Source organism: Collinsella sp. An307, assembly GCF_002161805.1.
Lineage (GTDB): Bacteria > Actinomycetota > Coriobacteriia > Coriobacteriales > Coriobacteriaceae > Coprousia.
On record NZ_NFIP01000001.1, the window covers coordinates 286,339 to 401,681 of the forward strand.

Sequence of the window (115,343 nt, forward strand, 5' to 3'; positions counted from 1 at the left end):
CGTGGTGAACTTTCCCGGCTCGACCAAGGCGGCACGCGAGAGCTGGGAGGGCATTGCCGACCAGTTTGAGCACGCCGTCAAGATGAGTGCCGGTGGCGGTCATTAGGGGCTGCCCACCAACTTGAGGTGATTATTGCGCCGTTTTGCTATCTGGGATAATTCAAGGTCGCCCGAGGCAGAGGCCGGTTTTGCCGTTGAGGCGAAAAACTCGCGATGTAAGTGGGCTTCCTCCCCACTAAACTTGCGCTTCTCTATTATCCTCAAATGAGTATAATGATGAGCAGGTTAGATGTGCCTGATAGGGCACGGGGAAAGGGGCATCTATGAAGGACCTGCTTGTTTCGCGTCGTAGCATCGCTGGTTTTGGCGTGGCGGCGGCCGCAGTGGCGCTCACCGCTTGCGGTAACACCGCTGCAGAGGGCAGCGCGCCGGCGGCGGGGTCCGCATCCGCCGAGTCGTCTGACGGCTCCGTCCAGCTCCAGGTCTTCGCCGCCAACTCACTTGAGAAGGCCATGCCCGAGGTCGAGGCGCTCTACACGGAGCAGACCGGCGTGACCTTTGCGGACACCCAGTACAAGGGCTCGGGTGACCTCGTCGAGCAGATGCGCGGCGGTGCCCCCGTCGACATCCTCATTACCGCCTCGGCGGGCACCATGGACGATGCCGAGGAGGCGGGACTCGTCGATGCGGACACGCGTGAGGACATGTTCGTGAACGACCTCGTCATCGTGCGTGCGGAGGGGTCGGATATCGAGATTTCCTCGCTCAAGGACGTTGCCTCCGTCGACGGCAACATCGCAATCGGCGAGCCCGGCGCGGTGCCGGCGGGCAAGTACGCCAACCAGGCACTCGCGAGTGTGGGCCTCTACACCGAGGACGAGGGCGAGGGCGGCGAGTACGATGCCTCCATCGCCGATAAGGTGGTCCAGGCAGACAAGGTCGGTACCGCCGCACAGTACGTCTCGACCGGTGACTGCGTCATCGGATTCGTCTACACCTCGGACGTATACCGCTATGACGGTATCGAGGTCGCCTATACGTGCCCTGCCGAGAGCCACAAGGCGATCGTCTACCCGGGCGCGGTGGCGACAAGCTCCGAGAACGCCGACGCCGCAGCTGACTTCCTCGCGTTTTGCATGGATAACGAGGACGCGCTCGCCATCTGGGCCGAGTACGGCTTCGAGCTCGCCTAGCGCGTCTTGCCCGGTTGGGGTGCGCGCCCCGACGGCTCAGGTATACTCGTCGCATGATGAACGCTCGCCAACATAGCATGTTCCCCCCTAGTCGCCCCGCACGTTGCGTGCGGGGCGGCTGCTGCCTGCTTGCCCCGCGGGAGGTTGGCGCTCGAGGAGCTGCTCGCATTCCGTTGGTTCTTTTTGTCATGACGGCCCTCGTTATTGGTTTTGTTTGGTGCGCGACGCCCGTCACCGCGTGGGCGGACTCCAAGGACGATCGCGCGGAGCAAAACGCTCTTGCAGATACAGACGCCGGTTTTGGCCTTACGGACTTCACGCGCTATCAGACAGGCAATAGTCGCCCGGTAGAGGGGGAGGATATTGGGTATCGCTATCCTCTTGACGATGATGCCGATGTGGTGATTGCGGTGACCGCGGAGGGGAAGGCGCTCGTCTTCGTGGACGAGGAAGCGAGCACCGAGGCAGGCTTTGCTGCGGAGGGCGCAGACGACGCCGATGCCTTCCGCGAACTTGCCGAAGAGCTCGATGAGCGCGTCGCAAAAGGCGGCGAGACCCTTGCGGACAACCCCGGTCGCGAGTGGACGACCTCCACGGCGTCGGAGGCCATCGTCGGTCCCTATCGGGTGCGGGTGGGCGTCGCGGCAGGCGGCAGGCGCTATGTTTCGGTAGTCCCCACCGAGATGCCGACGGGAAGCACGCCCGCAGCCGCTGCGGAGCAACAAGGGCTCGACCTTTCCGAGGTGCTCAGTTGGGTGGATACCGCCCGTCTTGTGCCGGTATCCGCTGTTGCCGGCGCTACGGAGGTGACGCTTGGCGAGCAGGCGGCAAACTTCTTCTCTGAGCTCGATATGCGTCCGTTTTGGGTGTCGCTTAAAACCAGTGCGGTCGCGCTCGTCATCACCTTTATCTTGGGGCTGTTCGCCGCTTGGAAGACGATGGGCACCTCAAGCCGCCTTAAGGGCGTGCTCGACTCTGTCTTTACTATCCCCATGGTGTTGCCCCCCACGGTGTGCGGCTTTCTTCTGCTGCTCATCTTTGGTAACGCCACGCCCCTCGGCCGCTGGCTTATCGCTCACGGCGTGTCCCTCGTTTTCACGTGGGAGGCGGCCGTCATTGCCGCGGTGGTGGTGAGTTTTCCGCTCATGTATCGCACGGCGCTCGGCGCCTTTGAGTCGCTTGATGCCTCGATGCTCGATGCGGCGCGTACGCTCGGCTGGTCGGAGACGCGCATCTTCCGCCGTCTCATGATGCCCCTCGCCTGGCCGTCGATCGCGGCGGGCACGGTGCTTGCTTTTGCACGCGCGATGGGCGAGTTCGGCTGCACCCTCTTTTTTGCGGGCAACTACGCGGGCGTGACGCAAACGATTCCCATCGCTATCTACTTCGAATGGATGAGCGGAAACACCGATGTGGCGCTCTTCTGGGTTGTCGTGGTGATTCTTTTCAGCTTTGTGGTGGTGCTCTTTATCAACCTCTATACGGCGCGGAGCCTCCGTTACCGCGAGCGTGGTGGCACCGCTCGGCGCGCCCGGTCCGCGCGGCACGATGACCTGGCGCGTGCCGAGGAGCCTGCGGGCGACGTCCTGCGTATCGACCGCGCCGCGCTCCGCTCGCTCATCAAAGACGCCGCTGCAGCCTCGCCGCGGGAAAGGAGCAGGTAGATGTCGCTTTCCCTTGCCATCAAGAAGGCGTACCCCGGGTTTACCCTCGACATTGAGCTCGAAGCGGGCGAGGAGCGCGTGGCGCTGCTTGGCGCCTCCGGTTGCGGCAAGAGCTGCACCCTGCGCTGCATCGCCGGTGTCGAGACACCCGACGAGGGGCGCATCGTAGTCAACGGCGTCACGTTCTTCGACTCCAAGGCGCACATCAATTTGACGCCCCAGCAGCGCAAATGCGCCCTGCTCTTTCAGAACTACCAGCTCTTTCCCAACCTTACGGTGGAGGAGAACGTGCGCGCGGGGATGGACCGCGCCCTCGACGCCGCAGCGCAGGAGGACCTTGCGCGCCGTTGTCTCGCCATCTTTGGCATGTCGACCTTTGCCGACCGCTATCCGGCGCGCCTCTCGGGTGGGCAGCAGCAGCGCGTAGCGCTTGCGCGCATGATCGCGGCGCACCCGGGCATCTACATGTTCGACGAGCCCATGAGCGCGCTCGACTCCTACCTCAAAAGCGCGCTCGAACAAAACCTGCTTGACCTCTTCGGCGCACTCGACGCCACCGTTCTCTACGTAAGCCACGACATCGACGAGGCATGCCGCCTGTGCGATCGCATCGTTGTCATGCACGGTGGGCGAGCGGTCGAGTCCGGTACCCCCGCCGAGCTCCTACGCGCCCCCAAAACGCTCGCGGCGCTTCGCCTTACGGGCTGCAAGAACACGAGCCCTGCGCGCAAGGTATCGGATACGGTGGTAGAGGCGATCGACTGGGGGATGACCTTCGATGCGGGTGCCCCCGTGCCCGACGACGTTGCCTATCTGGGTGTTCGCGCGTCGTACTTCCATCGCGACAACCGTGCCGCCCGCGGGCGCAACAGCTACGACCTTACCGTTGCCCGCGTAAGCGACTCGCGCTTTGAGCGCTTGGTTCTGCTCGACCCGCCGCGCGCAGACTCGCCGAGCCGCCTGCAATGGAAGATCGACCTGAGGAGCGCCTCTGCAGACGAACTTCCCGAACGCGGCGATGTGCTGCGCATGCACTTCGATGCAAAACGCATCCATCTCGTTTCCCGGTAAGGGCCGCTGCGACGAGCGGCAGGTGATGTGCTAGGTTATCGGTATGCAAACAGAGCGGGCCGCCCCTGCGGTCCTCGTCCGAAGGAGAACCCATGAGCAAGAAGGTCATCGCATCCAACAACGCACCTGCAGCGGTCGGGCCGTATTCGGCAGGTATCGACGCGGGCTCTACGGTCTACCTCTCCGGTCAGCTCGGGCTTGACCCGGCGACGGGCGTGCTCGCCGCGGGCGTCGAGGCGCAGGCGCGCCAGTCGCTCGCCAACATCGGGGCGCTTCTTGAGGCGGCGGGGCTCGGCTATGCCGATGTTGTCAAGACGACCGTCCTTCTGGTGAATATCGATGATTTCGCCTGCGTGAACGAAGTTTATGCCGAGGTGTTCCCGGAGCCGTTCCCGGCACGCAGCTGCTTTGCCGTCGCGGCTCTTCCCAAGGGCGCCCTCGTAGAGATCGAGGCCATCGCTGCGCGGTAAACACCGCGCGAAAAAAGCTCGCATCGAAAGCTCGAAAGGTTCGGCAAGGTCGTGGTCACCCCTTACCATCGAACAGAGCTTGCCCGCGGCACGCGTGAGAGGCTTAAGAGAGATTTGGGATACCCAGGAAACGAAGGGAAATCGAAATGAGGTGCACCCATCCTGCAATCTTCGAGAAGAATGAGTTGGGTGGTTACAGCATCCACTTCCCAGATCTTCCCGAGTGCTACACCGATGGCGATTCGTTTGAGGATGTTATCGAGATGGCCTCGGAGGCCATGGAGCTTGTCGTGGAGTCATATGTGGATAACGGAAGGCCCCTTCCGCTGCCTTCACTGGACTGCAATCCACCCGAGGGCAAGCGGCTCGTGTATATCACGTCTATCTGCGCAGCGTCAGGGACCGCCTAAACAATCCCGTTCCTCCCGGACGCCCTGCGGCTTAGGGCGCGGTTACATCGTGCCGCGCCAGGTGTTCTTGATGATGCCGAAGCACTCGCGTAGCAAGTTGTTGGGGAGATACCACGCGATGGAGTGAGCGGATACACCCCAGGCATGGGAAACGTCCGCCGCTGCCGCGATGCGCATGGCGCGGTACACGTGGAAGTTATTGGTAACAATGCCCACACGGGCGTGCGCGGCATCGAAGAAGCGCTGTGCGAAGCGGATGTTCTCCGCTGTGGTGGTCGAGCGGTCCTCGCGTGAGATGCGGCTCGGAGCGACCCCGCGTTCTTCCAACCAATGCGCCATGCATGCCGCCTCGCTTATGGGCTCATTCGACCCCTTGCCGCCGCAAACGATTGTGTGCGTCGTCGGGTTCTCGGCGAGATAGGCCAAGGCGGCTTCGAGTCGGTTGCGGAGCACTACAGAGGGGTTGCCATCGGGGCGCACCTGAGCGCCGAGCACCAGCAGGTAGTCGAGGCCGGCGGGAGGAGTGGCGGATGTTGCCCTCATGATACGGGCGCTCATGCAGAGAAAGACGAGGGCGACGACGGCGAGCAAGATGAAAGCGGCCAGGCAGAAACCGCCTGCAAGAGCGTTCGTGGGCAAAAGGGTGTGCGCGATGCCCGGGAAAAGGCAGAGGGCGGCTATGACGTACCAGATGGCAAATAACGATGTGCCCGAGTTCACGAGCATGATGGATGCACCGTAGGCGGCGCTCGCGATGCCAAGTACGATGAGGAGTGCTGCCATGGCACCTTCTTTCTTGCTGGGCGTTTCCGGGCGCGTCGTGCCACCCCTGCATCAAAACATATCAGAACGGTACACGCGGTATCACGATTCTGACATCCTCGTATCAGGATTGCGTTTCCAACTTGTTCGAACAGCTTGAAGGAGATACCCTAGCAGGCGTGCGCGACGAGGCCGCGTTAGTTTCACCCAATTGGAGGAGACATATGCCTGCGGGACTTCTGCCAATCATATACCTTGCGTTCATCAGCCTTGGCTTGCCCGATTCCGCTATCGGGTCCGCTTGGCCCACCATGGCGCCCGACCTTGGCGCGGGGGTGTCCTGGGTCGGTGCCGTCACCATGATCATCTCGGCGGGCACCATTGTGTCGAGTCTCATGTCGGTGCGCGTGGTCGATCGCTTCGGTACGGGCAAGGTGACTCTGGTGAGCGTACTTCTCACGGCGCTCGCACTCGTGGGCTTCTCAGTGTCCGACGCGTTCTGGCAGCTCTGCCTCATTGCGATCCCCTATGGTCTTGGCGCGGGCGCGGTCGACGCGGCGCTCAATGCATACGTGGCGGTCCATTACGAATCGCAGCATATGAGCTGGCTCCATTGCATGTGGGGCGTGGGGGCAAGCGGCGGCCCTATGATCATGGCGCAGTGCATCTCGGGAGGGTCTTGGTCGCTCGGCTTCTTCGTGCTCGGCGGCATCCAGCTCGCCATCTGCGTGGTGCTCACGTTGTCGCTTCCGCTTTGGCGAGAGAAGAAGCTCCCCAAGCCCGCCGAGGAGGGGAGTGCCTCTCAGGGCGCGTCCACGCACATCTCCCGACGCGATCTCCTGCGCCGCGACGGCGTGCTCGCCGTCCTCATCTGCTTCTTCTGCTATTGCGCGCTCGAGGGCACGTGCGGCAACTGGGCGGCGACCTACTGCAATCTCGCCCGCGGCATCGACGCCGGCACGGCGGCAAGCTGGGCGTCGCTTTTCTACATCGGCATCACGGTGGGACGCTTGCTCAGCGGTTTTATCTCCCTCAAGGTATCCGACCACAACATGATCCGCTTAGGCCAGGCAATCGTTGCCCTCGGCGTGCTTGCCGTGCTGTTTCCGCTGGGCGATGCCATGGTGCTCGCCGGTCTTGTCCTAGTCGGTCTCGGTTGCGCGCCCATCTATCCCTCGATCATCCATGCCACGCCGGCGCGCTTTGGCGATGACGTTGCGCTCGAGCTCACGGGCATGCAGATGGCCTTTGCCTACGTGGGGTCGCTCGCCATGTCGCCGCTCTTTGGCGTGATAGCCGAGAATATCGCCATTGAGCTCTATCCGGTGTACCTCGCGGCGCTCCTCATTGTGATGGTCATCGCGGCCGAGAAGCTCAACGCCGTCATGCGCCGCCGGAATGCGGCGGTATAAGGGGTGACGCGATGATGACCGAGCGGGAGAAAATGGAGCGAGGGGATTGGTATGACCCTGGCGCGGATGCGGAGTTGCGTGCGGCGCGGCATCGGGCTTCCGACCTCTGCCATACGTTCAACCAGATGCTGCCGAGCGATCGCGCGGGGCACCTCGCTATTCTGCGCGAGCTCTTTGGGTACGTGGGCGACCATGCAAACGTCCTGTCTCCGTTGCAGGTCGATTACGGATACAACGTTTCGCTGGGCGATCGGTCGTTTATAAACCACGGTGCCTACCTTATGGATTGCGCGCCCATCACCATTGGCAACGACGTGTTTATTGGGCCGAACCTCGGGGCGTACACCGCTCAGCACCCGCTTGTGGCCGCGGAGCGTAACCTCGGCGTCGAGCGGGCGCTGCCCATTACCATCGAGGACGATTGCTGGCTTGGCGGCGATGTGAAGATCATGCCTGGAGTGACGATCGGGCGTGGGTGCGTCATCGGTGCCGGCAGCATCGTTACGCGTGACATCCCCGCGGGCATGCTCGCCGTCGGCAACCCGTGCCGGCCTGTTCGCAAGATTACCGAGGCGGACCGCGCGGGGCTTCTGTAGACAGGATCAGTTGGCGATGCACGCGTCGATGCGGTAGTGCCCAACAATATCGTTCGCCCGCCTTGCGAGGCCGTCGTCCTCATAAGCAAGCTGGAAGGGTCCCTCGTGATGGATGAGGTAGGGGATGCCGTCTGTATCGCGCCTGTTGGAGACGATGCCCACATGGTCGCTGAATACCGCGATGTCGCCGCCCTGCCATGCGGCAAGATCCTCGATATCGCAGGTAAGCGATACCGCATACCGCTCTAAGAACGTACGCTGGTTAACGACGCGCCTGAAGTCGATGGCGGGGTCGGGTTCAGTGATGCCGTACGCCTGGGGGTTGCGTGCGATGTCGCGCGCCATAAGGGCTTTGAGGTCGTAGCCCGCCGCGAGAAGGGCTTGCGCCACGACGTCGGTGCAGACGCCGCAGCCGTCATCGGGGTGGCCCGCCGTGTAATAGGCGCTCCGGTAGCGGGGTCGCGTCTTTACGTAGGCGCGTGCACCCTCGAGGATGTCGGTCTGGTCATCGATGCCGTCTCCGTCTGCGTCGGTTGAGGCGGTGTAGTGCGAAAAGGCTCCCTCGTACGCGTCATCGGGCCGCGCGGCAGACGTGATGCAGAGGTTGCCCGTGGTGACGAGTGCGACGGCTCCTCCAAGAAAGAGCGCGGCAACGAGGGCGCAGATAAAGGTTATAAGGCGTCGACGATGCATGGGTCTCCAACGTGAACGGGCGGTATACTCGGCTTCTACCCATTCTCTTCAGCAGGGTGTTGGCGGCGGCGCCGTCACTCCTGCCTGTCTCCACACTTTGGGATTGTGAGGCAGCGGACGCGCAAAATCGCGTATACTATCGCTTCAGGACGTCGGGACGTGGCGCAGTTTGGTAGCGCGCCTGCTTTGGGAGCAGGATGTCGCAGGTTCGAATCCTGTCGTCCCGACCATATACGCGGGCGTAGTTCATCGGTAGAACCTCAGCCTTCCAAGCTGATGAGGCGGGTTCGACTCCCGTCGCCCGCTCCAGGCAGACACGAGGTCGGAGCTCATAATTGCCCCGGCCTCTTTTCTCTTGCTGCCACTTTCTTTTCTCGCATGCGTTCATGACCTGTAGAGCATTACTTATTACATTCTCCGACCGCTTGCCGACGGGCGGACGTCTTGCGCGGCGCCGTTCCCGTACCATGGATGCAGCTGCCGCATTGTAAGTAGTGGATGGAAGGAAGGGGAGATTCATGAAGATTGTTCGCGCACTTGTACCGGCGCTGTGCCTGTCTGCAGCGCTTCTTGCGGGCTGCAGTCAGCAGGGCACGCCCGCCGGTTCTGCGCCGGCGCAAGGCTCCGCACCTGTCGCGTCGGAGGAGAAGACGCCCGAGCCCGTTATGTCTAACTGGACGGAGACCTCGTTCTACGAGCGCCCCGTGACGGATATCACCGCAGACCTCGAGTTGCTCGGCTTTGAGATGGAGGCTGACGAGAACTTCGTTGAGGAGGAGTCGGGTTACTCGTACTATATCGCCGGTTTTACGGGGACCCCTTCGGATATCCCTGTGCCCGATGTTGCGGACACCGTCTTTGTCCAGCTTACGGTTGAGTATGCTCAATTTGCCGAGGGGGCGGAAGAGCAGAACCTCTCCTCGCTTGTGGAGGGCACCACACCCACATCTTGCTACCTCGACTTCTACCATACAGATGCAGATCCGTCCGCATACGAGGGGATCGCTCAGCAAGTAATCGACGCGCTTGGTTTGGAACCCATGACGAGCTCGAGCACAGAGCCCTCGCTATTTGATGAGACGAGGATGCTCGGTAACTACTCAGGTCCCACTACGTTCTTAGGTAACGAGACCGAGTACCTCATCATGATCGTGAAGCAAAGCAATGGCTCGCTTCCCGATCAGGAAAAGCCGCTTAGCGTGAGCGTTAATCTGTTCTCGACGTTTAGTGAGTAGCTAGCTGTTTGTGAGGCTTGGGCGCCGCTGTCTCGTGACGGCGGCACCCAAGCCTCTTGTCATATCTATCTGTGCGGGTCTTACCGCAAGAAGAGCCGGATGACCTTGTCCTTCCAGCCGGTGTAGGGCTGGTAGCGCATGGGCATATCGATCCAGTTGTACTTCTTCAAGATCGACTTCTCGTGACTGAAGGTGTTGAAGCTGTACTTGCCGTGGTAGCTCCCCATACCCGATGCTCCCACGCCGCCAAAGCCCATCTCGCTCGTGGCGAGGTGAAGCACCGTGTCGTTGATGCAGCCGCCGCCAAAGGGTACGTGCGCGAGGAAGCGGTCCTCGAGCGCGCTGCTCTTGGTGAAGAGGTAGAGCGCGAGCGGCTTTGGGCGCTCCTTGATGAAGGCCTCGGCCTCCTCGATCGTCTTGTACGTGATGATGGGCATGATGGGGCCAAAGATCTCCTCGCCCATGACGGCGTCCTCGGCGGTGACGCCATCCATGACCGTAGGCTCGATCTGGAGCGTCTCGGCGTTGGAGCCGCCGCCCCAGATGACCTTGGCCGGGTCGATAAGGCCCAGCAGGCGGTCGAAATGCTTCTGGTTGACGATCTTGCCCCAGTTGGGATTCTCGAGCGGGTGCTCGCCGAGCATGCGCGCGATCTGCGTTTTCACCTCGGCCAAAAACGCATCATGCACGCGCTCGTCCACCAAGATGTAGTCGGGTGCCACGCAGGTCTGGCCGCAGTTGAGGTACTTGCCAAAGACGGTGCGCGCCGCCGCGATCTTGAGGTTTGCGTCCGCGGCGATGATGCAGGGGCTTTTGCCACCGAGCTCGAGCGTGACGGGGGTGAGGTGCTCGGACGCCTTGCTCATGACAAGCTTGCCCACGGTAACGCCGCCGGTGAAGAAGATGTAGTCAAAGGTTTGGTCGAGAAGCTCCGTGTTCTCGGCACGGCCGCCCTCCACGACGGCGACGAGCTCGGGCGGAAGTGCCTCGGACACGATCTTGCGCATGATGGCCGAGGTTGCCGGCGAATAGGCGCTCGGCTTGAGCACGCACGTGTTGCCTGCGGCGAGCGCGCCTGCAAGAGGTTCCATCGTGAGCATGAACGGATAGTTCCACGGGCTCATAATGAGGACGCAGCCGTAAGGCTCGGCCACGGTAAAGCTCTTGGCGTGGAAGTTCGCGAGGCCGGTGTGCTTACGATGACGACGTGCCCAACGGCGCACGTGGTGAATCTGATAGCGGAGCTCGGCCAGGGTAAGGCCGACCTCGCACATGTAGCTCTCGGTCGCGGACTTGCCCAGATCGCTTTTGAGGGCGGCGTTGATGGCGTCGTCGTTCTCCACGATGGCGCGCTCGAGGGCACGAAGCGCCCGGATGCGCGCCTCTATAGGGATGGTGGCTCCGCTTGCGAAGTGGTCACGGCAGGCGTTGACGGTATCGACGATGGACACGGTGTCTCCTAGCGGTTATGTCGGATGGTGGTTCGGGCACGGCGTGCGGCGCGCCTGGCCCGGCGGCCGGCGGCGCGGACGGCACGCTTCATGCGGGCGACGATGCCGGGTGCTGCGGGCGCCGCTGCCGCCACCGTTTCGCCCACGGTTTCGTGCGTTCCCTCGGCATCGCCGTCGGCATCTGCGGGGTCCTGCACTACATGGTACATGCGCTCGAGCTCGTGCGCGTCCATAAGGCGGGGGACGGGGTAGAGCGGGTTGCCCTCGGCGTCGGCGTGTGCAGCCATGGCGGGGATGTCCTCGTTGCGGATGCCGGGGAGCGTGGTGGGGATGCCCATCTGCTCGTTCATATCGCGCGTCCAAGTGATGAAGGTGCGGGCGGCCTCGGCGTCTTCTGCGTCCGCCGCGGCCACGCCCGAGCGGCGCGCGAGCTCGGCCAGGCGCTTCTCGCAAGCCTCGCCGTACTCATCGAGGAAATAGGGAAGCAGCACCGCGTTGGCAAGGCCGTGCGCGATGCCATACTGGCCGCCAAGCGAGTGCGCGACGGCGTGCACGTATCCCACGTAGCTCTTGGTGAAGGCGATGCCCGCGCAGTAGGCGGCATGGAGCATCTGCGCGCGTGCCTCGGCATCGCTGCCGTCGCGATAGGCGCGCAGGAGGTAGCTGCGGATGAGCGAGACGGCCTCGATGGCGCGCTCGCGGGTCTCGCGCGTGGTGGAGCGGCCGATATAAGCCTCGGTGGCGTGCACGAGCGCGTCCATGCCGGTCGTTGCCGTGATGTGCGCCGGGAGTCCGAGCGTGGTGCGGTAGTCGAGCACCGCGTAGTGCGGAATCAGGCAGAAGTCGTTGATGGGGTACTTGTAATGGGTCTTGTCATCGGTGATGACCGCGGCGAGCGTGGTCTCGGACCCCGTGCCCGCTGTGGTGGGTACGGCGATAAGCAAGGGAAGCGGACGCAGGACGCGCAGGATGCCGCGCATCTTGGTGACGGGCTTTTTGGGGCGGACGATGCGCGCTCCCGTGACCTTGGCGCAGTCCATGGCCGACCCGCCGCCAAAGGCGATGATGGCGCCGCAGCCGTCTGCCAGATAGCGCTCGCGCGCCGCCTCTACGTTAGAGATGGTGGGGTTGGGCACGACCTCATCAAAGATGGTGTACGCCACGCCGCGCTCCGTGAGGTCCTGCTCAAGCTCGCGCGCAAGGCCGAGCTGCGTGATGTTGCGGTCGGTTACGATGAGCACGCGGGCGATCTTCTTGCGGACAAGAAGGTCCGCCGCCTCGCCGAAGGTTTTCAAAGGCTTGGGCTCCCGGTAGGGAAGGACGGGAAGCGCGATGCGAAATGCCGTTTGATAGATGCGGCACCAGAGCTTGCGAACGGGATGCACTCATTCCTCCAACCTGGCCGCACGCGACCGCAGGGTAGGATATCCCAATGACGGAAGGAAACAAAACGTCAACTCAATATCATGTGTGAGCTGTGGAGATGGCGGGTGCCACTCCCTGCCGCTGATTCCGTTTTGACGCAGGCCATGTTCACATTCATCTCACAGCGCATGGGTTGATTTCGCTCGTTTCGTTTCCAAGCTGTTGCGCGAACGTTTCCGTTGCGAGTACCCGTGGCGGTGTGTCGTCTTGACGCTACACTACTTCGTGGCAAAAAATGCGCGCCACTTTGGCGTGCCGGCCGCCCATCGCGGCCGTTGTATTTGAGGGGAGACTTTCATGAGCTATACCCAGAGGGTTATCGATGAGCTGAAGGAGCGCTACGCGGACCAGTCCGAGTTCCTGCAGGCAGCCACGGAGGTGCTCGAGTCGCTCGAGCCCGCCGTCGAGGCGCATCCCGAGTTCGAGGAGGCCTCGCTGCTCGAGCGCCTCGTGGAGCCTGAGCGCGTCATCATGTTCCGTGTGCCCTGGGTCGACGACGAGGGCAAGATCCAGGTTAACCGTGGCTACCGCGTTGAGTTCAACTCCGCGATCGGGCCCTACAAGGGCGGCCTTCGTTTCAACCCCACGGTCACCCTGGGCATGCTGAAGTTCCTCGGTTTCGAGCAGATCTTCAAGAACGCCCTCACCACGCTTCCCATGGGCGGCGGCAAGGGCGGCTCGGACTTTGACCCCAAGGGCAAGTCCAACCGCGAGATCATGGCCTTCTGCCAGAGCTTCATGACCGAGCTCTGCCGTCACATCGGCCCCAACACCGATGTTCCGGCCGGCGACCTCGGCGTGGGCGGCCGTGAGATCGGTTACCTGTTTGGCCAGTACAAGCGCCTGCGCAACGAGTGGTCGGGCGTCCTTACCGGCAAGGGCCTCACCTTCGGCGGTTCGCTTGCCCGCACCGAGGCGACCGGCTACGGCCTTGTCTACTTCGTCGACGAGTATCTTAAGAGCAACGGCGACTCCTTCGAGGGCAAGAAGGTCGTTGTTCACGGCTCCGGCAACGTTGCCATCTACGCCATCCAGAAGGTCACCGAGCTCGGCGGTACCGTTATCGCCTGCTCCGACACCAAGGGCTGGGTCGAGGACGCCGAGGGCATCGACTACCAGGTGCTCGAGCATATCTATAACAAGAAGCGCTCCGGCAACGACCGCGGCGTGAGCCTCGCGATGTATGTTGACGAGCGCCCCGGCGCCGTCTGGCACGCCGAGGACGGCCGCGGCGTCTGGAAGCTCGCATGCGACATCGCGCTGCCCTGCGCCCGTGAGAACACGCTTCTTCTCGAGGATGCCGAGGCGCTCGTGGCGGGTGGCTGCAAGGTCGTGGGCGAGGGTGCCAACATGCCCACCACGCTCGACGCCACTGCCTATCTGCAGGAGCACGGCGTAGCTTTCATGCCCGGCAAGGCTGCCAACGCCGGTGGCGTACTCGTGTCCGGTCTTGAGATGAGCCAGAACGCCGAGCATCTCTCCTGGACCTTCGAGGAGGTTGACGGCAAGCTCGAGACGCTCATGCGCGGCATGTTCCACAACGTGGATGACACTGCGCGTGCCTATGGGCATGAGGGCGACTTTGTCATGGGTGCCAACATCGCTGGATTCCTTAAGGTCGCTGATGCCATGATGGCGCAGGGCGTGTGCTAATCCGCGCCTCGGTTATCCAGCGATTGATATCCGGGTGATGCTCGGAATGTGGGGAGGGGCCGCAAGGCCCCTCTTTTGCACTCGACCCGGGAGTTGGCATAGCCATAATGGGCAGGCTTTCTTGATATTAAGAACCCCCTCTTGCGCAAAAATCCGTTTGCTGACCTCTGCTAAGCTGGCGTTTCTCTATGAAGGTCGAAGCGGGAACGGTAGCCGCCGTCGTTTTCCCAGTTGGTGTATTTACTCAGTATCAGCTTGCGACGCAATTGAGGTCAGCAAACGGATTTTTGCGCAGCAGGGGGTTCTTTTAACAGGGTCTGAGGCCAAGCGCGCAGCGCAATCCATTCAAGAGAGCAATCTGTTTTACGCGATAGCCCTTCGTTCTGTTGTTGTAGCGGCCTCCCGCCCTGCGGTGAACCATCTTTGCAATGACCTCCATTGCCTCTATGTTGCGAAGCTGCTGGTCATTGAGGGGAAAGGTCTTGATACCCATGGCGCTGAGCCCCATGTCGCGCTTCTCATCGTGTTGACGCCTCGTGGTTGCGTCATGGAACGACCCGTTGTATTCAAGTGTCGATAGGGCAGGGAAGATGTAAGCGTCGCACACCGCTTTTCGCATACCGGATACTTTCGTGGCCTCTTCGTTGAATTCAATGGTGTGGTTGAGCAGCATCTTAGATAAGCCGAACCCCCCGGCGCCGCGCGGGGCGTGAAAGACTGCCGCCATGATAGCCTCCATAGGAGAGCGTGCTCCGTCAAGTGCGATTGCATTTGCGCGCGCAGCGATGCCCATCCCGTTGATGCCGTGCACGCTCTTTAGCAGGGCTTCCATGTCGTAGCCGGTAAGTACGGGGTCCCCTTCGTAGTAGGACAGAGACGGCTCGTCCTCATCCGGGCGAATCGGTGTCGCCGTTGCCGCGACGGGCGCATGGTCTTCTGGAAGGGAAAACGAGCCGCGGAGCTCCATGAGCAGAGCAATGGTCTGATACAGGTCGTGGGACTGAGCATACTGGATGGCTGCAAGCGCCGGGCATACCGAATAGACGCCTGGAGCAACCTCCATGACCGATCCTGGTGGCAGGTCGGCGCTTATCACGTGTAAGGAAAGCTCCTCGGTGTGCGGTCGCAGGTTATCGCCGCTGACAAGGGCCTCGATGGCGTCGTCTCCGTCGGTGAAACCCTCGCGAAGGAGGAGCGAGCGGTCCAAGCCATCTCCATGGGTGGTTCGAGAGCCCAGAACCTTTGCCTGCTCATCCTCATCGAGCGCGCGCCACGGCAGCCTGCCATAGCGGCGGCGGGCACTGCGGATGCCACGGAGGGCGGAGGCGTGGGATACCACTATGACAGGGGCGGGTACAGTCTTCATGGGCAGAAGGTAGCGCTTGAAATGCCGCACTGCAAGGCTTTGTCAGCATTTGACGAGGATTGCCGTTCGCGTTCGGTAAACGGTCATCTAGCTGGTCAGATATTGGTTTGTGCGGTTAGATTCCTGTCAGGTTCTTGCCAGTTGTGTCGGAGGGTCGGGCGAAGGCGGACAGCGGCTTCTCGTGCGCCCAGGCAGATGGGAAGGCGCGATTTTTCTAGTTTTCCGACCCTGATGCTAGGGGTTTGGGGATCGGCGTCAGCCGCGTACACGGCTCCCTTATAATGAGCGCGTGTCATACCGAGCGGGGAGGAGCCATGCCCAAGGATTACATCTCGATCGCGCTCGGCGTCCTGTCGATGCTCGTATCGTTTGTTCCGGTCATTCCCTTGCAGCTGGTGGGAGCGGTTGCCGGAGTCGGAGGCTTCATGTTGGGGCGACGTGCGCGGCGTGAGGACTACCGTCGCGACTTCACGTGCGTGATTGGCATGATCAGCTCCGGAGTTGGCGTGTTCCTCTGTCTGCTCGCGCCCGTGCTCGCGATTGTGAGCAACGCCATTCTGTTGTTCATGCCAAAGTAAAAAGGTTAGGAGTGCGCATGCCGGCCAATAATTCCAACGGTTCTGCTGCCAAGAAGCCCGCTGTCAAAAAGACCGCTGCTAAGAAGCCCGCCGCCAAGCCTGCGGTCAAGAAGGCCGCCCTTAAAAAGGCGCCTGCCCGCCGCTCGACCAAGGCGAAGGACGATGCCGTATTCCAAGAGCGGCTCGCGCGTCATCATGACGAGCTCCGCTGGCTTTACATGGAGCTGTACGACAACGGCGACATGTTTGCCGAGTTCGTGCAGGAGATGGAGCGCTTCTTCCACGAGCGCGCCTCTGAGCTGAAAAAGCTGGACGCGGCACGCGAGGCGGAGGGCGCTTGGTACCGCAACCGCAACATGCTCGGCATGCAGATGTACATCGACAACTTTGCGGGCACGATCAAGGGCGTGGAGGAGAAGCTGCCGTATATCGAGCGCTGCCACGTCAACTACATCCACCTCATGCCGTTTTTGGACACGCCCGCAGACAAGAGCCGTTCCGATGGCGGCTACGCGGTGTCTGATTTCCGTCGCGTCATGCCTGCGCTCGGCACGATGGACGACCTCTCGCATCTGGCGGAGAAGTGCCACGAGAAGGGTATCAGCCTCTGCATGGACTTCGTGATGAACCATACCTCGGAGGACCATGAGTGGGCGCGGCGCGCTCGCGCGGGCGAGGGCGAGTACATGAGCCGCTACTTCTTCGAAAGCAACCAGGCGGTCATTGACCAGTACACGCGCGACGTCCCCCAGGTGTTCCCCACGACGGCCCCGGGGCACTTTACCTACCTGCCCGAGCTCGGCCAGTCGGTTATGACGCAGTTCTACCCTTATCAGTGGGACCTCAACTATCGCAACCCGCGCGTCTTCAACGAGATGATGTACAACTTCCTTTTCCTCGCGAACCGCGGGCTCGACTTCATCCGCATCGACGCCGTTCCCTACATCTGGAAGCAGCTCGGCACCAACTGCCGCAACCTCCCGCAGGTCCACACCATCGTGCGCATGATGCGCATGATCGGCGAGATCGTCTGTCCGGGCATCGTTCTTCTGGGCGAGGTCGTCATGGAGCCCAAAGAGGTCGCGCCCTACTTTGGCACGGTCGAGAAGCCCGAGTGCCACATGCTCTATAACGTCACCACCATGGCGACCACCTGGCACACCGTGGCAACGCGCGACACGCGGCTGCTTCGCCGTCAGATGGATATCGTCTGCGACCTGCCGCGCGAGTACACCTTCCTGAACTACCTGCGCTGCCACGATGACATCGGCTGGGGCCTTGACTACGCTACGCTTTCCGGTTGGGGGATGGAGGAGGTCCCGCACAAGCGCTACCTCAACGATTACTTCCTCGGTCACACGCCGGGCAGCGTCTCGCGCGGCACTCTTTACAATGCCGATCCCGTGACCGGCGACGCGCGCTTCTGCGCGACCACGGCGTCTATGTGCGGCATCGAGGCGGCAGGTTTTGAGGGTGACGACGAGAAGATGTCGCAGGCGATCCAGAAAGACGTCATGCTCCACGCCTACATGTTTACCCAGTCGGGCCTTCCTATCATCTACAGCGGCGATGAGGTCGGCCAGGTGAACGACTACTCCTATACGGAGGATCCGGAGCGCGCGGAGGACTCGCGTTACATCCATCGCGGCAAGTTCCCGTGGGAGCTCGTTGACAAGATCGACGACGACACCACGGTGGCGCACCGCATCTTCGAGGCGCTCGGCGAACTTGAAGGGATCCGTCGCAGCGAGCCCGTTTTTGATGCGGATGCCGAGGTCTCGACCAAAGACTACGACGACACTTCGATACTTTGGATCGTGCGCCGCGCGGGTGACGAGGTGCTGCACGCCGTGTTCAACTTTAGCGACGAGACAAAGACCATCTGGATGCCCGAGCGTGCCGTCTACACCAATCTTGTGACGGGCGTTTCCGAGGAAGTGGAGACGGTCGAGCTTTCTGGCTGGGACTTTATCTGGATGAAACGGGCGTGATCTCCGCGCCCTCTGCGACGTTCCCCGCGTGCTCGCGGCGCCAAGCGCGTGGGGAGACGCCGTGCACGCTTTTGAACGCGCGCGAGAAGTGAAGCTGATTGGGGTATCCGACGGACCTTCCGACCTCGGCAACCGAGAGGGCCGAGAGTTTGAGGAGGTCCGCCGCCTTTTCCATGCGGTAGCCAATCAAGAACTGCTGAGGCGATACCCCCATGGACTCCTTGAACACCTTGCCAAAGTAGCTGCGGTTGAGGCCGATGTGCCGCGCGATGTCCTCGACGCCGATGTTGGTGCGGTACCGCTCGGCGATGAACTCGAGCGCGGCGTCCACGTAGTACCCGTGGAGCTTACCGGCGGCGGAGGTGCGGTAGGGGACGGCAGAACGGACGAGGCCATCGAGGAAGCGATACGTATCTGCCACGTGCTCGAACGGCGAGGCGTCGCGGTGTTCGATGAGGGCGCGCATGGACGAGACCATGGTGTTGCGCGCCTCGTCGTTTTGCGAGTGATAGACGGGGTTGGCAGCGCTCATGCCGAGACTGTCGAGTGCCGACTTTACCTGAGCGCCATCGAACTCCACCCAAATGTACTCCCAGGGGTCGTCCATATCGGCAACGTAGGTGGTGATCTCGGTCGGGAAGATCAAGAATCCCTCGCCGGCGCGAAGGGGATAGTCCGTGCGCTCCCCGTTCTCGGAGGTGGTGGTGAACACGCCTGCCCCCGAGAGGATGTAGTGGAACAGGTAGTGGCTGCGCCGCGCCGGACCGAAGGCATGGGCTGGCGTGCAGACCTCGCGGCCGTATTGGTAGGGCATGAGGTCGGTAAAGACCCCTCCTTCGAAGGTGGAGAAGTCAATCTCGTGCGGGCGCATACGCAAATCCTCTCTATGCGAGTTTCTGATTTGAATATACTATAATGCGAACTGTAACTAATAGTGGTATAAAGTCTCGCTATATAAGACGCATCGTGGTATAAACATCGCTAATCGTTCGTTTCACACATTAGATTACCAGCTAAGATAGCGGTTTACGATACGCAGCGCAAGTCTGGCACGTGTTGGTTTATCCAACCGTTGCCACCCAAAAATCGACCGTTTGGCGAAAAGAATCTTACGAACATGCAGGAATAGCAAGTCAAATACCTGCGCAATAGCGAACAACTGAATAGAACATAACGTAATACTAGATATATCGTGCAAAAAGGTAGGTGCTACCATCATCCCCGATACGCTTTGCCAGTCATTTTTGCAAAGCAGAGGGACCCGCTACGGAAGGGGAAGTTCAATGGCCGGACTTACGCTCGAACACGTGGGCAAGAAGTACCCGAACGGCTACGAGGGGGTGAAGGATTTCAACCTCGAGATTGCCGACAAGGAGTTCATCATCTTTGTCGGGCCTTCGGGTTGCGGTAAATCGACTACGCTGCGCATGATTGCGGGCCTGGAGGACATCACCTCGGGCACGCTCAAGATTGACGGTCGCGTTGTGAACGACGTGGAGCCCAAGGACCGCGACATCGCAATGGTGTTCCAGAACTACGCGCTCTACCCGCACATGACGGTTTACGAGAACATGGCGTTCCCGCTGCGCCTGCGCAAAGCCCCGCAGGACCAGATCGATAAGATTGTGCACGACGCCGCACGCATCCTCGACCTCGAGAAGCTGCTCGACCGCAAGCCCTCGGCGCTCTCCGGCGGTCAGCGCCAGCGTGTCGCCATGGGTCGCGCCATCGCGCGCCAGCCCAAGGTCTTCCTCATGGACGAGCCGCTCTCCAACCTCGACGCCAAACTCCGCGTCCAGATGCGCGCCGAGATTTCCAAGCTCCATCAGCGCCTCGGTGCCACCATCATCTACGTCACGCACGACCAGACTGAGGCCATGACGCTCGGCACGCGCATCGTCGTCATGAAGGATGGCGTCATGCAGCAGGTCGATACGCCCGCTAAGCTCTACAGCGAGCCGTGCAACCTCTTTGTCGCAGGCTTTATCGGCAGCCCTCAGATGAACTTCATCGACGCTACGGTGGGCGAGGCCGCGGGTCATCTGACCCTTACCTTTGGCAAGAACACCATCACGGTGCCCGATTCCAAGGCAGCGGCGCTCAAGCCCTACGTGGGCAAGGTCGTTATCGCCGGCATCCGTCCGGAGGACGTTGTCGAGGAGCATGAGTACGCCGAGAATAAGAAGCTCTCCGAGCCCATCGAGGCGGTCGTCACGGTCTACGAGCTCTTGGGCTCCGAAGCCATGATCTACGGCGACGTGGACGGCGGCGCCATCTCCGCGCACATCTCGGCCACCAACCCCGTCCGCACGGGCAATCGCATCAAGGTCGCCTTCGACGTCGACAAGCTGCATGTGTTCGACAAGGACACCGAGCTCGCCATCGTCCACTAGTCCGAGAGGGGAGCTGATACGCGTATGGTATCCAAGCCAATCACCAGGCGCTCCGCGCTCGGCCTCTCGGCAGCGGCGCTCTCGTCGCTTCTGTTCGCCGGCTGCACGAGCGAGACCGCGGACGGCAAGGTCGAGGTGGAGATCGTCTCCTACAAGCAGGAGGCCAAGGCCCTCTTTGACCAGATTCAAGCCGACTTCAACGCTTCGCACGACAACATCGTGCTCAAAATTGACAGTCCAGCGGACGCCGTCACCATCATGAAGACGCGCTTTGTGCGCGAGAACTACCCGGACGTTATCGGCATCGGCGGCGATGGCGATTACGCCAACTTCGTCGACTCGAACATCCTCGCCGATGTCTCGGGTTACGAGAGCCTGACCAACGTCAAGCAGTCCTACACCGATATCTTAAAGAGCGTCACCTACGTGCCGATGGATGGCATCTACGGCGTGCCGTATGTGGCGAACGCCGCGGGCATGCTCTACAACGTCGATATGTTCGAGGAGCACGGTTGGCAGATTCCCGAGACCTGGGACGAGCTTATCGACCTTTGCGAAGAGATTAAGGCCGAGGGCGAAGTCGCACCGTTTTACCTCGGCTACCTCGACACCTGGACCATCCTGAGTCCCTGGAACTCCATTACCGTCAACATGGTGCCCTCAGACCTTGCGCGCGAGGTAAACGCTGGCAGCGCCAAGTTTGCCGACTACTACGGCGAGCCTGCGCGCCGCATGCGCCAGATGCTTCAGTACAGCCAGGCGTGCCTGCCCGGCGAGCCCGGACCGTTTGCGGCGAGCTATAACGATGCTTGCACGAGCTTTGCCAATGGCAAGAGCGCAATGTACCCCTGCGGCAGCTTTGCCGTGCCGCAGATTATGACGGGCAACGACGCCATTAACGTTGGCATGTTTGCCATGCCCTCGGCCGATAACCCGGCGGACCGCATCGTGGTGTCCGGCGTGGACCTGCAGTGGTGCGTTGCCGAGACCTGCCCGCATAAGGACGAGGTCTTTGAGGTGCTGAGTTACCTCGCCGAGCCAGAGAACCTACAGACCTACATCTCCGATCAGCGCGCCATTCCCTGCGCGGAGGGCGACTTTGAGCTCGATCCGCTCTTCGACGGTATCCAGGAGTTTTTGGACGAGGGGCGCGTGCTCGACTACCTCGACCATTCCTACCAGTCCGCCATGGCGGTCGACGCCCAGCTGCAGACGATGCTGCTCGACGAGCGCGATGACGACACCGCCATCGCCGCTTTCCTCGAGAAGTTCGACACCGACTGGCTGCGCTACAACCGCGAGGTCATCCGCAAGGTCCAAGAGTACGAGAGCCAGCAGTAAGGGGGATAAGCAATGGCAAGTCTTAGCAAGAGCAAAGTCGGCTCGGGCCGCATGAAGACGTTCTACGCGATCCTCATCCCCGTGCTCGTGCTGTTTGTGGCGTTCAACACCTTCCCGCTTCTCACGGGTGTGTTCTACAGCTTCACCAACTCCAAGGGCTACGGTGCCTTTGACATCGTGGGTCTCCAGAACTACCTCGACCTCTTTAGCGATGCGCGCGTGGGAAACTCCTACCTGTTCACGTTCAAGGTGGCCGTGGTGGCAACGATTCTCACCAACGTGATCAGTTTGCTTCTGGCCATCGCCCTGTCGAGCAAGATCAAGTTCAAGAGCGCGCTGCGCGGTCTGTTCTTCGTTCCCCAGATCCTGGGTGCGCTCGTGGTGGGCTACGTCTTTAGCTACCTCTTCACTTGGATTATCCCGGCGCTCACCGGCACCGAGTCCATTCTGGCCTCGCCCGACCTCGCCTGGATCGCCATCGTGGTGGTACTTGTGTGGCAGTCCTGCGCCCAGACGACCATCATCTACATCACCGGTCTTTCCAGCGTGCCGGAGGATGTCTACGAGGCGGGCAGCCTCGACGGCGCCACGGGCTGGAACAAGTTCCGCTACATCACGTTCCCGCTCATCATGCCAAGCGTTACCACCAATATGGTGCTCGTGATGAAGAACATGCTCATGGTCTTCGACCAGATCGTGGCTATGACCTCGGGCGGCCCGTCGCAGTCTACCGAGTCCATTTCCTACCTCATCTACAACAACGGCCTCTCGGGCGGCCAGTTTGGCTTCCAGTGCGCCAACGCCGTGATGTTCTTCATCTTGATCGCCGTCATCTCGATCCTGCAGACGAACTTCCTGAGCAGTAAGGAGGAGCAGCTCTAATGGCTAAAGATGCATTTGGGGCCAAGGTTAAGGAACGGGTGAACTGGCCCATCACCGCAGGTCTCATCCTGCTTGCGCTCATTGTTATCGTGTTCCCGCTCTACATGACGGTGCGCATCGCTATCGCGGACAAGATGCCAACGGGTCTCGAGATCTTCTCGCTGCCCGAAACCTGGGACTTTGCAAACTTCCTTGAGGCCATGGAGGCGACGCAGTTCTTCACGTCCTTCATGAACTCGCTCATCATCACGGTCGTGGCGGTGGTGGTGTCGATTCTTATCCATTCGCTTGCCGCCTACGCCATCGGCCGCAACATGGAGCGTCGTGCCTTCAAGTGGAGCTATCTGTTCATCATTGCCGGCATGTACGTGCCCTTTGCGATCCTCATGATGCCGCTCGTCAAGCAGACGGCGATCCTGCACCTCGACAACATGGTCGGCGTGATGCTTCTCTACATCGTCTTCTACATGCCCATGAACGTGATGCTCTACACCGGTTACCTGCGTAACATCCCCATTGCGCTCGAAGAGGCGGCGCGTGTGGACGGTGCCTCCACCTGGACCACGTTCTGGAAGGTCATCTTCCCGATCATGAAGCCCATGCACGCCACCGTGGCGGTGCTCACCGGCCTTGCGGTGTGGAACGACGTCATGACCCCGCTCGTTATCATGGGTGGTTCGGGCGTCTACACCCTGCCGCTTGCTCAGATGAGCTTCCAGACGGCGTTTGGCACGGACTATCCGCTCGCCTTTGCTTCGTACCTGCTCGCCATGCTTCCGATGATAATCTTCTATATCTTTGCGCAGAAGCAGATCATCGGCGGCGTTACCAACGGCGCGGTAAAGTAACATACCCATACTTTGTGGTTCTGCCCGTTGACGTGCCGGGCTGACCGGCATCGCCCGCACCTCGTTTGGGGTGCGGGCGATGCGCAGGCGCAGGGCGCAAGCGGGGGAGAGCCGACCGAATCATCTGACCTGGATTGGGGACCCATGCCTATCATCGTGGACGAGACGAGCCGCACCTTCACCCTCCACACCGACAATACGACGTACCAGATGCGTGTCGATGAGCCGGGTTACCTGCTGCATCTGTACTACGGTACACGCTCCGAGGGGACCATGGACTATCTTGTCACCTATGCGGACCGCAGCGGTTTGTGCGTCTGTCCGCACGACGTGCACGACCGTACCTATTCTCTCGACGTGCTGCCGCAGGAGTTTCCCTTTGACGGCGCGGGCGATATGCGCGCGCCCCTGTTGCGCGTGCGCGACGCCGCCGGCGTGTACGGCTGTGACCTGCGCTATGCGCGCCATGAGGTGCGCTCGGGCAAGTACGCGCTGCCGGGCCTTCCCGCGGTGTACGACGAGGGGGAGGGCGACGGGGCGGAGACGCTCTCGGTGACACTTGCCGACCCTCGCCTGGGCCTTGAGGTCGAGCTCCTCTACGGCGTCATGCCGTACCTCGACGTCATCTGCCGCGCCGCCATCGTGCGCAACGCCGGCGAGGCTGCCCTTACCATCGACCGCCTGCAGACGGCGTGCCTCGACTTCACCCACGGCAGCTTTGACGTCATCACCTTCAGCGGTCGCCACGCCATGGAGCGCCGCGTCGACCGCCACTTTGTCGATCACGGCAGCTTCCATGTGGGGAGCCGCCGCGGCATGTCCTCTGGCCAGTACAACCCGCTCATGATTCTCTGCGACCGCGCGACCACCGAGACCTCTGGCCGCGCCTGGTCGATGAGCTTCGTGTGGAGCGGCGGCTTTGAGGCGGAGGTCGAGCGCTGCCAGTACGCCCAGACGCGTATGCAGATGGGCCTTGCCGACGACCGTTTCTCCTATCCGCTCGCGCCGGGCGAGGAGCTTGTGGCCCCCGAGGTCATCATGAGCTACTCGGCGCACGGCTTGAGCGCCCTTTCGCAGAACCTTCACCGTTGCATCCGCACGCACGTGGTGCGAGGGACCTGGCGCGATCGTCCGCGCCCGGTGCTCCTCAACAGCTGGGAGGCCTGCTACTTTGACTTCACGGGCGACACGCTCGTGGACCTTGCCAAGAAGGCGGCAGAGCTCGGCATAGAGATGCTCGTTATGGACGACGGCTGGTTTGGCAAGCGCAACGATGACTTCCGAGCGCTCGGTGACTGGTACGTCAACGAGGAGAAGCTCGGCGGCACCCTCGCTGAGCTCGTCGACCGCGTGAACGCGCTCGGACTCAAGTTTGGCATCTGGGTCGAGCCGGAGATGGTCTCTGAGGACAGTGACCTTTACCGCGCGCATCCCGACTGGGCGCTCGCCATACCCGGCAAGGATCCCGTGCTCGGCCGCGACCAGCTCGTGCTCGACTTCTCGCGCAAAGAGGTGCGCGACAACATCTACGAGCAGCTGTGCGCCGTCTTTGACCAGGCAAACATCGAGTACGTCAAGTGGGACTGCAACCGCAACATCGTGGACCTCTACTCCGCCACCGCCACCGACCAGGGCAAGGTGCTCTACGACTACACGCGCGGCCTCTACGAGCTCCTCGAGCGCTTGGTGCAGCGCTATCCGCACATCCTGTTCGAGGGTTGCTCTGCGGGCGGGTGCCGCTTTGACGCCGGCATGCTCTACTACACGCCGCAGATCTGGACGAGCGACAACACCGACGCCGTCAACCGGCTCGCCATCCAGTACGGCACCTCGTTTGGCTACCCGGCGTCCACCATGGGCGCGCACGTCTCGGCTTGCCCCAACGAGATCAACTGGCGCACGACCCCCATCTCCGCCCGCGGCACCGTTGCGCTCGCAGGGGGCGGCTTTGGCTACGAGCTTGACCTGAACGATCTTCCCGAGCGCGCCTGCGAGCACGTCAAGGCGCAGGTTGCGCTCCATCGCGAGATTGAGGACGTGGTGCGCGAGGGTCGCTACTTCCGCCTCTCGGGTCCCGCGGACGAGGTCTGCGCCTGGGAGTTTGTGGCAGAAGACGGCAGCAAGGCTGTGCTCGGTACGGTGCTTCTGCTCATCGAGGGCTACGGTGTGGCACGCTACGTCACCCCGCGCGGGCTCACGCCGGGCGCCTTCTACCGTGAGCTCACCACGGGCAATGTTTTTGCTGCGGACGCCCTTATGGACGAGGGGTTCCCGCTGCCCATCAACGCCGAGCCGTACATGGGTCGCACCTACCGATTCGAGCGCCTGTAGGGAAGTGGTAGCGCCGGGGCCCGTCCCCGGCGCGTCGTTTGCCTGGGCCCTGTGGGGCCGGCCCTTCCCGTCGCAGGACATCTGCCCTATAGAAAGGGGAAGCGCATGCTCGAGGATTACCGCCGCGCCCGCAAGCGCGCAACCAAGGAGTTCCAGGCCGATGTCGCCGCGGGCAGGTACCCCTATCCGCCCGCGCTCGACGACATCCTCAAGGGTGAGGGCTACCAAGGCGAGATTCCCCTCGGTCTTGCCGAGATTGACCTTTCGCTCATCGCAGGCACGCGCACGCGCGGGCGCCAGAACAGCTTCTCGTCGGGCTTCATGCCCCTGCAGGAGGCATCGACGGAGTTCGCGAGCAAGTGGAGCGACCTCATCGACTCGCAGCGCGCCGAGGGCATCCACGAGCCCATCGTGGTCTACGAGTACCTCCAGCGCTTCTACGTGCAGGAGGGCAACAAGCGCGTCTCGGTCCTGCGCTATCTGGGGCAGCCGACGGTGCTCGCCAAGATCACGCGCGTCGTGCCTATGCCGAGTGACAGCAAGGCCTACCGCGTTTACCAGGAGTTCATGCGCTTCTACCGCGTCGCCCCCGTCTTTGGCATCGTGCTCGCGGAGGAGGGCGATTACGCGCGCCTCGCCGCGTTTGCCGGGCGTGACCTGGACGAGCCCTGGCCCGATGACGCCGTGCGCGACCTGCGCTCGGCCTTCGATGCGTTTGCCGCCGCCTTCCGGGCGCGTCACGGCGAGACCCTCGGCATGAGCGCCGGCAGCGCGTTTCTCATCTATCTTAAGGTGTTTGGGTATGACGAGGCGGTGCACGCGTTTCCCGCCGAGGTCGATGCACGCGTCGCGCGCATCTGGGACGAGTTTGTGGTCTCGCGCGACGGCGGCAAGGTGGCCTACCTCGAAGACCCAAGCGGCAAGCGCACCAATATCATTCCCGAGATCAAATCGCTCGCCAAAGAGACCATGGGGTCGCGGCCGTTTTTCGCGGCGTTTATCTACGAGTCTTCGCCCGAGGTCGACGGCTGGACGGCGCTTCATGAGAAGGGTCGGATGAAGCTCGTTGAGAAGGTCGGGCCGACCGTCATGTCCCAGGCATATTTCGATTGCAACAACGATGCCGCCTTCGACGCCGCTGTTGCCGACGCCACGCGTCGCCGCGCCGACCTCATCGTCACGGTCTCGCCCACGCAGATGCGCTCCTGCCTGCGTGCGGCGGTGGCGCACCCGGAGCTTCCTATCATCAACTGTTCGGTCTCGCTTTCGCACAGCGCCGTGCGCACGTTTGCGGGACGGCTGTATGAGGCAAAGTTTTTGCTCGGCGCCCTTGCGGCGAGCATGGCCAAGAACCATCGCGTGGGCTACGTGGCCGAGAACCCGGTCTATGGCACCGTGGCAGAGATCAACGCTTTTGCCATCGGCGCGCGCATGATCGACCCGTATGTGACGGTCTATCTCAAATGGTTCTCCGCCAAGGACTACGACTGGAAGCGCGAGCTCGCCGAGAGCGATGTGCGCGTGGTCTCCGCCCGCGACTACCTCGATCCGAGCGACCCCGACGAGCCCTGGGGCCTTTACGAGATTATGGACGACGGCACCTGCCGCCACCTGGCCGAGCCCATCTGGAAGTGGGGGCGCTACTATGCGCTCATCGTCCGCTCCATCAGAAACGACTCGTGGAAAAAGGAGGGGGCGACGCGCCGCGGCGAGGCTCTCAACTACTGGTGGGGGATGTCTGCGGGCGTGCTCGACGTCCGTCTTTCCGACGAGGTGCCCTACGGCCAGCGGGTGCTCGTGGAGGGTATCCGCCAGTCGATGCTCACGCGCCGCATCAACCCCTTTGCCGGGGAGCTCGTCAGCCAGGGCGGCACACTCGTCCATACCGGGCCCGACCGCCTCTCGAGCGAGGAGATCGTGCGCATGCGGTGGCTGAACGAGAACATCGTCGGGCGCTTGCCTGAGCAGCGCGAGCTGTCGCAGGAGGGTCTCGAGCAGGTGGAGGTCTCCGGCGTGATTCCGCTCGACCCCACGAAGCTTCCGCACAAGGGGACCCTTTCATGAGGGTGCTCGCCATAGCCGACGTGGAGGAGCGCTGGCTTACCGCGGCGAGCGCGCGAGAGTGCCTGCAGGGGTACGACCTCATCGTGTCGTGCGGAGACCTCGACGCGCGCTACCTCGAGCATATCGTGACGATGGCAAACGTTCCTCTGCTCTACGTGTGGGGCAACCACGACACAGCGTACCGTCTGCACACGCCCGAGGGCTGCCGCTCGATCGAGGGCCGCATCGCCGAGTACCGCGGCGTGCGCTTCATGGGGCTCGGCGGTTCTGTACGCTATAACGACCGTGTCTTTGGGTTCACCGAGCGTGATATGTACTGGCGGATGCTGCGCCTCTCGCTTGCCGCCAAGGCTCAGGGCGGTGTTGATGTGCTCGTGACCCATACGCCGCCGCGCGGGTACGGTGACCTCGACGATCTTCCTCATCAGGGATTTGACGCCTTCAACACGTGCCTTGAAATGCTCTCGCCGCGCTATCTGTTGCACGGGCACATCCACCCGGAATACGGGCGTATCGCGCGTGGGTGCGTTCACCCTGCGGACACGGAGATTCTGAACTGCTGCGGCTATCGCGAGCTCGAATTAAGCGCTCCTGCGGCACCTCGATCCACCCGCCGTGGCTACCTTGGTGTGGACCGCATTTGAGGACCGCAGCCTTGGCGTATACAAGCAGGAGCTTTCTGCTATCATGCTTAGTCTGTGCGTCGCGTATGCGGGCGTGGCGGAATTGGTAGACGCGCTGGATTTAGGTTCCAGTGGGATTCCCGTGAAGGTTCGAGTCCTTTCGCCCGCACCATGGCGCACGGCCGCGCCGGGGGATACCCTGCGCGCCGGCAACCGTCATACAGGGGTACCCAGCGCCCAAAGATCGGCTGGGCCACGCAAGAGGAGGAACGTTGAACATCACGCAATCCGAGGTGCAGGACGGTAAGCTTACCGCTACGGTGACCATCCCCGCCGCCGACGTTGACGCCGCCATCAAGAAGGCGTACAAGGACGCCGCGCATAAGTACCGCTTCCCGGGCTTCCGCCCCGGCCATGCGCCCCGCGCGGTCGTCGACAACATGCTCGGCAAGGGCTTTGGTCTCGTCGACGCCACCAACCGCATCATCAACGACGCCGAGCCCGCCATCATCAACGAGCTCGACATCGTGCCGGTGAAGGAGCACGGCGACATCGACGAGGAGAGCCTCGAGATGGTCAAGGACCATGAGGACTACACCTACGCCATCACCTTCGCTCTGCGTCCCACGCCCTCGCTCAGCTCCTATGACGCCGTCGAGATCGAGATGCCTCCCGCGGAGGTCACCGAGTCCGAGATCGACGCTCAGATCGAGATGCTCCTCGGCTATCACGCCACCTTTGAGGATGTTGAGGACCGCGGCATCGAGGACACCGACTTCGTCACCGCCAAGGTTGAGAACATCAAGAACGCCGAGGCGCTCGCTGGCGACTCCCGCATGATCGCCATGGGCTCCGGTAACCTGCCCAACGCCTTCGACGAGGGCCTCATGGGCATGAAGGTCGGCGAGACCAAGGAGATCAGCTGGACGCCCGAGACCGAGGGCGCCGAGGAAGCCGCCGTTAACGTTACCGTGAACGGCATCAAGGCCCGCAAGCTCCCCGAGCTCACCGACGAGTTCGCCAAGACCGGCTTTGGTTTTGACGACATCGCCACCATGCGCGACGCCGTCAAGGAGGAGATCGCCGCTGACAAGGAGTCCCGTCTCCCTCAGCTCAAGGAGAACCGCTGCGTCGCCAAGCTCGCCGAGCGTCTTGAGCTCGACGAGATGGACAAGGACTACGAGCAGTCCGTCTTCCAGGAGCTCGGCCAGAACTTCCTCCAGAGCCTCGCTGCCCGCGGCATGTCGCTCGACGCCTGGCTCCAGGCCAACGGCATGACCGGCGACCAGTTCATCGCCGACCTCCATCACCAGGCCGACGACGTCGCCCGCGAGTCCCTCGCGCTCGACGCGCTTGCCCGCGAGCTCAAGGTCGAGGTTACCGACGGGGACGTTGACAACGAGTTCAAGAGCGCCGGCGTCGATGATCCCGAGGCCACGAAGGAGCGCTTCGTCGCCGAGGGCCGCATGCCCGCCGTCCGTGACTCCATTCGCCGTTCCAAGGCCGTGAACTGGCTCGTCGAGAACGCCAAGGTCACCGAGGTGGACGAGACCGCCAAGGACGCCGAGTAGCGTATACTCTGCGCCGTGAAACCCACCCGCACGGTGGGGTATCATAGCTCGTGACCGTTTTGACACGGTGCCGGGTCCGCTGGCGGGCTCTGGCACCGTGTTCGCATTGACGCGAAGCGAAAGAAGGAAATACGCATGATCTCGCATATCAACAACGCGCTCGTGCCCTATGTGATCGAGCAGACCCCGCGGGGTGAGCGAAGCTACGATATCTACTCGCGCCTGCTGAACGATCGCATCGTCTTTTTGGGCGAGGAGATCAACTCGGTCACGGCGAACCTCGTGATCGCGCAGCTTCTGCACCTGGAGAGCCAGGATGCCGAGAAGGACATCTCGCTCTACATCAACTCCCCGGGCGGTGAGGTCTACTCCGGTCTCGCGATTCTCGACACCATGAACTTCATCAAGCCCGACGTGTCGACCATCTGCGTGGGCATGGCCGCCTCCATGGCTGCGGTGCTTCTTGCCAACGGCGCACGCGGCAAGCGCTTCTGCCTGCCCAACTCGATGGTGATGATCCACCAGCCGAGCGGCGGCGCCCAGGGCCAGCAGACCGAGATCGAGATCGTGGCCCAGGAGATCAAGGAAACGAGGCGCAACCTTAACCAGATTCTCGCCGACGCCACGGGCCAGCCTATTGAGAAGGTTTCTCAGGACACCGAGCGCGATCATTACATGCGCGCTCAGGCTGCTCTTGAGTACGGTCTGGTGGACCGCATCATCTCCTCCCGTACCGACGCAGCGAAAGGCGACGCATAATGCCGCGCGACACGCATGACAACATCGGCTACGACGGTACGCCCGCCGAGCCCATCCGCTGCTCTTTCTGCGGCAAGACCCAAGATCAGGTCCGCAAGCTCGTGCGCGGTCCGCATAACATCTTTATCTGCGACGAGTGCGTCTCTGAGTGCTCCGCCATTCTGGAGGAGTCCATCGCGCGCGACATCATGTCGCAGGGCGGCTACAACGGCCTCGGCGACCTCGGCTTCATGACGCCCGAGGTCGAGGCCGAGGAGGCAGAGCCCGAGCCGGAGGCCTCTAAGCAGGTCATCCGCCGCGTTCCCACGCCGCACGAGATCTACGACGAGCTTTCTCAGTACGTGATGGGGCAGGAGGACGCCAAGCGCGCCATGTCCGTCGCCGTCTACAACCATTACCGCCGTGTCATCGAGGGTGGCGCTGCCGAGGCGGCACTCGACGAGAGTGCCGGGCGTCCCAGCGCGCCCATCGGTAAGCACGCCGCTGGTGTTGACGACCTTGCGGATGTGGAGCTCGCCAAGTCAAACATCCTGCTTCTTGGTCCCACGGGCACGGGTAAGACGCTTTTGGCGCAGACGCTCGCGCGCATCCTCGAGGTGCCGTTTGCCATCGCCGATGCCACCGCGCTCACCGAGGCGGGCTACGTGGGCGAGGACGTGGAGAACATCCTCCTCAAGCTCATTACCGCTGCCGACGGCGACATCGAGCGTGCCCAGGTGGGCATCATCTACATCGACGAGATCGACAAGGTGGCGCGCAAGGCGGAGAACCTTTCCATCACGCGCGACGTCTCCGGCGAGGGCGTGCAGCAGGCGCTCCTCAAGATTCTCGAGGGCACTGTTGCGAGCGTTCCGCCCCAGGGCGGCCGCAAGCATCCCCAGCAGGAGCTTCTGCAGATCGACACGACCAATATCCTCTTCATCTGCGGCGGCGCCTTCGTGGGGCTCGACAAGATCATCGCCGATCGCGTAGGCAACAAGGGTATCGGTTTCAACTCCGAGATCGCCGGCCCCACCTCCACTGACGAGAACGATCTGCTCCGTCAGGTGCTCCCGCAGGACCTCAACGCCTTTGGCATGATTCCCGAGTTCATCGGCCGTACGCCGGTGATCACGCAGACCTGCGCTCTTGACGAGGATGACCTCGTGTCCATCCTCACCGAGCCGCGCAACGCCATCGTCAAGCAGTACCGTCGTATGTTCCAGCTCGAGGGTGTTGACCTTGCGTTTGACGACGAGGCGCTCCATGAGATCGCTAAGCTCGCGCTTGCCCGCAAGACCGGCGCCCGCGGCCTGCGCTCCATCTGCGAGCAGCTTCTCCAGAAGACCATGTTCGACCTTCCCAGCGAGGAGGGCGTCGAGAGGGTCGTGGTGACCGCCGCCGCTGTCCGCGGCGAGGAGGAGCCCCGGCGCGTGTACCGCGCCGCCTAAGGTAAAGTAAAACTCCCTCTGTCCTGTTTTTACGTGGGGCGAAGATTTTAGAACCTCCCGTTATCCGCGCAATACTGGGGTTACCGTATGGCTCGGGTAGCAGGAGGTTTCGTGTACGCGCTGTTCTTCATCATCAGCTTCGGGGCGTCGATCATCGGTGCCATCTCGCAACGCATCTGGCCGGCAGCTCTGCGGGCCGCGAGGGAACGGCGGTGCAGATCGGCGGTGCCATCGCGGATGCTGCATCGCGCCTATCCAAGCTGGAGCCCCATGACCACCAGGATTTGCTGATGCCGGGCATCTCCGCCGCGTTCAGCGGCGTGTTCGGCACGTCGCTTACTGGCGCGTTCTTCGGCATGGAGAGATGTGCTATGTCGGCAAGTTGCACTACGGAGCCAGCATCTATTGCCTGGTCGCGTCGTTTGTGGGCGATGCCGTGGCGACACTTCTGGGCGCGGGTCGCGAGACGCATCCGTTTGGACTTGTGCCTGATTTCACGCTGCAGGGCATCGCAGTCGCGGTGGTAGCGGACCTCGTCTTCGGCAACGCGGCGCGGCTGTTCTCCGCCGCGATTCGCATGGTCAAGCGCTTCCATGCGGGGCACATCACGGGCCACCTGGTTTCCGCGCTCGTGAGCTCGCTCGTGCTTCTGGCGGTGTACGTGGTGTTTGACCTGTACCGCTACGGCGGCCTTTCGTCGTGGCTGGTTGGGACCGCTTCTGCAGGTGCAGCCCTCGTTCATGGCGGGGCTCGGCATGATCGGCATCTTCGGCGCGGCGCTCAACGTGCCCATCACCACCATCATGCTGGGTATCAATGTGTTCGGCGGCTACGCGGCCCTGTACTACGTGATCGTGTCCTTCGTGGGCTACCTTGTCGCCGGGCACCGAGGCGTGTACCCGGCGCAGCGCATCGTGACGCCGAAGTGGCGCTCACTCGGCGATGACCAGGGCTTCACGATGGCGGACACCATCGAACACCACGACGCGGGCGTGCGCGATGGGGGTGGCGAGCACGTTTAATGGTCTCTGTGGCCGTGTGAAGCGGCGCTCGCCTGCGCTGAATGGGGGCGCTGCGCCGCATGTTGCGCTCTGGAGAAAGTTCGAGCGGGCTCCGTCGCGATGATCGGGGCTCCTGTGCCCCTGCGACTCCACGCTGTCATTCTCGCGCAGACACCCCCATGCGGGTCAAACGATGCTCTCGGGGCTTGCGGAGCTGCAACGGACGGTGAAGCGACGGGAGCTGTCCCAGGTGCAGGTGAAAAGGGTGAGCGGATAGCCGCTTTCCGTCATACCGCTTACATCGGTAGGGCCGAGCACCTCGGTCATGGCAACTTCGTATCGAAAGCTGTTGCCCAGGATATCGGTGAACACAACCAGGTCGCCTGGTTGCAGCGATGTAAGCCGCCCGAAGTGCGAGCGATAGCTGTGGCCAGCGATGACCAAGTTGCCGTCGTAGGCCGAACCGGTATAGCGTCCCGGCGAGTGGGCCAGCGCGGCGTCATCTGCGGTGGCGCCAACCGGCAGGCGGAGTCCGAGCGTGGGAAGCTCGATGATGCCCACGTATGATGTCCCATCGATTTCAAGTTCCGGTAACGGACCGGCGAGGGGAGAGGTGCTGCTGCCTCCGGCAATGGCGGCGCCAAGTGAATCGAGCGCACGAGAGCTATCGCTGCCGGCACGTGTCTCATCCCATGCGCAATAGATGGCAAGGGCGAGCGCGGCTGCAAGTAGGATGCACCCTAGGGCTCCCGATATAAATCCGCGTCGGGCCCGGCAACGCTCATCGCGACGCTTGTCACCGCGATGAGCCCGGCTATGTTCGGTGGCTTCGTTATCGCACACGGCGCCTCCGATACGCGCTTACGATAAGAAGCGCCATGCCGGCGAATGCGAGCGGAGGCACAAGGTGCCAGAGCGTGCCCGTTTGAGGAAGCCGCTTCTCGGGAGGCGTGATGTCTCCCGTGTTGATGATTGCTACCGTGCCCCCGCTCCGTTCGATGGTGACGGTGTAGCCGTCGGGCACGTTTGCCTCAACGACCTGCCAGCTGTGGCCCAGGCTCAATCCGGTCCAGGTATGCTGCCATCCTGCTGCGGCGTCAAGCTGGATCGTGTCGGCGACCTCGCCATCGCAGAGCAGCTGCACGCTGATTTGCCTGGGGCGGTTTGCGGCACCCCCGTCATCCCAGCGCTTGACTACCGTGAGATTCGTGAGCTCGACACGCTCGAATTTCAGGTCGCAGCGCATCTCGGAGAGCTCCGTCCCGGAATCATCTACGCTGGGGAGCGCTGTAAGTATCGGCGAGAAGCGATACCGCGCGTCGTGGTAATCGAGCTCGCCGGCGCATACCAGGTATAGCCCGTGCTCGAGGTCTTCAAAGCGCAGCAGGCCGCGTGCATCGGTTGCGCCTGCTGCAAGGGCCGGCACCGCGTCTGCTGAGACATAAGCTGCGAGCGTTTGCGCTGCGGCGCCCCATCCGCTGGCATCCAGCCCATTAAGGTCAACTGGGTAATCGGCGAAGCTCCCCGTGAGCTTCCAGCTTCCAGAAGGGGAGAGCTCACCCACGCGGTAGAGGGAGATGTCGACCCCAGAAAGCGCGGCGCTCCCATCTTGGGCGCTCGCCTCGATGGCGTAACCCGAGGTACGCTCCTCTGCGAAGGCGAAGCGGGGAGCCATGCAAAGCAGCAAAGAGAGTGTAGCTAGGACGCACACCAGTCGGCGAAGATGCGTGCGCTGCGAAAGGGCTTCTAGCATAGGTCATCACCTTCAAATGGGGCAGAGGATTCGGAGTCTGCGGAGGGGCTGGGATCGGCAGAAGGCACAGTATCGGAGGGGGATGGAGCCTCGGGCTCGCCGAGGCGCGCGGCTCCATCCGGAACTGCGTCGTTCTGTTGGGCGCCCCTATTTGCATGTGGCGAGGGCTCGGGTGCGGGATTGTCGCCCCCGTCTTCGTTGCGGCGCGTTCGCGTTCTCACCAACACGATAACCAGCAGGATAAGTAGGATCGGTGCGGCAATGACGGGCGCTACCTGCGCAGGATCGATTCGCGTCGCCTCGCCGGCGCCTGCGGGCACGGCATCGTTGGCGATTCGGTGCCCGCGCACCAACAGGCGGTGCGTGTTCACGCCATAGGGCGTGCAGGTGACGAGCGTCGCCAAGTCGCGCCTCTCTTCGATCTCCAGGTCGTCGAGCTCGTTGGGTTCCACGATGCGGATCTGGTCCACCTCGTAGGTGAGGGTCTCGCCCAGTACGTGAATCAAGAAGACGTCGCCCTCGACAAGCTGGTCGATATCGCTGAACAGGCGCGCGCTCGGCAGTCCGCGGTGCCCCGAGAGGACCGTGTGGGTGGATGCCCCGCCCACCGGCAGCGAGCTCCCCTCGATATGCCCCGCGGCCACCTGCAGAACATCGTCATCGATGCCGTGGTACACGGGAAGCATGATGTTTACCGACGGCACCTCCACGTAGCAGAGCATGCCGGTGCCCGAGACATCGAGCGTGCTCGCATAGCGGCGATGGAAGGCGTCGGTGGGGTGGTAGCGATCGTGCTGCTCCAAGAGCGCCTCGTTATAGGCGCGTGCTTCCGCGAGCATCTGGTCTCGCTCGGCGGAGCTCGCCGCGGCGACCTCATCGTCGTAGCTAGCGATGAGCTGGCTTTGATGAAAGGAGTTCCACCAGTCACTCACGCTGGGATACAGAAGCAGCAGGATCCCCACCGCGAACGCGGCGACCAACAATCCGGTCGAGACCGATATGTGCTTGCGGTTAGACATGGGGTTCCTGCTGCTCCAAGGTTGGTGGCATCAGCGCGCTGGGTGCCCTCCGATGCCGATCCTTCGGCTACTGCTTCTGTGCCATGCGGCGCTTCACCACGAGTGCCACGCCGGCAACTACAACGAGCGTGCCGCCCACGATATAGAGCACCGTTGTGCCCATGCCGCCCGTGGAGGGCAGGGTGGCGCCGGCTTGGTTCACCACGGTGGCGCTCAGGCTGCCATCGTCAGGGTTGGATGTGAACTCGATGGTACCTCCTTTGGTCGAAGCGCCGGTGAGGTTGGTGATCTGCGAGCCTCCATCATGTGTCGCCGTGATATCGAACTCAATGGGCGTGATGGTGTTGTAGCCTCCAGGCGTCGTGCTCTCGGACAGGCGGTAGTGTCCGTCATCGAGACCGGTGAACTCGAAGGTGGTGGAGCCGTCAGCGGTAAACGTCTTCACAGTGCGCCATTCATTGGATTCACCCTTATACAGCTTCTCAAGGGTGAAGGCAGCGCCCGCGAGCGGCTGATTGTTGCCATCGACCTTATTGATGATGGTCTTGTAGGTGAAGACCACCGCGTTGTCGGGCGTGGTCGTGCCGGTGCCGCTGCCATTGGGGTTGTTGGAGTACTCCAGGTGCGCGGTGTTGGGGTTGCCAGGTTCCCCAATCACGGCGTGCTCGTTCAACGTTGCGGAGTAGGTCGCAACGATCTTGCAGCCATCCTCGACGTTCTTTATCGTCCTGAGGTCATTGAACTTGATATGGAAGGTGCAATTGTCTTCCGGATTGGAGACAACTGTGTATTGATTGGCGCCGAGCAGAGCGCCGTCAACCGTTACGGCGACGCTGCCTGCGCCGTCGAAGTCGAGGCCGTCGCCCAGATGGTCGTGCATGATGAACTGATACGTGTCATACGAGGTAAGGTCAGTTGCGACGGTGGCGGTTAGGCGGAAGTTCACGTGGTCGCTGATGTCTTGGTCGGCGCTGGGACCCCAGGCGGCCTCGCCGGTGGAATCGTTGACGTCCTCGACTTCCTTCTCGAGCGTGGGGACGTCGGACTTGGCCTCAACACTCACATCGCCGAGCAGCTGCAGCATGAATTTGGAGTATGCGTCGTCGTTGCCGATGACGACGTCGGTGTTATCCCTCACGAAATAATAGCCATCATCGAGGCCGCTGATGGTGTAGGTGAATGGAGCCTGAGTTCCTGTGCCAGAGGTGGAACTAGAGTGAGTGTTGGTGAGATGATTGCCGATGACGGTTGCCACTGCATCAAGATCGGCGGAGTTGTTGGCGAAGGGGTTGCTGGTAAGCACTTCGGCCACATCTGCCGCAGTTTTGCAGTCCGTGAAGAGCGCGTGCAGCGACCACCTTGTATCTTTCAACGCGACGAGCAAATTCTCGCCTTTCACGCCAGATCCCCATTCCACATTGGAGAGCGTGGGGTCGCTCGAGTCGTCCTTCTTGTAGTAATCGCCGCTGAAGACCTGATACGCCTCATAGGTATGTCCGGACGTATCGGCCGTGATGGTGAGCGTGTGGCTGCCAGCGGCAAAGGCCGGCGCGACCGTTGTAAGGGCCAGCACCAGGGCGCAGAACCCGGCGGCAAGCGCGCGCAGTATCCGGTTCGTGTGCTTCATCGTTTTCCTTCCTTTTCAAATTGTTCTATGCGTTTCGGATCGTTCCGTTGTTGGGCTGTTGGCGGGTGCGTCGTGGACGCGCAGAGTCATGGAGGTCCTTCGCGCGTTTGCGCGCGCCAAGCGCTAGGGCGTTTTTCGCGCGTTGCTACCACCGCCCTTCGGTCTTAAGCCGCGGCGGCTCACCAGGGCGATGGCGCCCACGGCAAGCACGAGGCCCGCCAGGCGAATCTGCCTCGTTCCCGAGCCGCCGGTCGATGGCAGCGTGTAATCGCGGTAATTGGGTACCTGCAGGTTCAGCTCACCGTCTTGGGCGCTGTCGCGGTACAGGATGCGTCCCGGCTCATCCGGCAGGCTATAACCATTTGGGGCCTTGACTTCCAACAGGTAGTAACGGTCGCGCGGGAGGTTCTCCCAAGTATGGGAGCCGCTGGCGCCGAGCGTCACGATGTCGGTGAGGTAGGCCGTTCGCGAGGCGCCCTCGCCGATGTCTAGGACTTCGTCGATGCCTATGTTCTGGTACTCAGGATGATTGGTGGCATTCGCTATGTCGCTCACGTAGCGTTGATCTCCCGCTTCGGGGCTATAGAGGGCGAAGACCGCACCCGCAAGCGGGCTTACGGTGCCCGCCTTCAGGTCATCGCCGTCAACCTTGGTGAGCGTCACGTCCCAGAGCCTATAGGTGTTGCGGCAAGTGATAGCAAGCTCTGTGCCCGGGCGGTAGGTAAAGCCGTAGTGCGGCGCGGGGTCGGTATTGAAGTCGCGGTAGCTGAAACTATCGCTAGGGGTGATCTCAGTGATGGTGTATCGTGCGCCATCGGTCCAGGTCCAGCCATCGCCAAAGTCCAAGCGGCAGGGGGTGGTGCCGTTTGGGTTACTCGAGCTCTCGCCGGCGTTGACCGTAAGGGTTACTTCACGAACCTGATCGTTCGGGCGATCGGCCTCGCCGAGCGCCTTGCGCACCGCATCGACCGAGTCGAACCTCCCTTCCAGCGCGCTGCCTTCGTAGACGGCAAAGGTGAACGTGGCTTCCTCGGCGATGGCAACTGGATTGCCCTCGCCATCAACCGTTACCTTTTCAAGCGTGGGCACCGCGGGTACGCGCACGCCCACGGGGAGTGAGACCGCGGAAAGCGCTAGCGTGCTTCCGCCGGTGTTCACCTCGTAACGGTAGCCAAAGTTGTTCCAGGCAATCGTGCCGGGGTCCGCCGCGCCGTCAATGTTCGCCGTGAAGCTTACGAGCACCGTGGCGCCAGCCGGTACCACGTCGGCGGTTCCATTGCCGAGCACCACGCGGAGGGAGCGTGCACTGGCTGGAGCAGCGTTCCAGCCAGCGCCTCCCGTTTCGCCCGCCCAATCGGCGTCGGTAAAGCTTGTTGCCGCGGTGTACTCAACGCGGTAGCTGTTCGGATCAACTGTTTGCACCGTGCCATCGGGATCGCGCAGGCGTACCGATACCTGCGGATCGTCCGCGAATCGCACCTTGAAGGCACTGTTGCGGGAGGCATCCGGGTCAAAGGGACTGCCGTCGTCCGGCTCGGGCAGGTTGTCGATCACCACGAGCTTGTTGAGGGGGCTTTCGGACTGGTTGCTTACCTCGAGCTCGTAGGTAAAGGCGCTGCCTGAGCTTCCCAGCAGGATGCTCGTGGGTGTTCCGGTGGCACTCGCCGTGTTGTCGCGGTTGTTTACCTCGGTGACGTGCTTGTTAGAGCTCGTGACGTATCCGAAGGCCACGTTGACCGCCGCCGAGTTGCGCACGCCGGAGGGGTCGCCGTTTTCATCGCGCACCATGGTGCCCTCCGACACGCTGCTAAAGGTGCAGTCGGGCTCGAAGAGCACGTCGTTGATATACGGACGCGACGAGATGGTCTCCGAGGTGTTGCGGGTGGAGTAGCTCAGTACTGCGGTGCCGCCGTTTTCGGGGATCATCATCCAGGCATAGTTATAGACGGTGGTTTGGCTGCCCTGGAGACGGATGGAAAGTGATTCCGAGCCATCCGCCGCTCGATCAAGCTTAACGGAAATTGTACCGCCACGGTCGGGAAGTACGGTCCATTCCGAGTTCCCAACCGGCACAGGCTGTCCTCCGATGTTAACGGTGGCGTCATCTGCGCTGTGGTCTGCAATGGTGAAAAGGGTGGTGCTGTTGCCCACGGAGCTGCCGTCCGCAAGGAAGCGCTGGAGCGTCACGTCGCCTACGAAGGTGTAGGGCGCCTCCATGGTGTCCTGCACCATATAGTCAACGATCTGGGTTGGACCGTCGTTGCGAAGCGTGGTTTGCCAGTTAATGGTTGCTGCCGGTGCGGCGCTGCCCGTGTAGTCGATAGTTTCACCATTTATCGGCGTATACGAAACTGCTCGTTTGGAAACTCCGGGGACACTGTAGGTCCGCCGAAGCGTGACGTCCGACACGAGCCAGCGCGCATGTTTTCCGCTGGGATCGGTGATCCCGTAGCGTTCTTGTACTTCTTCAGCTGAGAGCCCTAATCGGGTTCCGTCATTGTAGGTGGATCCTTCTCCGATGGGCGCGCCTGTGGCGGAGACGTTAACATCGGATGCGATTTCGCCCGTTACAATCACGCCGGTGTCCAGATAGTCCTCGTAGGGCATCGCGAGCGTGTTCTGCGAGACGTCTTCTGTTTGAGAATAGAAGCCAATCTGGCAGAAATAGCCGAAGACGATCGCCTCGTTGCGGTCAAGGTAATACTGACCGCGCACTGCGTCGTAGTGAACGGCGTAATCGCCTTCGCCGCTACCAAATGTAAAGCGCAGCGTACCGTCACCTTGCACCTCTGCCTGTACCTGCGCGCTCATGAAGTGGATGTCGCTCGTGGCCCCGCCTTCCGTATAAGCGAGGTTTACAAATGGTTCGTTACCGAACGCTGCCTGCTCGTTTGCGCCGCCGTTGGTCACGATGGTGCGAGGCCCATTCGCTCCGATCGGAGTTGAGCGCATGTAGCCGTACGTAAAGCCTTCGGGCAGCTGATCGATAAGGTCATTCAGGTAGAGTCGCGGATTGCCGGTGTTCATGATTACTGTGTAATATTGCACCCAGCTCTCACGGGTGTCGCGGTTGTTGTAGACGACGCGCTCAGAGGTGGACGGGGCGTCGTCAATTCTATTTTGATTATTTTCTCTATAGAGCCCATAGACACCCTTCTGTAGGAAGGCGCTGCCGCTCTGCTCCAGATCATGCGTTACCGTGGAGGGCAAGCCGTACAGCCAGAGCGTGTTTTGCAACTGCTGTGTGCCAGCGGCTGCCGTATAGCGGTCCCAAACAGCATCGTCGGCAACGTTGCTAGGGAAGGTAAGGGTTACGTAGAGATAGAGCGTGCTATCGGACTCAAATGTGATGCGCGCTTCGTCGGGCCAGACAATATAGTACTGGCCGTCTTCATGTGCCACGCCCAGCGAGGGGAAGTCTGGGGAGACAGACCAATTGTTAAGATCATCGACGCCTACTACGTTGCCCGTGCCTCCAGCGACGGCCTTTATTTTGATGTCGTCAGCTACCCATTTGAATGCGCCGAAAGTCTGGGGGAGTGCGTCGCCCAGTTGATCGCCCGTGAGCGTGAAGGGGCCGCCTGCCGCGTTTTGAAGGTCAAGTCTATAGGTGACCGCTTCGCCCGAGCCTACCGTGGAGTGGTCGACGAGGATGTCGTGGTCCGGATTACCGTCGCGTTCTCCCTCGACAATGTGCTTTTCGAATTGCAGGATGGTGCCGCCACCCCAGAGCCCCGCGAAGATGCGGTTGCCGGGCTTATCGTTCATCCAAACCATGTTTCCTACGGAATAGGAGCCGGTATCCTGGGCAAGCTGCGCGTCGACCACGGCGTGGTAGTTCAACTCAATGCGATATTCCTCGCCGGGCAGTTCGTCGAAGTACCACTCGATATGCGTATGTAGACCTTTGTAATGTTCGGTATCACCGCCGCCCTCGCCGTTGGGGAGTTCTACGTCGCCTTCGTCCTCAGCTACGGTGATGCTCGCCGCGGTTAAGAGCTTGCCGGAATCGTCGATTCCCACGCGCACGTTCTTGTAGGTGCCCGCCTTGAGCAGGTAGTAGGCCTTCCCCTCTACGGTCATCTGCTCAAGATCTTGACCCTCGAGCTGCGGGTTTTCATCTGCGGGAACCAGCAGGTATTGCGCGCCATAGAGGTCGTCGACCATTGGAAGGTTTTCGTAGGCGCCTGTGCCGTAGTGTGTGAAGTTGAGGCGGTAGTCCAAGACATCATCGTCGTTGAGCTGCGGTGCTTCGTCCAGCAGCACTCCGTCGCGAGAAACCGATTTATCGATGACGGCTTCTCGCCGTACGGTGCGTGTAGTACCAGGTGCTCTTTTTACCTCACCGCCATTTGGGTTGTAAACATACGCGGTGTTGGAGATTGTGCGCGGGTTCTCATTGGGATATTGGCTCGGTCGATCGTGCTCTAGCAGCTCGAACGTCGTCTTGATGGTGGCGTGCACGGTCATCTCGAGGGAGGCTCCACCTCCGAGTGAGAAGTTGCTATCCTCGCTATTGAGCGCCCAGTCACAGGTATAGACAGCTTTCGAGGTGGGAGCGTATCCTGCGCGATAAAGCGCCTCGGCTACGCTTGATGCGATATAGCTTGCCCCTTTGGCAGTCTGCACGGTATAGCTCGCTGCTCCGTCATTGAAGGCGGCTGTTATGGTGAGCGTGGTATCTGTGGTATCCATGCTGCTATTACGAGGGGTACGCCAAGCGGCATTTTCGGTGCCATCAATATTGGTAACGGCTTCCCACGTACCCAGTTGTGCATGCTTAATGGTTATGGTGAGCTTGGTGCCTGCTGGAGCTTCAGCAAACATCCGCTCCATATTCTGAGGCGTGATGTAGAGGTCGGTGCTTAGAGGATCGCTCACCCGATACACGCCTTCCATAGGCGAAGTTGGGTACGAGCTTGTTCCTGTGTTGGTGAGCGTAAGTGGGTAGTCGATGTCTTCGCCAAAGTAGGTAGGTTCGCTTGAACCCTTGGTAAAGGTGAGGTTGGCAGTTGCTTCTGAGAGCGTTATCTGCGCTATTGCGGGCTTGGGCTCATCGTCAACGCTGTGCGTGTAATGGACGGTTGCGCGAATTTCATTGATGACTTGATGCTTATCCTGTGCCGCATGAAACGCGTTAAGGTCAATTTCGAAGGCCTCGGGTTTTAAGTAAATTGATACATTGGGAGGAGCTGCCTCTTGGTTTCGGTTCCCGTTCACGTAGCGCCAGCTAAGTTCAAGCCCTTGCTCTTCTTCATTCCATGTGACGTTGCGTCCGGAAATGCCGGTTGCTGAAAGTTGCGCAATAAGGATATCGCCAGCATAGATGTTACTTCCCTGGACACGGATAGTCCCTTGCTTTACCGCTTCCACCACATCGGGTGCCCAGATAACGCCTTGAGGTAGATGGAGGGTGTCGACGAAGTCGATGGACCTGGCAAAGTCCTTGCCGTAGGACGAGCTGTTCGTGTCGTCGCGCGGCAGGCTTACATCCCATCTCATGTCTTGGGAGAGAGCGGCACCTCCTTCGCCGTCGCCCCATATACGGGGGCCATTAGTTCCTGTTTTCCTAAGGCTGAAGCTATCGGGCTGGGTTGTCCAGTAAGCCTGGATCATATCGTCGCTGGTGGGCTCGATGAGCTCACCTTGTTCGCTTCCTTCCGATGTGGGCTTCACGCCCGCAACGCCCCAGATGGTGATGCCGCCTCCGCTCGAAGTGGGCGAGGGATAGAGCGCCGTCATGGGAATTGAGATCGTAGAACCTGTGTGTGGCGCGAACTCAAGGTAAACGGTGTAAGGGTCGTCGGTGGCAAAGACGCTGGCGGAAGCTACGGTCGAGCCGTTGCTGTCCGTTATGTCGAAGTGACTGCCCGGAGTGATGCTCAGGGTGGCATCCTCGCCTGCTAGGCGTAGATATACGCGGTAGCGGGCGTCATTTGTGCCCGTGGTATTCTGAAGGCTAGCGGTAATGTTGAGGGTATCGCCCGTGAGAAGGCGGTAACCACCGCCGCTGCCGCCTTCGGACGATTGCCACTGTATGGTGTCGCCCTCCGAGCTCAGCCTGATATCCATGCTGTCCACGTCATCGCCGGTGACGGTGAGGTTTTCCTTGCCATGCATGTTTGAAGCAAAGCCGCCGCTTCCGCTGGCGCCTTCAAGCCCCGTATTGTAGAACGGGTTGGTGCCTACGGATGTTGCTTCGGTGAAGGACGCGAGTGCCTCCTCAACGGTGGTTGCACCGTTCACCTTATTCAGTGACGGACAATTGGCAAAGGCGTAGTGCGAGATGCTTTCGATTTTTTCTGGCTCTTCGAACGTGACGCTTTTTAGTCGCTCGGCATGCTTGGCCACGCCTTGGGCGACGCCGGTAACGGTGCAGGTAACGCCGTCTTCGGGCGAGAAGGCGGCCGGGATGGCCGCATCTACCACGTTGTTGGGGATATTGACGAGGGTTGCTGTGCCCGTTTTGGCGTCGTAGCTATACAGGATGCCTTGGTCGTCAACGTAGATGGTGCCCTCAAGCGAGGCAAGGGGCTCTTCCGCGCTTGCGAAGGCACCTGCCTCGACGGTAATTTGATTGTTCGGTTCGAAATAGATGGAATGCTGGAACTTCACGATGGCATCGAAGTTAGCCGGGAGCACGTCCACATCCTCACCAATAACGAGATCGAACGTGGGCTGTGTGTCCCTGAATACAAAGCCGGACCCAATCGTGGAGTTACTCGCGTTGTACCTAAGGGTCACCAGGGAGGGGAAGAGGCCTGTATCCGCAAAGAAGGGATCGTTCATACTGACGGTGCCGCGAGGGATGTCCAAGCTGGTCAGTGATGTGTTGCCGGAAAACGGGCCCTTATCGAAGCGCAGGGGTACGTCTTCGGGAAATCTGATGGTCCGCAGCGAGCTGGCTCCGTAAAACACCATATTGAGGTCCCCGCCATCGATGCTCACTCCGTCAGCGATATAAACTTCTTCAACGCTGCTGTCTCGAAACACATCATAGGTCATAGTTTTAACTGTCGAAGGGATGGTTACACGCTTGAGATATCGCGTATTTTTTAATGCTGACTGGGCGACCTTGCGCACGCTCTCGGGAGGCGTGTAGCTGTCTCCAGCATGGAAGTTCGGATAGTCGATGAGCGTAGAGCCATCTTTGGAATAGAGGACTCCGTCGATATCGCACAGTACGGGGTTGTCGGGATCAACTTCGAAGGAGTACACGGTGTAAAATGGCTGGGCTCCAAAGTTTACAAGGGAGGCGGGTATGTTGACCACGCCTTCCTCCGCGGTTTTTGAATCGATGCCTGCATCATTGAACACTTGCTGCCCAAGTGTCTCGACACCCTCCATGAAGGTGATTTTCCCTAAATGCGACAGCTCAAAAGCATTTCTCTTTAAGGTTTTGACATTACCGGGGATTATCAACTCGCGCTCGGTGAGGGTGATTCTGCTGAACGCATAGGTACCGATTTCGGACACGGTCGTTCCAAAATCTATGGAAGTGAAGCAGCCGTTATGGAACGCGTTGTTACCAATGCGCGTAATGCCATCCTCAATTACGAGCTTAATGGGGGAACTGCTGTTAGTGATATATGAGTAATACGGGGGCTGAACACTTAGATTCGCAAGGTTGGGAATCTCTCCCTCGCCTGCAATAATGAGCGTGCGGTCGCCGGCGTCGTTCTCGGTTACTTCCCAAGTGAGGTTGGAATCGGGGATATCGCCGCCGTCGATATGTGTGTCATCCACTCCGGCGCGTGCGGCGGTGCTTTCCTCGGTCGCGGCATCGCTTGTCTCGGTTTCGGCGGTGGGCTGCTTCGCTGCGGCATCAGAAGGCTCACTTTGGGTTGAGGGGTTGGTCGCCGCGTTATTCTCGGTGCCGTCCGATGCATCTTCCGGAGTCTGATCGCCTTGCGTTGCGCCGCCAGAGGGGTTTCCGTTGGATTCCGGATTGGTCTGCTCCTTGTTTCCAGTTCCATCAACAGGGGTGTCACCGGCGTCGGTTTCCGGCGTCTCGTCTTCTGTATCACCCGTTGATGTCGCCTCGCCGTCTGTGCCCTCCGTTGCGGAAGCCTCGCTATCCGCAACCTGCTCGAAGCCGGTCACGTTTACAAGGTCATCCTGCTCGGCTGCGGTGGCGGGCAGCTCGAGTGCCGCAGAGGTGGCAAGGGCAACCGCCATGCACATGACGGAAAGCGCGACTACCCGGCCCGAGCGGATTAGGCGGTGGCGCAAGGATGTGAGGTGTTCGCGAATGCGCGGGTGCTGCATGCTGTTCCTTTCGCTCGCTAAACGATGCTGACGGTGTTCAGCGGCCACACACGGAAGCTGACCACGCCGATAACCTGGTCGAGGTCGATGCATCCGATGGCGCGCGTCCGGCTGTCAAGGGACGTGGCCCGGTCGTCTCCCATCACGAAGATGCGGCCTTCGGGCACTTGATAGGGAAGCGGGATGTCGCAGGTGCCTCGACTCGATTGCGCAAGGTAGGGCTCGTCAAGGAGCTGCCCGTTGACGGAGACGTTGCCCCGCTGGTCGATATCCACCCAGTCGCCCGCGCGTGCGATGACGCGTTTGACCAAGATGCTGTTGTTCAGATAGAACGCCACCACATCGCCGGTATCTGGCTGGGCGGGGCGCAGCGTCACGACTAACTGGCCGTCGGAAAGCGTGGGCTCCATGGAGGAGCCATCGATGCGCATTACCGGCGCGATATACATGGCGATGAGCGAGGCCGCTGCCGCGACACACAGAAGAACGCCTACCGTGCTGGCAACCGTCTGCCGCAGGCGCCGCCGATGCTCTCTTCGCTGTTGGAGCTGCGCTTCGGAAGCAGGGTCATGGGGTTGTTGATCAGGCTGATGGACGCTACCAGAGTTGTCTTCTTCGACGACCGATGTATCTACGCGAGGCGCTTCAGAGTTTTCCTGCGCGTTTGCAGACTCAGCCCGGGATGTTGAGCAGAATTCTGATTCAGATAACTGATGGGGGGGGGTCATAGAATTAGCGGTTGAGGGCGCATCTTCCATCGGAGCAGGACGGGAGATCTTTTCGGACGAGTTCGTGGGTGCTTTTGCTGCTGAACCTGATTCGATTACCACGTACTCAGCCATATCACTCCCTCCTCCCAACCGACTATTCTAGAACAAAATGCGGTTCTCTCCCCAACATTTTATAATAGTGATTCGGGGAGGGGGTGGGCGTCTTGCTTTTGGAAAGATGCAGCGCGTCTTGGTAGCAGTGATGGCGGTTCCGCCCGATTGCGCGGGGTGGGCAAACACGACGCGCCCTGCCTTTGCCGGGGTGAACTATGGGGAATTCTGACAACGTCGCTTGCTCGCCTCCTTAGGCACGGCTTGCTTCGCTGCCTGTGCTATCCTCTTGCAATACGTGAACAACGAGCATAGAGGTGCTGAAATGGATACACCCATGGATATCGAGTCGATGCCCAAGAACTACGACCCCGCTGCCCGCGAGCCCGAGATCCTCGAGAAGTGGCTTGCCGGCGGGTACTACCAGCGTCGCCCCGGCGTGGGAGACTGCACGGTCACCATCCCGCCGCCCAACGTCACGGGCGTGCTCCATATGGGCCATGCGCTCGACGACTCCATCCAGGACGCCATCGTGCGCGAGGCGCGCATGCGCGGCCGCTCTACCCAGTGGATTCTGGGCACCGACCATGCGGGCATCGCCACGCAGACCAAGGTCGACAAGAAGCTCAAGGAGGAGGGCAAGAACCGCCTCGAGATGGGCCGCGATGCCTTCATCGATGCCTGCTGGGACTGGACGCATGAGTACGGCGGCACCATCAAGGAGCAGATCAAGCGCATGGGCTGCTCGGTTGACTTTGAGCATGAGCGCTTCACGATGGACGACGATTATGCCGAGGCGGTGCGCCGCGTCTTCTGCGACTGGTATCACGACGGCCTCATCTACCGCGGCAAGCGCATCGTCAACTGGTGCCCCAGCTGCACGACGGCCATCTCCGACGACGAGGCGGAGTATAAGCAGGAGGCGGGTCACCTCTGGCACCTCCGCTATCCCTTGACCGAGCCGGTGAACGGCCAGGATTACATCGTGGTCGCCACGACGCGCCCCGAGACCATGCTCGGCGACACGGGCGTTGCCGTCTCGCCGAAGGACCCCGAAAAGGCCGCCTTTGTGGGCAAGACCGTGATGCTCCCCATCGTGAACCGCGAGATTCCCATCTTTGAGGACTGGCATGTGGATGCCGGCTTTGGTTCGGGCTTTGTCAAGGTTACGCCCGCGCACGACCCCAACGACTACGCTATGGGCGAGGCCCACGGCCTCGAGAAGATCAATATCTTCGACGAGCACGCGGTTGTTGTGGACGGCTACGGCGAGTTCTCCGGCATGACGCGCGACGAGTGCCGCGAGGCCGTCGTCGCGTGGTTTGAGGAGCATGGCCTGCTCGACCACATCGAGGAGCATGAGCACTCCGTCATGCACTGCTATCGTTGCGACACCACGCTCGAGCCTTGGCTCTCCGAGCAATGGTTCGTCGCGGTCGACAAGCTCAAGGGGCCGGCGATCGAGGCCGTTGAGGGTGGGCGCGTGCGTTTCAACGCCGAGCGCTGGAAGCAGTCCTACCTCACCTGGATGGAGAATCTTAAGGACTGGTGCATCTCGCGCCAGCTGTGGTGGGGCCACCGCATCCCGGTCTTCTACTGCGAGGACTGCGGCTGGGAGGACGCCCTCATGGAGGACGTGCACGTGTGCCCCAAGTGCGGCGGCCATCACGTTCATCAGGACGAGAACGTGCTCGATACCTGGTTCAGCTCGCAGCTGTGGACCTTCGCCACGCAGGGCTGGCCGCAAGATCCCGCGGCGCTCGAGGGGCATCATCCCACCACGGCGCTGGTCACCGCGCGCGACATCATCGCACTGTGGGTTGCACGCATGATCATGAGTTCCGAGTACTTCCTGCACGAGGAGCCGTTCCACGATGTGGTCATCTACCCGACTATTCTCGCCAAGGACGGCAGCCGTATGTCCAAGTCCAAGGGCAACGGCGTCGACCCCATGGACCTCATCGCCAAGTACGGTGCCGACGCGATGCGCTTCAACCTGCTGTCGCTGTTCACCAACAACCAGGACGTCAAGTTCGATGCGGACATCGACAAAAAGACGCACGAGTTTTTGGGCAGCCCCCGCACCGAGCAGGCGAAGGCCTTCGTCACCAAGATTTGGAACGCGAGCCGCTTCCTTCTCATGAACATGGAGGGCTACGAGCCCGGTGAGCCGGTGGCCGAGACCGCGGCTGATGCCTGGATGTTCAGCCGTCTGGCCAAGCAGGTCAAGGTCGTCACCGAGGGTATTGAGAGCTACAACTTTGGCGAGACCGTCCGCGGCGTGCAGACGTTCTTCTGGAACGAGGTCTGCGACTGGTACGTCGAGGTCACCAAGGCGCGCCTGAAGGACGACGCGGCGCGTCTGCAGGCGCAGCGCAACCTCATCTTTGTGCTCGACACCTCGCTTCGCCTCATGCATCCGTTCATGCCGTTTGTGACCGAGGCCATTTGGGACCAGATGCCCGCGAGCGCCCTCGATATGGCGGGGGAGCGCGCAGACGCCCTTATGGTCGCCGCATGGCCCGAGCCTGCGGATTACGAGCGCTGGGTCGATGAGCCCGCCGAGCGCGCCTTCGAGCTCACCCGCGCTGTGGTGACCGACGTTCGCTCCACGCGCGCCCGCTACCGCATCAGCCCCAAGGAGCAGCTCCGTGTGGTGGTTTGCGCCCATTCTGCCGAGGTAGCAGACGCCATGGCGCCCATGGCGGCATTTGCGGCGAGTCTTGCTAACGCGTCTGCCGTCGAGGTTGCCGAGGGTGCGGCAAAGCCCGAGGGCTCCATCGCGCTCGCCGGGTCTGACTTTGACGCCTACGTGGTGGTGGGCGATCTTGTGGACTTCGCCGCTGAGCGCGCGCGTATCGAGAAAGCCGTCGCCAAGGCCGAGAAGGAGCTTGCCGGTGCGGAGAAGACCCTTGCCAACGAGGGCTTCGTCGCAAAGGCGGCGCCTGATGTCGTGGCCAAGAAGCGCGAGCGCGCCGAGGAGCTGCGCGCCGAGATCACAGCGCTCACCGCTCAGCTCGCCGACTTTGCGTAAGGGCGGCGTTCCGTCAGCGTAATCGGCGCATGTGCGAATCCGCACGGGCGCTCGCCAGAACACGGCGGGCGCCCGTTTTGCGTTTATTTGTCTTGCATGCGTCTGTCGGGGTTACTATGGAGGGGCGGTCGAGCAAGACATTCGTACAAAAGAGACCGCCTGCGCGATGGGGGATTACCATGGCGAATCTCGAAGAGATGCGTGAGTTCACGCGGCACTGGCGCGCGTTTTGCACCGAGGACGAGCACCTGTCGAATCTTTGCGGCCGCGTCCCGGTGGATACAGCCAAACTTACGGAGAGCGATCGGGGATATGACCTGTTCTCTGCTCCAGAATCCGTTGCATACTGCGATGAGACGTTTGCCAGCGTGCTTACCGGTGTTTTGACGGGAGCCAATGTCTCCGTAACTCCTGCGAACTCGCTCTGGGGCTGGTGGCTGGAAGAAGAGGATTGGCACATCTACGCCTCGACCAAGGAGATGCTTGCCGAGCGCGCGCGGAAGCTGGACGCGGTTGCCGCCATCGATGCGGAGCGCCGTGAAGCGATTGATGCCGACGATGCCTATCGTGAGGCGGCGGGCGCGGTTGAGACCTACCGGGCGTCGAATGCTGAGGATGCCGCCATGCGCGTTGACCTCGCGCGCCGCCTTGAGAATCTTGCCGATGCAGCAGAGCCGCCTGCTAAGCGGCGGAAGGGTTCCACTTCGAGCCTCGTGCGGCGCCTTGCTGTGGCTGCCGCTGTGATGCTTGCGTGCGGTGCGGCTCTTTGGTCGCTTGCGCCCGATGCGCTGGATGCCCCCACGCGCATCGTGTTGACGGTCCTCGTTGCCCTTGCGTGCGTGATGGTGGCGCTCCGTGTTCCGCAAGGCTTCGTGGCAGCGGTGCGCAGGCGCAGCAAGCTGGCTGACGAACAGGACCGTCTGAAGCGGACGCTTGCCGATATCGATGCGCGCGTTGCGTTGCGCACAGAGGAGCTCGAGGCACGGGCGCAAGAGGCCGATGACAGAAAGACCGAGCTCGAGAATCCGTTTCTCGCCCCGCGCGCCAACCTCATCGAGGAGTGCGTCCATATCGAGCGGGATATCATCGATGCCCTGGACGCCGATCTTGCAAAACGTGATACCGCGTATACTGCGGGCATGCTAGCGGAGCTTCCCTTCGACGAGGCGTACCGAGCCGCTCAGGAGTGCGAATGGGCTCTTCTTAGCAGTTGGATGGGGGAGTACCTCGTCCGCCTGTCGCATGAGATCGAGCACGCCTTGAACGCGCGCGCGAGCGAGGAGGTCTGGCTCGAGTCACACGACCCCTTTGGCAAGCGGTGGTGGGACCGCGCCGAGGACATTCTCGCTCTCATGGAGCGGGGAGACGCCGCTGACACCGCGCGTGCGCTCGAGCTTCTCGCCAAGGCGGATGCCGACGGCGAGGCGTAAACTGCACGGGCTTTCCGTTCCCCGTTTACCGAGTCCTGATGCAATTACGTGCCCTCGCATGAGAGAATGAAAGAAGGGCAAAAGCCCAATCCAACCATCTTCTGCAAGGAGGCACCATGGCATTTCCCGGAGGGTTCCTGTGGGGCGGCGCGACTGCTGCCAACCAGTGCGAGGGCGGCTACAACGAGGGCGGGCGCGGCCTTGCCAACGTTGACGTGATCCCGCACGGCGCAGACCGCGGTCCCGTGATGGCGGGCCTGCGCAAGATGCTCGACTTCGAGGACGGCTACTACTATCCCGCTCAGGTCGGTATCGACATGTACCACCACTACAAGGAGGACATCGCGCTCTTTGCGGAGATGGGCTTTAAGACCTATCGCCTCTCCATCGGCTGGACGCGCATCTTCCCCAACGGCGACGAGGGCGAGCCCAACGAAGAGGGCCTCGCCTTCTACGAGGACCTGTTCCGCGAGTGCCAGAAGCACGGCATCGAGCCGCTCGTTACCATCACGCACTTCGATTGCCCCATTCACCTCATCAAGGAGTACGGTGGCTGGCGCAACCGCAAGCTCATTGACCTCTATAAGAAGCTCGTGACGGTTCTCTTCACGCGCTACAAGGGGCTCGTTAAGTACTGGCTCACCTTCAACGAGATCAACATGATCTTGCACCTGCCGTTCATGGGTGCGGGCCTGGTCTTTGAGGAAGGCGAGGACCGCGAGGCCGTCGAGTACCTCGCCGCACACAACGAGCTTGTGGCGAGCGCCTGGGCGACCAAGATCGCGCACGAGATCGACCCCGAGATGAAGGTCGGTTGCATGCTCGCCGCCGGTACCTACTACCCCTACAGCTGCAACCCCGAAGACGTGCGCGCCGCGCAGCTCGCCAACCAGGAGAACTACTTCTTCGTGGACGTCCAGAGCCGCGGTTACTATCCGGCCTACGCGCTCAAGCAGCTCGAGCGCAAGGGTATCGACATCGGTATGACCGACGAGGACCGTCAGGTGCTTGCCGAGAACACCGTCGACTTCATCTCGTTCTCCTACTACTCCACGCGTTGCGTCGCAGGCGAGGGAAGCGATGCCGAGCAGACCGAGGGCAACGCCTTCAAGGGTGCCAAGAACCCCTACCTCAAGGTGAGCGAGTGGGGCTGGGCCATCGACCCGCTCGGCTTCCGCATCACCATCAACGACCTGTGGGACCGCTACCAGAAGCCGCTCTTCGTGGTGGAGAACGGTCTCGGCGCCAAGGATGAGCTCAACGCCGACGGCACGATCGATGACGATTACCGCATCGATTACCTGCGTCAGCACATCGAGGCCATGCGCGATGCCATCACCGAGGACGGCGTCGAGATGCTCGGCTACACCACGTGGGGCCCGATCGACCTCGTCTCTGCCTCCACTGGTGAGATGTCCAAGCGCTATGGCTTCATCTACGTCGACCGCGACGACGCCGGCAACGGCACGCTTGCGCGTTTCAAGAAGAAGAGCTTCGACTGGTATAAGAAGGTCATCGCCACCAACGGCGAAGATTTAGCGTAACGGATCCGGGCGCCCGTACCGTTGTCGCATTTGGGGACGGGGTCGTTTTGTGCATTCTGGGGGAATGGCGCAGAACGACCCCGTTTTCGTATGTGGCGCCCGTCGTTGACGAATCCGTACACTTCTGACGTTTGGGAGCCCCTCAGTGTCAGGAACGTACGGATTTGTTGTGCGCATCGTCAGAAACGTGCGGATACCGACGTGGTCGTGCGCGTACTGGGGACGAGCAGTGACGGCGTTTCTCTCCTCAAGCTCCGGCGGAACGTCTATAGTGGAAGGACATTGTCCGAGCGCATGAGAGGGGTTGCGTTTATGGCGGAGTACAAGAGCGATATCGAGATCGCGCAGGCAGCGGAGGTGCTACCTATCTCGGAGGTCGCCGCAAAGGTTGGCCTTTCCGAGGACCAGCTCGACCATTACGGGAAGTACAAGGCAAAGGTTGACATCCACGCGCTCAAGGACCTGCCTCGCAAGGCAAAGCTCGTGCTGGTGACCGCCATCAACCCCACGCCGGCGGGTGAGGGCAAGACCACCACCTCGGTCGGTCTTGCAGACGCGCTTAATCGTCTTGGCAAGAAGGCGGTGCTTGCGCTTCGCGAGCCGTCCCTCGGCCCGGTCTTTGGTATCAAGGGCGGAGCCGCGGGCGGCGGCTATGCGCAGGTCGTTCCTATGGAGGACATCAACCTCCATTTCACCGGTGACTTCCACGCCATCGGTGCGGCTAACAATCTGCTTGCCGCTATGCTCGATAACCATATCCAGCAGGGCAACGCGCTTGGCATCGACCCGAAGCAGATTGTGTGGAAGCGCGCTGTCGACATGAACGACCGACAGCTTCGCCATATCGTGGATGGCCTCGGCGGCCGCATGCAGGGCGTGCCGCGTGAGGATGGGTTTGACATCACCGTTGCGTCCGAGGTCATGGCGGCCTTCTGCCTCGCATCCGACCTCATGGACCTCAAACGCCGTCTCGGTCGCATGGTTGTTGCCTACACCTATGCCGGCGAGCCCGTTACCGCTGCCGACCTCCATGCCGAGGGCGCTATGACGGCCCTTCTGAAGGATGCCATCAAGCCCAATCTCGTCCAGACGCTCGAGCATACGCCCGCGTTTGTCCACGGCGGTCCCTTCGCAAACATCGCCCACGGCTGCAACTCGGTCCAGGCAACCGAGACCGCCCTCAAGCTCGGCGACTACGTGGTGACCGAGGCGGGCTTTGGTGCGGACCTCGGTGCGGAGAAGTTCCTCGACATCAAGTGCCGCATGGCCGAGCTCGATCCGGATGCCGTGGTCGTGGTGGCGACGGTGCGCGCCCTCAAGTACAACGGCGGCGTGCCCAAGGCCGAACTTACGACCGAGAATCTCGAGGCTCTTGAGGCGGGCCTTCCCAACCTCCTGCGCCATGTGTCGAACATCCAGAACGTCTACGGCCTTCCCGTGGTGGTGGCCATCAACGCTTTCCCCACGGACACCAAGGCGGAGCTGGCGCTCGTGGAGGAGAAGTGCCGCGAGCTCGGCGTGAACGTTGCCCTCTCCGAGGTTTGGGCCAAGGGCGGCGAGGGTGGCGAGGCGCTCGCCCAAGAGGTTATGCGCCTTACCGAGCAGCCGCACGAGTTCCATTTCTCCTATGAGACCGGTGCCACGATCGAGGAGGCGCTCGAAGCGGTGGCGACCAAGATCTACCACGCCGACGGCGTCGACTACACCCCCGGTGCGAAAAAGCAGCTGAAGCAGCTTCATGACACCGGTTTTGGCAACCTTCCCGTGTGCGTCGCGAAGACCCAGTACTCCTTCACCGACGATCAGCATCTGCTGGGCGCGCCCGAGAACTTCCGCATCACGGTGCGCAACCTCAAGGTTTCCGCTGGCGCCGGCTTTGTCGTTGCACTCACGGGCGACATCATGACGATGCCGGGTCTGCCCAAGGTGCCTGCTGCCGAGAAGATCGACGTCCTCGAGGACGGCACGATCGTGGGGCTCTTCTAAGGCTATGGTTGACGAGGCACACGGAGGACCCTTCGGGCGTGGTCCTCGGCCTACTGCACCAATGGTGCAGTAGGCCTGCGGGAAACGCCCTGCGGGTCCTCCGAGCGCCCTCGTGACGCAAACTTACAATTCTCCATGTTGCCAGAACCCGTTCTCATTCATCTGAAAGGAGCCGTCTGTGGCCGAGAACTTGTGTGACTTGAGCTGTGCCGAGTTTGCCGGGCTGCTTGCCGCCAAGGTGCCCGCGCCCGGCGGTGGCGGAGCGGCGGCGATGGCGGGCGCCCTCGCGGTGGCACTCTGCTCCATGGCGGGAAACTTCACGGCCGGTAAGGCACGCTATGCTGCGGTCGAGGACGATATGCAGCGCATTCTCAACGAGGCGGAGTCGCTTCGCGCAGACTTGCTCGCCCTCGTTGAGGCCGATGCCCATGCCTTTGAGCCCTTGGCCCAGGCCTATAAGATTCCCGCGGACGACCCGGGTAAGACGCGTGCGCTCGAGACGGCGCTGCACGGTGCCTGCGCGGTCCCGCTCGATATCATGCGCGCCTGCGCGCACGCTCTCGATCTGCTTGAGGAGATGGGGGAGAAGGGGAGCCGCATGATGCGCTCGGATGTGGGCTGCGGTGCGGCGCTCGCCGCCGGTGCCCTTCGCGCTGCGCATCTGACGGTGCTCGTCAACACAACATCGCTCGCGGGCGACCCCGTTGCGCGCGCCTTTGAGGACGAGGCGGACGAGCTGCTCTCATCCTATATCCCGCGCGCCGATACACTCGCCGCGGGTATTGCTGCGGCGATTCGCGAGGAGGCGTAAGAATGGCGGAGCTTTTGCGCGGTGCCCCGGTGGCCAAGAGTATGACCGAGGAGGTTGCCGAGCGCGCCGCGCTCCTCGCTGCCGCCGGTGTCACGCCCAAGTTCGCCATTGTGCGCGTGGGAGATAACCCGAGTGACGGCGCCTATGTGCGCGGTGCGCTCAAACGCGCCGAGCGTGCCGGCGTCGCGACCGAGCTCGTCTCTCTGCCCGACACGATCTCGCAAGATGAGCTTTTGGGCGAGATTTCCCGCATTAATGCCGACTGCTCTATTCACGGCTGTCTTTTTTTGCGCCCCTTGCCAGTGCACATGGACGAGCCTGCCGTATGTGCGGCCCTTGCACCCGAGAAAGATGTTGACGGCATCACGCCCGGTTCCCTCTTTGGCGTCTTTGCCGGGGAGGAAACCGGGTTTGCCCCGTGCACGGCGGAGGCGGTCGTTGAGTTGCTCGAGCGTTCGGGCGTCGAGATCGCCGGCTCGCGTGTGACCGTCGTCGGACGTTCGCTTGTTATCGGCAGACCCGTCGCCATGCTGCTCATGGGTAAGAACGCCACCGTCACCATCTGCCATACCAAGACGCGCGACCTCGCCTCCGAGTGCGCGCGTGCGGACATCCTGGTCGTCGCTGCGGGCCACGCCGCCACAGTGGGGGCATCTGCCGTGTGCGACGGACAGGTCGTCGTCGATGTGGGCATCAACGTAGATGAAACCGGCGCCCTTGTGGGCGATGTTGCATTCGACGAGGTCGAGCCCCTTGTGCGCGCTATCACGCCCGTGCCGGGAGGGGTTGGGGCGGTCACCACGGCCGTCCTCATGAAGCATGTTGTCGAGGCCGCCGAGCGCGCGGTCCAGAAGGGATAGCCATGGCAGTAGATCTAGAGCGCGCGCAGGCCGCCGTACGGGAGTTTTTGCTGGCGGTAGGTGAGGACCCCGATCGCCCGGGTCTTGTTGAGACGCCCGACCGGGTCGCGCGGGCTGCCGCCGAGCTCTTCGGCGGCTACGATGAGGATCCTGCTGTGCACCTGCGCAAGCAGTTCCACGAGAGTGATAACGAGGAGATGGTCATCGTGCGTGATATTCCCTTCTCCTCGATGTGCGAGCACCATATCCTGCCGTTCACGGGCAAGGCGCATGTCGTCTATATCCCGCGCGCCGGCCGCATCACCGGTCTTTCCAAGATTGCTCGCTGCGTCTCGGGGTTTGCGCACCGCATGCAGCTGCAGGAGCGCCTGACCGCCCAGATTGCCGACGCCCTTATGGCGGAGCTCGAGCCGCTCGGCGTGCTCGTGGTGCTTGAGGCGGAACACACCTGCATGACCATGCGCGGGGTACGCGCTGCAGGCGCTCTCACCGTCACCTCGGCGGTCCGCGGCGGCTTCAAGAACGATATCAAGACGCGCGAGGAGGCCCTGCGTCTGATCGGGCTCAATGGCTAGCGAAAAGGACATGCTCCGGCGGCAGCTCCGCACCGCGCGCGATGCTATGTCGGCAGCAAAGCGATGTGAGCTAGACGAGCGTATAGCCGGGCACGTCCGCTCCCTCCCATGCTGGCACGACGCACAGGTGCTGTTCTGCTACCTTTCGATGGGGTCGGAGCCAGAGACGCGCCCGTTGATTGAGCGTGCGTGGCACGAGGGCAAGCGCGTGCTCCTTCCGCGTGTTGTGCCCGATTCCCCGGTGCTCACATGGCATTACGTGAACGATTTCTCCCGTCTTGTGCGCAGTGCCTTTGGCATTTTCGAACCAGTACTGGGGGTGCACCCAACCTGTCCTCCCTCCACCATGATGGAGCTCGAGGGAGCGGTCGCCATCGTTCCGGGCATCGCGTTCGACCGTCGCGGTTTTCGGTTGGGGTACGGCGGGGGCTATTACGACCGCTTTCTCGCAGCTTTTCGCGGCACCTCAATAGGGATTTGTTTCTCAGACGGCGTGCACGACGATCTGGGCCGCGACGGATGTCTCGACCTGTGGGACCGCGCCGTGGATATCCTAGTGACCGACGAGGGCGTCGTGCGTTAGGGCGGGTTGCGTCCACCGAGATGCCTCGTTAAGCTGTACGGTGCCGTAATGCTTGGCGGTACGGGGGACCGCCGTGTCCAAATCGCGATTCTTCGCATATCTTGCGGCTAAAGGTCGCGATAGCGAATTGATACCAAGGGGGCTCACACGATGGGCGAGCAAGCTAGGGACGAGCAGGTCTACCAGGTGCCGTTTGGCATCGAGGAGCTTACATTTGAAGAGGCAGTTGCGCTCGCGGCAGACACCGGGACCATCTCGGGCGATGCCGGCCCGCTTTTGGAAACCGTTATCGATATGCTCGACGAGCTCGGTCGCCCTGATCGCTATTTCGATTGTCTGCAGGTTGCGGGCACCAACGGCAAAACATCTACCGCGCGTTTCTGCGCCGCTATCCTCGCCGGAGAGGGCCTCCGCTCTGCCCTCTATACGTCGCCCCAGCTCGTGCGCTATCCCGAGCGCATGGAGATTGCGGGCCGTGTGGTTTCTGACGAGGCGTTTGCCCACGGTGTATCTGCCGCTCGCGCGGCGGGCGAGCGCGTGAGCGCGCGCCGCACCGAGGCGGGGGAGAGCGCCTATACCATCACGCCGTTCGACCTGCTTACGGTTGCCGCACTCGTCATCTTTGCGGAGGCGCGCGTAGACGTGGCGGTGCTCGAGGTGGGTATGGGCGGCCGGTGGGATGCCACGAGCGCCACAGATCCCGTTGCCGTCGCCATCACGGGCATCGGGCTCGACCATATGAGAATCCTTGGGAACACGCTTGCGGCCATTGCCGGCGAGAAGGCGGCTGTCATCAAGCCGGGACGCTCCGTCACACTCGGCGAGGGCACGCATGAGCCGAGTGTGCAGTGCGTGATGGATGAGCAGTGTCGCGCCTGCGACGTGGTGCCGGCAGTCGTGAATCATGTGCTGCTCACGACGCCGACGCATCTGGGGGACGCGTTTGAGTTCTCCACCACAACCCGGCGCGCTATCTACACGCCTCGTCTGCGCAAGCCCGTATACCAGGCTCAGAACGCCGCGTGCGCCATTCAGCTTGCCGAGGACTACCTCAACCGGCCGTTGGATGAAGCGGTGCTTGAGGCCAGTCTTATTGATTGCCCGACGCCCGGTCGCTTTGACACGGTCCGCCGCGACCCGCTGGTGCTTATCGACGCCTGCCACAACCCGCAGTCCTGCGAGGCGTTCGTCTCGGCGCTCGACGAGATTGCGCCCGCCGTCGCCGACCGCCCGACGCTTCTCATTGCCGCTCTGACGGACAAGGACGTTGCCGGTATCGTCGATGTGCTCGTTCCGGCGTTCCCGTGCGTCGCGGTCACGCAAACCGCCTCGGAGCGCGCGATGGCGGCCGCAGACCTCGCCGCCATCGTTGGGGGAAAGCTGCAGGCTGCAGGGCGCCCTGAAACAGATCTGGTTGGGGTGCACCCCACGGTTGAAGCTGCGCTTGATGTCCTCACGAGCCAAGGACGCTCAGTGGTCGCCGCTGGCACCATCACGCTTGCCGGTGAGGTGGCTGGCCTGTTCCGGTAAGGCGCATATCTGAAAAGAGCCTTGCGATAGCGTTGCGGCTTGCGCCTCGGGCGTATACTTAACAGCGCTGTTGGACGGATGCCGGTCCCGTCTGGTTTCGATAGAGAGGTTCACGCTCGTGTACGTATTGTTTTTCCTCATCAGCTTCGGCGCTTCCATCATCGGTGCCATCTGCGGCATCGGCGGTGGCGTGATCATCAAGCCGGTGCTCGATGCGAGCGGGACGCTCCTTCCCGGTACCATCAACTTCCTTTCGGGCTGCACGGTGCTCGCCATGACGTGCTACTCGGTCCTCCGCAACCGCCTTTCGGGGGCGACCTCTATCGACGGTAAGACGGCGCTTCCCCTCGCGGTTGGCGCGGCGGTGGGCGGCCTCGCCGGCAAGCAGCTCTTCGATGTTGTCGAGGGACTGTTCCCCGACCCGGCGCTTGCCGGTGCAGTGCAGGCCATAGCGCTCGGCATCATCACGCTCGGCACCCTTGCCTACAACCTCAACAAGGACCGCATCAAGACGCTTCAGATCGCCGGCGCCGCGGCATGCGTCGTCATCGGTTTCGCGCTCGGCGTCATGTCCTCCTTCTTGGGCATCGGCGGCGGCCCCATCAACCTCGTGGTACTCTACTTCTTCTTCAGCATGGGCACCAAGCAGGCGGCACAGAACTCGCTGTTCATCATCCTCTGCTCGCAGGCAACGAGCACCATCACGAGCCTGCCGACGGTGGACTTCAGCGTTATCGACATGACGCTTATCATCGGCATGATCTTCTGCGGCATCATGGGCGGTGTCTGCGGGCGCATCATCAATAAGCGCATTGACGAGAAGCATGTCGACAAGCTCTTTAGCGGCCTCATGGTCGTTATCGTCCTTGTGTGCATCTACAACGCTGCAAAGCACCTCATCGGCTAGGCGCATTCGGAGGCGTTTGCAGATGGAGGAGAACGAATCGGGCAAGGTCACGCGAGCCGGTGCGAGCCGACTCGGCGATGCGCTGAACATCGAGGGCATGCGCTTGCAGGAGCGCATCTTTAGGATGGATGCCGAGCGTGGCCTTAGAAACCTCAGGGACTCCACGCGGCTGATGCTGCTCGTACTGTTGGTCTCCGTACCCATGGGTGTGGCGGCCTGGGCGTTTCTCGCTGCGCTCGACGCGGTCACCGCGCTTCGTGAGACGTACGGATGGCCCGTGTTCCTGCTCCTTCCTGTGGTTGGTGTCTTTACGGCCTGGCTTTACCGCGTCCACGGCAAGGACGCTGCGCGCGGCAACAACCTGGTGATTGATTGCGCCGTTACCGGTCGTGACATTCCGCGGCGTATGGCGCCCTTCACGTTTGTGTGCTCGGTGGCAACGCATCTTGCAGGCGGCTCGGCAGGGCGCGAAGGTACGGCGGTGCAGATTGGCGGGACTATCGCCGATGCGGTCTCTCGCGCGTTCAAACTCAAGGAGTATGATCACCGCGATCTTATGATGGCGGGCATCTCCGCTGCCTTCGGCGGGGTGTTCGGCACGCCGCTTGCGGGGGCGTTCTTTGGTATGGAGATGTGCTATGTAGGCAAGCTCCACTATGCTGCGGGCATCTACTGCCTTGTTGCCTCCTTTGTGGGAGATACGGTCGCCACCTTGCTTGGCACGCCGCGCGAGGCCTACCTCATCGGCCGCATTCCCGAGATAGCTCCTGCGACCATCGCTCTTGCCGTGGGCGCCGGCATTGCCTTTGGGGTTGCCGCGCGCCTGTTTTCTGGTGCCATACGTTTTGTGCGCCATTTCTACGCAGCGCATATCACGAGGTACCTTCAGGCGGCGCTCGCGGGCGCAGTCGTGTTGCTGGCGACGTACGCGGTGTTTGGGCTCTGGCGCTATGCCGGTCTGTCTTCTTGGCTTGTGGAGGCTGGCTTTGCGGGGGAGACCACACCTGTCGACGCCGCATGCAAGCTTGTAATGACCGCGCTCACTCTCGGGGCAGGCTTTCAGGGTGGCGAGGTAACGCCCCTCTTTGGCATCGGCGCGGCGCTCGGCGGATGGCTGGGCGGCGTTTGCGGGGTCGCCCCGTCTTTTATGGCGGCGCTCGGCATGGTGGGCCTCTTTGGCAGTGCGCTCAACGTTCCCATTACCACCATCATGCTCGGCATCGACCTCTTCGGCGGACACGCCGCGCCTTATTTTGTCATCGTGTCGTTCGTGGGCTACCTCATTGCCGGGCACCGGGGCGTCTACCCCGCACAGCGCATCGTCACGCCTAAATGGCGCTCTTTGGGCGAAGATGCGGGCGATACGGTCGAGCAGGTCATCGAGCGGCATCGCGACGGCGTGGTGTAGCTTTCTGCGCTTTGTCGACAGTGTTGTTCGGGAGGCGCCCCTCTACCGCCTGCGCGCGAGGGCTCGGGCGATGCGCTCCATGGCGGGGGCGGCGTCTTCGAGGAAGTCGCGATAGCCGCACCAGTCGCTGCGATAGTAGGCGATGTTCAGCCGCTTGCAGTTCCGGTGACAGATGCCTTCGAAGGGACAATCGGAGCAGGCAGAACAGGGCCTGCGTGGCTCAGTGAGAAACGTTTTGAGCGCCGGGGACGCAGCCAGCTCCTCCAGGGAGTTTGTCTTCACGTTGCCCAACAGGTACTGATCGAGGACGTAGAAATCGCACGGGTAGACGTCTCCTGTGCTCTCCACCACAAACTGCGGCGAGCATGATCCGAGCATTCCGCACTGCTGAGGATGCACGCCGGCGAACATGGGGATGAGGTTGTCGAAAAGCGTTACCGAACGATAGGTACCGTGCTGGAACTCCTCTGCCCACAGGCGGAAAAACGTCTTGTAGAACGAGGAAAGGAGCTCTGGCGTGAGCGAGAACTCGTCCTCTGCGTCATCAAGGCCAGGGAGGCAGGGGATGAGCTGCACGTAGTCGAGGTGCTCGCGCTGGTAGAACTTGTAGAGCTTCTGAGGATGCTTGGCGAGTTGTGCCGTCAGCACGGTGAGGATGTTGAAAGCCGCCCCGTGATCGCGGAGCTTCCTGATGGCATTCATGACACGGCGATAGGTTCCCTTACCCTCTGCATCGGGGCGAAGCCAGTCATGGAGGTCGCGGTAGCCGTCGAGCGACACCCCAACCAGAAAGTCGTGCTCTGCGAAAAACGCCGCCCATGCATCATCGACAAGATATCCGTTCGTCTGCAGGGCGAAGTGCACCGTCTGGCGCGCTCGACGGTCCTGCACGTAGGCGACAAACCGCTCGAAGTAATCGAGGCCGGCACAGGTTGGCTCTCCGCCTTGGAACGCAAAGGTTATCTCGGCGTCCTCTCCAAGGCCGAGTGCGCGGTCGATGAGGGCGCGCATTGTCTCATCATTCATGATGCCGTGTGTCTTTACCTCGCGGTGCTCGGACACGTCGGCATAGAAGCAGTAGCGGCAGCGCATGTTGCAGAGCGCTGAGGCGGGCTTGATGAGGAAGCTGATGCGTTTCACGGCGTTCCTTTCAAGGCAAGGGCGGGCTGCACCTACTATAGCGCAGCCCGCCCGCCTTTCTTGCGCGCAGAGGCGCGCTCCTATAGGGGAGGCGAGGAGGGGAGACGCTCCGCGCAGTCGATGGGCAGTTACAGATAATCGCGACCGATAAGGCGCGTGAAGTAGTCCATCATCTGCCAGGTGTCGGCATCGAGCGTGCTCTTAAGGTAGGCGCGCACATCATCGGCAGTGACGCGCTCAGACCCGCGCTCACGCATCCATGTGGCGAACGCCTCGCGCGTCTCGTCTCGCTTCTCGGCAGGCACCGATCCCATCATGGTCCAGAGGATGTTCTTAGCCTCACGGTCCCAGGGCAGGTCCTCGAGGATGCCCGGCTCGACATCGGCCTCGAGCTGGGCGCGTCCTGCAGCAAGGGTCTCAAGTGTGACCTCATCCGGGTTCTTCGAAAGGCCCATGCGGGCGTACTGCTCGGCAGGGGCATCGTTCTCGTTCATGAGACGCACCATGGCACGAGCGAGGCGAAGCTCAGTCTCAGGGTCGTCGATGACCAGCGTTTGGCCGGGGTCCGTCTTAACGTCGTAGAGCTTCGTGCCGTAATAGCCGCCGTTGCATTCGGTTCCGCCCACCGGAATCTGGAGAACCGGGCAGTCTTTGGTGAAGCGGAAGGGGTCGACGAGCTTGGCTTCGCGCATCTCTGCCGGGCTGAAGATGGCACGCATGTGCGTGGGCATGAGCGTGTACTCGTAGTTCTCCCCGTTGTCCATGGTGACAGGCCCGCGCATATAGGTGTAGTGACCGTCGGTGATGCAGGTGTAGCTCGCGTGCATGCCGTAAAGACCGTACTCGCGCACGGGCTCATCGCGTTCGATGACGGGCGTGAGCGGACGGCCCTCCATGTCGGCGGGCAGGGGCAGGCCAAAGTAGTCGAGGATGGTCGCCGGCAGGTCGATGGTCTGGACGAGTGAGCTGCGATGGACATTTGTCACCTTGCTACGCGGGTCCCAGATAAAGAGCGGCGTGTTCACGATCTCGTTGTAGAGCGGCATCATGGTTTTGCCCCACCAGCCGTGCTCGCCAAGAAGGAAGCCGTGGTCGGTGTTGACGATGAGCATGGTGTCGTCCCAAAGCTCGTACTCGTCCATCTTGTCGAGCACTTTGCCAAGGTAGGTGTCGCACATGGTGATGAGGGCAGCATAGAGGCGGCGCACGTGAGCGACCGTATCATCGTCCTGAAGCACGGCGTCGTAGGGAGGCCAGTCGGCGGGTAGTCCCTCGTAGTCGTCGGGGTACAGGTCGCGGAACGCCTGCTGTGCAAAGAACGGCTCATGCGGGTCGAACGTTTCGATCTGGAGGAACCAGTCGTCCGTATCGTGGTTTTCGTCAATGAAGTCGAGGCCAGCTGTGAACGTCACATCCTGGGGCATCTTGCGCTGGTCGGTCCCGATGTAGGCGCGGTTCATCGCGTCGTGACGCTCAAGGCGCTGCTTGATGGGGTGCGGCGCAGCACTTGCTGAGAACAGCGTCTCGGTGGGCTCCATGCCGATCTTGGCCTTCCACGGGTCGCCCTCCTGGCCGCGTGTGCACTCCCAGCTCTCATAGCGCGTGTGGTAGGTTGCGCCACCGTCCTCCCAGTAGTGCTGGTGGTCGGAGACAAGATGCGTGTAGACGCCGTTATCTCGCAGGATCTGGGGCGTGGAGTCGTCGAAGGGCTCAAGCGGTCCCCAGCTGCGGTGCAGGAAGTTGTAGCGCCCCGTGTGAAGCTCGCGGCGGGCGGGCATACAGGGCATGGAGCCCGCATAGCTGCAGTCGAACGTGACAGCGTGCTCGGCCAGGCGCGTGAAGTTGGGCGTCTGCACCCAGTCGCAGCCGTAGGGCTCGAGGAAGTTCCTGGTTAAGGTGTCGTACATGACCATGATGGCCTTCATAGTGCTACCTCCTTGTGTTATTGGCTATGCCCTACTATTCTTTCGCATCGACTTCTGCCTCGGCCGCCTCATGACGACGACGCAGCTCTTCACTGATGGCAAGAGAGCGCTCGTCCGTCAGCCGATACATCTTTGCGCAGATGATCACGACGGCCATAAGGACGCAGGGAGCCGCCCAGCGAAGGATGACAATTGCGCTATTGACCACAGGGGTCTGCGCCTGGTTAGCGACGTAGCCAAGCGCTCCGATGACCGCGATAGGCAGGGACTGGCCGAGCGCCTGACCAAACTGGTTCATAAGCTGAACGGCGGCTTGTGCAAGGCCGTTTGCGCGCTTGCCGGTGTTGTACTCGCCCCAGTCGACCACATCGGGAATCATTGCCCACATGAGCGTGCCAACCACGCCGTTAAGCAGGTTGAACACCGAGATGAAGAAGGTGAGAACGCCAACAGAGGGATTGGGGATAAACATAACGATGAGATTGGGAACCATGGCTGCAGCAGCGAAAATCATCAAGGAGCGGCGCTTGCCCCAAATATGTGTCACAACGGGCGTGAGCACAGGACCAAGGAGCGCCGTGGCAACACTAAAGGCCGTGGTGGCAACAATCCAATCCTGATGTCCCAATACGTAGGTAAAGTAATACATGTTGATGGCACCGCTGATGCCTGCGGAGGCAAGAGCTGCGAAGAAAATGCCGGAGAGAAGCAAAAGCTCACGGTTCTTGAAAGCGTCGATGGTGGAGCGGACGACATCGCCAAGCGTTTCCTTCTGCGGCGTCGCAACTCCTTCTTCCTTTGCAGCTTCAATAGCCTCAATCTGAGCGAGCTGCGGGGTGTCATACGTGCGCGCCGTCCAAGCGACCGCCCAGTAGCAGAGGCAGACAAGAGCGCCCATGATGATGCCGTAGTTGGACCAACCTTGCTGGCCTCCACCGCAGAGTTCGACAAGCGGGAGGGCGAATGCGCTCATGAGCTGTGGGATGACCGCGCAGCCATTACGGATTGCCTGGACCGTTGAGCGCTGCTTGGGGACCTCAGTGATGATGCTTGCGAGAGAGTTCGCGGGAATGATGACAAGCGAGGAAATGACAACGTAGAGGATGTAGGCGGCGCAAGCGTATACGACCTTCATCGTGGGGTCGAGCGCTGGGGTTGAGAATACCGCCCAGATGCATACACCCCAAAACGGTGCCATAACGATGAGGAACGGACGGTACCTTCCGAATTTAGTGTTCACGTGGTCTGCAATCACGCCGATTACCGGGTCGACAATGGCATCGATGATCTTTGAGGCAAGCATGAGGGCGGATGCGATCGCCGGCGCAAGTCCAAAAATGTCGGTGTAGAAGAAGCTGAGGTACGAGCCCATGAATAAGAAGGGGATGTTTGACCCGATGCCCACGAAGCCGAAGCCGAGCATCTCTACAAATGTTGCCTTTCGCAGGTTTGTTGATTGCTGTTGTGCCATGAACCTGTTCCTTTCTGGTATCCTTAGCACTAGTAAAACGATTAACTAGTCGGCTAGTAACCCCCTTTCCTGATCCATTCTTTTGCTCGCTATTTGTTTGGGTGTTGTTTATTAGCTTTCTACTGTTGGGCGCTCGTTGACAATCTGCTTGCGATGCACGTCGAAACAGCGAATGGGAAGCAGATGGCTTTGGGGCGCGTTTCCTTCGATGAGGGAGACGAGCGTATCGACGCAAACTTTTCCTGCCTGAGCATTTGGCATTACGCAGAAAGCATCAGTACCGCTCATGCTAAGAGACTCGCTGGCAAGATCGGTAAACATTACGTTCGGCAAAGGGAACGCGCTACGGATAATTGCGGACCAACCTGGCCAGCTGCATACGATGGCATCCCCAGGCCGGATGCGCCCGCTAAGGAGTTTACGGAACGTCGTATCAAGGTAGAACGCGTAGCTATGTGTGGGATCTTCGGACATCTCGAGGCGGGTGTCGGCGAACTCATCATCAAGTTGAATCTGTACGTCGACATCGATGACGATAAGGTTCTCCGTTGCATTTGCCTCGGCGCACGCCTGCCTGACGCCTTCCTCGCGAAGTGTCTCCTGTGCATTGTTCACCGAAGGGCGGATATAGAGCAGCCTCTTGTGGCCGTACGACAGTGCGTTGCAGGTTGCATCTGCGGCGCCACCTCGGTAATCGAAGTCGACAGCGCTGTATTTCGTTGATGGGATCTGACAGTCAAGCGCGACGAAAGGGATGTTCCCATCAATGACTGTTTGGAGGCTCTCGCTGTCTGGTCCTTCGGTGTCGTGACTCATAAAAATGACGCCGTCGATGTTGCATTGATAATACGCTGCAAGATAGTCGCGCATGCCATTGGGCATTATGCGATTGCGGCAAAGAGAGAGGCGATAACCGCGATCGCTCGCCTCCTGAAGCATTCCTTCGACGGTTCGGCCGTAGCGGGAGTTAGAGAGACTTTTACCTACCACGACTCCAATGGCGTGTCCGTTTCGTTGGCGCAGGGAGCGCCCATTCTGGTCGGGGAGATAGCCGAGCTTGCGTACAGCAGCGAGCACGCGTTCACGCGTTGCTTCGCCAACGTTGCGTTTTCCATTTAAGACATTGGAAACTGTCGCAGTAGTAACGCCGGCAGCGCGGGCGACATCACGTCCGGTTACGCGCTTCTCCACCATGCGACCAGCTCCTTTGCTTCGTTAATCGATTTTCATTAATCGATAAATGCATCATACAAACTTTGCTAAGAGTCTGTTGTTTTGCTCGGCAAGCGGTCCATAAAGCGTCGTTAATCGGTTCGTTAATGCCGTTTGCGGCATTTTGAGGGCGCGAGTTGCCTTGAGTGTGAAGTGCTATGCTGACACGGCTGAAGACAATAATTCTGCGCCATCATGAGGGGTGGTTCCATGAGCGTATTGAACGACATGGCTTTGAATCCGAGCGAGAAAGAGGTCGCCGAGGCGGAGGGGCTTCTCGCCTTTATCGAGGAGAGCTCCACAGCCTTCCACGCGGCGGCTGCTGTTTGCGCACGCCTCGATGCTTCGGGCTTTACCTATCTTCCCGAAGGCGACGCTTGGCACATGATTCCGGGCGGGAGCTATTACACCTGCCGCAATGGCTCGAGCGTCATCGCATGGTGTATCGCCGAGAACGCTCTTGAGGATACGCGCGGCCTTCATTTTCAGATTGCCGCTGCGCACAGTGATTCGCCCACCTTCCGCCTTAAGTCGTCCGCGGTGGTGGAGGGCGCGGGAGGTGCTCTCTGCCTTGACGTGGAGCCGTACGGCGGCATGATCGACTACACCTGGTTCGACCGTCCGCTCGGTATCGCCGGGCGCTTGCTCGTGCGGTCGGGTTCTCGGGTGGAGAGCAAGCTAGTCAAGATGGAAGGGCCCGTCGCCCTTATTCCGAGTCTCGCTGTTCATCTCAACCGTGGGGTCAACGACGGCTTTGCGCCTGACCGTGCTCGCGATGTGCGCCCCGTTGTCACGGCGGGCGCTCTTGACGCACATGGGTTGATGGGTGCGCTCGCCGCATCCGCCGGCGTTTCGGCGCAAGATATCGTCGCGTCTGACCTCTACCTCGTGAACGTCGATGCACCGCGCATCTGGGGTGCTGCCCGAGAGTTTGTCTCCGCACCTCGCCTCGACGACCTCATGTGTGCCTACACCGCGCTCGAAGGCTTCCTCGGCGCATCTGCGCCCTCGTCCATTAACGTCTACGCGCTTTTCGATAACGAGGAGGTCGGCTCCAACACCAAGCAGGGTGCGATGTCGACGTTGCTCAAGGACACGTTGCAGCGCATTGTGACCGCACTCGACGGCGATGACGAGGCCTATCGCCGCGCCCTTTCTCGTTCGATGCTTGTGAGCTGCGACAATGCCCATGCCGTTCATCCCAATCGACCCGACAAGTATGACGAGCTCAATCGTTGTCGCGTGAACGGCGGCATCGTCATTAAAGAGGCGGCGAATCAGCACTACTGCACCGATGCCTTCAGCCGTGCCATTTTCACCGAGGTGTGTGAGCGCGCCGGCGTCCCGTACCAGACCTTCGCCAACAGAAGCGATATGGCCGGCGGCTCCACCCTCGGCAACCTCTCCAATATCCAAGCGAGCATGCACGGGGTCGATGTGGGCTGCGCACAGTGGGCGATGCATGCTACCTATGAGACCGCGGGCGTGCGAGACGTGTCGCTTGCGCGCCGCGCGCTCGAGGCGTTCTTTGCCGCCGACGTGCGTATCGACGGCGCGCTCGCCTTTGAGATCGCCTGAATCTGAGGCCCCAACGCTCATACTTGGAGTTGGGTCCAGCATTTGGTAGGAGTATGATGGGAACTCGTTGGGGATATGCGGGAGCCGGTGCTTCTGCAAATCAGTTGGGGGATTATCGATGCCTCAGACGAGTATGCATGCCGCAGGCCGCCTAAACAGCCGGTCCGTGCGCGATCATAACCTGTCTCTTGTCCTGCACGAGCTACATCGTCGCTTCAGCGGCTCTCGCTCGCTCATCTGTTCGGCGACGGGCCTCACACCTGGGGCCGTCACGCTGCTCGTGAACGAGCTCATGAAAGCGGGCTTTATCGAGACGGGCGGTATGTTGGAGGCCGAGGGTGGCCGCCGTAAGAAGCAGCTCGTCTTGTCGGGGCGGACCTACCCAGTCGCCGTGCTTTTGCTCCGGCACGAGTCGGTGCGGCTCGTTTGCGAGTCCTTCTCTGGTGAGCGCCTCGTTGACGAGGTGTATGAACGCGACTTCAGGGGGCGCCCGGTGGAGGACTTCGTATCCTTCGCTGCGGGCCTTATTCTCGAACTCGAGCAGCGCCTCTCGACCGACCATGGGCTCACGCTTGAGGTTGTCGGCGTCGTTTCTCCTATATCGGTTCTCGCTCATCAGACAGGGACGCTCCCTAACGCCGACTTTGGCTGGCCGATGCTGGATATCGGTGCATCTATCCGCTCCGAAATCGCACGCAAGGGAGGCCATGCCACAGCCGTCATGATGAACGATGCCAACTGCGCCGGTTGGGCGGAGTATCGCGCGCTGGTGCAGGAGGGTGCAGAAGACCCGCACGGTGTCATCTTCATTGACACCGATGATCCGATGGGCGGCTCGTTCATATTCGACGGTAAGGTGTACAACGGCGCCCTCGGCACGGCAATGGGTATCGGCCATATTCAGATCAATGCCGAGGGCGAGCGCTGCCTGTGCGGAAAGCGTGGGTGCCTCACGCTGTACGCAAGCCGGGAGGCCGTGATCGGCCGTAGCGGCCTTACGGAAGTTGCCAACGCATCCGGGTCAGATTTCGCCCTTGCCGAGCTTGAGCGCCGAGCCGAGATGGGGGAGGAGCCCGCGCGCGAGACGCTCGAACGCGCGGTCCGCTATGTGCGTATCGCTATCGAGAACGCGCTCACCCTGCTTGTTGCCGATTGCGTCATCATCGGCGGCTACATGGCCGCGCACCTGGACGACATCCTTGCGGTGGATAACGGCTTTACCTCTCTTGGCGTTCCGGGTGTGACGAGCTTGCATGCGGCGAGGCTTGGCGATGAGGCGGCTGTTATAGGCGGGCTCTCGCGCATGCGCGGTGCCGTTATCGACCATGTGGGCGAGATCATACGCGGAGAGACCCTCGACCCGTCTACGCTGCTTCAGGACACCGTTTAGGTTCGATGGGGATTACAGGGTATAGTAAAAAGATACGGTGACGCGCCACACGTTGATTGGAGGATGCAGTGAGGTTTGTGCTTACGGGGGACTCCGATTGCCCTATCGCTCGTATCGCGCTTGCGCAAGGGGAGTCTGTGCGCACGGAAAGCGGCAGCATGGTGTACTCGCGCGGGGTCGAGATCGAGGGCGGTCTCAATTCGAGGAAGAAAGGCCTCGGCGGTGTGCTCGGCGCCATTGGTCGTTCCATCACGAGCGGAGAGTCCCTGTTCATCACCACGGCGACCGGCGTCGCGCAAAACGCCGAGATCGCCATCGCGCCGGCGGTGCCAGGCAAGATTGTAGAGCTCGCTATCGACAGTGACCATCGCTATCGGCTGAACACCGGCGCGTTTCTCGCCTGCGACGAGAGCGTCGATTACACAATGGTGAGCCAGGGCATCTCCAAGGCGCTTTTTGGCAACACCGGCGGCCTCTTCGTCATGGAGGTGGCGGGAACGGGTTCGCTTCTCGTTTCTGCCTTTGGCGATATCCTCGCGCTCGATGTCGAGCCGGGCGAGCCGCTTACGGTTGATAACGAGCATGTGGTTGCCTGGGACTCCGCGCTCGAGTATCACATTGAGGTCGCTAGCGGCCTATTTGGCTTCACGACAGGGGAGGGGCTTGTCAACACGTTCCATGGTGCGGGGCGCGTGTACGTTCAGACGCGCAACCTCGCCAACCTCGCCCAGACCCTGCATCCCTATCTGCCCGCGACCTCTAACTAACGCAGAACACGTTTGCGCGTAGCGCGGCACGGTGGATTCTGCATCCGGCGTCTAGATGTCGATATGATGCGGCGCCTCGCGTACGTTGCGTACATGAGGCGCCGTTTCACGTCAACTTGAGGCTATTCGTGTATCTGAGCGGCTTCTACTCGCCGACCTTGTCTCCGGTGTAGAGCTGCCAGTAGCGGCCGCGCTGCTCCATGAGCTCGTCATGGTTGCCGCGCTCGATGATGCGTCCCTGCTCCATAACCATGATGCAGTCAGCATTTTTGACGGTGGAGAGACGGTGCGCGATGACAAGCGTCGTGCGTCCCGCCATGAGGGCGTCCATACCGCGCGCCACAATCTCCTCGGTGCGCGTATCGATGGAACTCGTCGCCTCGTCCAAGATGAGAGCCGGCGGGTCGGCCACCGCGGCACGTGCGATCGCAAGTAGCTGACACTGACCTTGGGAAAGCTCCGCACCGTCGCCGGAGATGGGGGTCTGGTAGCCCTGCGGCAGGCGGCGGATGAAGCCGTCTGCGTGCACAAGGCGCGCGGCCTCCATGCACTCTTCGTCCGTGGCGTCGAGGCGACCGTAGCGGATGTTGTCCATAACGGTGCCGGTGAAGAGATGCGTGTCCTGCAGCACGATGCCGAGCGAGCGGCGCAGGTCGCCCTTACGAATCTTGTTGATGTTGATGCCGTCGTAGCGGATCTTGCCGTCCTCAATATCGTAGAAACGGTTGATGAGGTTAGTGATTGTTGTCTTGCCGGCACCGGTGGAGCCGACGAAGGCGATCTTCTGGCCTGGCTTGGCAAAAAGCGTGATGTCGTGGAGCACCGTCTTCTCCGGCGTATAGCCAAAGTCAACGTGGTCCCTCACGAGCTCACCGGCCTGCTTGACGTACTCGACCTCGCCGCTTTTGCGGTGCGGCCACTTCCAGGCCCACGTGCCCGTGCGCTCCTCAACCGGCTCGATGGTGCCGTCCGGCATCTCGCGCGCGTTCACGAGCGTGACGTAACCCTCGTCGGCCTCAGGCTCCTCGTCCAGAAGCTCGAATACGCGCCTGGCGCCGGCAGCCGCCATCGTGACAAAGCTCATCTGCTGGGAGACCTGCGTGACGGGCTGGGAGAAGTTGCGGTTGAGCGTTATGAAGCTCGCGAGCGCGCCGAGTGTGAGGCCCCAGCCGCCAGAGAACGCCATCCAGCCGCCCACGACACTTATGATGACGCACGAGATATTGCCGAGGTTGGCGTTGAGCGGCATGATGAGGTTCGAGATGAGGTTCGCGCGCTTTGAGCTCTCGCGCAGGCGGTCGTTCACGCGACGGAAGTCGGCGCTGGCGTCCGCCTCGTGGTTGAAGACCTTTACGACCTTCTGTCCGTCCATCATCTCCTCGATGTAGCCGTCCACCGCACCGAGGTCGGTCTGCTGCTGCGCGAAGAAGGAGCCGGCAAAACCGGAGACGCGGCCCATCACCACGAGCATGATCACAACCATAACGACCGAGATGGCCGTGAGCGGCACCGAGAGCGCCACCATGTTGGTGAAGGTCACGACGAGCGTGATGGTGGAGTTCACAAGCTGGGGAAGGGTCTGGCCGTAGAACTGACGGAGCGTGTCGATGTCGTTGGTGTAGACGGACATGATGTCGCCGTGCTGGTGCGTGTCGAAGAAGCGCAGCGGCAACTCCATGTGGTCGAAGACCTCCTCGCGGAGATTGCGCATGGTGCCTTGGCTGATGGTCACCATGAGGCGGTTGAAGCCCCAGGAGGCGAGCACGCCAATGACGAGGATGACGCCGAGCTTCATGATTTCGGCTGCAAGGCCGGAGAAATCCGTGGAGCCGCTTACGAGCATAGGCTCGATGTAGTCGTCAATGAGGGTCTAGGTGAAGAGCATCGAGCGGTTGATGGCAAAGGTCGAGAAGGCGATGCACACCACCACGAAGCAGAAGAGCGCCCCATAGTTCTTGAGCATGTAGCGCAAAGCGCGCATGAGCGCATCAAAGGAAAACGTCATTTTGGGTGCGCGGGATTCGTTCTGAGTCATGTTGTTTTAAGCCTCCTTTCCTGCGGCAACGTCTTCATCTTGGGCGGCGTGGACGTCAAAGTCGCCCGTGCCTTCCGCCTGAGACTCAAAGACGCTGCGGTAGATTTCGTTCGTCGCAACGAGCTCGTCATGCGTACCCACGGCGTTCACGCGGCCGCCGCTCATGACAACGATGCGGTCGGCGTCCTCAACGCTCGAGATGCGCTGGGCGATGATGATCTTGGTGGTGTCGGGGATGTAGGTCGTGAAGGCGGCGCGGATGCGCGCGTCGGTGGCGGTGTCCACGGCAGAGGTAGAGTCGTCGAGAATCAGCACCTTCGGGCGCTTGAGCAGGGCGCGCGCGATGCAGAGGCGCTGCTTCTGCCCACCCGAGAAATTGACGCCGCCGCGTTCCACACGGGCGTTGAGGCCGTCCGACAGGCGCTCGACAAACTCGTCAGCTCCGGCGGCTCGGCAGGCGTCCATGAGCTCCTCGTCAGTGGCGTTCTCGTTGCCCCACCGGAGGTTCTCGGCAATCGTGCCGGAGAAGAGCACATTTTTCTGCAGAACGACCGAGACCGCATCGCGAAGCTCGGTGAGGTCGTAGGAGCGCATGTCGACGCCGCCGACCTTGACCTATCCCTCGGTCGCATCGTACAGGCGGCTGAGCAGCGAAACCAAGCTCGACTTGCCCGAACCCGTGCCGCCGATGATGCCGATGGTCTCGCCGGAGGCGATGAGCAGGTCGATGTCCTCGAGCACGTTCTCGCCGTCGCCGGTGGCATAGGCAAAGCTCACATGGTCGAAGTCGATCTGCCCGTTGGCGACGGGGAGACGGGCTCTGCCGGGTCGTGGATATCCGGCACCTCGTCGAGTGCCTGCGCGATGCGGTGCGCGCTCGCCATGCTCATGGTGATCATGACGGCGATCATGGAGAGCATCATGAGGCTCATGAGCATCTGCGACGCGTAAGAGAAGTCGCTCGTCAGCTGCCCTGTGGTCATGGTGCCGCCAACCACGAAATGCGCATCCAGCCACGATACGGCGATGATGCAGCTGTTGATGGCGATCATCATCACAGGGTTGTTGAGCGCGACGATGCCCTCGGCGCGCACAAAGAGGCGATAGAGCTTGTTGGCCGCCTTGTGGAAGCGCTCCTTCTCGTACGCCTCGCGCACAAAGGCCTTCACGACGCGGATAGCACCGACGTTTTCCTGCACGCTCGCATTGAGGTCATCGTAGGTGTCGAAGACCTTGTTGAAGGTGCGCGTGGCGTTAGAGACGATGAGGGTGAAGGCGATGGCGAGGAAGATCGCCGCGACGATGATGACCGGGGAGAGTTCGGTCGAGATGGAGAGGAACATCACGAGGCTCGATACGAGCATGACCGGCGTGCGCACGGCGATGCGCAGAAGCATGAGCGCGGCGTTCTGGATGTTGGTGACGTCTGTGGTCATGCGCGTCACGAGGCCGGCGGTCGAGAACTTGTCGATGTTGCCAAACGAATAGGTCTGTACCTTGTCGAAGATGGCCTCGCGCAGGCTGCAGGCGTAGCCGGTCGCCGCCGTGGCAGAGAAGTACCCCGCAAGAAGACCGAAACCGAGGCTCAAAAACGCCATGACGAGCATGACCCCGCCATAGAAGAAGATAGCGTCCATATCGCCCGCCTCGATACCGCGGTCGATGAGATGCGCGGTGATGAAGGGGATGAATACCTCCATGACCACCTCGCCGACTGTGCCTATGACAGACAGCACGGCGTCGCGCTTGTAGAGCGCAAACGGCGCAAAGAGTTTTCGCATGCTTCCTTCGTTTACATTCGCTCGAAATTCATACGTTGGTAGTATGGCCCTGAACAACGATAATCAAAACGTCTATATTGCTATTATTGATAGAACCTGTTTATCAGAGATAAAAAGTGCTGCTGTGAACACGTTTCAGCTCTCGTGCTTTGTCGAGGTTGCCGCTACGCTCAACTTCTCTCAGGCGGCAAAGAACCTTGGCGTTTCGCAACCGGCGGTGAGCCATCAGATTAAGGCGCTGGAGGACGAGCTTGGAGCGACTCTTGTCTCCCGGTCGACGCGAACCGTGTCGCTAACCGATGAGGGATTGCAATTACTGAGTTACGCAAATGACATTCTTTACCTTGCGGTACGCGGGTCGCGTCTGGTCTCCCGCAGCCACGCGTCGGCTACGCGCACATTGAGCATCGGTGTTCACGGCGGTATCGAGGCGATCGCCCTAGCGCCCGTGCTGCGTGGCCTTATCGAGGCGGAGCCCGATGTGACGCCCGATGTGCGCGTGGCCCCACACTCGGCATTGCTTAACATGCTCGAGAGCGGCACGCTCGATGTGGTGCTCGAGTACCGCGACCCGGCGGGAGCACCGGCCTCTGCCACCGTCTTCAAGCGAATCGCGGAGTCGCCGGCAGCTCTTATCTGCACGCATGATCATCCGTTTGCCCAGCGTGATAAGATTGACGCTGACGAGATCAAGCGCGCGGGACGTATTGCAATCTGCAGCCCTCATGCGTCACTTGCCGCAATCGATACGCTCCAGCGCAAGGTACTCGGGCACGTGAAGTCCGGAGGACGTCATCATGTGCTCCGGCGTGGAGCCTACCGTTGCCCTTACAGCAGCAGGCGTTGCCGTTGCCGTACTCCCCAACATACCGGACATGACCGGCCAGGGTATCTACGCGATTCCGGTGGAGGGCATTCCCGGTGTGGTCTTTGGCGTGCGCGTGCGGCGCGGACGATTATCGCCCGTGCTCAATGCCTTTATACGTGTGCTTTCTGCTGAGGCGGCGCGAAGTGCCAGAGCGGCGCGCGGCGTCAGCGCTCCATCTTTGTGACGACTTTGATGGAGGGGTCCACCTTTGAGGCAAACACCTCAGCATCCTCAAAGCTGCCGACGATGTTGCCATAGTGCGTGGGTATGGCGGCCTGCGGACGAATGGCGTTCACAAAGGAGGCAGCCTGATGCGGGTCCATGGTATACGTACCGCCGATGGGGATGATGGCGACGTCGCAGCTCACCTGATCAATGTCGTCGTTCTCGTCCGTGTCGCCCGCAACGTAGTAGCGAACGCCGCCGATGGTGACAACGTAGCCGAGCCAGTTGCGCTCCTGCGGGTGCTTCTCCAAGCGCGCAGGATCGGTATTGTAGGAGGGGACGGCGAGGACGGTGGCACCGTCAAGCTCGAGCTCATCGCCCGGGGCAAGGAGGTGCGTCTTTGCCGCGCCGAGGGCGGCGACCTCCCCAGCGATTGTGGCAGGGGCGATGACCTCGGTCTTCTCGTTCATGACGCGCTCGGCGTCTTTGGGGGAGAGGTGATCGTAGTGGGGGTGCGTAATGAAGAGGTAGCGTGCGTCGTGCGCGGCGTCGGCATCTGTAAGGTCGAAGGGATCGAAATAGAGGGCGCCTCCGTTGGGGAGTGCGATGCGGACGGCGCTGTGCGTGATGACACGGATGTTATCGAGATTCATGCTCATGCAACTTCTTCCTTTTGAGTCCTTGGCAGATGCTTTGTGTATACCCGGTCACCAGTCACTCGTGAGGTCAACGGACAGGTGCGCGCCGGTCGCGTCGCTCCAGTCCTCCTCGTCAGAGGTCCAGAAGGCACCGCTAATATAGGCACCGTCTGAGCTGCCGAGCTCATCGGGGTTCATGATGATCTCCTCATACACAGAACCCGAGAGGAATGCTTGGCGAAGGGGCGCGGGAATCTCTGCATAGGTAGCGAGGCCGGGGACCTCGAGGGGGATGACGAGGCTCTGCACCACCTCATGCATGCGGTCGAGGTCGCTCTGTGCTTGCTCGAGATTCTCCTCCAAGGTAAGGTCGCGCTGTATATCGAGGTGGTAGTCGACCTCAAACACAACGCCCTCGTTGTCGACGCTCATGCAGGCTTCTGAGTTGTTGTCCCAATCGTCGGCGTACAGTTGGCAGTATACGGTGTAACCCTGAGCATCGTGGACATCGGCAGCGTCAGCTCCTATTACATAAAAACCTGCCTGCTCAAACGCATTGCTGATAATCCCGATCGTCTCCTGCGCTTTTTCCTGCTCGCCATGCATGCTTGCAGACCTGCTTGCATACCGCACGCCGTAGGTCGCAATAAGGACGATGCTCAGGCAAAGTACGAACAGAATGCGGTCTCGTTTGGCGCGCTTTCTTGATGCGGCGTCCCGAAGATGAGAGAGCGCATCGCTGCCGTGTCGGAATATCCAGATGAAGCGACAAACGAGCACCGTGACAACGAGAATGAGAAGAATCCAGACGATCCAGCCCGGGGTAAACGGAGCGCCCGAATGGAACACGAGGTCGTCGAGCATGTTCAGGAAAAGGAACTCGGCGCTGAGTATCAGGATGACCGCAAATCCAAAGAGGAATTCTCCCAACGCGTTCAGCATGTCCTGCCGGCGCATCTGGTCGCGCGCGTTATCTGTAGCCATTGACGCACCTCTCCCCGTGGCGAGTGTCACGACCATTGTACGGTACTGTCGCGTTTTTAAACGATGCTAGTGGTTGCGTCCGTTCCACTTGCGTTTCAAACCGCCTGTGGAGCTGTTCTGGTGTATTAGGAGCCTATATAATCGTTGCGTTCTGTCACGTAGGAAGGGAAACCGCTGTGGAACTCGTTTTGCTCTATATCGCGGCGAACGTCGCAATCGGTGCGGCTGCGTGCTTCTTTGGTAAGCGACTGTTCTACGTCGTGCTCGGCATCCTTGTGTTTGTGGGTGTCTTCAACGTTGCCCTTACCGCAGGTGACGGCTCCCCGGTCGCGTTCGGTATCGCGGCGGCCCTGGGCGTCGGCGCGGCGCTTCTCTCGCGTTTTGCCTACAAGGCCGGCGTGTTTCTGATTGGCGCCTTCGCGGGTGCGGCGCTTGGCTTTCTCATCTCCATGCTGCTGCCGGGGGAGGCGTCGTCCTATCTCATCGTCATCATGCTTGTCGCAGCTGTGCTCGTGGGGTGTGCGGCGCTGCGCTGGTGCGACCTTTTCATTCGGCTCGGTACCGCCTACGCGGGAGCAACCCTTTTGGCCACCAATGGGCTTGCCCTGCTGACCAAGTGGGTCGCGCTCGCTGATATTGCGATGCCCGGATACCCTGCAGAGACGTTTGAGGAGCTGTCCGCCTACATTTCCGGCCCCTTCTCTGAGGCAAACGCTCAGACGCTCCTTATTGCCATAATCGTTCTTACCATTGCCGGCTTCATCGTCCAGAAGAAAACGGCAAAGGACGCTTAGGGCGGACGCGTACCTACGGTCCGTAGGTAGCGTGCGGCGGGGGAGTCCCGCATACTCTGACGGCAGGGCGGCAACGATGCGTCGCAGATCAACCGGTAGAGGGCCTATGGGAACCTATATCACGGCAGATACCATCAAAGTTCTGCGAGAGAAGCGCGCGCTTACGCAGCGGGCTCTTGCCGAGGCAGTCGGCGTGACGGATAAGGCGGTATCGAAGTGGGAGTCGGGGCGCGGCCTTCCCGATATCTCACTTGTAGAGCCACTTGCTGCTGCGCTTGGTGTCTCGGTGGCTGAGCTTCTCACCGGCGAGGTGCGCCGGAACGCCAATCGGGCGGGCAATCCCTTGCGCGCTAAGTTCTACGTCTGTCCCATCTGCGGCAACGTGGTGTACGCCTTTGGAGAGGGAGCGTTCTCGTGCTGTGGTGTTAATCTGGTTCCGCTTGAGGCGGAAGAGCCCGATGGGGAGCACTGCATCAAAGTCGAGCGTGTAGAGGACGAGTGGTACGTTACGCTCGACCATCCTATGACGAAGGACCACTTCCTCACGTTCTTCGCCTATGTCGCCCCAGACGGCGTCACGATCAAGAAGCTCTATCCCGAGCAGGAGGCAGGCGCGCGCTTTCGTATAGGGATGTCGGGCGTCATCTATGCTTGCTGCAACCGTCACGGCCTCTTTCGCGTGCCCACGCCAAAGCACGTTCTGCACGCTCGTCCCTAGTCGCTGTCATACGATAACAAGCCATCTGCCTGCGCCTCGCAACTGTGGGGCGCTTTTTGGTTGCCTGAATCTTGCTCATTTGCGTACCGGCGGTTGGTAGAATGGCAGTGCGCGCCACCCTAGACTTTTTGGTGCCGGCAAGATTGATACGAACATCCGGAGGCGCTGCGGCGCTGCGCCCCGGGCTCGACAGAGAGGCACCATTATGAGTTTCCGCAACAACCTTCAACATCTGCGCGCCGAGCGCAATATGACTCAAGAGCAACTGGCCATGCTTCTTGGCGTATCTCGCCAAAGCGTCACGAAGTGGGAGGCTGAGCGGACGACGCCGGAGCTCGACAAGCTTCTTAAGATGTGTCAGATTTTCGGCTGTACGCTCGATGACCTTGTGTCGGGAGATCTCACTGCCCGCGCCGCTGCCTCGGACACCACCGATGAACAGGCGTTTCCCCATGCAGTGCCGCAAGTGCCCGCAGGTCCTCCGCAGGATATCTGCGGGTATGAGGAACACCAGCTCAAACTGGCGTGGAAGGTCCCCACAGGTGTCGCGATAATCCTTTTGGGCATCGCTTTGGGACTGCTCTTCGAGGGCTCGGTCGAGCTCGCCTCATGGAGCGGTCGCGATGGACTTTTCGTGATTATCGTGCTTCTGGGCGTCCTCGCCGGGCTTGCCTTCCTTGTTCCGGCAGGGATGGATCATGCGGCGTTCCAGAAAGCCCATCCCTTTGTGGAGGACTTCTACACCGACGAGGATCGCGCAGCCGCCCGCAAGGCGTTTTCGACTTCGCTTATCGCGGGGGTCGCCTTCATTATCGCGGGCATCGGTGCGCTGCTTATGCTCGAGAAGTCAGCTGAGAACTGGGCGCTCTTCTTCCTCATGTTCTTTATCGCTTTGGGCGTGTGGTGGATTATCCGCGGTGGCATGCTGCTCGGTCGCACAAACGTTGCTGAGTACAATAAAAGCGTGGGCGAGGACCTTGAGGTAGAGGAAATCATGAGCCTCAAGGTCGATGAGGAGCGGCGCGCAGCCCTGCTTACGCAGAAGCGCCGCGGTAGCAAGCTCGGGGCGGTCTGCGGTGCCATCATGATTCTGTCTACCATCGTGGGATTGGGACTCTTGTTCGCCCCTGTGCTCACGTCGGCAAATCCGGATGAGTTTGAGCCGTTGGGCACGTCCGCCGCTTGGTTTTGGGTTGCTTGGCCCATTGGCGGCATGCTTTGTGGCATCGTGACGCTTCTCTGGGAGGCTTTCGGACAGAACGAGTAAGTCTCCTTCTTCGATAACGCGGTGCAAGCTTCCTCTGACGTTACAAAGTGTGCAACGTACTATGGCATGTAACAAGAGGAGGATGTATGGCAACACGCGAGATTGATATCACGACCCGTAAACATCTGGATATCTACGTGAACCCTCAGCGGCAGCGCCTTCTGCACGAGATGCAGCTGATCGTGCGTCCTGCGACGTGCGAAGAGCTCGCAGACGCCATGGGCATCTCCGCCTCATCCGTCACGCACCATATGAAAAAGTTGGAAGAGCTAGGGTTGGTTGAGCTCGACCATACCGAGGTTGTGCGCGGCATCAATGCGCGGTATTGGCGGGCTGTTCCCGCTCAGGTGAACCTGCGTATGGACGACGGTGACGATCTTAGGGAAGTGAAAGAGCTCGTTGTCGACTATCTGAACCAGCGCGTGTTCGAGGGGCTTCGAGCTTACGTCTCGTCCGGCGCTGCGGCCCGCGATAAGGAGCTCGGGCGGGCGCGCGGTGAGCTGCGGGCGGGCGTCATCTACCTTACCGAAGACGATGCCCGGGCATTCCGGCAGATGGTTGACGAGTTCATCGATGCGCACGATGCCCCCACGGAAGGTGCCGTCCCCTGGGAGGTTAGCATCGGTTGCTATCCGCACCGGAGTGAATCGGCTTAGGTATCGCTAGAGAACAGCTGAATAGATCTGTTGCAAGCCTGCTGTGGGGAGGGTGGTATCGCTATGTCAAATGGTCATCTGAAGGAGCGTGCTGATAATGTGCCCTTATCGATTCTTCCGATGAGTCACGTGCTCGTGTTTTTGACGATGTATGTTGCAGGCGGCCTCTCGGTTCCGGTGCTGTCGCTTATGCTGATCGCGCGCGGGGCGACGGTCGAATTGCTACCCATCTCGATCGGTATTACGCTTGCCGTCACCTGTGCGTTTGAGGTCCCAAGTGGCGTTATATCGGATGTCTTGGGCGGGCGCGAGACTTGCCGCCCTAGATGGCCTGAATGGGCGCCTTGCGTTGCTGGAGACGGCGGGTACCGCTACAGGCGGATTGCTCGGCGGCATGATTGCGGCGCTCGACGGCACTTACGTGCTGCTTATTGTGTCTGTTGTTTTCCTCTCCCTAACATCTCTTGCGGGGGCCGTGATTGTCTTTCCAAGAGATGTGCGATGGGTTGGGGCGGGAATGCGAGAGGGTTTGCGCGCGGAGCTTGCCGCTATCGCTGCAATGGCGAAGCGCCCCGGCGATGTCAGGCTCGTGGTCGCGCTCTCGGTGTCGGCCGGTGTCGCCATGGTGACGCTCGAGACATATTGGCAGCTCGATCTCTTGGCGCTGATGGGTGACTCATGGGAATGGGTGCTGGGGATCGTGAGCTGCCTTGGTATGGTGATGGCTTCGGTGGGCAGCGCCTGCGCTATGCGCTGCGGTGGTCTTGCCGAGGAATTCTTTAGGGGGCAGGGGAGGCGTGGCCTGTACATCGTCCTGCACGCATCGATTCTCGTCGTGCTTGGTGCGCTCGCACTTGCGACATCTGCGGCGATGTTTGTGGGACTTTATACGCTCATGTACCTTTTGCTCGGTGCCCGCAGCGTTATCGAGCAGACGCTGCTACACAACGCGGTTTCATCGCAGGAACGATCGGGTATGGCGTCGGTGCAGTCGGTCGCCATTCGAGGCGGCGGCGTGCTCTCGTCCGCTGTAGGAAGCCCCCTTGTGCTGTTAGTCGGGTTAAGCGGAGTTTAGATGGCACTCGCCGTCATTTCCGTGGCTCCTATAATTACAATGATGCTGAATCTGCGATATAATTCAGCATAGGTGTTCACCGCTGGGAGGGGTGTTGCCATGGGTCTCGTTGATATCGCTGTAAAAAACAATGGTTATATCTCCGTAGCTCAGGCAACGGCCGCCCATATTCCCCGTAGGTCTCTAACAGAGGCGGTCGAATCAGGGGAGCTCGTCAGGGTTGATCGCGGACTGTATGCTTTGCCCGATACCTGGGAGGACCCTCTTTTTATCGCGCAGCACCGATTTAGCAGAGGAACCTTCTCCGATGAAACGGCACTGTACCTACTTGGAATGACAGATCGTGTGCCGCTCTCGCTCACCATGACGTTTCCCCGTTCCTATAACACCAGGCCTGTCAAAGAAGCGGGAATCATCTGCCGAACATGCGCTGACGATGTGCTCGGTCTTGGAATATGTGAGTTGTTGACCCCGTATGGCAACACGGTCAGAGCTTATGACCTAGAAAGAACGCTCTGCGATATCGTTCGAGGCCAGAAGGTGGTCGACGTCCAAGTTGTTGTGCCCGCAATGAAGCAATATGCGGCTCTAAGAAACCGTGATCCCATGAAGTTGTTGGAATATGCACGCAAACTCGGCGTCGAATCGAAGATCAGGAGCTATTTGGAGGTGCTTCTGTGAAAACGAAGAACGCGATGCAGCTGAAAGCGCTGATTAACAACAGGGCGCGGGCAGCGGGAATCAACCCCCAGGCCCTTATGCAGAACTACCTTATAGAGCGCTTTCTCGAGCGTCTTGCGCAATCAAGGTGGCGCGACGACGTGGTGGTCAAAGGAGGGGTGCTCATCGCATCGCTCGTTGGCGTTGAATCGCGCACCACCATGGATCTTGACACGACAATCAGGGGCTTCACCCTTAGTCATGAAACTGCCCAACAAGTGTTTCAAGAGGTGGCGTCCATTCCATGTGATGACGATTGGACGTTTCTGTTCGATCGTACTGTGGATATTCGGGAAACGGATGATTATCCCGGTATCCGCGTTCATCTCAAAGCCGTTTTTCCGCCGATGTCGGTGCCGTTTACCATTGATGTGACCACGGGTGACAAGATTACTCCGGCGCCCATCGAGTACGACTATCCCAAGTTGTTTGATGATGGCAGCATCAGGCTGCTCGCCTATCCTTTAGAAACGGTGTTGGCTGAGAAGCTGGAAACGGTGATTTCCCGTGGCGTCACCAATACACGGCCTCGTGACTTCTACGATATCCATGTGCTATGGAGACTTCACGGTGGGGAATGCAACATGCACACTCTGCGCGCGGCACTGGATGCGACATGCGAGAAAAGGGGTAGTGTGGGGCGCGTGCTTCGCTGGGAGCGCGTGTTTGATGAAGTTGAGAACGATAGCCCGATGCAGTCTCTATGGCAAAAGTATATTCAAAGAAATGCCTACGCCGCACAGACCAGTCTTCAACAATGTTGCGCCACCGCTCGTGAGGTCATGCTGGCGATGCAGGTGTCGCCAGCATGACCATTTGACGCACAGCTCGTCATCATTCTCCGGTCATCCACGCGGCGTCGTTGAGCGAATGCCTACAGCTCGCGCTTCACGTAGAGCTTGAGCGAGATGGCGGCGGAGATGCAAAGCGCCACTGCCGAGAGCGCGACCAAGATCGCGCAGCCAGCAGCCATGCCCGCAGGCGTATCCAGCGCCTCAAGTGCACTCGAGAGCAGCTCCATGCCAGGGATACCGCCGTCGAGCATGCCGCTGTTACCGAGGATGACCACGGGAATCACGAACATGAGCACGATGATGGTGGGCAGGATCTGCGTGGCGCGCGTCTGCCCGAGGCGGAAGTAGATCGGCGTCACCACGCTTGCCACCACAGAACCAATAAGCAGGGTGAAGCAGGACACCACGGCCATAACGGCGAGCATGTCGGGCTCGAAGGCAAAGGCATCACCAATCTCGCCGTCAATCCCCATCGCGCCGATGGCTGCTATCGAGACAAGCGCGCCTACAAACCCTACGATCATGCCGATAAGGCCGAGGGTCACGATAGCGGCATAGCGGCCAAGCACGATATCTCGGCGGGAGAGCGGCAGCGTGAGCCGGAAGAGCTCCCAGTGGTTGAGCTGGTCGTACGCGGCAAGCCCCATCGCGCTCATCATAAAGAACATGCAGGTGAGGGTCGCGGGCATGGCAAGGGGAGTTTGCATACCCACGCCAATGCAAAGGCTCACGAGCGCACCCAACGCTACCAGCTGTTTGGCGTAATCGCGAAAGATGGTCATCTCAATCAAGTAGGCGCTCTTCATCTATCGCACACCACCTTTCAGGGTGAGGGTCATGTAGTCGTCGATCGTCATGCGGTCGACCGCGATGTCGGGGAAGTTCTCGGCAAACGCGAAGCGGTCGGGAACGAGCACGTCGAAACCGTAGTCATGGCGCAGGTAGCGCAGCTCGGCCTCGGGGATGATGCCCGCATCGGCAATTCGCTCCAGATCTGCCACGCGGCAGCGGGCGATCCCCATCTCGTCGGTGATGACATCCTTCGGCAGGTCGAAGACGATGCGTCCGTTGTCGATGCAGATGATGCGGTCGGCGATGCGCTCGAGGTCCGAGGTGATGTGGCTCGACATGAGGATGGCGTGTCCCGGCTCGGCCACGAAGTCGCGCAGCTGGTCTAAGATCTCGTCGCGCGCCATGGGGTCGAGGCCGGCCGTGGCCTCGTCCAGGATGAGGAGACGTGCGTTATGGCTGAGCGCGCAGGCGAGGGAGAGCTTCATACCCATGCCACGCGAGAGGCTCTTTACGGTCTTCTTGGCGTCGAGGCCAAGGTCCGCCGTCATGCGTGCGAAGCGGTGTGCATCCCAATTTGAATAAGCGCGGGCGTAGATGCGTCCAATGTCGGCGACCTTCAGATGCTCGGGGAACGAGATGGCGTCAAAGACAACGCCGATTTCCTCCTTAACTCGTGCACCTTCGCTACGTGAGAGCCTGCTACTTTCACAGCCCAGTACATGCGAGTTGCCGCCGTCGGTGGGAAAGAGCCCCAGAAGCGCTCGTATGGTTGTGGACTTGCCGGCGCCGTTCTGGCCGATGAAGCCCACGACCTCGCCCTCGGCGACGGTGAGGTCAACGCCTTGAAGCGAGAAGCCGTCGTAGTGCTTGGTGAGCCCGTGTGCCTCTATGAGAAGGCTGCTGGTGGTTTTGATATCCGATGCCATGGCGTGCATGGTCGACGTCCTTTCGTCTGCGGGGCGCCTTTGGCGTTGCCCCTCAGCTTGCCTTGCTTGTTACTCCAGCTCGAGCGTGAACATCTCGGAGAGCTCGTCGTTCGTGAGACCCATGGCGCGACCGCTCTCGATGGCGCGGAGCATGTGCGCCTCCACCTGGCGGAGTTGCTCTTCACGAATGAGCTCGGCATTGCCGCCGGCGACGAAGCTGCCCTTGCCCTGCACCGTTTCGATAAGGCCGGCTGCCTCCAGGTCCGCGTAGGCGCGCTTGGTGGTGATGGCGCTCACGCGCAAGCTGTTGGCGAGCGCGCGAATCGAGGGGAGCTGCTCGCCTTCGGCGAGCGTGCCGGTCACGATGGCGGTTTTGATCTGCTCGACGATCTGCTCGTAGATGGGTTTGCCGCTCGAGGTCGAGATGATGATGTCCAAGTCGATATCCTTCCTGTTCGCCCCGTTGGGCGTCCCCGCAGGGGAGTGCCGCCGCGGAGCGTCCCCGTTGGCGGCGCGGGAAGCGCCGGACGTCTGCGACCCTTCCCGCCGGGCATAGTGTATATACCCGATAGCTACAGTATATACTCACCTATACACAGTGCAATAAGGTTTTTCAACTCATGCGTCCGAATCGGATGTAACAGAAAGGATAGTTTTTGTTAAATTAGGAAACCATAAAAAGCTTTACCGTTAGGAGCGTTATGGCGGGAAGAACGCCTATACCAGTAGCCCGAGCGATGCGAATCATCGCGTCAAATCTCGACCTTGCACGTCGTCAGCAGCGCATTCCGCTTGATCTTCTTGCCGAGCGCGCCAACCTCTCGGTCCCTACCGTCCGCCGTCTCATGAACGAGGGCGCAGGCTCGCTTGAGAACTTTCTACGCGTCGCCCGGATTCTCGGCATGCTGCAAAACGTCGAGGAGGCAACGGATCCATTGCGCACACCTATCGGTCGCGCCCGGGCGGAGGAAGACACGCCGTTGCGGGTGAGGAGTTGACATGGAGGTCAATGTCACGGTAACCCTTGGCGACAAGGATGTGCTGGCGGGCCGGTTGTATCAGAATGTCCGCCATGGAGACGAGACGGCGACGTTCTCATATGCGCCGCCGTACCTTGATGACCCACGGGCGTTTTCCTTTGCGCCCGATATGCCGCTAGGGCCGGGCTCGTTCCATTCGTCTGGCTTGCGGAACTTTCGCGCCTTTGAAGATTGCATGCCCGATCGCTGGGGAAGAAATCTGATGCTTCGTGCAGAGCGACAGCGCGCGCGGGAGGATAAGCGTACGCCGAGGACGCTTTTCGAGATTGATATGCTTGTCGGGGTCGATGATGCCGCGCGGCAGGGGGCGCTCAGGTTCTGGGATGCCGATGGGCGCGCGCTGTCTCCGGTAGTGTCGGGCGTGCCAAGGGAGACGAGCATTCCCTCACTGCTCGCTTCGGCCGATCTTGCGGCTTCTGACATGGATGCAGACGTGCGGGATTTGCTCGCTGCGGGTTCCAGTCTCGGGGGTGCGCGGCCGAAGGCCTCGGTGCGCGACGAGGCGGGCTATCTCTGCATCGCGAAGTTCCCCAAAGCGGATGAGGATGCGATCGATGATGTCTGCGCATGGGAGCACGTTGCGCTGAGACTCATGGGGGAGTGCGGCATCGCGGTTCCCGCGTCAAGACTCGTGCGCGTGGGCGGCCGTGCGGTTCTGATCATGCGGCGTTTTGACCGCTGCGGATCAAGGAGGCTTCCCTACATCAGTGGACTTACCGCGGTCCAGGGTGAGGACGGCGGGCGCTATTCGTATCTGGAACTGGTCGAGTTCATAGAGACCGAAGGGGCTGACCCATCCGCCGATCTCCGAGAGCTCTGGAGTCGCGCACTCTTCTCCTGTGCGATTGGCAACACGGACAATCATCTGCGGAATTATGGCTTTCTGCGGGATGGGCGCGGCTGGAGACTCTCTCCTGCCTTCGACGTCAATCCCACGCCGGGCGCTGAATCAAAGTTCCTTGCCACGGGGCTTTCGTTTGACAATCGTGAAGCGGAACCAGAACAGGCATTTTCCGTTGCTGAGTTCTTCCGATTGAGCGAAGGAGATGCGCAGAAAATCGCTTTGAATATGACGCGGGTGCTTACACGTTGGCGGGGACTTGCACGGGCGGATGGCATTTCGGAGGCATCGCAGGAGCATATGACCGATTGCTTCGAGGCTGGCATTCGCAAATTACGTGCGCTGTGCTGATGTCGCGTGATGGGATTGATGAAAATGCTCTATATAGATGCCGATGCATGCCCGGTCACGCGTGAGGCGCTCGCCTGTGCACGCCGTGCCCGGGTGCCGGTGGTCATCGTCGGCAACACCACGCAGAATCTCGCGCGGCACATCCGCCCGGATGATCCGCGCGACGTCGCGCACGCCCGCGGACGCGATGCCGCGCATGGCGGCTTCTGGGTGGAGGTGCTCGACGTGTCCGTGGGCGCCGACAGCGCGGACTTCGCCATCGTGGAACGCCTGCAGCCCGGCGACGTGGTGGTCACGCAGGACATCGGTCTCGCGAGTATGGTCTTGGGCCGCGATGCGGCGGCGATCGGTGTGCGCGGGCGCGTTTATTCGAAGGCCACGATCGACATGGACCTCTTCATTCGCCACGAGGAGAAGAAGGTGCGCCGGGCGGGCGGTCGCACGCGCGGTCCTGCCGCTTTTACGAACGAGGACCGCGAGCGCTTTCGTCGCAACCTTGCGGAGCTTTTGCAGTAATCATGCTGTTCAATGAGCGTGTCCGGATCTCTCGGCTGAGAATGGCGGAACGTCGCGGACGCTACTCGTCACCCGTGTGCATCAGCTGAACGAGCGCCACACACGCGAGGCCGATGCTGAGCAGACGAATCGCGTCGTTTGGGGTCACCTCGTCCATGATGGTGAGTGCGACGACGCCGACGCCCATGGCGAGCGCGACCGCCTTGAGGACGAGCTCCACGAGTTCGGGTACCTTGGATTCCGTCGGGCCTTCTTGGCCTATGGTCTTAACCTCAAGCAACTCGTCCACCGAGGTGCCGAGCACCTCCGCGAGCTTCGGCAGCGACGTCACGTCGGGAAACGACAGATTGCGCTCCCACTTGCTCACCGCTTTGTCCGTCACGCCCATTTGCCGGGCGAGGTCGAGCTGGGTCATGCCTTTCTCCTTGCGGAGAGCGGAGATAGTGTCGCCGAACGTCTGTTTGGTCATGGTCGTCCTTTCGTTGCGGGCGTTTCCGACGCCTTCATCGTGCCGGGGGCTGCATGCACACTCAACCGACTGCCAGTTGAGTTCCCTCGACCGTCAGTAGAGTCGCAGTTTAGTGCAGGTGCGCTGGTTAATTGTTGCGCACTGTCAGCTTCGGAGAACCTTCTCCAGAGCTCGCCCGCGTGCAAGCTCGTCTACGAGCTTGTCCAAGTAACGTGCATTCTGCTCTATGGGGTCCTCAATTGCTGCCACGTCCACACCGCAAATCTTGCCCGTGATGAGCGTGCGTGCGGGGTTGAGTGCCGGAGCTTCGTCGAAGAATTCCCGGTAGGTGAGGTCACGCTCAAGTTGAAGAGCGAGCTCCGCCTCGTCGTAACCGGTGAGCCAGCAGGTGACGGCGTCGACCTCCGCGCGCGTGCGGCCTTTACGCTCCGCTTTCTGCACCAGTAGCGGATAGATTTGCGAGAACGAGAGCTCGGCGATGGGTTTGCGTGCCATGGTGCCCCTTTCAAGAGCTATCTGCATCCATAGTACCGTTAAAAGGCTGAATCGCTTATTGCTTACGACATCGAGGGGCTGATGGGACGCTAAGATGATGGTTGCTGTTCCAGTTTGCTTTGTGGCGCTGGGATAGACGTTCAGGTTAATGAAAGACCCTGTGAAGACAGGTGAAGGGAACTACCATGCAGATCGATAAGAACAAGACCGCGCTGCTGGTTATCGATGCCATCGAGGCTACGGGTGACGACACGCTCTACGATCCTGAGACCACGACCGGCGCTTACCGTGCCGCCGTGGCGCGCTCGGTCGCCGCCTGCCACGCCGCCGGCATTCCCGTCATCTTCTGCAACGACGCGCATGTTCCCGGGCTCGACCGCGAGCTGGAGCTCTGGGGCGAGCACGGCATCGCCGGCGCCATGCGCATCTTCCCCGAGATCGAGCGTGCCGACTCGGACATCGTCATCCCCAAGCGCCGTTACTCGGGCTTTTTCCAGACCGACCTCGACCTGACGCTCCGCGAGCTGGGCGTCACCTGCGTCATCGCCGTCGGTGCCGACACCAACATCTGCGTGCTGCACACGCTCGCCGACGCTTACTTCAACAACTACGACTCAATCGTAGTGACCGATGCCGCCATGACCTTCCTCTGCGGCACGCAGGAGGGCGCGCTCGAGCATTGCGAGAAGTGCTACGGCTCGGTGCTCGCGACCGTCGACGAGCTGGAGGCCGCGCTCTCGGCATAGACCTCCGCGTTCAATCTCCCAAGGGTGAGGCGTTTACCCGCGCGTTTTGGCAATGCGCGCGGCGACTTCACGCGGCGTGAGACTGGTGGTGTCCACGAGTTCAGTGCCAAGGTCGCGATAGCGTGGGAGGTAGGAGAGCGACCGCGCCACCGCCCCCTCGTCACGCGTGCCCGCGCGCACGTCGCCCTCGATGCGGTGGCACAACTCGTCCTCGTGCGCAACTAGCGAGACGGTGCGGACGTCGGCGTCGCACTCCTCGATGGGTAGTCGCCCGAGGATCTCGTCGATGATCGTGCGCTCGTGCATGACCCAGCAGAGGATTACGTTCTCGTATGCGCCGCAGCACAGGAAGTTGCTGAGCAGGTGACAGATGTTATCGAGCACCATGCGTTTGGTTTCTTCTGTCACTTGGAACGGGTCGGCGCACCAGCACCAATCCCCATCGAGCATGACGGAGGCGGGCAGCATCCGATTGAGTTCACGGCAGACGGTGGTCTTGCCCACACCCATGGGGCCGCCGATAAGGTACAGGGTCTTGGTCATGTGAGCTCCTCTGAGGCGCTTGGATAGTCGTAGCTTATTATTGCAGGTAATGCAGCTTGTAAACCACTTTTTACTGCACTTTGTGCGCCCCTCGGCTACGTTGGGGGGGGTGAAGGAAAGGCGGCGAGGAAACGGAAACGCTCATGGACATCGGCAACCAGATCAGGGAGCGGCGGCAGCGGCTCGGGCTTTCCCAGGACGAGCTCGCGCAGAGGCTCTACGTGAGCCGCGTCACGATCTCGCATTGGGAGACGAACAAGACCCTGCCCGACGTCCAGAGCATGCTGCTCCTCGCGAACCTCTTCGGCACCACGATCGACGAGATGGTGAGAGGGGACGTGGACGAGATGCGCGAGATGGTGGAGAAGAGCGCGCAGCAGAGGAAGGCCTTTGCGATAGCGCTGGGAGCGGTCGAGGTCACCGTCATCGCCGTGCTCGCCTTTATGGCCGTTGCAGGGAGAGACTACCTGGATTCGGCGCTGCGCCTGCTGCTGTCGGTGCTTGTGCTGGCGTTCGCCGTGGTAGTCCTCGTTGCGCGACGCGGCGGGGAGGGCAGGGAGGCCAAGAGCGCGGCCGAGCTCCTGGGCGCGGCGTCAGGCGACCCCGTGGAGGCGGCGCGGGAGAGCGCTTCTGCCAACGTTATGCGGCTGGTGCTTCAGGTCTTCGTGGGGCTCGTCGTGGGCATCGGCGTGCTGGTGATGGGCGGCCTGTTGCTTGACGTGCGGGATTTCACGGGGCTTGCGGCAGCCGTCGGCGGCGCTGCTGCTTTGGCGGCGGCGCAGATCCTGGGCCGGTACACACGCTCAGTGTGGACGGCGGCCGTCCTGCCGACGCTTTGGGTCGCGCTCGTTGTCATTCTCAGCGCTACGACGGGCAACTCTGTCACGCCGCGCAGATGGATCGCCGTCGCGGGTGTTGCAATCTCGTTCCTCGCGTTCTGGGCGATCGGCCGGGGGAAGCGCCGCGGGTAAGTGCGTCCTCGCCGGAATCGATAAGGACACCAGGCGACCGTGGTTGCCTCCTGCGGGGCGCCCTGCGTCTTCGCGCATCCATGTGTCCCCTGCGGGTAGAATCGCTTCAAACATACTCTCTCGAGGAAGTGCACCATGGATCTCTCGCGCATAGACGCCCACCTGCTCTCGCGCCCCGGCGCCACGAAGGCCCTCCACGAGAAGTGGGGCTGGATGGTGTACTGGGTTGGTGGCAGGCAGTTCGCCTGCGAGTTCGTAGCCTCGCCCGACGCGAAGCCGCCCTACGCGGGGCGCCACCTGCTCTCGCTCAAGTGCGACCCCGACCGCATCCTCGAGCTGCGCGCCGGGCACCCGGAGGCCGTGCTGCCCGGCTACTACTCCGACGGGCGCACGTGGGTCTCCATCGACCTTGATGCACATCTTTCCGAGGATCTCGTGCTCGATCTGTGCGACATGAGCTACAACCTTGTCTTCTCCAAGCTGCCAAAGCGCGTACAGCGGCAGCTCACCGACGAGTAGCGGCGCAACAACCTGTTGCTTGCTGGTCGCGCCGCGCTCGAGGACAATGGGCGAGAAGAACCCGAGCGAAAGGACCCCCCGATGATCATGCTCAAGGATGCCCTCGCCCGCCTGCGCCGCGAGCGTGGACTTACTCAGGAGGAGCTGGCGCGTCGCCTTTACATCACCCGCCAGGCCGTGAGTCGCTGGGAGACCGGCGCCACCGAGCCCAGCATCGACATGCTCAAGCTCGTTGCTCGCGAGCTGGATGTTTCTGTGACGGAGCTCCTCGACATGCCTGAGCATTACTGTCAGAGCTGCGGCATGATGTTCACCGCTCCCGATCAGCACGGCCATGAGGCAGATGGATCTGAGGCAGAGGATTTTTGCCGCTGGTGTTACGAGAACGGCGTCTACACGTACGAGACCTCGATGGAAGAGATGATTGAAGATTGCGCGCCGCGTATGGCCGAGGCGATGGGCTGGACTGTGGACGAAGCGGCGTCGCTTTTGGGTGCGGTGCTGCCGACGCTTCGCCGCTGGCGCGAGGTCGCCGAGAACGAGGATGCCTACGGACAGGAGGCCCGGGCTGCCTACGGCGACGAGGTGGTGGACGCGGCGAACGAGAAGTACGTGGCGATGGGGGAGGCGGCGCACCTGCAGGCCGACGAGCTGGCGCTTGCCATCAACGAGCAGCTGCGCCGTGCGATGGAGACAGGAGATCCGGCCGGCCCGGAGGCACGCAAGCTCGTGGCCATGCACGCCCGCTGGCTGCGCATGTACTGGCCGGACGGGCTCTACACGCCCGAGGCCCACAAGGGCCTGGCCGACGGCTACGTCGCAGACGATCGGTTCCGCGCCTACTACGAGAAAGTTGCCCCTGGTGCCGCGCAGTTCCTGCGGGATGCTATCCACGCGTGTGCGTGATTATGCTTCGGGTGTAAGACCTTCCGTCCTGCACCACTACTCGTCGTGCGCTATATCGCGAGTGCGCGCAGTGCGTCCGCGGCTGCCTCTGACGTGAGATAGAGCTTAAGTCCGATGGGGCTCACCTCGAGCCCCACAACGGGGGAGCCCTCATAGGTGGTAACCTCAAGACCCTTGTACTCCTTGAGGTCGTCGGCACTCTGTCCGAGTTTCTGCGTTTCCGGCTCCCACAGCTCGAAGATATACTCCGCCGGCTCTTCCGGCTCCGTAGCAATGCCGCCCTCTCCGGAGAATGGCTCAAAGGCGTCCTCGATTTCCGTCTGGTCGGTCACCTCGCGAATAACCGCGCCGGTTTGGGCGTCCTTTACGACAAGACGGCACACCTTGCCCCAATCGACGTTTGAGAGCGTGTCGGCGAGCTCCTGCGCCTGCGAGGCGAAATCCTCAGCCTGATTGGCGATGTCGCTAGGAGAAGGCATGCCAAAGCATCCCGTGAGGGGCAGGACCATGGTTGCAACGAGCAGGGTGGCGAGGACGGAGTGGGCTCTCATGTGTGTTCCTTCCGGTGCGGGCTCCGCCAATCCTACTACTAAAGCTGATCTACACGATTGTTGGGACCGGAATTAACTAAACGGTTTGCGCCACTTTGATAAAGCCCGCTACGTTTCGTGACAACCGTGCAGCTTCAAAACAATTTTGTTGAATAGTAACGAACAAGTGTTCTTGTCTATGTTATAATGCTCCCAAGGTACGGGGACGAGCAAGAGCCGGCACGGAGGCCCCCAATGGTACGTGTCGGCGGGTATGCCAGATAAGGCACCAAGAGGCTGGCTGCACTGGCTCGACCTCGGGCGGAGTAGCGCTCCCGCTTCCTGGCGCCCGTTAATGCCGGGGCTCACAAGTCGATTGATTAGAAGGCCGATCTGTGAAGCGGGGGATGCTTTATGGCTATGAAAGCTATCAACAACCAACATCATATGAACGATATCGTCAACGACTGCTCTTCAGATGAACAGCGAATCGTATTGTTTGAATCGATAGATGGTCAGGTTGAGCTCTCCGTCAATGTAGAAGAGGAGACTGTTTGGCTTACACAGGCCCAGATGGCAGAGCTGTTTGATCGCACGCAGCCTGTTATTGCCCGACACATTTCGAATGTCTTTAAGGAGAAAGAGCTGGTCAAAGAGGGTAATATGCATTTTTTGCATATTGCTTCTTCGGCTCGGCCGGTCGCGATCTACAGCCTCGACGTCATCATTTCGGTGGGTTACCGCGTGAAGTCCCAACGCGGCGTGGAGTTCCGCCGGTGGGCGACCGATGTGCTCAAGCGCTATATCTTGAAAGGTCATGCCGAGAATGAGGGGCGGCTGCGTCAACTGGGTGAGGTTGTTCGTATCATCGAGCGGATTCCCGGCGAGCTCGCTTCTCGCGAGATCCTTGATATCGTGGAGAGCTACACGGAGGCATACGAGCTCCTCGACGCCTACGATCGCGAGGCGGTGCCGCGCCCGAAGGGGGAACGCTCGACCTATGTGCTCGACTATGACGAATGCATCATGCTCATTTCGCAGATGCGGCCGCGCTTTGCGAGTGACATCTTCGGGCGTGAGAAGGACGACTCCTTCCGCAGCAGCATCGCTGCAATCTACCAGTCGTTCGGTGGCGAGGAGCTTTATCCCTCGATCGAGGAGAAGGCGGCGAACCTCTTGTACTTCGTCATCAAGAACCATTCATTTGTCGACGGCAACAAGCGCATCGCGTGCAGCCTCTTCCTGTACTTCCTCGACCGTAATGGGGCGCTCTTCCGCGGCATCGAGAAGCGGGTGTCGGACAGCATGCTCGTGGCAATGGCGCTCATGATTGCCGAGTCGCGTCCCGAGGAGAAAGAGTCGATGGTCTCGCTCGTTATGAACTTCCTCATGTAAGGTCATCGCGCAAGCGCATTGGACAAGATGCCGAGCGGATTTGCTAGCGCGCCGGAACCATCTTCGAGAGAATGGGGGAGGCGGGGTCCTCGAAAGGAAAGCCTTGCCTCCCGCCTGAAGGAGAGGTCGACGATGATATCGGACAAATTGCTCGCACTTCGCAAGCGCGTGGGCATGAGCCAACAGGAAGTCGCTGCCGCCATAGGCGTGACCAGGCAGACAATCAGCAACTGGGAGCTTGGGCAGGGTTCGCCCGCGCTTGATAAGGCAGCCGAGCTCGCGCGGCTCTATGGGGTGACGCTCGACGACCTCGCGAACGATGAGGTCGACGTGGTCAGTTCGGGCAAGGGCGGGTCCGTCCGTGACCTCCATGTTATCGAAGGGCTCGTGGGCAAGGTTACGACGGTGGAGCTCTCCGACGGCGAGGGGGCTCTTATGCATGCGCTCATTTGCGGCGTTGGTGCTGGATGGATTCGCTTGGAGTGCGACGCGCCTAAGGCCGTCTTTCCAACACCGATTTTCGGTGAGAAGGAGCCTCCACATCGTGTCCTGAAGCTTGTTGACCTGGCCGATGTCGCGGGGTTCTCGATTGAGGATGGTGACCGCTGATGGATTACACGATTCTTGCGATGGCATGCGGGACGTTTGCTATGGTCGTCTACATCATGGCGGTTATGCCGACTAAGAAAGATCTGCGGAAGTTCGTCGATGACGCGCGACCTCGCGAGGTCGAGCTTGGACGGCTGCTGCGGGAGCGTATCGGCTTATCTTGTGAGCTTGTCCTTTCCGAGGCGGGCGTCACAGCGGGCGGTATGCGCCTTGCCGGTACGATCCTAGACGTAGACGACGAGTGGGTGCTCATGGGGTGTGCCAACAAGAAGGGCGGCACTCAGCTTAAGGTTCTACGTATCGCGCTCGTGGAAGGCGTCGAGCCTGCTTGATGTGATGCGAGGCTAAACGTCTACGGGCGCAAGCTCGCCGGTTTGGATGTTGATGGTGAAACCAGATACGGCGACGGAGCCAGGTACCAAAGGATGTGAGCGAATGGTCCGCACGCTACGGGCGACCTCGTCCTCCAAGCGATTGAATCCAGTCAAGACGTCGCGCGCACGTGGTTCGCGCGCGAGCTCCGTTTCGACAGCGTCATGGGGCACACCCGCTTGCTCCAGGGTAGCGAGCAGATGCTTCGCCTCCATGCCGCAGGTTCCGCAGTCTGTGTGACCGATTACCATGACGTCAGTAACACCGAGCTCGGCGATTGCGACAATGAGCGATCTCATCGCCTCGCCGTAAGGGTTCACAATGGTGGCGCCCGCGACCTGGATAAGCGCGGCGTCGCCGTCCCGGATGCCAAGGGCCTGCGGCAGAAGCTCCGTTAGGCGCGCGTCCATACAGGTCACGATTGCAAGCTGTTTGGCAGGGCGCCCCGTTTCGGGCCGCTCGCCTGCGCCGCCCTGCCCCACGAAGGCGCGGTTGTTTGCGAGTATTTCGGAAAATGTCGGGCTATATTCGACCTGCTCTGCATGCATCTCAGGACCTCCTTCAAAAGCAAGGATTTTGCCTTTCGCTTGCTTTAGATGGTAGCTCTTAGCCTGCGTTGCAAGAGCGGTGTTTTGATAACTGGTCTCTTATCTGAAGCGCGCAACCGTAAAGCAACCCAACGTTGCGCGCTAGTTGGTCGAAGCAACCGGAGCCGTACCGTACAATTGCCTTAAGTCCTAACGGATGATCGGAGGTGTCCCATGTTGTTTCCATCTGGTGCTGAGTTCATTATTCTTCTTACCTTCGTGTTGTTTAATGTGGTGCCGCTCATTTTGTTCATCGTTGCTGCCGTCCTTGCCATCCGTTGGTTACTTAGGAACGAGCGAGCGGCAAAGGACCCGGTATCGGTTGCAGTTCGGCGATCTTTGGGCGAAGTGCTTAAGAGCCATCGCGAGCGTTGTCGTATGACGCAGGAGTTCGTGGCGCAACATGTCGGCGTTAGCAGACAGGCCGTAAGCAAGTGGGAGCAGGGCAAATCTGAACCCTCGACATCTAATCTCGTCAAACTAGCGCATCTATTTAAAATTGATCCAGCTGAACTGCTTCGAGAAATAGGGGATTAAGGCTGCTTGTACCTTGAAATCCAGAAGCGTACTAGCGAGTATCCCTTTGGGGTAAGCTAGCGGCATCATATCGACTTGGTGCTCGCCAGCGCTTGCGCACTCAGGGGTAGTTTTATGCAACAGGGCCAACCTTCGACAAAGACTATAGCCGCTATCGCGATGGCCGCCTTTGCGGTGTATCTCGGCATCTATTACTGGCCGGCTATAGAGGGCGTTATTCGTGTGGCCCTATCTTCGCTGGTCCCCATTATTCTTGGGTTCGTTCTCGCATATCCTCTCAACATCCTTATGAGTTTTTACGAGCGCCACCTGTTTCCTCAGGATGGTCAACCTCTTGTTCTGCGCCTTAGGCCGATTGTGAGTCTTGTTGCCGCTATCGCCTCTCTTGTGGGGATTATCGCTGCCGTAGTGGTAATCGTTGTGCCGCAGCTTATCGATTGCGTTCGTCTTCTTGTCGATGAGCTGCCCGTTGCGCTGACGTCCTTTGGTCGATGGCTTGAGGACACCGGCATACTCACACCGGAAACCATAGATGCGATCGGTGACTCGCTCGAGGCCTTCGATTGGAAGACAGGTGTGGGTAGCGCCGCATCGGTCATCATGTCGGGAGTTGTGGACCTGGTTGCTGGCATCGCGAGCGGCACGGCAAACTTCGTTCTTGCGTTTGTGTTCGCCCTTTTCGTCCTGCTCAGCAAGGACCGGCTTTCCCGTCAGGCTAATCTCGTACTGGAGCGCTACCTGCCTGGCCATGCGCTTGCCCGGCTTCGCTATGTGATCGCTGTCGCGGACGATTGCTTTCACCGTTTTCTGGTGGGACAGTGTGCCGAGGCGGCAATTCTCGGCGTCCTCTGTGCCCTCGGCATGCTCGTGCTCGGCCTTCCGCATCCTTGGATGATCGGCGCCCTCACCGCGTTCATGGCGCTCATCCCGATCGTCGGTGCCCTTCTCTCGGGCGTCATCGGCGCTTTCCTCATCCTTATGGAGTCTCCCATTCAAGCGCTCGTATTCCTCGTCTTTATCATCGTGCTGCAGCAGCTCGAGGGCGACCTTATCTATCCGCACGTTGTCGGTTCGTCCATCCAGCTGCCGGGAATCTGGGTGCTTGCAGCGGTTACCGTCGGCGGGGGAGCGTTTGGCATTCTCGGTATGTTCGTTGGCGTTCCGCTTGCAGCGACTGCCTACCGTCTGCTGCGCAACGACGTCTATCGCACGGGGCAGGCGGTCGCACAGCCTAACGACGAGTTCGCTTCACCTCGCTGAGGAGCTTCCTGAACGTACCTAGTATTGCCGGGTATCATGAGGGTATCTGGTTGCCCCTCTGGCGGGGAGGTGCGGTGTGCGGGTTATCGTCGAGACACAGGGCCGTGTCTGCGCCCGCATGCGACGGCGCCTCACGGGGCGTGTGTCTCGTGTGCTGCGTGCTGCCGCCGGTGTTCCCGTAACGCCCGAGGCAACTTCGGTCACCTTTAGACGGATCTCACGCGTCCGCTCGGTTGTGGGGTCGGTGGTGCCGCGTAGCCTGGTTGAGGACGACCGCGTTCGCGCGATGGCGCTCGACCTCGTGTTCGGTAGCGTCCATGTTGCCTTTGCACTCGTCAACATCATTGTCGGCCTTCTCACACGCTCTCCCTGGACGTTCTCGGTGGGTGTTGTGGTCGCGACGCTTAACTCTGGAAAATCTTATCTTGCGTCGGGTGCGCTCATGAGCGTAGCGGCGGACGGGCGGACGGAGAGTAGGACTTCGCTTACCAGATGCGGCAGGGCAGGCGTTACCCTTGTGGTCATAACGCTCGCGTTTTCTGGCATCATTGCGAACCTTGTGCTCCAGGGCTTTGGTAGAACCTACCCCGGATTACTTATATATGCCTACGCCGCTTACGCCCTCGTTTCCATCGTTCTTGCTGTTGTGAATCTCATTCGCTCGCGGCGGCTCAACGTCCTCGCCATCACGGGTGTGCGCCTATTCAATCTGGCGAGCGCCCTTGTCTCGATTTTTGCGCTGCAGACCGTCATCATCTCCCATATCGTGTGGGACGATCTGCCGGCCATCTTTACGCGCAACCTTGCCGAGGGCGCAACGGGAGGCATCGTGTGCCTCTATATGGTGGCAACGGGTCTTTGGCTTGCGCTTACCGCCTATACGCGCCTTGCTAACAGGCAAGATTACGAGCTTCGACTTCGCCCGGGGAGAGGACCTCGCCGTCGCTGACGAGGACGTGCTCGCCCGGTAATATGTTAACAGGCTTCTATGCAGTTGGCGTGTCTGGTGGGGTTGTCTGCTCGTTTGGTATACAATGAGCCCGATATCCGCCTTGACGAAAGGTTTTCATCCATGTCGATCCTCTCTGAGCTTCTCACGCCCGAGCTCATGATGGCGATTTATCTGTTCGTCGCCTTCATCGCCGCTCTGTACGTGCTTTCCGTCATCTACGTGTTCGTTGACGCGCGCCGTCGTGGCATTCAGGCGTTCTGGGCGTGGGGCATCGTCTCGCTCATCCCGTTCATCGGCCTTATCGCTTACCTCGCGCTGCGTCCGCACACCTACCTGGCGGATCGTGAGGAGCAGGAGCTCGACATGGCCCTGCGCGAGCGTCAGCTCTCGCACTACGGCACCTGCCCCAACTGCGGGACCCCCATCGAGCGCGACTTTGTCGTCTGCCCGGTTTGCAACACGCAGGTCCGTAATGTCTGCCCGAGCTGCCACAAGCCCCTCGAGGCGCACTGGAAGGTCTGCCCTTACTGCCGAACGCACATCCAATAGCGCGCGACTCTCTGCCGGCACATCCGGCACCGTTGCGTGCTGCCTTGCGCTCGTGGGCCCTCGCAAGAGGGCCCCGGGCGTTTTTCTTGTTCTGTCAGCACGTTATTCATCAACTCGCTTAAGGAGCGCATCATGAAGGTTCTCTACAACGACGGTCATGTGGACGAGTGCCCGGCTGACGAGGTAACGCACGTTATCCGCCACTCCGCTGCGCACATCATGGCCCAGGCTATCAAGCGCCTCTATCCCGAGGCTGACTTTGCTTACGGTCCGGCCACCGACAACGGCTTCTATTACGATATCGACCTTCCCGAAGGACAGAAGATTTCTGAGGACGATTTCCCCGCGATTGAGGCGGAGATGAAGAAGATCGTTAAGGAGAATCTCAAGTTCACCGTCTTCGAACTGCCGCGTGCAGAGGCCATTGCGCTTATGGAGGAGCGCGGCGAGAAGTATAAGGTTGAGCACATCGGCGACCTCGACGCGGACGCTCGCATCACCTTCTACCAGCAGGGTGAGTACATCGACATGTGCGTTGGCCCGCACCTCACCTACACCAAGGCGCTCAAGGCCTTCAAGCTCACCGGCGTCTCCGGCGCCTATTGGAAGGGCGACAAGGCCAACAAGATGCTCACCCGCGTGAACGGCACCGCGTTTGCCACCAAGGACGAGCTCGACGAGCATCTGCGCCTCATCGAGGAGGCCAAGAAGCGCGATCACCGCAAGATCGGTCGCGAGATGGACATCTTCATGATGCGTGACGAGGCGCCCGGCTTCCCGTTCTTCCTGCCCAACGGCATGATCTTGAAGAACGAGCTTCTGAGCTACTGGCGTGAGATTCACCACGATGCCGGCTATGTGGAGATCTCGACGCCGCAGATCATGAGCAAGCATCTGTGGGAGACCTCTGGTCACTGGGACCACTACAAGGACAACATGTACTCGACTGTCATCGACGACGAGGAGTACTGCATCAAGCCCATGAACTGCCCGGGCGGTGTGCTCGTCTACAAGAGCCGCCCGCACAGCTACCGCGAGCTGCCCATTCGCGCTGGCGAGATCGGCCTTGTCCACCGTCATGAGATGCGCGGCGCGCTCCACGGTCTTTTCCGCGTGCGCTGCTTCAACCAGGACGACGCCCATCTGTTTGTCCGTCCTGACCAACTTACCGACGAGATCGTGGGTGTGGTGAATCTGATCGACTCCGTGTACCAGAAGTTCGGCTTCACCTACCACCTCGAGCTCTCCACCCGTCCTGAGGACTCCATGGGTTCCGACGAGGATTGGGAGCGCGCTGAGGCAGGCCTTCGCGAGGCACTGGACCGCTTGGGTAAGGATTACGTGGTGAACGAGGGTGACGGTGCCTTCTACGGCCCCAAGATCGACTTCCATCTGGAGGACTCGCTCGGTCGCACCTGGCAGTGCGGTACGGTCCAGCTCGACTTCCAGATGCCGCTCAACTTCGATCTCGAGTACACCGACGCCGACGGCGAGAAGCGCCGCCCCATCATGCTTCATCGCGTGTGCTTTGGCTCTATCGAGCGGTTCATCGGCATCCTGATCGAGCACTTCGAGGGCAAGTTCCCCACCTGGCTCGCGCCCTGCCAGGTGAAGGTGCTGCCCGTCTCCGAGAAGAGCCGCGATTACGCTCGCTCCGTTACCGAGAAGCTCGAGGCTGCCGGCATTCGCGCCGTGCTCGACGAACGCGACGAGAAGATCGGCTACAAGATTCGCGAGGCGCGCAACATCGACCGCCCGCCGTACATGCTTATCATCGGCGAGCAGGAGGTCGAGGCCGGCAACATCTCGGTGCGCGACCGCTCGAACGAGACGCACGCACGCGAGCTCGACGACTTCATTGCCGACGTAAAGGCCGAAATCGCCGAGCGCCGGTAGTAACCGGTCGCACCGTTTGGCGGCCCGTGTCGCCATATAGTTATAGGAACGTGCAGGAGCGGGCATCATGGCGATGCCCGCTTTTTCCATATGCTCCAGAAAGGGGAGATGACCGTGTCGCTGCCAAAGGGTTTTCTCTGGGGGAACTCCGTCTCCAGCATGCAGTACGACGGCGCTCAGCATGAGGGCGGTAAGGGGCCGAGCGTCTACGAGCACAAGCCCGGTGCCTGGGAGGAGGCTATCGACGGCTACCATCGCTTTCGCGAGGACAACGAGCTCATGGCGGAGATGGGCATGAACTGCCTGCGTTTTCAGACCTCATGGTCGCGCATCATGCCCGAGGGTGAGGGCGAGGTGAACCAAGAGGGGCTTCTATATTACGAAAACCTTGCCGACGACCTTCTCGCCAACGGCATCGCACCCATGGTGTGCCTCTATCACTTTGATATGCCGCTTGCGCTCGCCGAGAAGTATCACGGGTTTGCTTCCAAGCATGTGGTGGATGCCTTTGTGGACTACGCGAAGGTCGTGATCGACGCCCTTGCGCCCAAGGTGAAATGGTGGATTACGTTCAACGAGCAGAACCTCTACGGCCTTCCGATGGCGTTCGACATCGCCGGCGCACCCGTGCCCGCGGATCCTACCGCACCCGAGCACGAGGCCGAGGTGTACCAGATTGCGCACAACGTCATGGTCGCCCACGCGCGCGTGGTGAATTACCTGCATGGGAACTACCCCGATTGCAAGATCGGCGGCATGTGCGCCTTCACGCCGGTCTATCCGGCAACGCCCGCGCCTGCGGATGTCCTGGCTGCGACTCAGGCAGAACGGTTTGGTAGTTGGATTGTGCTCGACACCTGCGCTCGCGGAGCCTATCCGTCGTACTACACTGCCTATCTGCGCCATCGCGGTATCACGCTAGACATGAGTGCCGAGGAGATCGCTCAAATCGGGTGCATGCGCAACGACTTCTCTGCTATCAGCTACTACCAATCGTCCTGTGTATCGGCCGGTAACCTTTCTGATGATGTGCCGGCTTGTGCGCTCGGTTGGGTTGGCGGCTGCAAGAACCCTCATGTTGAGGCGAACGAGTGGGGTTGGAACATCGATGCGACCGGCTATCGGCGTGCCATCACCGTGATTTGGGAGCGCTGCGGCCTGCCGGTGTTCTCGCTCGAGAACGGTATCGGTTGGCGCGAGAAGCTGCCCGAGGACGGCTCCGCCATCGCGGACGATTACCGTATCTCCTACCATAGGGACCATATCCAAGCTCTGAAGGACTCCGTCGAGCTCGATGGGGCAGAGGTCATCGGGTATCTCGGCTGGGGTCTTATCGACATCCCTTCATCCAGCGGCGACATAGAGAAGCGCTATGGGGCGGTCTATGTCGATTACGCTGCTCAGGGTGCGGACCATCTCAAGCGCATGCCCAAAAAGAGCTTCGCGTGGTTCAGGCAAGCATTCAGCTCAAATGGCGAGGATCTTGACTGATAGCAGCACTTGACCTCACGTGTCCCACCCACGACAAATTACGGTTGCAATGCGCCGCTTGCCCATGCATGCGGCGCATTTTCCCGTATACTTTTACAAGTTGCCTACGAGAGGGGAGACCATGGCTGTGTCGCAGACCGCGCTTGCGGATCGGTTCGCGGAGTTGCAGGGGGCGCGTGCCACCTGGCTCGTTCCCGCCGCCCATACGGTCGATGTCATAGCCAAGATTGGTCTTCTTGGTCCCGAGGACCGTCTCGTTGCCTTCTCCGATGATTTTGCCGATTCCTTTGAGTCCAAGTTCCCTGGTAAGGATGTGCAGCTTATTGCTGATCCCGCGCCCGATGCCTTCCTCGCCGCCTCCGGTTGGGGCGCTCAAGATGAGGAAGCTCCCATTGGATGGGGGAGCGCGCAGCTTGCCGTTACCGGCTCGCCGGCTTCCTACGCTTATCCTGCTGGCAGGACGTCCAATCGCACCTTCTGGTTTGTCGGCTCAATTGGCGGCATTGGCCTTCGTGTGCCTGACTTGAGGGAGCTTTCGCGCGCCGCTGCGGCTTGTGGCGCCTTGCTTATTGTGGATAACACGGTCGCCTCTGCCTTTGGCTGCAAGCCTCTTTCTCTCGGCGCGACCATTGCGCTCGAGGCTCTCGACCGTGTTGGCGCGGGGCGTCTCGGGCAAAAGCTCGTCGCCGTTTCCGTTGCCCGATCGCTCTCCGGACGCGGGCGCCATCGTATCGTGCGGCCCGAGGCGGAGGATGCCTATCGCCTGCTCGCCTTCGGTCTCGGCGACCCTGCCTCACCGAGCGCGTCCGACCTTCTTCCAGAGCATGAACTCCTCGTTCTCCAGGAGGGAATTGCTACGCTACCGGAGCGCATGCAGCGCCATTTCGATAACGCGCGCGCTATCGCCGAGTACCTGCGCTGCCACCCGCGTATCGGGCGCGTGGCGTATCCCGGGCTCAAGACCCATCCCGATTGCGGTCTTGCCTCAACGGTGCTCGAGCATGGCTTCGGTCCTGCCGTGGACTTCTGTCTGACGGGTTCCGCGGATGAAACCGCAGACGAGCGCAACCGCCGCTTCCTCGAGATGTGTCCTGTTGCGAATCGCTCCAAGCGTGCGGGCGGCTGCGCGACGCGCATGAGTGTGGTCACGATGCGTGATGTCAGCTATCTGCGCATCTTCGCTGGTACCGATGACCCTCTCTATGTTGCCGACAGTCTCGATCAGGCGCTTCGCCTCTTCTGCAATCCACCCGAGCCCTTGTAATCTCGCCTCTATAGAAAACGTTTTTTGGTGAGCGGCACTACTATGGGTGCCGTTCAAAGGGGTAGACCACACAATCACAAATATGTTCCTTTCAGTAAGCATCGGGGAGGATGTTTTGGGAACGTTTGATTTCGCCAACCTCGTAGAGGCGCTTGCTTTGGGCGTGGCTCTCGCTATGGACGCAATGGCCGTCACGCTGTCAAATTCTTTATGCGAGCCCGATATGTCGCGCGGCAAGAAACTTGCCATGCCTATCATGTTCGCCCTGTTTCAGATGGCCATGCCCATCGCTGGATTCTTTGGAGGCACGCTCGTAGCCCCACTTATTGAGGCGTATGCGGGTATCGTTTCCCTTGTGATTCTTGCCTTTGTGGGCGGCAAGATGATCGTCGAGGCAGAAGGGGAGCTTCGCGAGCCCGAGGAGTGCCCCACGACGCGCCTGTCGTACCCTACGATTTTCTTCGAGGCTATTGCCACTTCAATCGATGCCTTCATCGTTGGTGTGTCCCTTGCTGCTAGTGGGGCAAATATCGCTCTTTACGGCGGGGCGATTGGTGTCATGACGTTTATCTGCTGCGTCGCGATGCTGCTGGTTGGACGTAAGCTTGGTGCGCACTTTGGTCCGCGCGCTGAGATTGCAGGCGGAATCGTCCTCATCATCATCGGTCTCCGTGCGTTCCTGTCGTAACAGCCTCTATAAGGATCTCACGCGTGAAATGGGCATCAAATTATGATTCGGCTGAGCAGGCTCATGTTTTCTAGTGAATACGAGCACATATTCATGCGCAAGTTTCCGGATTAGGAAAGCAGTTTTCATTTTGATGCCCATTTTTGGTGCGAGCTACCAATCGATTGCGCCTCCATTCTCAAAGAGCTCATAGCATAGCTGTCGTTCTTTCCTAAGAAGCGATGGGCTTTTTGGGATGCGATTGATTTTCAGCTTCTTGAAGATGAAAGAAAGCACGCTTTCAAAAGCGGCTTGGTCTTCGAGGTTTCTGTAGGACAGCTGCACGATGGTGTGGCCCATCGATTGCAAAGCCGTGATGCGGTTAGCGTCTGCGATGGCCTTTTCCTCACGATCGTGGATGAGTTTGCTCTGGCATTCTATGCCTACCTCATCTCCCGAGGCGGGATTGCGTAGCACGATGTCTATATAAGCTTTTGCTTGCCCTGCGACGAGCTGCGCTTGATCTGTCAGCTCAATGCGTGCGTTGAATGTCAGGTCGCTAAGCCCTTCGCCTCCAAGGCGCCTAGGCGTGCTTAACCGTATGCCGGTGCGTGCCTCAAAAGGAGAGGCCGCCCCTTCTCTGGTCAGCCGCAACGCTTGGATAAATGTTGCGCGCCCTTTGGCGCGGGCAAGGTCGTTTGCGAGTTTCTCAAGCTCGTTGATGTTCGAAATCGCAGGGCGCTGCCACAGGTCCGTGATCTTGCCGTTTGCATCAAGAACTGGCTTCCAGCCTCCATGATCACCAGAGGCTTCCTGACTGCAAAGCTCCTGGAGGTATGCACGCTCCTGTTTTGTGGGTCTATAGACGCTGAAGTTTCCGCAGAACTCATGCATGAGCATGGCCAGTTGGACGACGGACAGGTGCGATGCGAGCGTGAACAATGTCAAAGCAGGCGAAGTTACAGACGAGTAAGAGCCAAAATCCCATCTGCTTCCGAACGGCAGCGCAGCGCTGATAAGTTGCGTCTTCTGGTGGACGGTGTGTCGTCGCGCAGCTTGATTGGTGCAAAGCAGATGAACCGGCTGCTTGGGGAGTCCAAGGAGTTCGGCCACACCCTCGAAGGACCAGTTGCCGGGGCCAAGCGCTTGGTCAAGGCGTTCGTCGATTACCTCGTGGATCACGGGCGGCATACGGTGATACCGCAGAGCAGATATGTCACACAGCGTCTTCATGACGACACCTTATACGGTTTCTTCCGTGGATTGGATGAGGATTGTTCCATATGAAGGGCTGTGCGCTGCCGTTTTCCACCATACATGTGGGACGCCTCATTCGACTCAGTCAGCGTTTGGTTTGAGGTTGGTCATTTACCTTTTTCATCGTTCAAAACATAATGGCGTCTATTCCAGATTTCGAAGGCTTGGGCAGCAATCACTGACTCCGCGGGAGGGGCATCACGTAAGACCCGCGTCAGAGCAATGTTATCTGTGAACAACATCAGGGTACTAATTATTTTTTTAAAATATATAGACGATGTGAAGGTAATTCTTGCTGTCCAGGATGTCGCAGATGTACGTCACAAAAAAAGATTATGAGAAACACTTCTTTCCTTAAGGCCGGCGAAGAGGTTGCTATGCCGCAGAATCCCAAGCAAACGTGAGAAGATGTTCTACCCGTGGCCATTAACTAGCTTGCTTAAGCGATCTTGCGTCCGTGATTGCCCGCGATCTCGCTAGAGCGCTCGGCTTCAAAACGAGGCTATTCGTTATGGTCTTCTCGAACATGAACCAGCTGTAATTGCGAATTGTCGATGCATCGTGGGTTAAACTTCGACAATTCGCGCCATTGCGTAGGTCGTGGGTAAGTTTGATACGTTTCTGGGCATCAAATTTGAATTGCGCCGCATAGGTGCCGCCGACAGCCTGGAAAAGCGCATGTCGCACGTAGCCAACGGGGCCCTCTTATCGCCGAGGTGGCAATTTGATGCCCATTTCCGCGATGAGCGGAGCATCAGAAGAACAATTCGGGCGTTCTGTGCGAAACAAGGGCGTCGATTTCCTCTTGGAGCGTCAGGTAGGCGTCCAACACGCGTCGCCCATCATCAGTCAACGTGGATCCCTTGGCGCCGTTGCGCTCAATAAGGGGGCAGCCCAGCTGGGCCTCGGCCTCGTTGACGATGCGCCATGCCTTGGAGTACGCCATGCCAAGTGCCTTTGCTGCGCGGTTGAGCGATTTCTCTCGGTCGATGCCCTCGAGGAGCTGGACGCAGCCCGGTCCAAACGCGCCAGGCAGGGTCTCGTCTTGCCCTTGGATAACCAATCGGGCATGTGCGCGAACCTCCATGTTTCCTCCAACGCGTTGACTTCGTGTTCTTGTGTCTTTGCACCTGATTGTATCAGCCTCGCATGCGCTACAATACCCCACCGAGAACCGCCTTGCCGGGCGGTTTGTCCACGCAATCGCGTCGGGCGCGCCGGAGCCGCTGAGCACGGGCGCAACGACGCCCTACATGAGAAGGAGTACCCATGGCAATGTTCTTCCCCGGCGAGTCGCATACGTTTTCCGAGTACCTGTTGGTGCCTGGCTACTCGTCTCATGAGCACATCCCGGCAAACGTCTCGCTGAAGACCCCGCTCGTGCGTTTCCGCCGCGGCGAGGAGTCGGCAATCTCCCTTAACATCCCCATGGTCTCCTCGATTATGCAGTCGGTTTCCGGCGAGCAGATGGGCATTGCGCTTGCTACCGAGGGCGGTATGGCCTTCATCTACGGCTCGCAGACGCCCGAGCAGGAGGCCGCCATGGTCAAGGCGGTCAAGGACTACAAGGCAGGTTTCGTTGTCTCCGATTCCACCCTTACGCCTGATATGACGATGGCAGAGGTCATGGATCTTAAGGAGAAGACCGGTCACTCCACCATGCCTGTCACCGCCGACGGTACCCCGCACGGCAAGCTTCTGGGTATCGTCACAAGCCGCGACTATCGTCCCAGCCGCGACGACCACAACGCCAAGGTCAAGACCTTCATGACCCCGCGCGAGAAACTCATCGTGGGCGATAAAGACATCACGCTCAAGCGCGCCAACGACGTCATCTGGGACAACAAGTTGAACGCCCTCCCCGTGGTCGATGACGATGACTGCCTCGTGGGCATCGTCTTCCGCAAGGACTACGATTCGCACAAGTCCAACCCCAACGAGATGCTCGACGCCAACAAGCGTTACATGGTCGGCGCTGGCATCAACACGCGCGACTACGCCGAGCGCGTGCCGCTGCTTATCGAGGCGGGCGCCGACGTGCTCTGCATCGACTCCTCCGAGGGCTTCAGCGAGTGGCAGAAGCTCACCATCGACTGGATCCGCGAGAACTATGGTGACTCTGTCAAGGTTGGTGCCGGCAACGTGGTCGACGCCGACGGCTTCCGCTTCCTCGCCGACTGCGGTGCCGACTTCATCAAGGTCGGTATCGGCGGTGGCTCCATCTGCATCACGCGTGAGACCAAGGGCATCGGCCGCGGTCAGGCCACGGCGCTTATCGACGTGTGCCGTGCGCGTGACGAGTATTTTGAGGAGACCGGCATCTACGTGCCCGTGTGCTCCGATGGTGGCATCGTTTACGACTACCACATGACGCTTGCGCTCGCCATGGGTGCCGACTTCATGATGCTCGGCCGTTACTTTGCCCGCTTTGACGAGAGCCCGACCTCTCGCGTCAACGTTAACGGCCAGTACATGAAGGAGTACTGGGGCGAGGGTTCCGCTCGTGCCCGCAACTGGCAGCGCTACGACCTCGGCGGTGCGAGCAAGCTCGCCTTCGAGGAGGGCGTCGACTCCTACGTTCCCTACGCGGGCTCGCTTAAGGAGGGCGTCAACGCTACGCTCTACAAGATCAAGTCCACGATGTGCAACTGCGGTGCTAAGAGCATCAAGGAGCTGCAGCAGAAGGCTCGCCTGACACTCGTCTCATCCACTTCCATTGTCGAGGGCGGTGCGCACGACGTCGTCGTGAAGGATCGCAACCACCAGACGGTGAGCTACCAGTAAGCTATAACCGTACGAGCCCTGTCATACGATGGCTTCCTTTGGGCCGGTGCGCATCAAGCGCGCCGGCCCTTTGCGTTATGTCTGCTGCGCAGCTTCGTTAAGATTCGCAAAAGTCGTCTAAGAGGGCCTTAGATTTCTCAAACGCCGAGGTGGATCTTTCAAGGTGAGCGCAAGATAGGGCCACACCCGCGCCGCCTTAGTGCGGCGTCTTGCGAAAGGAGCCCTACGTGTTGCGCCGGATTCACATCCTCACCGTTCTTCTTTTCTTCTTCCTTGTGAGCGGTATCACATCTCTCACTCCGGTGCGCGCGGAAGGACTGGGGGCGGAGAGCGCAGGGGTAGGCGCGGTTCTCGCCCCAATCGACCTCTCCCAGGAGGATGGGGTTGCGCAAGGCGAAGGTTGGCATTGGGATGGGACCTCGCGGGTGCTCTCTCTACACAACTGTGACCTGTGGTTTTCGGGAAGTGGATTTGTATTGCCCGAGAATAGCTCAATAGAGGTTGACGGTCCATGCACAATCGTGACCGGAGCGAGCGAGGATCCTTCGAGCGGCGAGCGCTCTGTCGCCTTTGACGCAAACTCCACCTACCAGGAGACCTCTACGCTCGACATCGGCCCTGCTAAGGGGGCAGCGACTGCGTCGCTCACGCTTGCCTCCAGCTGGCCGCCGGGCAAAACTCAGGTTAATTCATACGGGTCCATCTGCCACATGATGGGAGCCACCACCATTCATGACATCGCCATTACCCTCACCGGGCGCGAGGCCGCAATATTCTCCGATGCCAATCTGGTGTTTGAGAGAGCGTCGCTCACGGCAGGGGAGTCCGTTCTCAACGGATATTCCTTCGACGCTCCGCGCTGGTGGCTGCTGAGCACCTCTGGTTGGCTTTTGGTTCGAAACTCAACCTTTGCTATTCAGATGACCGACGGTATTGCTGCGCTGTATGCGACTGATTACTCTCCCTCAGACCTTGCGGGACAGATACTCATCCAGCAGTCTAAGGTGAATATCACAATCGATGATCCCCTCCCGCCTGAGGGAGATGCGTCGAGCGGGATGCTCTCTTTAAGAGGAACGAACGGGTTGCTCAGCGACGGTTCCTGCATATTCAGCGACAGCACCGTGAATATCGAGGTCTCCTCAGAGAACGGTGCGGTGCCACATGTCTATGCGGTCTGCAGTGCCGATCATACGGTATTCGATGCGAGCACGGTGCACCTCAACGCGAACGGAGGCAAGCAGGCGGCAGAGCTCCTGGCGGCAAAGGGAATTACGATGAACGATGATGTTCTTCGGCAGGGGACCGAGCGGGCTACGCCGACGGGGTCAATGATCTCAGAGGATGCTTCTGCTTCCGGGGCGGGTGGAACGAGCATAATCACTCCGCCTTCAGGAGATACCGCCGTTACGAACGTTACGGTGCAACGTATTCTGGCGAACAGGCTTACTGAGGATGAGTTTGAGGTCGAGCTTCCGAGCGATGCCACGCCACCCTCACAGGCCGACATCATGATTGAGCTAAGCGACCCTACATCAAAAGTCGAGAACCTTGAGAGCGATGATGAGGGTAGGGCCTGGACATTCGATGTTGTGGCCGAGAACGGTGATGTCGCGTATTACGGTCTCACGGTATCGTTTGCTAAGGGCGAGCTCGGTGAAGATGGAGGGTCGGGCGGATCCGGCGGCTCGGTTGACGACGATACTGCGCCGGATCCAAACGAGCCTATTGAAGAGCCAGGTGAAGATGCCGGTGAAGAGGCTGGTGAAGCTGGTTATGGTGATAACCTGACCCAACCGGACGGGGAAGTCAGCGCTTCTGGGACGCATGGGCGTGAGCAGGAAGCAGAGAGTGGTTCGGGGGTTTCCCACGCCGATGATCTTCCTGCTACCGGAGATGGGGAGGCCTGGCCGATTGCAATCGCGCTCATACTTTTTAGCGCAGGATTGGCAGTGATACCTGCGACAATTCGAAAGATCGGGAAGAAATGCTGAGCTGGACTCCTCTGTTGTGTTCAACCTATTGTTCAAACACAAAAATGACGAGCAAATCCACATCAATTCCACGTATACTCATGAAATACGGGTTTTGTCCCTGAGTTGCGGGAAGGATGATGGGCGTGGACCACGAGGGGCAGAAAGATCCTAAGGACCTTGATGTTGCCGAGCTCGAGGATGCCGGTTCCCTTCCAGTTGATTCTGATGACGACCACGTGAATGAGCAACCCGAGCCTTTACGGAAAGCAGAATCGTCTGAAAGCGATGGCGATGAGACGCCTTCTGATGACGAAGGCTCTCACGATGGCACTGGTCCATCTGGCGATGGGGAGGCTCTCGATAAGGAGGAAGCCGAGGATAAGGCCGCCTCTCTTGAAGACGAGCTTGCTGCTACCTCTAAAGAGCCGATCGCTGACCATTCAGAAGATCCGATCGCTGACAGCGGGGAGTTTGCGGATGCTTCTGAGCAGAGCGGGCAGGACGAGGCCGGCTCTGATAGTGAGGAGGTCGCGCCGCAGGGGTCGGTTGTGGAACAAGCAAAGGCCTCCGCATCGGCTGTCTTTGAAAAGAGTAAAGTTGCTTTGAGACGCACGCGCGTTTGGTGCTCTGGACATCAGGGGGCTTCCGTTGCGATTGGGACCTGCGTTGCCCTTGTGATAATCACTGGCGGTTTCGCAATCGGTGCGAGTGCCGTTGTTGCCCACATTGATGCGGATATTGCTGCTCGCGCCGAGGAGCGTCTCGCAGATGAGGAGCGCGGCCGAATCGAGCAGCTTCCTCGCATTTCGATGCAGTTCCTTTCCCTTTCCGATGGTTCGTTCCCTGAGGTCTCTGCCAATCTTGCCCTTTCAATGCCCGATGGGTCTCCGCTTCCGGAGCTTTCTGCCGATAGCGTTTCGGTTGTGGAACGTGATGCCGAGGACGGTGAGGCAGATGTTGCTATCTCAGGTTTTACGTTCGACCCTTCGACTGGCTCATGTCAGCTTGTGTACTCTGCCAATACCGATACCGTAACAGCTGACCGCACGGTTCGCATCGATCTTAAGAAGTCGAGCGGATATTCTGGCGGAGCTTCCATGTCTTATCACGCACTCATTCCTTCTGAGGGAGAGGTGGCGCAGGACTCGGGTGAGTGGATGCTGCCCGATAGTGACACTCATCGGTATACTGCTGCAGAGCTTTCTGGCTACTCCAAGGATGATTTGTTCATAGCCCGTAATGAGATTTTCGCTCGGCATGGGCGCATGTTCGGTGACTCCTATCTACAGCGGTACTTTGAGGGGAAATCTTGGTATGAGCCTCGGTATTCGGCCGAGGAGTTTGACAGCATGCGCACACCGCTGAACGAGATAGAGATAGCTAACGTCAATACCATTCTCTCGGTTGAGCGCGGCTAAGGGCGCTTTTCGTTTCCCTGTGCCTTTTAGGGCGCTATGAGCAATTGATTTGCTAGAATCAGGAACGTTACCGCTTGTGCGTGGGGCGTTGTTTCATTGTTCTTGATTGTCTTGAACAATGGTTGCGCTGCCAGCTGATTTTTCAGGCTAGGCGAGATTCTCGCTGCCCACGCAGATAGATAAAGGAGCAAGCACATGTGTGACTGTGCCGACCACAAGCACGAGCCCGGTGAGATCCCCGCCTACGATGCGCAGGCCATCGAGGCAAAATGGATGCGCGCCTGGGATGAGGCAAATCTCTTTGCCGTGGACACCGACCCCTCCAAGCCCAAGAAGTACGTTCTCGAGATGTTCCCGTACCCCTCGGGCGACCTGCATATGGGACATGCCCGCAACTACACCATCGGTGACGCCATGGCGCGTCAAGCGCGCATGCGCGGTTTTGACGTGCTGCATCCCATTGGCTTCGACGCCTTCGGTCTTCCGGCGGAGAACGCCGCCATCAAGCACAACACGCAGGCTGCCGAATGGACCTACAAGAACATGGACCAGGCGCTTGCGACCATGAAGCGCATGGGCTTCTCCTACGACATGGACCGCTTGGTCAAGACGTGCGATGCCGATTATTACCGTTGGGGTCAGTGGATTTTCGAGAAGCTCTGGGAGCGCGGTCTTGTTTACCGCAAGAAGAGCCCGGTCAATTGGTGCCCAACGTGCAAGACCGTTCTTGCCAACGAGCAGGTGACCGAGGGCAAGTGCTGGCGCTGCGGTTCTGAGCCCGAGAAGCGCGATCTTGAGCAGTGGTACTTCAAGATCACCGACTATGCCCAGGAGCTGCTCGATGACCTTGAGAAGCTCCCCGGCTGGCCCGAGCGCGTGAAGCAGATGCAGGCGAACTGGATCGGTCGCTCTGAGGGTGCCGAGATTGACTTTACGCTGTGCGATGCTGAGGGCGGGCCCACTGACACTAAGATCACCGTCTTTACCACGCGTGCGGACACGCTCTTTGGTTGCACCTTCTTCTTGCTTGCGCCTGAGTACGAGGGGCTTATCGACCTCGTCGCCGGTACGGAGTGGGAGGCGGACGTGCGCGCGGTCATCGCGGGTGCAGAGAAGGTCTCTGCCGTCGAGCGCGCGCAGGGCAACCTCGAGAAGCACGGTGCCTTCACCGGCCGGTATGTAGTGAACCCCGTCAACGGCGAGAAAGTGCCCGTCTGGGTTGCTGACTACGTGGTTTCCGATTACGGTACGGGCGCCGTTATGGCCGTTCCCTGTGGCGACCAGCGCGACTTTGAGTTCGCTCGTAAGTACAACCTTCCTATCGTCCCCATCATCCTTATGGATGACGAGCGCGCCGCTCTCGAGGAAGCGGGGGAGTCCATCGACACCTATCATGCCGAGACCGTCGACTGGAACGAGGCGCACATTGCCGAGGGAACGCTCGTGCAGTCCGGCAAGTACACCGGCATGCGCGGCGGCAAGCACTCCGAGGGCGAGGCTGCCATCGTCGCCGACCTCGAGGCCGCCGGCGCCGGGCGCCGCAGCGTACAGTTCCGTCTGCGCGACTGGCTCATCTCACGCCAGCGCTATTGGGGCAACCCCATTCCCGCCGTGCACTGCGAGCACTGCGGCATCGTGCCCGTCCCCGAGGACCAGCTGCCGGTCACACTCCCGCAGAACCTCGACCTCGGCGCGGGCGAGACGCTTGCAGAGTGCCGCGAGTTCTATGAGACGACGTGCCCTGTCTGCGGTCGCCCCGCTCGCCGCGAGACAGACACCATGGACACCTTTACGTGCTCCAGCTGGTACTATCTGCGCTATTGCGATCCGCACAACGAGAATCTGCCGTTCAGCCGCGAGGCGGCGGACCGCTGGATGCCCGTCGACAACTACATCGGCGGCATCGAGCACGCTATTCTTCACCTGCTCTATTCGCGCTTCTTCACTAAGGCGCTTCGTGACCTCGGTCTTCTGGATGTAGATGAGCCCTTCACGAACCTGCTCTGCCAGGGCATGGTGAAGGACGAGAACGGTGACACCATGTCTAAGTCCAAGGGCAACGTCGTTCCGCCGAGCTCGGTAATCGAGCCCTTCGGTGCGGACACGATGCGCCTGGCGATCCTCTTCATCGCCCCGCCCGAGAAGGACTTTGACTGGGATGAGGACGCCGTCGCCGGTGCCAACCGATTCATCCGCCGTGCTTGGCGCATCGTCTGGCAGCTTGCGAACTCCGGTAGCGCAGAGTCCGTCCTTACCAAGGGCGCGCTCGGTGAGGATGCGAAGAAGCTCTACCGCGAGCGTCACCGTACCCTTGCCAAGTGCACCGAGGATTTTGACCGTCAGCAGTTCAACACAGCCATCTCCGCTGTCATGGAGCTTGTGAACGCTGCGAGCACCTACCTGAACGCCACAGAGTCCGATCCCACCGCGCGTGATGCGGCCCTCTGCCGTCTTGTTGCGACCGATATTGTGAGCGCGCTTGCTCCTATCTGCCCCTTCTGGGCGGACGAGCTTTGGCATGAGGCCCTCGGCAACGAGGGGAGCGTCTACACCGCCCCGTGGCCCGAGTTTGACCTCGCAGAGGCTGCGAGCGACACGGTTGAGATCGCGGTGCAGGTGCTTGGCAAGGTTCGCGGTCGCATCCAGGTGCCCGTCAGCGCTACGAAAGACGACATCGAGCGTGCCGCGCTCGAGGCAGTGGAGAAGTGGGTCGAGGGCAAGACGGTCGCCAAGATCATCGTTGTCCCCGGCAAACTGGTGAACATCGTCACCAAGTAGGCGGATACTCAATTTGCCGTTGCCCCAGCGTGTGGGAATCGTGGAGAAATCTGCGGTTTTACACCTGGTTGAGCTTGTGATAAGCTCTGTAGCTGGTAATTGATGTTGTAGTTGAGAAGGGAGCGGGGCTTCGGCCCTGTTCCCTTCTTGTATGAGGAGGTGCCTTTTGGTCAAGAGCGCGACTGAGCAGCGCATCATCGATGCGCTCGAGGACGTTGCCGCAGAGCACGGGGTCGACATCGTCGATGTCGAGCTTGCCGGCGCTACCAAAGCGCCCTGCGTGCGCGTGCGTCTTGAGGGGGCTAGTGGTGAGTCCCTCTCGCTTGACGATATTGCCGCTCACACCAAGTGGGTGGGCGACGTTGTCGAGGCCATCGACCCGGTGAGCAGCAGCTACACGCTCGAGGTCTCGAGCCCCGGTATGGCGCGCCCGCTGCGCCGCCCGAGCGACTTCATCCGCTTTGTCGGCAGCGACGTTGAGCTCCAGACCACGGCGACCGAGGGTCGTCGCAAGTTCAAGGGCCGCATCGACGCTGCAGATGAAAGCGCCGTGACGCTT

The 115,343-nt window shown here is 60.6% G+C and carries 99 protein-coding genes, 3 tRNA genes and 1 pseudogene (2 of these 103 only partly in view); 71 read left to right on the forward strand and 32 right to left on the reverse strand.

Features of this window, described 5'->3' with window-relative positions:
* The 6 genes from B5F89_RS01280 to B5F89_RS01305 all read left to right on the forward strand — a co-directional run.
* A protein-coding gene (locus tag B5F89_RS01280; RefSeq protein ID WP_087429988.1) for a MogA/MoaB family molybdenum cofactor biosynthesis protein crosses the window boundary here: on the forward strand, positions 1 to 106 show its end. Its footprint begins 368 nt before the window's first position; the window shows 106 of its 474 coding nt (coding positions 369-474); its start codon lies beyond the left edge, outside the window; the stop codon is at positions 104 to 106.
* 217 nt (positions 107 to 323) lie between these two features.
* On the forward strand, positions 324 to 1,193 hold the full coding sequence (gene modA, locus B5F89_RS01285; protein ID WP_087429989.1) for a molybdate ABC transporter substrate-binding protein: 870 nt from the start codon (positions 324 to 326) through the stop codon (positions 1,191 to 1,193).
* 173 nt (positions 1,194 to 1,366) lie between these two features.
* Positions 1,367 to 2,857 carry a molybdate ABC transporter permease subunit gene (gene modB / locus B5F89_RS01290; RefSeq protein ID WP_239286616.1) on the forward strand — a complete coding sequence of 497 codons (1,491 nt, stop codon included), beginning with the start codon at positions 1,367 to 1,369 and terminating at the stop codon, positions 2,855 to 2,857.
* On the forward strand, positions 2,858 to 3,928 hold the full coding sequence (locus B5F89_RS01295) for an ATP-binding cassette domain-containing protein (protein WP_087429991.1): 1,071 nt from the start codon (positions 2,858 to 2,860) through the stop codon (positions 3,926 to 3,928). It begins immediately after the preceding gene.
* Positions 3,929 to 4,020: 92 nt separating this feature from the next.
* On the forward strand, positions 4,021 to 4,398 hold the full coding sequence (locus tag B5F89_RS01300; RefSeq protein ID WP_087429992.1) for a RidA family protein: 378 nt from the start codon (positions 4,021 to 4,023) through the stop codon (positions 4,396 to 4,398).
* A gap of 146 nt (positions 4,399 to 4,544) precedes the next feature.
* Entirely contained in the window at positions 4,545 to 4,808 is a 264-nt protein-coding gene (locus B5F89_RS01305) for a type II toxin-antitoxin system HicB family antitoxin (protein WP_087429993.1), read from the forward strand.
* A gap of 42 nt (positions 4,809 to 4,850) precedes the next feature.
* On the opposite strand, the gene B5F89_RS01310 is transcribed toward B5F89_RS01305, so the two are convergent.
* A complete protein-coding gene (locus B5F89_RS01310) occupies positions 4,851 to 5,591 on the reverse strand; it encodes a YdcF family protein (RefSeq protein WP_087429994.1) in 741 nt (246 codons plus the stop codon).
* A 203-nt stretch (positions 5,592 to 5,794) separates the two neighbouring features.
* On the opposite strand from B5F89_RS01310, the gene B5F89_RS01315 reads away from it, so the two are divergent.
* Complete coding sequence (locus tag B5F89_RS01315) at positions 5,795 to 6,982, forward strand: MFS transporter (RefSeq protein WP_204230539.1); 1,188 nt, start codon at positions 5,795 to 5,797, stop codon at positions 6,980 to 6,982.
* A gap of 11 nt (positions 6,983 to 6,993) precedes the next feature.
* Positions 6,994 to 7,578 carry a sugar O-acetyltransferase gene (locus B5F89_RS01320; protein ID WP_239286617.1) on the forward strand — a complete coding sequence of 195 codons (585 nt, stop codon included), beginning with the start codon at positions 6,994 to 6,996 and terminating at the stop codon, positions 7,576 to 7,578.
* A 6-nt stretch (positions 7,579 to 7,584) separates the two neighbouring features.
* Here B5F89_RS01320 and B5F89_RS01325 read toward each other — a convergent pair whose 3' ends face one another.
* Positions 7,585 to 8,271, reverse strand: coding sequence for a DUF1287 domain-containing protein (locus B5F89_RS01325; protein ID WP_087429995.1), 687 nt, complete (start codon positions 8,269 to 8,271; stop codon positions 7,585 to 7,587).
* 153 nt (positions 8,272 to 8,424) lie between these two features.
* On the opposite strand from B5F89_RS01325, the gene B5F89_RS01330 reads away from it, so the two are divergent.
* The 3 genes from B5F89_RS01330 to B5F89_RS01340 all read left to right on the forward strand — a co-directional run bounded on the left by B5F89_RS01330 (position 8,425) and on the right by B5F89_RS01340 (position 9,506).
* A tRNA-Pro gene (locus B5F89_RS01330) sits at positions 8,425 to 8,501 on the forward strand.
* A 5-nt stretch (positions 8,502 to 8,506) separates the two neighbouring features.
* Positions 8,507 to 8,580, forward strand: a tRNA-Gly gene (locus tag B5F89_RS01335).
* Between the two features lie 209 nt (positions 8,581 to 8,789).
* On the forward strand, positions 8,790 to 9,506 hold the full coding sequence (locus B5F89_RS01340; RefSeq protein WP_087429996.1) for a hypothetical protein: 717 nt from the start codon (positions 8,790 to 8,792) through the stop codon (positions 9,504 to 9,506).
* A gap of 80 nt (positions 9,507 to 9,586) precedes the next feature.
* On the opposite strand, the gene B5F89_RS01345 is transcribed toward B5F89_RS01340, so the two are convergent.
* A complete protein-coding gene (locus B5F89_RS01345; protein WP_087429997.1) occupies positions 9,587 to 10,957 on the reverse strand; it encodes an aldehyde dehydrogenase in 1,371 nt (456 codons plus the stop codon).
* A gap of 8 nt (positions 10,958 to 10,965) precedes the next feature.
* Positions 10,966 to 12,342, reverse strand: coding sequence for an iron-containing alcohol dehydrogenase (locus B5F89_RS01350; RefSeq protein WP_087429998.1), 1,377 nt, complete (start codon positions 12,340 to 12,342; stop codon positions 10,966 to 10,968).
* 337 nt (positions 12,343 to 12,679) lie between these two features.
* On the opposite strand from B5F89_RS01350, the gene gdhA reads away from it, so the two are divergent.
* A complete protein-coding gene (gene gdhA, locus B5F89_RS01355) occupies positions 12,680 to 14,035 on the forward strand; it encodes an NADP-specific glutamate dehydrogenase (protein ID WP_087429999.1) in 1,356 nt (451 codons plus the stop codon).
* A 307-nt stretch (positions 14,036 to 14,342) separates the two neighbouring features.
* Here the strand turns inward: gdhA and B5F89_RS01360 are convergent, their stop codons facing one another.
* Positions 14,343 to 15,242, reverse strand: a complete 900-nt coding sequence (locus B5F89_RS01360; RefSeq protein ID WP_143758317.1) for a hypothetical protein — start codon at positions 15,240 to 15,242, stop codon at positions 14,343 to 14,345.
* Positions 15,243 to 15,715: 473 nt separating this feature from the next.
* On the opposite strand from B5F89_RS01360, the gene B5F89_RS01365 reads away from it, so the two are divergent.
* Both B5F89_RS01365 and B5F89_RS01370 read left to right on the forward strand, forming a co-directional pair.
* Positions 15,716 to 15,979 carry a hypothetical protein gene (locus tag B5F89_RS01365; protein ID WP_087430001.1) on the forward strand — a complete coding sequence of 88 codons (264 nt, stop codon included), beginning with the start codon at positions 15,716 to 15,718 and terminating at the stop codon, positions 15,977 to 15,979.
* A 17-nt stretch (positions 15,980 to 15,996) separates the two neighbouring features.
* Complete coding sequence (locus B5F89_RS01370) at positions 15,997 to 17,970, forward strand: alpha-amylase family protein (RefSeq protein WP_087430120.1); 1,974 nt, start codon at positions 15,997 to 15,999, stop codon at positions 17,968 to 17,970.
* On the opposite strand, the gene B5F89_RS01375 is transcribed toward B5F89_RS01370, so the two are convergent.
* On the reverse strand, positions 17,948 to 18,841 hold the full coding sequence (locus B5F89_RS01375; RefSeq protein WP_087430002.1) for an AraC family transcriptional regulator: 894 nt from the start codon (positions 18,839 to 18,841) through the stop codon (positions 17,948 to 17,950). The two genes, B5F89_RS01370 and B5F89_RS01375, sit on opposite strands and share 23 nt — an antisense overlap.
* A gap of 412 nt (positions 18,842 to 19,253) precedes the next feature.
* On the opposite strand from B5F89_RS01375, the gene ugpC reads away from it, so the two are divergent.
* The 12 genes from ugpC to B5F89_RS10155 all read left to right on the forward strand — a co-directional run bounded on the left by ugpC (position 19,254) and on the right by B5F89_RS10155 (position 33,234).
* Positions 19,254 to 20,363, forward strand: a complete 1,110-nt coding sequence (gene ugpC, locus B5F89_RS01380) for a sn-glycerol-3-phosphate ABC transporter ATP-binding protein UgpC (RefSeq protein ID WP_087430003.1) — start codon at positions 19,254 to 19,256, stop codon at positions 20,361 to 20,363.
* A 24-nt stretch (positions 20,364 to 20,387) separates the two neighbouring features.
* Positions 20,388 to 21,704, forward strand: coding sequence for an extracellular solute-binding protein (locus B5F89_RS01385; protein ID WP_087430004.1), 1,317 nt, complete (start codon positions 20,388 to 20,390; stop codon positions 21,702 to 21,704).
* Positions 21,705 to 21,716: 12 nt separating this feature from the next.
* Positions 21,717 to 22,586, forward strand: coding sequence for a sugar ABC transporter permease (locus tag B5F89_RS01390; protein WP_087430005.1), 870 nt, complete (start codon positions 21,717 to 21,719; stop codon positions 22,584 to 22,586).
* Positions 22,586 to 23,434 carry a carbohydrate ABC transporter permease gene (locus tag B5F89_RS01395; RefSeq protein ID WP_087430006.1) on the forward strand — a complete coding sequence of 283 codons (849 nt, stop codon included), beginning with the start codon at positions 22,586 to 22,588 and terminating at the stop codon, positions 23,432 to 23,434. The genes B5F89_RS01390 and B5F89_RS01395 overlap by 1 nt, the downstream gene beginning before the upstream one ends.
* A 144-nt stretch (positions 23,435 to 23,578) precedes the next feature.
* Positions 23,579 to 25,765, forward strand: a complete 2,187-nt coding sequence (locus B5F89_RS01400; protein ID WP_087430007.1) for an alpha-galactosidase — start codon at positions 23,579 to 23,581, stop codon at positions 25,763 to 25,765.
* Positions 25,766 to 25,870: 105 nt separating this feature from the next.
* Complete coding sequence (locus B5F89_RS01405) at positions 25,871 to 27,829, forward strand: BMP family ABC transporter substrate-binding protein (RefSeq protein WP_087430008.1); 1,959 nt, start codon at positions 25,871 to 25,873, stop codon at positions 27,827 to 27,829.
* Entirely contained in the window at positions 27,826 to 28,473 is a 648-nt protein-coding gene (locus B5F89_RS01410; RefSeq protein ID WP_087430009.1) for a metallophosphoesterase family protein, read from the forward strand. The genes B5F89_RS01405 and B5F89_RS01410 overlap by 4 nt, the downstream gene beginning before the upstream one ends.
* A 67-nt stretch (positions 28,474 to 28,540) precedes the next feature.
* Positions 28,541 to 28,624, forward strand: a tRNA-Leu gene (locus B5F89_RS01415).
* Positions 28,625 to 28,724: 100 nt separating this feature from the next.
* Positions 28,725 to 30,023, forward strand: coding sequence for a trigger factor (tig, locus tag B5F89_RS01420; RefSeq protein ID WP_087430010.1), 1,299 nt, complete (start codon positions 28,725 to 28,727; stop codon positions 30,021 to 30,023).
* A gap of 135 nt (positions 30,024 to 30,158) precedes the next feature.
* Positions 30,159 to 30,782 carry an ATP-dependent Clp protease proteolytic subunit gene (locus B5F89_RS01425; protein WP_087430011.1) on the forward strand — a complete coding sequence of 208 codons (624 nt, stop codon included), beginning with the start codon at positions 30,159 to 30,161 and terminating at the stop codon, positions 30,780 to 30,782.
* Positions 30,782 to 32,212: an ATP-dependent Clp protease ATP-binding subunit ClpX gene (gene clpX, locus B5F89_RS01430; RefSeq protein ID WP_087430012.1), complete on the forward strand. Its 1,431-nt coding sequence runs from the start codon at positions 30,782 to 30,784 to the stop codon at positions 32,210 to 32,212. Before B5F89_RS01425 ends, clpX begins: the two co-directional genes overlap by 1 nt.
* 668 nt (positions 32,213 to 32,880) lie before the next feature.
* On the forward strand, positions 32,881 to 33,234 hold the full coding sequence (locus tag B5F89_RS10155; RefSeq protein ID WP_239286619.1) for a chloride channel protein: 354 nt from the start codon (positions 32,881 to 32,883) through the stop codon (positions 33,232 to 33,234).
* Positions 33,235 to 33,399: 165 nt separating this feature from the next.
* Here the strand turns inward: B5F89_RS10155 and B5F89_RS01440 are convergent, their stop codons facing one another.
* The 6 genes from B5F89_RS01440 to lepB all read right to left on the reverse strand — a co-directional run bounded on the left by B5F89_RS01440 (position 33,400) and on the right by lepB (position 46,722).
* Positions 33,400 to 33,774 carry a sortase gene (locus B5F89_RS01440; protein WP_204230540.1) on the reverse strand — a complete coding sequence of 125 codons (375 nt, stop codon included), beginning with the start codon at positions 33,772 to 33,774 and terminating at the stop codon, positions 33,400 to 33,402.
* A 271-nt stretch (positions 33,775 to 34,045) separates the two neighbouring features.
* Complete coding sequence (locus B5F89_RS01445; RefSeq protein WP_158098388.1) at positions 34,046 to 34,888, reverse strand: Cna B-type domain-containing protein; 843 nt, start codon at positions 34,886 to 34,888, stop codon at positions 34,046 to 34,048.
* Between the two features lie 71 nt (positions 34,889 to 34,959).
* A complete protein-coding gene (locus B5F89_RS01450) occupies positions 34,960 to 35,985 on the reverse strand; it encodes a class C sortase (protein WP_087430014.1) in 1,026 nt (341 codons plus the stop codon).
* Positions 35,986 to 36,052: 67 nt separating this feature from the next.
* On the reverse strand, positions 36,053 to 37,612 hold the full coding sequence (locus B5F89_RS01455; RefSeq protein ID WP_087430015.1) for an isopeptide-forming domain-containing fimbrial protein: 1,560 nt from the start codon (positions 37,610 to 37,612) through the stop codon (positions 36,053 to 36,055).
* A 123-nt stretch (positions 37,613 to 37,735) separates the two neighbouring features.
* A complete protein-coding gene (locus B5F89_RS01460) occupies positions 37,736 to 45,715 on the reverse strand; it encodes a leucine-rich repeat protein (RefSeq protein ID WP_158098389.1) in 7,980 nt (2,659 codons plus the stop codon).
* Between the two features lie 182 nt (positions 45,716 to 45,897).
* Entirely contained in the window at positions 45,898 to 46,722 is an 825-nt protein-coding gene (gene lepB / locus B5F89_RS01465; protein ID WP_204230541.1) for a signal peptidase I, read from the reverse strand.
* Between the two features lie 304 nt (positions 46,723 to 47,026).
* Here lepB and B5F89_RS01470 point away from each other — a divergent pair, with 304 nt between their 5' ends.
* The 11 genes from B5F89_RS01470 to B5F89_RS01520 all read left to right on the forward strand — a co-directional run bounded on the left by B5F89_RS01470 (position 47,027) and on the right by B5F89_RS01520 (position 61,369).
* Entirely contained in the window at positions 47,027 to 49,735 is a 2,709-nt protein-coding gene (locus tag B5F89_RS01470; protein WP_239286620.1) for a valine--tRNA ligase, read from the forward strand.
* 179 nt (positions 49,736 to 49,914) lie between these two features.
* The gene (locus B5F89_RS01475; protein WP_087430017.1) at positions 49,915 to 51,165 is read left to right on the forward strand and encodes a hypothetical protein; all 1,251 of its coding nucleotides are present in this window, start codon (positions 49,915 to 49,917) and stop codon (positions 51,163 to 51,165) included.
* A gap of 116 nt (positions 51,166 to 51,281) precedes the next feature.
* Positions 51,282 to 52,709 (forward strand): 6-phospho-beta-glucosidase, encoded by a 1,428-nt coding sequence (locus B5F89_RS01480; protein ID WP_087430018.1) that lies wholly within the window; start codon positions 51,282 to 51,284, stop codon positions 52,707 to 52,709.
* Between the two features lie 312 nt (positions 52,710 to 53,021).
* Positions 53,022 to 54,695 (forward strand): formate--tetrahydrofolate ligase, encoded by a 1,674-nt coding sequence (locus B5F89_RS01485; protein ID WP_087430019.1) that lies wholly within the window; start codon positions 53,022 to 53,024, stop codon positions 54,693 to 54,695.
* A gap of 178 nt (positions 54,696 to 54,873) precedes the next feature.
* Positions 54,874 to 55,506 carry a cyclodeaminase/cyclohydrolase family protein gene (locus B5F89_RS01490; protein ID WP_087430020.1) on the forward strand — a complete coding sequence of 211 codons (633 nt, stop codon included), beginning with the start codon at positions 54,874 to 54,876 and terminating at the stop codon, positions 55,504 to 55,506.
* Positions 55,507 to 55,508: 2 nt separating this feature from the next.
* Positions 55,509 to 56,366, forward strand: coding sequence for a bifunctional 5,10-methylenetetrahydrofolate dehydrogenase/5,10-methenyltetrahydrofolate cyclohydrolase (locus B5F89_RS01495; protein ID WP_087430021.1), 858 nt, complete (start codon positions 55,509 to 55,511; stop codon positions 56,364 to 56,366).
* 2 nt (positions 56,367 to 56,368) lie between these two features.
* Positions 56,369 to 56,941, forward strand: a complete 573-nt coding sequence (gene folE / locus B5F89_RS01500) for a GTP cyclohydrolase I FolE (RefSeq protein WP_087430022.1) — start codon at positions 56,369 to 56,371, stop codon at positions 56,939 to 56,941.
* A gap of 10 nt (positions 56,942 to 56,951) precedes the next feature.
* Positions 56,952 to 57,524 (forward strand): 5-formyltetrahydrofolate cyclo-ligase, encoded by a 573-nt coding sequence (locus B5F89_RS01505; protein ID WP_255375146.1) that lies wholly within the window; start codon positions 56,952 to 56,954, stop codon positions 57,522 to 57,524.
* Positions 57,525 to 57,674: 150 nt separating this feature from the next.
* Positions 57,675 to 59,054 (forward strand): Mur ligase family protein, encoded by a 1,380-nt coding sequence (locus B5F89_RS01510; RefSeq protein ID WP_087430024.1) that lies wholly within the window; start codon positions 57,675 to 57,677, stop codon positions 59,052 to 59,054.
* A 118-nt stretch (positions 59,055 to 59,172) separates the two neighbouring features.
* Positions 59,173 to 59,961, forward strand: coding sequence for a sulfite exporter TauE/SafE family protein (locus tag B5F89_RS01515; protein WP_087430025.1), 789 nt, complete (start codon positions 59,173 to 59,175; stop codon positions 59,959 to 59,961).
* A 22-nt stretch (positions 59,962 to 59,983) separates the two neighbouring features.
* A complete protein-coding gene (locus tag B5F89_RS01520) occupies positions 59,984 to 61,369 on the forward strand; it encodes a chloride channel protein (RefSeq protein ID WP_239286621.1) in 1,386 nt (461 codons plus the stop codon).
* A 42-nt stretch (positions 61,370 to 61,411) separates the two neighbouring features.
* Here B5F89_RS01520 and B5F89_RS01525 read toward each other — a convergent pair whose 3' ends face one another.
* From B5F89_RS01525 to B5F89_RS01540, 4 genes are all read right to left on the reverse strand, one after another.
* A complete protein-coding gene (locus B5F89_RS01525) occupies positions 61,412 to 62,509 on the reverse strand; it encodes a radical SAM protein (protein ID WP_087430026.1) in 1,098 nt (365 codons plus the stop codon).
* Between the two features lie 128 nt (positions 62,510 to 62,637).
* Positions 62,638 to 64,434, reverse strand: coding sequence for a sulfatase (locus tag B5F89_RS01530; RefSeq protein WP_087430027.1), 1,797 nt, complete (start codon positions 64,432 to 64,434; stop codon positions 62,638 to 62,640).
* A 34-nt stretch (positions 64,435 to 64,468) separates the two neighbouring features.
* Positions 64,469 to 65,905, reverse strand: coding sequence for a glycoside-pentoside-hexuronide (GPH):cation symporter (locus tag B5F89_RS01535; protein ID WP_087430028.1), 1,437 nt, complete (start codon positions 65,903 to 65,905; stop codon positions 64,469 to 64,471).
* 111 nt (positions 65,906 to 66,016) lie between these two features.
* A complete protein-coding gene (locus tag B5F89_RS01540) occupies positions 66,017 to 67,099 on the reverse strand; it encodes a LacI family DNA-binding transcriptional regulator (protein ID WP_087430029.1) in 1,083 nt (360 codons plus the stop codon).
* A 228-nt stretch (positions 67,100 to 67,327) separates the two neighbouring features.
* Here B5F89_RS01540 and B5F89_RS01545 point away from each other — a divergent pair, with 228 nt between their 5' ends.
* From B5F89_RS01545 to B5F89_RS01555, 3 genes are all read left to right on the forward strand, one after another.
* Positions 67,328 to 68,695 (forward strand): M18 family aminopeptidase, encoded by a 1,368-nt coding sequence (locus B5F89_RS01545; RefSeq protein WP_239286622.1) that lies wholly within the window; start codon positions 67,328 to 67,330, stop codon positions 68,693 to 68,695.
* Between the two features lie 166 nt (positions 68,696 to 68,861).
* Positions 68,862 to 70,085: an ROK family protein gene (locus B5F89_RS01550; protein ID WP_158098390.1), complete on the forward strand. Its 1,224-nt coding sequence runs from the start codon at positions 68,862 to 68,864 to the stop codon at positions 70,083 to 70,085.
* 77 nt (positions 70,086 to 70,162) lie between these two features.
* Positions 70,163 to 70,852, forward strand: coding sequence for a TIGR00266 family protein (locus B5F89_RS01555; protein ID WP_255375147.1), 690 nt, complete (start codon positions 70,163 to 70,165; stop codon positions 70,850 to 70,852).
* Between the two features lie 145 nt (positions 70,853 to 70,997).
* On the opposite strand, the gene B5F89_RS01560 is transcribed toward B5F89_RS01555, so the two are convergent.
* From B5F89_RS01560 to B5F89_RS10165, 4 genes and pseudogenes are all read right to left on the reverse strand, one after another.
* Positions 70,998 to 72,695, reverse strand: a complete 1,698-nt coding sequence (locus B5F89_RS01560; RefSeq protein ID WP_204230542.1) for an ABC transporter ATP-binding protein — start codon at positions 72,693 to 72,695, stop codon at positions 70,998 to 71,000.
* A gap of 27 nt (positions 72,696 to 72,722) precedes the next feature.
* Complete coding sequence (locus B5F89_RS10075; protein WP_204230543.1) at positions 72,723 to 72,887, reverse strand: hypothetical protein; 165 nt, start codon at positions 72,885 to 72,887, stop codon at positions 72,723 to 72,725.
* Positions 72,888 to 72,893: 6 nt separating this feature from the next.
* Positions 72,894 to 73,664 (reverse strand): annotated as a pseudogene (locus B5F89_RS10160) (ABC transporter ATP-binding protein).
* Positions 73,661 to 74,668: an ABC transporter permease gene (locus B5F89_RS10165; protein ID WP_239286624.1), complete on the reverse strand. Its 1,008-nt coding sequence runs from the start codon at positions 74,666 to 74,668 to the stop codon at positions 73,661 to 73,663. Before B5F89_RS10165 ends, B5F89_RS10160 begins: the two are co-directional and overlap by 4 nt.
* On the opposite strand from B5F89_RS10165, the gene B5F89_RS01570 reads away from it, so the two are divergent.
* Positions 74,667 to 75,668, forward strand: coding sequence for a LysR family transcriptional regulator (locus B5F89_RS01570; RefSeq protein WP_087430032.1), 1,002 nt, complete (start codon positions 74,667 to 74,669; stop codon positions 75,666 to 75,668). The two genes, B5F89_RS10165 and B5F89_RS01570, sit on opposite strands and share 2 nt — an antisense overlap.
* A 32-nt stretch (positions 75,669 to 75,700) precedes the next feature.
* Here B5F89_RS01570 and B5F89_RS01575 read toward each other — a convergent pair whose 3' ends face one another.
* Positions 75,701 to 76,360: an MBL fold metallo-hydrolase gene (locus B5F89_RS01575; RefSeq protein ID WP_239286625.1), complete on the reverse strand. Its 660-nt coding sequence runs from the start codon at positions 76,358 to 76,360 to the stop codon at positions 75,701 to 75,703.
* A 48-nt stretch (positions 76,361 to 76,408) separates the two neighbouring features.
* The gene (locus B5F89_RS01580; protein WP_087430033.1) at positions 76,409 to 77,323 is read right to left on the reverse strand and encodes a hypothetical protein; all 915 of its coding nucleotides are present in this window, start codon (positions 77,321 to 77,323) and stop codon (positions 76,409 to 76,411) included.
* 176 nt (positions 77,324 to 77,499) lie between these two features.
* Between B5F89_RS01580 and B5F89_RS01585 the strand changes: the two genes are divergently transcribed.
* The 7 genes from B5F89_RS01585 (at position 77,500) to B5F89_RS01615 (ending at position 83,365) form a co-directional block, all read left to right on the forward strand.
* Positions 77,500 to 78,117, forward strand: a complete 618-nt coding sequence (locus B5F89_RS01585) for a DUF4203 domain-containing protein (protein WP_087430034.1) — start codon at positions 77,500 to 77,502, stop codon at positions 78,115 to 78,117.
* Positions 78,118 to 78,223: 106 nt separating this feature from the next.
* On the forward strand, positions 78,224 to 78,835 hold the full coding sequence (locus B5F89_RS01590) for a helix-turn-helix domain-containing protein (RefSeq protein ID WP_087430035.1): 612 nt from the start codon (positions 78,224 to 78,226) through the stop codon (positions 78,833 to 78,835).
* A 205-nt stretch (positions 78,836 to 79,040) separates the two neighbouring features.
* Complete coding sequence (locus B5F89_RS01595) at positions 79,041 to 80,102, forward strand: helix-turn-helix transcriptional regulator (protein ID WP_087430036.1); 1,062 nt, start codon at positions 79,041 to 79,043, stop codon at positions 80,100 to 80,102.
* Positions 80,103 to 80,188: 86 nt separating this feature from the next.
* Positions 80,189 to 80,758 carry a winged helix-turn-helix domain-containing protein gene (locus tag B5F89_RS01600; RefSeq protein ID WP_087430037.1) on the forward strand — a complete coding sequence of 190 codons (570 nt, stop codon included), beginning with the start codon at positions 80,189 to 80,191 and terminating at the stop codon, positions 80,756 to 80,758.
* Positions 80,759 to 81,275: 517 nt separating this feature from the next.
* Entirely contained in the window at positions 81,276 to 81,833 is a 558-nt protein-coding gene (locus tag B5F89_RS01605; protein ID WP_143758318.1) for a hypothetical protein, read from the forward strand.
* A 99-nt stretch (positions 81,834 to 81,932) separates the two neighbouring features.
* The gene (locus B5F89_RS01610) at positions 81,933 to 82,514 is read left to right on the forward strand and encodes a type IV toxin-antitoxin system AbiEi family antitoxin domain-containing protein (protein ID WP_087430039.1); all 582 of its coding nucleotides are present in this window, start codon (positions 81,933 to 81,935) and stop codon (positions 82,512 to 82,514) included.
* On the forward strand, positions 82,511 to 83,365 hold the full coding sequence (locus tag B5F89_RS01615; protein WP_087430040.1) for a nucleotidyl transferase AbiEii/AbiGii toxin family protein: 855 nt from the start codon (positions 82,511 to 82,513) through the stop codon (positions 83,363 to 83,365). The genes B5F89_RS01610 and B5F89_RS01615 overlap by 4 nt, the downstream gene beginning before the upstream one ends.
* Positions 83,366 to 83,427: 62 nt before the next feature.
* On the opposite strand, the gene B5F89_RS01620 is transcribed toward B5F89_RS01615, so the two are convergent.
* The 3 genes from B5F89_RS01620 to B5F89_RS01630 are packed head-to-tail and all read right to left on the reverse strand — an operon-like array spanning position 83,428 to position 85,503.
* Positions 83,428 to 84,153, reverse strand: coding sequence for an ABC-2 transporter permease (locus tag B5F89_RS01620; protein ID WP_087430041.1), 726 nt, complete (start codon positions 84,151 to 84,153; stop codon positions 83,428 to 83,430).
* Positions 84,154 to 85,074, reverse strand: a complete 921-nt coding sequence (locus tag B5F89_RS01625; protein ID WP_087430042.1) for an ABC transporter ATP-binding protein — start codon at positions 85,072 to 85,074, stop codon at positions 84,154 to 84,156.
* A 60-nt stretch (positions 85,075 to 85,134) separates the two neighbouring features.
* Positions 85,135 to 85,503 carry a GntR family transcriptional regulator gene (locus tag B5F89_RS01630; RefSeq protein WP_087430043.1) on the reverse strand — a complete coding sequence of 123 codons (369 nt, stop codon included), beginning with the start codon at positions 85,501 to 85,503 and terminating at the stop codon, positions 85,135 to 85,137.
* A 299-nt stretch (positions 85,504 to 85,802) separates the two neighbouring features.
* Between B5F89_RS01630 and B5F89_RS01635 the strand changes: the two genes are divergently transcribed.
* Genes B5F89_RS01635 through B5F89_RS01645 form a run of 3 tightly spaced genes read left to right on the forward strand, consistent with a single transcriptional unit; the run spans position 85,803 to position 87,813 of the window.
* On the forward strand, positions 85,803 to 86,063 hold the full coding sequence (locus tag B5F89_RS01635; RefSeq protein ID WP_204230544.1) for a transcriptional regulator: 261 nt from the start codon (positions 85,803 to 85,805) through the stop codon (positions 86,061 to 86,063).
* A gap of 1 nt (position 86,064) precedes the next feature.
* Positions 86,065 to 87,297, forward strand: coding sequence for a type II toxin-antitoxin system HipA family toxin (locus B5F89_RS01640; RefSeq protein WP_087430045.1), 1,233 nt, complete (start codon positions 86,065 to 86,067; stop codon positions 87,295 to 87,297).
* Positions 87,298 to 87,312: 15 nt separating this feature from the next.
* Positions 87,313 to 87,813: a DUF188 domain-containing protein gene (locus B5F89_RS01645; protein WP_087430127.1), complete on the forward strand. Its 501-nt coding sequence runs from the start codon at positions 87,313 to 87,315 to the stop codon at positions 87,811 to 87,813.
* Between the two features lie 61 nt (positions 87,814 to 87,874).
* Here B5F89_RS01645 and B5F89_RS01650 read toward each other — a convergent pair whose 3' ends face one another.
* Positions 87,875 to 88,282, reverse strand: a complete 408-nt coding sequence (locus tag B5F89_RS01650) for a helix-turn-helix transcriptional regulator (RefSeq protein WP_087430046.1) — start codon at positions 88,280 to 88,282, stop codon at positions 87,875 to 87,877.
* A 144-nt stretch (positions 88,283 to 88,426) separates the two neighbouring features.
* A complete protein-coding gene (locus B5F89_RS01655; RefSeq protein ID WP_087430047.1) occupies positions 88,427 to 88,777 on the reverse strand; it encodes a DUF2200 domain-containing protein in 351 nt (116 codons plus the stop codon).
* 185 nt (positions 88,778 to 88,962) lie between these two features.
* Between B5F89_RS01655 and B5F89_RS01660 the strand changes: the two genes are divergently transcribed.
* Positions 88,963 to 89,523 carry an isochorismatase family cysteine hydrolase gene (locus tag B5F89_RS01660; RefSeq protein WP_087430048.1) on the forward strand — a complete coding sequence of 187 codons (561 nt, stop codon included), beginning with the start codon at positions 88,963 to 88,965 and terminating at the stop codon, positions 89,521 to 89,523.
* 33 nt (positions 89,524 to 89,556) lie between these two features.
* On the opposite strand, the gene B5F89_RS01665 is transcribed toward B5F89_RS01660, so the two are convergent.
* Complete coding sequence (locus B5F89_RS01665; RefSeq protein WP_087430049.1) at positions 89,557 to 90,066, reverse strand: AAA family ATPase; 510 nt, start codon at positions 90,064 to 90,066, stop codon at positions 89,557 to 89,559.
* Positions 90,067 to 90,209: 143 nt separating this feature from the next.
* On the opposite strand from B5F89_RS01665, the gene B5F89_RS01670 reads away from it, so the two are divergent.
* The 3 genes from B5F89_RS01670 (at position 90,210) to B5F89_RS10080 (ending at position 92,462) form a co-directional block, all read left to right on the forward strand.
* Positions 90,210 to 91,037 (forward strand): helix-turn-helix transcriptional regulator, encoded by an 828-nt coding sequence (locus B5F89_RS01670; RefSeq protein ID WP_087430050.1) that lies wholly within the window; start codon positions 90,210 to 90,212, stop codon positions 91,035 to 91,037.
* Between the two features lie 135 nt (positions 91,038 to 91,172).
* The gene (locus B5F89_RS01675; protein ID WP_087430051.1) at positions 91,173 to 91,556 is read left to right on the forward strand and encodes an MmcQ/YjbR family DNA-binding protein; all 384 of its coding nucleotides are present in this window, start codon (positions 91,173 to 91,175) and stop codon (positions 91,554 to 91,556) included.
* A gap of 81 nt (positions 91,557 to 91,637) precedes the next feature.
* Complete coding sequence (locus B5F89_RS10080; RefSeq protein ID WP_204230545.1) at positions 91,638 to 92,462, forward strand: TipAS antibiotic-recognition domain-containing protein; 825 nt, start codon at positions 91,638 to 91,640, stop codon at positions 92,460 to 92,462.
* A gap of 50 nt (positions 92,463 to 92,512) precedes the next feature.
* On the opposite strand, the gene B5F89_RS01685 is transcribed toward B5F89_RS10080, so the two are convergent.
* Positions 92,513 to 93,013: a hypothetical protein gene (locus tag B5F89_RS01685; protein ID WP_087430052.1), complete on the reverse strand. Its 501-nt coding sequence runs from the start codon at positions 93,011 to 93,013 to the stop codon at positions 92,513 to 92,515.
* 399 nt (positions 93,014 to 93,412) lie between these two features.
* Here B5F89_RS01685 and rhuM point away from each other — a divergent pair, with 399 nt between their 5' ends.
* The 3 genes from rhuM (at position 93,413) to B5F89_RS01700 (ending at position 95,328) form a co-directional block, all read left to right on the forward strand.
* Positions 93,413 to 94,387, forward strand: a complete 975-nt coding sequence (gene rhuM, locus B5F89_RS01690) for a RhuM family protein (RefSeq protein ID WP_239286627.1) — start codon at positions 93,413 to 93,415, stop codon at positions 94,385 to 94,387.
* Positions 94,388 to 94,519: 132 nt separating this feature from the next.
* Positions 94,520 to 94,996, forward strand: a complete 477-nt coding sequence (locus B5F89_RS01695; RefSeq protein WP_087430053.1) for a helix-turn-helix transcriptional regulator — start codon at positions 94,520 to 94,522, stop codon at positions 94,994 to 94,996.
* Positions 94,996 to 95,328 (forward strand): hypothetical protein, encoded by a 333-nt coding sequence (locus B5F89_RS01700; RefSeq protein ID WP_087430054.1) that lies wholly within the window; start codon positions 94,996 to 94,998, stop codon positions 95,326 to 95,328. Before B5F89_RS01695 ends, B5F89_RS01700 begins: the two co-directional genes overlap by 1 nt.
* Positions 95,329 to 95,340: 12 nt before the next feature.
* Here B5F89_RS01700 and B5F89_RS01705 read toward each other — a convergent pair whose 3' ends face one another.
* On the reverse strand, positions 95,341 to 95,916 hold the full coding sequence (locus B5F89_RS01705) for a carbonic anhydrase (protein WP_087430055.1): 576 nt from the start codon (positions 95,914 to 95,916) through the stop codon (positions 95,341 to 95,343).
* A gap of 213 nt (positions 95,917 to 96,129) precedes the next feature.
* On the opposite strand from B5F89_RS01705, the gene B5F89_RS01710 reads away from it, so the two are divergent.
* The 8 genes from B5F89_RS01710 (at position 96,130) to B5F89_RS01745 (ending at position 104,592) form a co-directional block, all read left to right on the forward strand.
* On the forward strand, positions 96,130 to 96,492 hold the full coding sequence (locus B5F89_RS01710; RefSeq protein ID WP_087430056.1) for a helix-turn-helix transcriptional regulator: 363 nt from the start codon (positions 96,130 to 96,132) through the stop codon (positions 96,490 to 96,492).
* A 159-nt stretch (positions 96,493 to 96,651) separates the two neighbouring features.
* Positions 96,652 to 97,752, forward strand: a complete 1,101-nt coding sequence (locus B5F89_RS01715; protein WP_239286636.1) for an AI-2E family transporter — start codon at positions 96,652 to 96,654, stop codon at positions 97,750 to 97,752.
* 76 nt (positions 97,753 to 97,828) lie between these two features.
* Positions 97,829 to 98,701, forward strand: coding sequence for a hypothetical protein (locus B5F89_RS01720; RefSeq protein WP_087430058.1), 873 nt, complete (start codon positions 97,829 to 97,831; stop codon positions 98,699 to 98,701).
* A 123-nt stretch (positions 98,702 to 98,824) separates the two neighbouring features.
* A complete protein-coding gene (locus B5F89_RS01725) occupies positions 98,825 to 99,253 on the forward strand; it encodes a zinc ribbon domain-containing protein (RefSeq protein WP_087430059.1) in 429 nt (142 codons plus the stop codon).
* A gap of 132 nt (positions 99,254 to 99,385) precedes the next feature.
* Positions 99,386 to 101,149, forward strand: a complete 1,764-nt coding sequence (gene thrS, locus B5F89_RS01730) for a threonine--tRNA ligase (RefSeq protein ID WP_087430060.1) — start codon at positions 99,386 to 99,388, stop codon at positions 101,147 to 101,149.
* 114 nt (positions 101,150 to 101,263) lie between these two features.
* The gene (locus B5F89_RS01735) at positions 101,264 to 102,640 is read left to right on the forward strand and encodes a glycoside hydrolase family 1 protein (RefSeq protein ID WP_204230546.1); all 1,377 of its coding nucleotides are present in this window, start codon (positions 101,264 to 101,266) and stop codon (positions 102,638 to 102,640) included.
* 121 nt (positions 102,641 to 102,761) lie between these two features.
* Positions 102,762 to 103,904 (forward strand): PLP-dependent transferase, encoded by a 1,143-nt coding sequence (locus tag B5F89_RS01740; RefSeq protein WP_158098391.1) that lies wholly within the window; start codon positions 102,762 to 102,764, stop codon positions 103,902 to 103,904.
* Between the two features lie 115 nt (positions 103,905 to 104,019).
* Positions 104,020 to 104,592: a manganese efflux pump MntP family protein gene (locus B5F89_RS01745; RefSeq protein WP_239286628.1), complete on the forward strand. Its 573-nt coding sequence runs from the start codon at positions 104,020 to 104,022 to the stop codon at positions 104,590 to 104,592.
* Positions 104,593 to 104,745: 153 nt separating this feature from the next.
* Here the strand turns inward: B5F89_RS01745 and B5F89_RS01750 are convergent, their stop codons facing one another.
* Both B5F89_RS01750 and B5F89_RS01755 read right to left on the reverse strand, forming a co-directional pair.
* Positions 104,746 to 105,804, reverse strand: a complete 1,059-nt coding sequence (locus B5F89_RS01750; RefSeq protein ID WP_087430064.1) for a hypothetical protein — start codon at positions 105,802 to 105,804, stop codon at positions 104,746 to 104,748.
* Positions 105,805 to 106,582: 778 nt separating this feature from the next.
* A complete protein-coding gene (locus B5F89_RS01755) occupies positions 106,583 to 106,915 on the reverse strand; it encodes a LysR family transcriptional regulator (RefSeq protein ID WP_087430065.1) in 333 nt (110 codons plus the stop codon).
* A gap of 182 nt (positions 106,916 to 107,097) precedes the next feature.
* On the opposite strand from B5F89_RS01755, the gene B5F89_RS01760 reads away from it, so the two are divergent.
* The 5 genes from B5F89_RS01760 to rimP form a co-directional block, all read left to right on the forward strand.
* On the forward strand, positions 107,098 to 108,612 hold the full coding sequence (locus B5F89_RS01760) for an IMP dehydrogenase (RefSeq protein ID WP_087430066.1): 1,515 nt from the start codon (positions 107,098 to 107,100) through the stop codon (positions 108,610 to 108,612).
* A 227-nt stretch (positions 108,613 to 108,839) separates the two neighbouring features.
* Complete coding sequence (locus B5F89_RS01765; RefSeq protein ID WP_087430067.1) at positions 108,840 to 110,606, forward strand: hypothetical protein; 1,767 nt, start codon at positions 108,840 to 108,842, stop codon at positions 110,604 to 110,606.
* Between the two features lie 125 nt (positions 110,607 to 110,731).
* Entirely contained in the window at positions 110,732 to 112,006 is a 1,275-nt protein-coding gene (locus B5F89_RS10085; protein WP_204230547.1) for a YARHG domain-containing protein, read from the forward strand.
* A 195-nt stretch (positions 112,007 to 112,201) separates the two neighbouring features.
* On the forward strand, positions 112,202 to 114,784 hold the full coding sequence (gene leuS, locus B5F89_RS01775) for a leucine--tRNA ligase (RefSeq protein WP_087430068.1): 2,583 nt from the start codon (positions 112,202 to 112,204) through the stop codon (positions 114,782 to 114,784).
* Positions 114,785 to 114,950: 166 nt separating this feature from the next.
* Positions 114,951 to 115,343, forward strand: the 5' portion of a protein-coding gene (rimP, locus tag B5F89_RS01780) for a ribosome maturation factor RimP (RefSeq protein ID WP_087430069.1). Its footprint extends 105 nt past the window's final position; only the first 393 of its 498 coding nucleotides appear in the window; the start codon lies at positions 114,951 to 114,953; its stop codon lies off the right edge, out of view.

Excerpts from the sequence above, each read along its gene's own strand:
- B5F89_RS01305 (WP_087429993.1), top strand. The coding sequence starts at position 4,545 with ATGAGGTGCACCCATCCTGCAATCTTCGAGAAGAATGAGTTGGGTGGT.
- B5F89_RS01695 (WP_087430053.1), top strand. The coding sequence starts at position 94,520 with ATGATATCGGACAAATTGCTCGCACTTCGCAAGCGCGTGGGCATGAGC.
- B5F89_RS10075 (WP_204230543.1), bottom strand. The coding sequence starts at position 72,887 with ATGACTCAGAACGAATCCCGCGCACCCAAAATGACGTTTTCCTTTGAT.
- B5F89_RS01395 (WP_087430006.1), top strand. The coding sequence starts at position 22,586 with ATGGCTAAAGATGCATTTGGGGCCAAGGTTAAGGAACGGGTGAACTGG.
- B5F89_RS01750 (WP_087430064.1), bottom strand. The coding sequence starts at position 105,804 with ATGAAGACGCTGTGTGACATATCTGCTCTGCGGTATCACCGTATGCCG.
- B5F89_RS01425 (WP_087430011.1), top strand. The coding sequence starts at position 30,159 with ATGATCTCGCATATCAACAACGCGCTCGTGCCCTATGTGATCGAGCAG.
- B5F89_RS01300 (WP_087429992.1), top strand. The coding sequence starts at position 4,021 with ATGAGCAAGAAGGTCATCGCATCCAACAACGCACCTGCAGCGGTCGGG.
- B5F89_RS01595 (WP_087430036.1), top strand. The coding sequence starts at position 79,041 with ATGAGTTTCCGCAACAACCTTCAACATCTGCGCGCCGAGCGCAATATG.
- B5F89_RS01755 (WP_087430065.1), bottom strand. The coding sequence starts at position 106,915 with ATGGAGGTTCGCGCACATGCCCGATTGGTTATCCAAGGGCAAGACGAG.
- B5F89_RS01480 (WP_087430018.1), top strand. The coding sequence starts at position 51,282 with ATGGCATTTCCCGGAGGGTTCCTGTGGGGCGGCGCGACTGCTGCCAAC.
- B5F89_RS01715 (WP_239286636.1), top strand. The coding sequence starts at position 96,652 with ATGGCCGCCTTTGCGGTGTATCTCGGCATCTATTACTGGCCGGCTATA.
- B5F89_RS01640 (WP_087430045.1), top strand. The coding sequence starts at position 86,065 with ATGGAGGTCAATGTCACGGTAACCCTTGGCGACAAGGATGTGCTGGCG.
- B5F89_RS01340 (WP_087429996.1), top strand. The coding sequence starts at position 8,790 with ATGAAGATTGTTCGCGCACTTGTACCGGCGCTGTGCCTGTCTGCAGCG.
- B5F89_RS01495 (WP_087430021.1), top strand. The coding sequence starts at position 55,509 with ATGGCGGAGCTTTTGCGCGGTGCCCCGGTGGCCAAGAGTATGACCGAG.
- B5F89_RS01670 (WP_087430050.1), top strand. The coding sequence starts at position 90,210 with ATGGACATCGGCAACCAGATCAGGGAGCGGCGGCAGCGGCTCGGGCTT.
- B5F89_RS01320 (WP_239286617.1), top strand. The coding sequence starts at position 6,994 with ATGATGACCGAGCGGGAGAAAATGGAGCGAGGGGATTGGTATGACCCT.
- B5F89_RS01470 (WP_239286620.1), top strand. The coding sequence starts at position 47,027 with ATGGATACACCCATGGATATCGAGTCGATGCCCAAGAACTACGACCCC.
- clpX (WP_087430012.1), top strand. The coding sequence starts at position 30,782 with ATGCCGCGCGACACGCATGACAACATCGGCTACGACGGTACGCCCGCC.
- B5F89_RS01660 (WP_087430048.1), top strand. The coding sequence starts at position 88,963 with ATGCAGATCGATAAGAACAAGACCGCGCTGCTGGTTATCGATGCCATC.
- B5F89_RS01535 (WP_087430028.1), bottom strand. The coding sequence starts at position 65,905 with ATGGCACAACAGCAATCAACAAACCTGCGAAAGGCAACATTTGTAGAG.
- B5F89_RS01575 (WP_239286625.1), bottom strand. The coding sequence starts at position 76,360 with ATGAGCATGAATCTCGATAACATCCGTGTCATCACGCACAGCGCCGTC.
- folE (WP_087430022.1), top strand. The coding sequence starts at position 56,369 with ATGGCAGTAGATCTAGAGCGCGCGCAGGCCGCCGTACGGGAGTTTTTG.
- B5F89_RS01625 (WP_087430042.1), bottom strand. The coding sequence starts at position 85,074 with ATGCACGCCATGGCATCGGATATCAAAACCACCAGCAGCCTTCTCATA.
- B5F89_RS01505 (WP_255375146.1), top strand. The coding sequence starts at position 56,952 with ATGCTCCGGCGGCAGCTCCGCACCGCGCGCGATGCTATGTCGGCAGCA.
- B5F89_RS01405 (WP_087430008.1), top strand. The coding sequence starts at position 25,871 with ATGCTCGAGGATTACCGCCGCGCCCGCAAGCGCGCAACCAAGGAGTTC.
- B5F89_RS01610 (WP_087430039.1), top strand. The coding sequence starts at position 81,933 with ATGGGTCTCGTTGATATCGCTGTAAAAAACAATGGTTATATCTCCGTA.
- B5F89_RS01675 (WP_087430051.1), top strand. The coding sequence starts at position 91,173 with ATGGATCTCTCGCGCATAGACGCCCACCTGCTCTCGCGCCCCGGCGCC.
- B5F89_RS01365 (WP_087430001.1), top strand. The coding sequence starts at position 15,716 with ATGCCCAAGGATTACATCTCGATCGCGCTCGGCGTCCTGTCGATGCTC.
- B5F89_RS01400 (WP_087430007.1), top strand. The coding sequence starts at position 23,579 with ATGCCTATCATCGTGGACGAGACGAGCCGCACCTTCACCCTCCACACC.
- B5F89_RS01375 (WP_087430002.1), bottom strand. The coding sequence starts at position 18,841 with ATGCGCCCGCACGAGATTGACTTCTCCACCTTCGAAGGAGGGGTCTTT.
- B5F89_RS01475 (WP_087430017.1), top strand. The coding sequence starts at position 49,915 with ATGGCGAATCTCGAAGAGATGCGTGAGTTCACGCGGCACTGGCGCGCG.
- B5F89_RS01315 (WP_204230539.1), top strand. The coding sequence starts at position 5,795 with ATGCCTGCGGGACTTCTGCCAATCATATACCTTGCGTTCATCAGCCTT.
- rhuM (WP_239286627.1), top strand. The coding sequence starts at position 93,413 with ATGAAAGCTATCAACAACCAACATCATATGAACGATATCGTCAACGAC.
- B5F89_RS01705 (WP_087430055.1), bottom strand. The coding sequence starts at position 95,916 with ATGCATGCAGAGCAGGTCGAATATAGCCCGACATTTTCCGAAATACTC.
- modA (WP_087429989.1), top strand. The coding sequence starts at position 324 with ATGAAGGACCTGCTTGTTTCGCGTCGTAGCATCGCTGGTTTTGGCGTG.
- B5F89_RS01655 (WP_087430047.1), bottom strand. The coding sequence starts at position 88,777 with ATGGCACGCAAACCCATCGCCGAGCTCTCGTTCTCGCAAATCTATCCG.
- B5F89_RS01740 (WP_158098391.1), top strand. The coding sequence starts at position 102,762 with ATGGCTGTGTCGCAGACCGCGCTTGCGGATCGGTTCGCGGAGTTGCAG.
- ugpC (WP_087430003.1), top strand. The coding sequence starts at position 19,254 with ATGGCCGGACTTACGCTCGAACACGTGGGCAAGAAGTACCCGAACGGC.
- B5F89_RS01445 (WP_158098388.1), bottom strand. The coding sequence starts at position 34,888 with ATGGCTCCCCGCTTCGCCTTCGCAGAGGAGCGTACCTCGGGTTACGCC.
- B5F89_RS01295 (WP_087429991.1), top strand. The coding sequence starts at position 2,858 with ATGTCGCTTTCCCTTGCCATCAAGAAGGCGTACCCCGGGTTTACCCTC.
- B5F89_RS01325 (WP_087429995.1), bottom strand. The coding sequence starts at position 8,271 with ATGCATCGTCGACGCCTTATAACCTTTATCTGCGCCCTCGTTGCCGCG.
- thrS (WP_087430060.1), top strand. The coding sequence starts at position 99,386 with ATGAAGGTTCTCTACAACGACGGTCATGTGGACGAGTGCCCGGCTGAC.
- B5F89_RS01725 (WP_087430059.1), top strand. The coding sequence starts at position 98,825 with ATGTCGATCCTCTCTGAGCTTCTCACGCCCGAGCTCATGATGGCGATT.
- B5F89_RS01635 (WP_204230544.1), top strand. The coding sequence starts at position 85,803 with ATGCGAATCATCGCGTCAAATCTCGACCTTGCACGTCGTCAGCAGCGC.
- B5F89_RS01390 (WP_087430005.1), top strand. The coding sequence starts at position 21,717 with ATGGCAAGTCTTAGCAAGAGCAAAGTCGGCTCGGGCCGCATGAAGACG.
- B5F89_RS01520 (WP_239286621.1), top strand. The coding sequence starts at position 59,984 with ATGGAGGAGAACGAATCGGGCAAGGTCACGCGAGCCGGTGCGAGCCGA.
- B5F89_RS01710 (WP_087430056.1), top strand. The coding sequence starts at position 96,130 with ATGTTGTTTCCATCTGGTGCTGAGTTCATTATTCTTCTTACCTTCGTG.
- B5F89_RS10165 (WP_239286624.1), bottom strand. The coding sequence starts at position 74,668 with ATGCGAAAACTCTTTGCGCCGTTTGCGCTCTACAAGCGCGACGCCGTG.
- B5F89_RS01370 (WP_087430120.1), top strand. The coding sequence starts at position 15,997 with ATGCCGGCCAATAATTCCAACGGTTCTGCTGCCAAGAAGCCCGCTGTC.
- B5F89_RS01760 (WP_087430066.1), top strand. The coding sequence starts at position 107,098 with ATGGCAATGTTCTTCCCCGGCGAGTCGCATACGTTTTCCGAGTACCTG.
- B5F89_RS01410 (WP_087430009.1), top strand. The coding sequence starts at position 27,826 with ATGAGGGTGCTCGCCATAGCCGACGTGGAGGAGCGCTGGCTTACCGCG.
- B5F89_RS01310 (WP_087429994.1), bottom strand. The coding sequence starts at position 5,591 with ATGGCAGCACTCCTCATCGTACTTGGCATCGCGAGCGCCGCCTACGGT.
- B5F89_RS10080 (WP_204230545.1), top strand. The coding sequence starts at position 91,638 with ATGATCATGCTCAAGGATGCCCTCGCCCGCCTGCGCCGCGAGCGTGGA.
- B5F89_RS01545 (WP_239286622.1), top strand. The coding sequence starts at position 67,328 with ATGAGCGTATTGAACGACATGGCTTTGAATCCGAGCGAGAAAGAGGTC.
- B5F89_RS01530 (WP_087430027.1), bottom strand. The coding sequence starts at position 64,434 with ATGAAGGCCATCATGGTCATGTACGACACCTTAACCAGGAACTTCCTC.
- B5F89_RS01700 (WP_087430054.1), top strand. The coding sequence starts at position 94,996 with ATGGATTACACGATTCTTGCGATGGCATGCGGGACGTTTGCTATGGTC.
- B5F89_RS01600 (WP_087430037.1), top strand. The coding sequence starts at position 80,189 with ATGGCAACACGCGAGATTGATATCACGACCCGTAAACATCTGGATATC.
- B5F89_RS01385 (WP_087430004.1), top strand. The coding sequence starts at position 20,388 with ATGGTATCCAAGCCAATCACCAGGCGCTCCGCGCTCGGCCTCTCGGCA.
- B5F89_RS01455 (WP_087430015.1), bottom strand. The coding sequence starts at position 37,612 with ATGAAGCACACGAACCGGATACTGCGCGCGCTTGCCGCCGGGTTCTGC.
- B5F89_RS01450 (WP_087430014.1), bottom strand. The coding sequence starts at position 35,985 with ATGTCTAACCGCAAGCACATATCGGTCTCGACCGGATTGTTGGTCGCC.
- B5F89_RS01605 (WP_143758318.1), top strand. The coding sequence starts at position 81,276 with ATGCGAGAGGGTTTGCGCGCGGAGCTTGCCGCTATCGCTGCAATGGCG.
- B5F89_RS01665 (WP_087430049.1), bottom strand. The coding sequence starts at position 90,066 with ATGACCAAGACCCTGTACCTTATCGGCGGCCCCATGGGTGTGGGCAAG.
- B5F89_RS01580 (WP_087430033.1), bottom strand. The coding sequence starts at position 77,323 with ATGGCTACAGATAACGCGCGCGACCAGATGCGCCGGCAGGACATGCTG.
- lepB (WP_204230541.1), bottom strand. The coding sequence starts at position 46,722 with ATGGCTGAGTACGTGGTAATCGAATCAGGTTCAGCAGCAAAAGCACCC.
- B5F89_RS01685 (WP_087430052.1), bottom strand. The coding sequence starts at position 93,013 with ATGAGAGCCCACTCCGTCCTCGCCACCCTGCTCGTTGCAACCATGGTC.
- B5F89_RS01570 (WP_087430032.1), top strand. The coding sequence starts at position 74,667 with ATGCTTCCTTCGTTTACATTCGCTCGAAATTCATACGTTGGTAGTATG.
- B5F89_RS01560 (WP_204230542.1), bottom strand. The coding sequence starts at position 72,695 with ATGCTCGTAAGCGGCTCCACGGATTTCTCCGGCCTTGCAGCCGAAATC.
- B5F89_RS01485 (WP_087430019.1), top strand. The coding sequence starts at position 53,022 with ATGGCGGAGTACAAGAGCGATATCGAGATCGCGCAGGCAGCGGAGGTG.
- B5F89_RS01510 (WP_087430024.1), top strand. The coding sequence starts at position 57,675 with ATGGGCGAGCAAGCTAGGGACGAGCAGGTCTACCAGGTGCCGTTTGGC.
- B5F89_RS01650 (WP_087430046.1), bottom strand. The coding sequence starts at position 88,282 with ATGACCAAACAGACGTTCGGCGACACTATCTCCGCTCTCCGCAAGGAG.
- B5F89_RS01590 (WP_087430035.1), top strand. The coding sequence starts at position 78,224 with ATGGGAACCTATATCACGGCAGATACCATCAAAGTTCTGCGAGAGAAG.
- B5F89_RS01620 (WP_087430041.1), bottom strand. The coding sequence starts at position 84,153 with ATGAAGAGCGCCTACTTGATTGAGATGACCATCTTTCGCGATTACGCC.
- leuS (WP_087430068.1), top strand. The coding sequence starts at position 112,202 with ATGTGTGACTGTGCCGACCACAAGCACGAGCCCGGTGAGATCCCCGCC.
- gdhA (WP_087429999.1), top strand. The coding sequence starts at position 12,680 with ATGAGCTATACCCAGAGGGTTATCGATGAGCTGAAGGAGCGCTACGCG.
- B5F89_RS01540 (WP_087430029.1), bottom strand. The coding sequence starts at position 67,099 with ATGGTGGAGAAGCGCGTAACCGGACGTGATGTCGCCCGCGCTGCCGGC.